93 protein-coding genes, 5 pseudogenes and 1 riboswitch (1 of these 99 running past the window's edge) are annotated in these 113,837 nt (G+C 70.1%); of the genes and pseudogenes, 38 read left to right on the plus strand and 60 right to left on the minus strand.

Annotated features, from left to right (window positions below; genetic code table 11):
* On the plus strand, positions 1 to 354 hold a 354-nt coding region (locus ACZ3H8_RS27050; RefSeq protein ID WP_467406167.1), incomplete at its 5' end, for an alpha/beta fold hydrolase.
* 29 nt (positions 355 to 383) lie between these two features.
* Here ACZ3H8_RS27050 and ACZ3H8_RS27055 read toward each other — a convergent pair.
* Positions 384 to 860: a Dps family protein gene (locus ACZ3H8_RS27055; protein WP_467406726.1), complete on the minus strand. Its 477-nt coding sequence runs from the start codon at positions 858 to 860 to the stop codon at positions 384 to 386.
* A gap of 84 nt (positions 861 to 944) precedes the next feature.
* A pseudogene (locus tag ACZ3H8_RS27060) lies at positions 945 to 1,103 on the minus strand (DUF6766 family protein); the annotation flags it as partial.
* Between the two features lie 168 nt (positions 1,104 to 1,271).
* On the opposite strand from ACZ3H8_RS27060, the gene ACZ3H8_RS27065 reads away from it, so the two are divergent.
* Positions 1,272 to 1,697 carry a CBS domain-containing protein gene (locus tag ACZ3H8_RS27065; RefSeq protein ID WP_467406169.1) on the plus strand — a complete coding sequence of 142 codons (426 nt, stop codon included), beginning with the start codon at positions 1,272 to 1,274 and terminating at the stop codon, positions 1,695 to 1,697.
* A gap of 4 nt (positions 1,698 to 1,701) precedes the next feature.
* Entirely contained in the window at positions 1,702 to 2,244 is a 543-nt protein-coding gene (locus ACZ3H8_RS27070; RefSeq protein ID WP_467406171.1) for a type 1 glutamine amidotransferase domain-containing protein, read from the plus strand.
* A 60-nt stretch (positions 2,245 to 2,304) separates the two neighbouring features.
* On the opposite strand, the gene ACZ3H8_RS27075 is transcribed toward ACZ3H8_RS27070, so the two are convergent.
* Positions 2,305 to 2,550: a DUF6158 family protein gene (locus tag ACZ3H8_RS27075; RefSeq protein ID WP_307666087.1), complete on the minus strand. Its 246-nt coding sequence runs from the start codon at positions 2,548 to 2,550 to the stop codon at positions 2,305 to 2,307.
* Between the two features lie 99 nt (positions 2,551 to 2,649).
* On the opposite strand from ACZ3H8_RS27075, the gene ACZ3H8_RS27080 reads away from it, so the two are divergent.
* Together ACZ3H8_RS27080 and ACZ3H8_RS27085 are read left to right on the plus strand one after the other, a co-directional pair.
* Complete coding sequence (locus ACZ3H8_RS27080; RefSeq protein WP_467406174.1) at positions 2,650 to 3,807, plus strand: baeRF2 domain-containing protein; 1,158 nt, start codon at positions 2,650 to 2,652, stop codon at positions 3,805 to 3,807.
* The gene (locus ACZ3H8_RS27085; RefSeq protein WP_467406176.1) at positions 3,800 to 5,347 is read left to right on the plus strand and encodes an FAD-dependent oxidoreductase; all 1,548 of its coding nucleotides are present in this window, start codon (positions 3,800 to 3,802) and stop codon (positions 5,345 to 5,347) included. Before ACZ3H8_RS27080 ends, ACZ3H8_RS27085 begins: the two co-directional genes overlap by 8 nt.
* Before the next feature lie 167 nt (positions 5,348 to 5,514).
* Here ACZ3H8_RS27085 and ACZ3H8_RS27090 read toward each other — a convergent pair whose 3' ends face one another.
* From ACZ3H8_RS27090 to ACZ3H8_RS27100, 3 genes are all read right to left on the minus strand, one after another.
* Positions 5,515 to 6,681 (minus strand): lactonase family protein, encoded by a 1,167-nt coding sequence (locus ACZ3H8_RS27090; RefSeq protein ID WP_467406179.1) that lies wholly within the window; start codon positions 6,679 to 6,681, stop codon positions 5,515 to 5,517.
* 61 nt (positions 6,682 to 6,742) lie between these two features.
* Positions 6,743 to 10,027, minus strand: a complete 3,285-nt coding sequence (locus ACZ3H8_RS27095) for a GH92 family glycosyl hydrolase (protein WP_467406180.1) — start codon at positions 10,025 to 10,027, stop codon at positions 6,743 to 6,745.
* Positions 10,028 to 10,110: 83 nt separating this feature from the next.
* Positions 10,111 to 12,102: a beta-N-acetylglucosaminidase domain-containing protein gene (locus tag ACZ3H8_RS27100; protein WP_467406728.1), complete on the minus strand. Its 1,992-nt coding sequence runs from the start codon at positions 12,100 to 12,102 to the stop codon at positions 10,111 to 10,113.
* Positions 12,103 to 12,547: 445 nt separating this feature from the next.
* Between ACZ3H8_RS27100 and ACZ3H8_RS27105 the strand changes: the two genes are divergently transcribed.
* The 3 genes from ACZ3H8_RS27105 to ACZ3H8_RS27115 all read left to right on the plus strand — a co-directional run bounded on the left by ACZ3H8_RS27105 (position 12,548) and on the right by ACZ3H8_RS27115 (position 16,095).
* Positions 12,548 to 13,504 carry a hypothetical protein gene (locus ACZ3H8_RS27105; RefSeq protein WP_467406183.1) on the plus strand — a complete coding sequence of 319 codons (957 nt, stop codon included), beginning with the start codon at positions 12,548 to 12,550 and terminating at the stop codon, positions 13,502 to 13,504.
* Between the two features lie 148 nt (positions 13,505 to 13,652).
* On the plus strand, positions 13,653 to 15,104 hold the full coding sequence (locus ACZ3H8_RS27110; protein WP_467406184.1) for an amino acid permease: 1,452 nt from the start codon (positions 13,653 to 13,655) through the stop codon (positions 15,102 to 15,104).
* A gap of 73 nt (positions 15,105 to 15,177) precedes the next feature.
* Positions 15,178 to 16,095, plus strand: a complete 918-nt coding sequence (locus tag ACZ3H8_RS27115) for a GNAT family N-acetyltransferase (RefSeq protein ID WP_467406187.1) — start codon at positions 15,178 to 15,180, stop codon at positions 16,093 to 16,095.
* Positions 16,096 to 16,140: 45 nt separating this feature from the next.
* Here ACZ3H8_RS27115 and ACZ3H8_RS27120 read toward each other — a convergent pair whose 3' ends face one another.
* Positions 16,141 to 17,508, minus strand: coding sequence for a DUF6777 domain-containing protein (locus ACZ3H8_RS27120; protein WP_467406188.1), 1,368 nt, complete (start codon positions 17,506 to 17,508; stop codon positions 16,141 to 16,143).
* Between the two features lie 202 nt (positions 17,509 to 17,710).
* Here ACZ3H8_RS27120 and ACZ3H8_RS27125 point away from each other — a divergent pair, with 202 nt between their 5' ends.
* Entirely contained in the window at positions 17,711 to 18,982 is a 1,272-nt protein-coding gene (locus tag ACZ3H8_RS27125) for a streptophobe family protein (RefSeq protein WP_467406190.1), read from the plus strand.
* A gap of 8 nt (positions 18,983 to 18,990) precedes the next feature.
* On the opposite strand, the gene ACZ3H8_RS27130 is transcribed toward ACZ3H8_RS27125, so the two are convergent.
* The 4 genes from ACZ3H8_RS27130 to ACZ3H8_RS27145 form a co-directional block, all read right to left on the minus strand.
* Positions 18,991 to 19,995: a serine/threonine-protein kinase gene (locus ACZ3H8_RS27130; RefSeq protein WP_467406192.1), complete on the minus strand. Its 1,005-nt coding sequence runs from the start codon at positions 19,993 to 19,995 to the stop codon at positions 18,991 to 18,993.
* On the minus strand, positions 19,995 to 20,651 hold the full coding sequence (locus tag ACZ3H8_RS27135; protein WP_467406194.1) for an SH3 domain-containing protein: 657 nt from the start codon (positions 20,649 to 20,651) through the stop codon (positions 19,995 to 19,997). The genes ACZ3H8_RS27130 and ACZ3H8_RS27135 overlap by 1 nt, the downstream gene beginning before the upstream one ends.
* 14 nt (positions 20,652 to 20,665) lie before the next feature.
* Entirely contained in the window at positions 20,666 to 23,020 is a 2,355-nt protein-coding gene (locus ACZ3H8_RS27140) for an ABC transporter ATP-binding protein/permease (protein ID WP_467406196.1), read from the minus strand.
* 62 nt (positions 23,021 to 23,082) lie between these two features.
* Positions 23,083 to 23,922: a hypothetical protein gene (locus ACZ3H8_RS27145; protein WP_467406198.1), complete on the minus strand. Its 840-nt coding sequence runs from the start codon at positions 23,920 to 23,922 to the stop codon at positions 23,083 to 23,085.
* 227 nt (positions 23,923 to 24,149) lie between these two features.
* Here ACZ3H8_RS27145 and ACZ3H8_RS27150 point away from each other — a divergent pair, with 227 nt between their 5' ends.
* The 7 genes and pseudogenes from ACZ3H8_RS27150 (at position 24,150) to ACZ3H8_RS27180 (ending at position 29,956) form a co-directional block, all read left to right on the plus strand.
* On the plus strand, positions 24,150 to 24,947 hold the full coding sequence (locus ACZ3H8_RS27150) for a lytic polysaccharide monooxygenase auxiliary activity family 9 protein (RefSeq protein ID WP_467406199.1): 798 nt from the start codon (positions 24,150 to 24,152) through the stop codon (positions 24,945 to 24,947).
* A 196-nt stretch (positions 24,948 to 25,143) separates the two neighbouring features.
* Positions 25,144 to 25,308: a 50S ribosomal protein L33 gene (rpmG, locus tag ACZ3H8_RS27155; protein ID WP_467406202.1), complete on the plus strand. Its 165-nt coding sequence runs from the start codon at positions 25,144 to 25,146 to the stop codon at positions 25,306 to 25,308.
* Positions 25,309 to 25,355: 47 nt separating this feature from the next.
* Complete coding sequence (locus tag ACZ3H8_RS27160; RefSeq protein ID WP_467406204.1) at positions 25,356 to 25,616, plus strand: type B 50S ribosomal protein L31; 261 nt, start codon at positions 25,356 to 25,358, stop codon at positions 25,614 to 25,616.
* Positions 25,617 to 25,759: 143 nt separating this feature from the next.
* Positions 25,760 to 25,900: pseudogene (locus ACZ3H8_RS27165) on the plus strand (NAD(P)-binding domain-containing protein); the annotation flags it as partial.
* A gap of 41 nt (positions 25,901 to 25,941) precedes the next feature.
* Entirely contained in the window at positions 25,942 to 26,118 is a 177-nt protein-coding gene (locus ACZ3H8_RS27170; RefSeq protein WP_467406763.1) for a hypothetical protein, read from the plus strand.
* Positions 26,119 to 26,254: 136 nt separating this feature from the next.
* Positions 26,255 to 28,471, plus strand: a complete 2,217-nt coding sequence (locus ACZ3H8_RS27175) for a WD40/YVTN/BNR-like repeat-containing protein (RefSeq protein ID WP_467406206.1) — start codon at positions 26,255 to 26,257, stop codon at positions 28,469 to 28,471.
* A gap of 1,323 nt (positions 28,472 to 29,794) precedes the next feature.
* Entirely contained in the window at positions 29,795 to 29,956 is a 162-nt protein-coding gene (locus ACZ3H8_RS27180; RefSeq protein WP_467406209.1) for a hypothetical protein, read from the plus strand.
* 218 nt (positions 29,957 to 30,174) lie between these two features.
* Here the strand turns inward: ACZ3H8_RS27180 and ACZ3H8_RS27185 are convergent, their stop codons facing one another.
* The 6 genes from ACZ3H8_RS27185 to ACZ3H8_RS27210 form a co-directional block, all read right to left on the minus strand.
* On the minus strand, positions 30,175 to 31,113 hold the full coding sequence (locus ACZ3H8_RS27185; protein WP_467406210.1) for a sigma-70 family RNA polymerase sigma factor: 939 nt from the start codon (positions 31,111 to 31,113) through the stop codon (positions 30,175 to 30,177).
* 10 nt (positions 31,114 to 31,123) lie between these two features.
* Positions 31,124 to 32,314, minus strand: coding sequence for an NAD(P)/FAD-dependent oxidoreductase (locus ACZ3H8_RS27190; protein WP_467406212.1), 1,191 nt, complete (start codon positions 32,312 to 32,314; stop codon positions 31,124 to 31,126).
* Positions 32,315 to 33,295: 981 nt separating this feature from the next.
* The gene (locus tag ACZ3H8_RS27195) at positions 33,296 to 33,691 is read right to left on the minus strand and encodes a GntR family transcriptional regulator (RefSeq protein ID WP_467406215.1); all 396 of its coding nucleotides are present in this window, start codon (positions 33,689 to 33,691) and stop codon (positions 33,296 to 33,298) included.
* 46 nt (positions 33,692 to 33,737) lie between these two features.
* The gene (locus ACZ3H8_RS27200) at positions 33,738 to 36,785 is read right to left on the minus strand and encodes an alpha-mannosidase (RefSeq protein ID WP_467406217.1); all 3,048 of its coding nucleotides are present in this window, start codon (positions 36,783 to 36,785) and stop codon (positions 33,738 to 33,740) included.
* Between the two features lie 10 nt (positions 36,786 to 36,795).
* Positions 36,796 to 38,136 (minus strand): 6-phospho-beta-glucosidase, encoded by a 1,341-nt coding sequence (locus ACZ3H8_RS27205; protein ID WP_467406219.1) that lies wholly within the window; start codon positions 38,134 to 38,136, stop codon positions 36,796 to 36,798.
* Complete coding sequence (locus ACZ3H8_RS27210; RefSeq protein ID WP_467406222.1) at positions 38,133 to 38,882, minus strand: DeoR/GlpR family DNA-binding transcription regulator; 750 nt, start codon at positions 38,880 to 38,882, stop codon at positions 38,133 to 38,135. The genes ACZ3H8_RS27205 and ACZ3H8_RS27210 overlap by 4 nt, the downstream gene beginning before the upstream one ends.
* A gap of 137 nt (positions 38,883 to 39,019) precedes the next feature.
* Between ACZ3H8_RS27210 and ACZ3H8_RS27215 the strand changes: the two genes are divergently transcribed.
* The 5 genes from ACZ3H8_RS27215 to ACZ3H8_RS27235 are packed head-to-tail and all read left to right on the plus strand — an operon-like array spanning position 39,020 to position 46,143.
* Positions 39,020 to 40,036 carry a carbohydrate kinase family protein gene (locus ACZ3H8_RS27215; RefSeq protein WP_467406224.1) on the plus strand — a complete coding sequence of 339 codons (1,017 nt, stop codon included), beginning with the start codon at positions 39,020 to 39,022 and terminating at the stop codon, positions 40,034 to 40,036.
* Positions 40,037 to 40,073: 37 nt separating this feature from the next.
* On the plus strand, positions 40,074 to 41,354 hold the full coding sequence (locus ACZ3H8_RS27220; protein WP_467406226.1) for an extracellular solute-binding protein: 1,281 nt from the start codon (positions 40,074 to 40,076) through the stop codon (positions 41,352 to 41,354).
* 1 nt (position 41,355) lies between these two features.
* Entirely contained in the window at positions 41,356 to 42,324 is a 969-nt protein-coding gene (locus tag ACZ3H8_RS27225) for a carbohydrate ABC transporter permease (protein ID WP_467406228.1), read from the plus strand.
* Positions 42,325 to 42,355: 31 nt separating this feature from the next.
* Positions 42,356 to 43,201: a carbohydrate ABC transporter permease gene (locus tag ACZ3H8_RS27230; RefSeq protein WP_467406231.1), complete on the plus strand. Its 846-nt coding sequence runs from the start codon at positions 42,356 to 42,358 to the stop codon at positions 43,199 to 43,201.
* Positions 43,201 to 46,143, plus strand: coding sequence for a glycoside hydrolase family 2 TIM barrel-domain containing protein (locus tag ACZ3H8_RS27235; RefSeq protein WP_467406233.1), 2,943 nt, complete (start codon positions 43,201 to 43,203; stop codon positions 46,141 to 46,143). Before ACZ3H8_RS27230 ends, ACZ3H8_RS27235 begins: the two co-directional genes overlap by 1 nt.
* Here the strand turns inward: ACZ3H8_RS27235 and ACZ3H8_RS27240 are convergent.
* Complete coding sequence (locus ACZ3H8_RS27240; RefSeq protein ID WP_467406236.1) at positions 46,110 to 46,916, minus strand: helix-turn-helix domain-containing protein; 807 nt, start codon at positions 46,914 to 46,916, stop codon at positions 46,110 to 46,112. The genes ACZ3H8_RS27235 and ACZ3H8_RS27240 overlap by 34 nt on opposite strands.
* Positions 46,917 to 46,986: 70 nt before the next feature.
* On the opposite strand from ACZ3H8_RS27240, the gene ACZ3H8_RS27245 reads away from it, so the two are divergent.
* Positions 46,987 to 47,841 carry a phytanoyl-CoA dioxygenase family protein gene (locus tag ACZ3H8_RS27245; RefSeq protein WP_467406237.1) on the plus strand — a complete coding sequence of 285 codons (855 nt, stop codon included), beginning with the start codon at positions 46,987 to 46,989 and terminating at the stop codon, positions 47,839 to 47,841.
* On the plus strand, positions 47,838 to 48,107 hold the full coding sequence (locus ACZ3H8_RS27250; protein ID WP_467406239.1) for a hypothetical protein: 270 nt from the start codon (positions 47,838 to 47,840) through the stop codon (positions 48,105 to 48,107). The genes ACZ3H8_RS27245 and ACZ3H8_RS27250 overlap by 4 nt, the downstream gene beginning before the upstream one ends.
* 6 nt (positions 48,108 to 48,113) lie before the next feature.
* Here the strand turns inward: ACZ3H8_RS27250 and ACZ3H8_RS27255 are convergent, their stop codons facing one another.
* Together ACZ3H8_RS27255 and ACZ3H8_RS27260 are read right to left on the minus strand one after the other, a co-directional pair.
* Positions 48,114 to 48,701, minus strand: coding sequence for a putative glycolipid-binding domain-containing protein (locus ACZ3H8_RS27255; RefSeq protein ID WP_467406241.1), 588 nt, complete (start codon positions 48,699 to 48,701; stop codon positions 48,114 to 48,116).
* Between the two features lie 25 nt (positions 48,702 to 48,726).
* Positions 48,727 to 49,683, minus strand: a complete 957-nt coding sequence (locus tag ACZ3H8_RS27260) for a LysR family transcriptional regulator (protein WP_467406243.1) — start codon at positions 49,681 to 49,683, stop codon at positions 48,727 to 48,729.
* 80 nt (positions 49,684 to 49,763) lie between these two features.
* Here ACZ3H8_RS27260 and ACZ3H8_RS27265 point away from each other — a divergent pair, with 80 nt between their 5' ends.
* The 3 genes from ACZ3H8_RS27265 (at position 49,764) to metE (ending at position 54,607) form a co-directional block, all read left to right on the plus strand.
* A complete protein-coding gene (locus ACZ3H8_RS27265; RefSeq protein ID WP_467406245.1) occupies positions 49,764 to 50,459 on the plus strand; it encodes a type 1 glutamine amidotransferase domain-containing protein in 696 nt (231 codons plus the stop codon).
* Between the two features lie 110 nt (positions 50,460 to 50,569).
* Positions 50,570 to 51,790, plus strand: a complete 1,221-nt coding sequence (locus ACZ3H8_RS27270) for an LmeA family phospholipid-binding protein (protein WP_467406248.1) — start codon at positions 50,570 to 50,572, stop codon at positions 51,788 to 51,790.
* Between the two features lie 115 nt (positions 51,791 to 51,905).
* Positions 51,906 to 52,136, plus strand: a riboswitch (cobalamin riboswitch).
* A 152-nt stretch (positions 52,137 to 52,288) separates the two neighbouring features.
* A complete protein-coding gene (gene metE / locus ACZ3H8_RS27275) occupies positions 52,289 to 54,607 on the plus strand; it encodes a 5-methyltetrahydropteroyltriglutamate--homocysteine S-methyltransferase (protein WP_467406250.1) in 2,319 nt (772 codons plus the stop codon).
* A gap of 46 nt (positions 54,608 to 54,653) precedes the next feature.
* Here metE and meaB read toward each other — a convergent pair whose 3' ends face one another.
* The 3 genes from meaB to mutA are packed head-to-tail and all read right to left on the minus strand — an operon-like array spanning position 54,654 to position 59,801.
* Positions 54,654 to 55,703 (minus strand): methylmalonyl Co-A mutase-associated GTPase MeaB, encoded by a 1,050-nt coding sequence (gene meaB, locus ACZ3H8_RS27280; RefSeq protein ID WP_467406253.1) that lies wholly within the window; start codon positions 55,701 to 55,703, stop codon positions 54,654 to 54,656.
* A 13-nt stretch (positions 55,704 to 55,716) separates the two neighbouring features.
* Positions 55,717 to 57,921, minus strand: a complete 2,205-nt coding sequence (gene scpA, locus ACZ3H8_RS27285) for a methylmalonyl-CoA mutase (protein WP_467406254.1) — start codon at positions 57,919 to 57,921, stop codon at positions 55,717 to 55,719.
* Positions 57,921 to 59,801 carry a methylmalonyl-CoA mutase small subunit gene (mutA, locus tag ACZ3H8_RS27290; protein WP_467406256.1) on the minus strand — a complete coding sequence of 627 codons (1,881 nt, stop codon included), beginning with the start codon at positions 59,799 to 59,801 and terminating at the stop codon, positions 57,921 to 57,923. Before mutA ends, scpA begins: the two co-directional genes overlap by 1 nt.
* A 194-nt stretch (positions 59,802 to 59,995) precedes the next feature.
* Between mutA and ACZ3H8_RS27295 the strand changes: the two genes are divergently transcribed.
* Positions 59,996 to 60,361, plus strand: coding sequence for a VOC family protein (locus tag ACZ3H8_RS27295; protein WP_467406259.1), 366 nt, complete (start codon positions 59,996 to 59,998; stop codon positions 60,359 to 60,361).
* 128 nt (positions 60,362 to 60,489) lie between these two features.
* Positions 60,490 to 61,130: pseudogene (locus ACZ3H8_RS27300) on the plus strand (DUF6629 family protein).
* Between the two features lie 46 nt (positions 61,131 to 61,176).
* Here ACZ3H8_RS27300 and ACZ3H8_RS27305 read toward each other — a convergent pair.
* A pseudogene (locus tag ACZ3H8_RS27305) lies at positions 61,177 to 61,419 on the minus strand (MFS transporter); the annotation flags it as partial.
* 88 nt (positions 61,420 to 61,507) lie between these two features.
* On the opposite strand from ACZ3H8_RS27305, the gene ACZ3H8_RS27310 reads away from it, so the two are divergent.
* From ACZ3H8_RS27310 to ACZ3H8_RS27320, 3 genes are read left to right on the plus strand one after another with little or no spacing between them, the layout of a single operon-like run.
* Positions 61,508 to 61,672 (plus strand): hypothetical protein, encoded by a 165-nt coding sequence (locus ACZ3H8_RS27310; RefSeq protein ID WP_467406261.1) that lies wholly within the window; start codon positions 61,508 to 61,510, stop codon positions 61,670 to 61,672.
* A gap of 55 nt (positions 61,673 to 61,727) precedes the next feature.
* A complete protein-coding gene (locus ACZ3H8_RS27315) occupies positions 61,728 to 62,039 on the plus strand; it encodes a WhiB family transcriptional regulator (RefSeq protein ID WP_467406730.1) in 312 nt (103 codons plus the stop codon).
* Positions 62,040 to 62,050: 11 nt separating this feature from the next.
* Positions 62,051 to 62,224 (plus strand): CsbD family protein, encoded by a 174-nt coding sequence (locus ACZ3H8_RS27320; RefSeq protein ID WP_467406262.1) that lies wholly within the window; start codon positions 62,051 to 62,053, stop codon positions 62,222 to 62,224.
* Between the two features lie 154 nt (positions 62,225 to 62,378).
* On the opposite strand, the gene ACZ3H8_RS27325 is transcribed toward ACZ3H8_RS27320, so the two are convergent.
* Positions 62,379 to 63,350, minus strand: coding sequence for an NADP-dependent oxidoreductase (locus ACZ3H8_RS27325; protein ID WP_467406265.1), 972 nt, complete (start codon positions 63,348 to 63,350; stop codon positions 62,379 to 62,381).
* A 159-nt stretch (positions 63,351 to 63,509) separates the two neighbouring features.
* Here ACZ3H8_RS27325 and ACZ3H8_RS27330 point away from each other — a divergent pair, with 159 nt between their 5' ends.
* Positions 63,510 to 63,893: a winged helix-turn-helix transcriptional regulator gene (locus ACZ3H8_RS27330; protein ID WP_467406266.1), complete on the plus strand. Its 384-nt coding sequence runs from the start codon at positions 63,510 to 63,512 to the stop codon at positions 63,891 to 63,893.
* A gap of 104 nt (positions 63,894 to 63,997) precedes the next feature.
* Here ACZ3H8_RS27330 and ACZ3H8_RS27335 read toward each other — a convergent pair.
* From ACZ3H8_RS27335 to nagB, 25 genes and pseudogenes are all read right to left on the minus strand, one after another.
* Positions 63,998 to 64,279: pseudogene (locus tag ACZ3H8_RS27335) on the minus strand (alpha-galactosidase D); the annotation flags it as partial.
* Between the two features lie 10 nt (positions 64,280 to 64,289).
* Positions 64,290 to 65,477 (minus strand): ROK family transcriptional regulator, encoded by a 1,188-nt coding sequence (locus tag ACZ3H8_RS27340; RefSeq protein WP_467406267.1) that lies wholly within the window; start codon positions 65,475 to 65,477, stop codon positions 64,290 to 64,292.
* A 150-nt stretch (positions 65,478 to 65,627) separates the two neighbouring features.
* Entirely contained in the window at positions 65,628 to 66,566 is a 939-nt protein-coding gene (locus ACZ3H8_RS27345; RefSeq protein WP_467406270.1) for an ornithine cyclodeaminase family protein, read from the minus strand.
* A 103-nt stretch (positions 66,567 to 66,669) separates the two neighbouring features.
* The gene (locus tag ACZ3H8_RS27350) at positions 66,670 to 67,554 is read right to left on the minus strand and encodes a peptidoglycan-binding protein (protein ID WP_467406271.1); all 885 of its coding nucleotides are present in this window, start codon (positions 67,552 to 67,554) and stop codon (positions 66,670 to 66,672) included.
* A gap of 27 nt (positions 67,555 to 67,581) precedes the next feature.
* Complete coding sequence (locus ACZ3H8_RS27355) at positions 67,582 to 69,156, minus strand: DUF6519 domain-containing protein (protein WP_467406273.1); 1,575 nt, start codon at positions 69,154 to 69,156, stop codon at positions 67,582 to 67,584.
* A gap of 62 nt (positions 69,157 to 69,218) precedes the next feature.
* Positions 69,219 to 71,378 (minus strand): hypothetical protein, encoded by a 2,160-nt coding sequence (locus ACZ3H8_RS27360; protein ID WP_467406275.1) that lies wholly within the window; start codon positions 71,376 to 71,378, stop codon positions 69,219 to 69,221.
* Entirely contained in the window at positions 71,375 to 75,133 is a 3,759-nt protein-coding gene (locus tag ACZ3H8_RS27365; protein WP_467406277.1) for a putative baseplate assembly protein, read from the minus strand. Before ACZ3H8_RS27365 ends, ACZ3H8_RS27360 begins: the two co-directional genes overlap by 4 nt.
* Positions 75,130 to 78,324 carry a putative baseplate assembly protein gene (locus tag ACZ3H8_RS27370; RefSeq protein ID WP_467406280.1) on the minus strand — a complete coding sequence of 1,065 codons (3,195 nt, stop codon included), beginning with the start codon at positions 78,322 to 78,324 and terminating at the stop codon, positions 75,130 to 75,132. Before ACZ3H8_RS27370 ends, ACZ3H8_RS27365 begins: the two co-directional genes overlap by 4 nt.
* On the minus strand, positions 78,321 to 78,695 hold the full coding sequence (locus tag ACZ3H8_RS27375) for a GPW/gp25 family protein (RefSeq protein ID WP_467406281.1): 375 nt from the start codon (positions 78,693 to 78,695) through the stop codon (positions 78,321 to 78,323). Before ACZ3H8_RS27375 ends, ACZ3H8_RS27370 begins: the two co-directional genes overlap by 4 nt.
* Complete coding sequence (locus ACZ3H8_RS27380) at positions 78,692 to 79,030, minus strand: hypothetical protein (protein WP_467406283.1); 339 nt, start codon at positions 79,028 to 79,030, stop codon at positions 78,692 to 78,694. Before ACZ3H8_RS27380 ends, ACZ3H8_RS27375 begins: the two co-directional genes overlap by 4 nt.
* 29 nt (positions 79,031 to 79,059) lie before the next feature.
* Positions 79,060 to 79,587, minus strand: coding sequence for a phage baseplate assembly protein V (locus ACZ3H8_RS27385; protein WP_215090432.1), 528 nt, complete (start codon positions 79,585 to 79,587; stop codon positions 79,060 to 79,062).
* A gap of 26 nt (positions 79,588 to 79,613) precedes the next feature.
* Complete coding sequence (locus ACZ3H8_RS27390; protein ID WP_467406286.1) at positions 79,614 to 80,753, minus strand: hypothetical protein; 1,140 nt, start codon at positions 80,751 to 80,753, stop codon at positions 79,614 to 79,616.
* Positions 80,746 to 81,096: a LysM peptidoglycan-binding domain-containing protein gene (locus ACZ3H8_RS27395; RefSeq protein ID WP_389184229.1), complete on the minus strand. Its 351-nt coding sequence runs from the start codon at positions 81,094 to 81,096 to the stop codon at positions 80,746 to 80,748. The genes ACZ3H8_RS27390 and ACZ3H8_RS27395 overlap by 8 nt, the downstream gene beginning before the upstream one ends.
* Positions 81,097 to 81,099: 3 nt before the next feature.
* Positions 81,100 to 81,765 (minus strand): hypothetical protein, encoded by a 666-nt coding sequence (locus tag ACZ3H8_RS27400; protein WP_307665184.1) that lies wholly within the window; start codon positions 81,763 to 81,765, stop codon positions 81,100 to 81,102.
* Positions 81,762 to 82,367, minus strand: a complete 606-nt coding sequence (locus tag ACZ3H8_RS27405; RefSeq protein WP_467406290.1) for a hypothetical protein — start codon at positions 82,365 to 82,367, stop codon at positions 81,762 to 81,764. The genes ACZ3H8_RS27400 and ACZ3H8_RS27405 overlap by 4 nt, the downstream gene beginning before the upstream one ends.
* Before the next feature lie 11 nt (positions 82,368 to 82,378).
* Complete coding sequence (locus ACZ3H8_RS27410) at positions 82,379 to 89,011, minus strand: eCIS core domain-containing protein (RefSeq protein WP_467406293.1); 6,633 nt, start codon at positions 89,009 to 89,011, stop codon at positions 82,379 to 82,381.
* Positions 89,008 to 89,304, minus strand: coding sequence for a hypothetical protein (locus ACZ3H8_RS27415; RefSeq protein WP_356221847.1), 297 nt, complete (start codon positions 89,302 to 89,304; stop codon positions 89,008 to 89,010). The genes ACZ3H8_RS27410 and ACZ3H8_RS27415 overlap by 4 nt, the downstream gene beginning before the upstream one ends.
* Complete coding sequence (locus ACZ3H8_RS27420; RefSeq protein WP_467406733.1) at positions 89,295 to 91,484, minus strand: ATP-binding protein; 2,190 nt, start codon at positions 91,482 to 91,484, stop codon at positions 89,295 to 89,297. Before ACZ3H8_RS27420 ends, ACZ3H8_RS27415 begins: the two co-directional genes overlap by 10 nt.
* Positions 91,485 to 91,516: 32 nt before the next feature.
* Positions 91,517 to 92,392 carry a Pvc16 family protein gene (locus ACZ3H8_RS27425; RefSeq protein WP_467406296.1) on the minus strand — a complete coding sequence of 292 codons (876 nt, stop codon included), beginning with the start codon at positions 92,390 to 92,392 and terminating at the stop codon, positions 91,517 to 91,519.
* Positions 92,393 to 92,396: 4 nt separating this feature from the next.
* On the minus strand, positions 92,397 to 93,110 hold the full coding sequence (locus tag ACZ3H8_RS27430) for a hypothetical protein (RefSeq protein ID WP_467406298.1): 714 nt from the start codon (positions 93,108 to 93,110) through the stop codon (positions 92,397 to 92,399).
* On the minus strand, positions 93,103 to 93,849 hold the full coding sequence (locus ACZ3H8_RS27435) for a T4 family baseplate hub assembly chaperone (protein WP_467406300.1): 747 nt from the start codon (positions 93,847 to 93,849) through the stop codon (positions 93,103 to 93,105). The genes ACZ3H8_RS27430 and ACZ3H8_RS27435 overlap by 8 nt, the downstream gene beginning before the upstream one ends.
* Positions 93,850 to 93,879: 30 nt before the next feature.
* Positions 93,880 to 94,404, minus strand: a complete 525-nt coding sequence (locus tag ACZ3H8_RS27440; protein ID WP_030352235.1) for a phage tail protein — start codon at positions 94,402 to 94,404, stop codon at positions 93,880 to 93,882.
* A gap of 29 nt (positions 94,405 to 94,433) precedes the next feature.
* Complete coding sequence (locus ACZ3H8_RS27445; RefSeq protein WP_467406307.1) at positions 94,434 to 96,284, minus strand: phage tail sheath C-terminal domain-containing protein; 1,851 nt, start codon at positions 96,282 to 96,284, stop codon at positions 94,434 to 94,436.
* Between the two features lie 724 nt (positions 96,285 to 97,008).
* A complete protein-coding gene (locus tag ACZ3H8_RS27450; RefSeq protein WP_467406309.1) occupies positions 97,009 to 98,346 on the minus strand; it encodes a globin domain-containing protein in 1,338 nt (445 codons plus the stop codon).
* A gap of 158 nt (positions 98,347 to 98,504) precedes the next feature.
* The gene (nagB, locus tag ACZ3H8_RS27455; RefSeq protein ID WP_467406311.1) at positions 98,505 to 99,287 is read right to left on the minus strand and encodes a glucosamine-6-phosphate deaminase; all 783 of its coding nucleotides are present in this window, start codon (positions 99,285 to 99,287) and stop codon (positions 98,505 to 98,507) included.
* A 223-nt stretch (positions 99,288 to 99,510) separates the two neighbouring features.
* Here nagB and ACZ3H8_RS27460 point away from each other — a divergent pair, with 223 nt between their 5' ends.
* Positions 99,511 to 100,512 (plus strand): alpha/beta fold hydrolase, encoded by a 1,002-nt coding sequence (locus ACZ3H8_RS27460; protein WP_307665195.1) that lies wholly within the window; start codon positions 99,511 to 99,513, stop codon positions 100,510 to 100,512.
* A gap of 15 nt (positions 100,513 to 100,527) precedes the next feature.
* On the opposite strand, the gene ACZ3H8_RS27465 is transcribed toward ACZ3H8_RS27460, so the two are convergent.
* From ACZ3H8_RS27465 to dhaK, 7 genes are all read right to left on the minus strand, one after another.
* On the minus strand, positions 100,528 to 100,743 hold the full coding sequence (locus ACZ3H8_RS27465; protein WP_467406314.1) for a hypothetical protein: 216 nt from the start codon (positions 100,741 to 100,743) through the stop codon (positions 100,528 to 100,530).
* Positions 100,744 to 100,846: 103 nt separating this feature from the next.
* Entirely contained in the window at positions 100,847 to 101,479 is a 633-nt protein-coding gene (locus tag ACZ3H8_RS27470; RefSeq protein WP_467406315.1) for a class F sortase, read from the minus strand.
* A gap of 91 nt (positions 101,480 to 101,570) precedes the next feature.
* Positions 101,571 to 102,383, minus strand: coding sequence for a hypothetical protein (locus tag ACZ3H8_RS27475; protein ID WP_467406317.1), 813 nt, complete (start codon positions 102,381 to 102,383; stop codon positions 101,571 to 101,573).
* A 356-nt stretch (positions 102,384 to 102,739) separates the two neighbouring features.
* Positions 102,740 to 102,910 carry a 50S ribosomal protein L32 gene (gene rpmF / locus ACZ3H8_RS27480; protein ID WP_398985344.1) on the minus strand — a complete coding sequence of 57 codons (171 nt, stop codon included), beginning with the start codon at positions 102,908 to 102,910 and terminating at the stop codon, positions 102,740 to 102,742.
* Positions 102,911 to 103,015: 105 nt separating this feature from the next.
* Complete coding sequence (locus tag ACZ3H8_RS27485; RefSeq protein ID WP_467406320.1) at positions 103,016 to 103,426, minus strand: PTS-dependent dihydroxyacetone kinase phosphotransferase subunit DhaM; 411 nt, start codon at positions 103,424 to 103,426, stop codon at positions 103,016 to 103,018.
* On the minus strand, positions 103,423 to 104,028 hold the full coding sequence (gene dhaL / locus ACZ3H8_RS27490) for a dihydroxyacetone kinase subunit DhaL (RefSeq protein WP_467406322.1): 606 nt from the start codon (positions 104,026 to 104,028) through the stop codon (positions 103,423 to 103,425). Before dhaL ends, ACZ3H8_RS27485 begins: the two co-directional genes overlap by 4 nt.
* 65 nt (positions 104,029 to 104,093) lie before the next feature.
* On the minus strand, positions 104,094 to 105,086 hold the full coding sequence (gene dhaK, locus ACZ3H8_RS27495) for a dihydroxyacetone kinase subunit DhaK (RefSeq protein ID WP_467406325.1): 993 nt from the start codon (positions 105,084 to 105,086) through the stop codon (positions 104,094 to 104,096).
* Between the two features lie 289 nt (positions 105,087 to 105,375).
* Between dhaK and ACZ3H8_RS27500 the strand changes: the two genes are divergently transcribed.
* Positions 105,376 to 106,002 carry an RNA polymerase sigma factor gene (locus ACZ3H8_RS27500; RefSeq protein ID WP_467406327.1) on the plus strand — a complete coding sequence of 209 codons (627 nt, stop codon included), beginning with the start codon at positions 105,376 to 105,378 and terminating at the stop codon, positions 106,000 to 106,002.
* Positions 105,999 to 106,715 (plus strand): hypothetical protein, encoded by a 717-nt coding sequence (locus ACZ3H8_RS27505; protein ID WP_467406329.1) that lies wholly within the window; start codon positions 105,999 to 106,001, stop codon positions 106,713 to 106,715. The genes ACZ3H8_RS27500 and ACZ3H8_RS27505 overlap by 4 nt, the downstream gene beginning before the upstream one ends.
* Before the next feature lie 10 nt (positions 106,716 to 106,725).
* On the opposite strand, the gene ACZ3H8_RS27510 is transcribed toward ACZ3H8_RS27505, so the two are convergent.
* The gene (locus ACZ3H8_RS27510; protein WP_467406332.1) at positions 106,726 to 107,637 is read right to left on the minus strand and encodes a hypothetical protein; all 912 of its coding nucleotides are present in this window, start codon (positions 107,635 to 107,637) and stop codon (positions 106,726 to 106,728) included.
* 129 nt (positions 107,638 to 107,766) lie between these two features.
* Positions 107,767 to 110,454: an FG-GAP-like repeat-containing protein gene (locus ACZ3H8_RS27515; RefSeq protein ID WP_467406334.1), complete on the minus strand. Its 2,688-nt coding sequence runs from the start codon at positions 110,452 to 110,454 to the stop codon at positions 107,767 to 107,769.
* Between the two features lie 510 nt (positions 110,455 to 110,964).
* On the opposite strand from ACZ3H8_RS27515, the gene ACZ3H8_RS27520 reads away from it, so the two are divergent.
* Both ACZ3H8_RS27520 and ACZ3H8_RS27525 read left to right on the plus strand, forming a co-directional pair.
* Entirely contained in the window at positions 110,965 to 111,309 is a 345-nt protein-coding gene (locus ACZ3H8_RS27520) for an STAS domain-containing protein (RefSeq protein WP_467406337.1), read from the plus strand.
* 30 nt (positions 111,310 to 111,339) lie between these two features.
* Positions 111,340 to 111,786, plus strand: coding sequence for an ATP-binding protein (locus ACZ3H8_RS27525; protein WP_467406339.1), 447 nt, complete (start codon positions 111,340 to 111,342; stop codon positions 111,784 to 111,786).
* A 28-nt stretch (positions 111,787 to 111,814) separates the two neighbouring features.
* On the opposite strand, the gene ACZ3H8_RS27530 is transcribed toward ACZ3H8_RS27525, so the two are convergent.
* Positions 111,815 to 112,711, minus strand: a complete 897-nt coding sequence (locus tag ACZ3H8_RS27530) for a SigB/SigF/SigG family RNA polymerase sigma factor (protein WP_467406341.1) — start codon at positions 112,709 to 112,711, stop codon at positions 111,815 to 111,817.
* A gap of 173 nt (positions 112,712 to 112,884) precedes the next feature.
* Here ACZ3H8_RS27530 and ACZ3H8_RS27535 point away from each other — a divergent pair, with 173 nt between their 5' ends.
* Positions 112,885 to 113,837 carry the 5' portion of a hybrid sensor histidine kinase/response regulator gene (locus ACZ3H8_RS27535; RefSeq protein ID WP_467406343.1) on the plus strand. It continues 1,990 nt past the right edge of the window, so 953 of the gene's 2,943 nt are visible here — the first part of the coding sequence; the start codon lies at positions 112,885 to 112,887; its stop codon lies beyond the right edge, outside the window.

The raw sequence follows: 113,837 nt of genomic DNA on the forward strand, positions 1-113,837 counted from the left end.
CGGACGCTGAGCGAGGCCTTCTTCGGCGCCAACCGGCCCGGCTCCACCGTCTCGCAAGGCACCCGCGACGCGTTCTGGCTGATGAGCATGCAGGCCGGGTCGAAGGCCGCGTACGACTGCATCAAGCAGTTCTCGGAGACCGACTTCACCGAGGACCTCAAGCGCATCGACGTCCCCACCCTCATCGCGCACGGCGACGACGACCAGATCGTCCCCATCGGCGCCTCCGCCCGCAAGTCCGCACAGTTGGTCAAGGACGCCACCCTCAAGGTCTACCCGGGCGCACCGCACGGCCTGACCGGCGACTACGAGCAGGCCTTCACCAAGGACCTGATCGCCTTCCTCAAGGGCTGAGGACAGAGTGCTGTCGCTGCTGACCTTCGTCAGAGCGGCGAGTTCTCCGCCTGGAACATCCAGCGCTGCTTCTCCAGCGATGCCGTGATCTGGATCAGCAGGTCCTGTGTCACCAGGTCGGACTTCTCCGTCGCGGCGATCCGATCTCGCAGCCGTACGACCGTTTCCTCCAACGTCTCGACCAGCAGGGACACGACTTCGGTGTCCTGCAGCCAGCCCTCCTTGGGATCGGCCACCGAACCGGTCTCGGCGACCGTCTCGACGCGCCCGTCCGGGGAGATGCCCAGTGCCGCCGCGCGCTCCGCGACGGTGTCCGCGTAGGAGCGTGCCGCGGCGACCACTTCGTCGAGCTGGAGGTGGATGCTGCGGAAGCGCGGGCCCACGATGTTCCAGTGCGCCTGCTTGGCCATGAGCGAGAGCCCCAGCAGATCGACGAGCGTGCCCTGAAGCGCGTCCCCAATGACCTGACGTGCAGGTTCGGGAAGAGTGCTCTTCATAACAGTCATGCCGCTCTTCTCCTTGTGTCGTGCTGTGTCGTGGGCGGGTGCCCCGCAGCCGTCGACGGAAACGGACGGCCCGGCGCGCCGCTCGGACTGCCAGTTCTGCAGCATGCGGCTCCAGAGATCGGCGGAGAGCAGATAGCCGCCCCACCCGATCGGGGCCTGAAGCTGACGCATACGCCTCGGGCGCGGACCGCCGTCCGCGCCCGAGGCTCTGTACTTCATCCCATGGCCGCTCGGCCGGTTCATCGAGTCCCCGGACCCGGAGCCTTCAAACCTGGAGCCTTCGGACCCGGAGCCTTCAGACCTTCTGTTGTTTTCGGAGGCATGGGGCGGCGTGCCCGGGGTACTTCAGGCGGGGTCTCACAGTCTCCGACCGAAGAGCGCCGAAAAGTCAGGGAGAGCGGGCGAGCAGCCATGGCACAGTTCGTGAGGGAAGTCATGACGTTCGGAGTGGTGGCGGTACGGCCCGACGCTTCGCTGGTCGAAGCGGCCCGACTGATGCGCGCCCAGGACATCGGAGACGTACTGGTCGCCGACGGTGACCGGCTGGTCGGAGTCATCACCGACCGTGACATCGCGGTGCGGGTGATCGCGGACGGCAACGACCCGCTGACCGTCAGCGCCGGCTCGGTGTGCACGCGCGACCCGGTGTGCGTCAGCCCCAACGACGGGATCGCCGCCGCGGCCAGACTGATGCGCAGCCGTGCGGTACGCAGGCTGCCTGTGGTGGAGGACGGCCGTCCGGTCGGCGTGGTCAGCATCGGAGATCTCGCTGTCTCCGAGAACCCGGACTCGGCGCTCGCCGAGATCAGCCTGGCCAACCCGAACAATGAGGGGTGATCGCATGTTGGTCGCATTTCTGACGGCACCCGAAGGAGTGGAGCAGATTGAACTCACCGAGCCGTGGGAGGCGGTCACCGACACCGGAGACACGCCCCGGCTGATCTCGACCAAGCCGGGCCGGGTGCAGGCCTTCAAGCACCTCGACAAGGCGGACACCTTCCCGGTCGACCTGACGGTCGCCGACGCCGACGCCGACGTGGACGAGTACGGCGGCCTCGTGCTGCCCGGCGGATTGGCCAATCCCGACGCGCTGCGCATGGACGGGCGGGCGGTGGCGTTCGTACGGGCCTTCTTCGAGGCGGGCAAGCCGGTGGCGGCGATCTGCCACGCTCCGTGGACGCTCGTCGAAGCGGATGTGGTGCGGGGCCGGACGTTGACCTCCTGGCCCAGCCTGCGCACCGACATCCGCAACGCGGGAGGCGAGTGGGTCGACGAGCAGGTGAGGGTCTGCGATGCCGGTCCGAACGTTCTGATCACCAGCCGGAAGCCGGCCGACCTCAAGGCGTTCTCCGCGGCGGTCACGGCGGAGTTCGCGAAGAGCTGACGGCTCGGCAACCGGCCGGCTGCGGCAGACGGGATTCGTCCGACGGGCTCCCCGCCCCCTTCACTCCTCCCGGGCGCGGGCACCGGCCCGCGTCCTGCCCGGCGACACCGGACGCTCCGGATGACGGCGCAGATACTCGCCCTCCAACTGGGCCATCCGGATGTTGTGGGCATTGAGCGCGGCGGGCGAGCCGTGCAGCAACGTGTCGTGCCGACTCCGGTGGATGGTTTCGAGCTCGCGCAGCAAATCATGATCGTCGAGACGGGTCGGGTCGATTCCTTGACCCGGGTTTTCAAACTCTGACATGGGGGCTGTCCTCTTTCCGTTCCGGCGGATGCGCTGTGTGACTCATGACCTTCCGGGTACCCGCAGGAACGCAGTACCCGGCCACTCCGGGAGGAATCCATGCAACTCGCATTTCTCGCGCCTCTCTATGAGCGTCCCGGTCCCTGGGCCAGCGTTCACCTCGACACCACCTGGACCGACGAGTCCACTCCTTCCCGCCGTGAGCTCCAGGTGACAGAGGTATGCCGGAAGCTGGCCCTACAAGGTGCCGATGAGGCCACCGGCCGCGCGGTGTACGAGGCGCTCACCACCCGGCCGCACTACCCGGGAGAGTCCGGCCGGGCCGTCTTCGCCACGGGCGGCGAGGTCGTCCTCGACCCACCGCTCGCCCATCGCCCGCCGGCCGCCTCCGACGTCTCCTGGTCGGCGCTGCCGCGCGTCGCCCCGCTGCTGGACCTCGCTGTGCAGGAACCGGTCTGCCTCGTCGCGTACATCGATCGCACGGGAGCGGACCTGGAGCTGCGCAGCCCACTGGGCAGCCGGGCCGTCGGACAGGCCCAGGGCAAGCAGTGGTCCATCCACCGCACCACGAGCTCCCACTGGTCCGCGAGCCACCACCGGCGCAGCGTGGAGAACACCTGGAACACCTGGGACCACAACGCCGACGAGATCGCTGCGGCGATCGCGGCGAACCAGGAGGACTGCCGTGCCGACCTGGTCGTTCTGGCGGGGGGACTGCGCGAGCGGCGTGCCGTCCACAACCGCCTGCCCATCGCACTGCGCCCACGCGTCGTCGAAACGGACCACGGCGGCCGTGCCGACGGCCCGGCCACCCGGCTGCTCGACGAGGATGTGGAGCAGTCCCGCCAGGACCATCTGAACCGGCGCGCCGAGGAGGAGCTGGATCGCTTCCGGGCCGCCCCCGCCGCAACGGCCGAGGGCATACCGGCCCTGGTCGACGCGGCACGCGAGCACCGGATTGCCGAGCTGTTCATACGGCCCGAGGGGTCGGACGCGCACCACGAAGTCTGGGTGGGCAACGAGCCCGAGCAGCTGGCGGAACGCCGTGCGGACCTCCAGTACCTGGGCGAACCGCACCCCTCGTCGGCCCGCGCGGACGACGCGCTGCTCCGCTGTGCGGCGGTGACCGGTGCTGAGGCACTCCGGGTGCCGTCGCAGGGACACGACGACGTCCCGGTCGGCGGCCTGGGGGCTCTGCTGCGCCAACCGTACGACGACAGGGGACGACACTCCCGGATGGCGAGGAGCCATGGCTGAACAGCGCCCGACTGTTGACGAGTCGTACTGGATGACCACAACGCCGAGCACGGGCTATCCGCCCCTCGGCGTGGACGCGACCGCGGACGTGGCGGTCATCGGAGCGGGTATCGCCGGACTGTGCACCGCCTGGGACCTGGTCCGGGCAGGCCTGGACGTCGTCGTCCTGGAGGCCGACCGGATCGCCGCAGGCGTGACCGGCTACACCACGGCCAAGCTCACCGCCCTGCACGGTCTGGGCTATGCGCGGCTGGAGGCGAAGCACGGCGCCGACGCCGCGCTGTACGCGCTCTCGCAGCAGGACGCGGTCGACCGGACAGCCGCCCTCTGCGCCGAACTCGGCATCGACGCCGACCTGGAGCGCGCCCCCGCCCACACGTACGTGGAGGATCCGCGGCGAGCGGACGAGATCAAGGCCGAGGCGGAGGCCGCCCGGCGGGCAGGACTCGACGCGTCGTACGTGACCGAGACGGAACTGTCCTTCCCGGTGGCCGCCGCGGTGCGCGTGGAGGGGCAACTCCAGTTCCACCCGCGGAAGTTCCTGCTGGCTCTGGCCGAGCGGATCACGGACGCGGGAGGCCGCATCCATGAGCGCACCCGCGTCACCGGACTCCACGACGGCAGCCGCTGCCGCTTGACCACCGAGAACGGGGCGTCGGTCGAGGCGCGCGACGCGGTCATCGCGACGCACTATCCAGTCTTCGACCACACGATGCTCTTCACCCGGCTCAAGCCCCGACGCGAACTGGTGGTCGCGGCACCGGTGCCGACCGAAGCCGCCCCCACCGGCATGTACTTCAGCCCGGAGGACACGGTGCGGTCCGTGCGCAGCGCGCCCTACGACGAGGCGCGGCGGCTGCTGATCGTCACCGGGGAGTCGTTCGAGCCGGGAGCCGGCGAAGTGAGGGAACGGTTCGCGCGCCTCGACGCCTGGGCGCGGCAGCGCCTGCCGGGCTTCGCCGACGCGGACATGACGTATCGGTGGGCGGCGCAGGACAACGACTCGAGCGACCATCTGCCGTACGTCGGACACGCCCATCCGGGGACACAGCACGTGTATGTGGCCACGGGCTTCGGCGGCTGGGGTATGAGCAACGGCGTGATGGCAGGCCGGTTGCTCACTGCCCATATCGCGGGCGGCGGCCGGCCGGCGTGGACCGATCTCTACGACCCGCGAAGGCTGCCCCAGGTGCGTGAGACAGCCCAACTCGCCCGGTTCCAGACCGCTGTCGCCAAACACTTCGTCGGTGACCGCCTGCACACCAGCCATGTCGACTCGGTGACCGACATCCCGCCCGGCAGCGGAGCCGTCGTGCGGCTGGAGGGACGGCGGTGCGCCGTCTACCGCGACGAGGCGGGATACACCAGTGCGCTCTCCGCACGTTGTACGCACCTCGGCTGCCTGGTGCAGTTCAACGATGCCGAGCGGGTCTGGGAGTGCCCCTGCCACGGCTCCCGCTTCGGCACGGACGGATCGGTCCTGCACGGCCCGGCCACCCGCCCCCTGGAGCCTCGTGAGGTGCCCGGCCCCGGCGACTAGGGCCCTCGACCAGGGCCGACGCCGAAAGTGGAGCGGCGACCGGCCTGTGGGAGTGCAACGATCGTGCCGCCGATCCGGCGGACGCCGCGCTGCGGATGATGCAGCGCAACGTGCGAGCGGAGATCACTGCGGGCGACTCGATCGAATTCGCAGCCGACCGCGGCTGATCACAGCGACAGCGCGCAGACGGCCACACGCGAGCTGAACGGGCTTCCCGCGGGCCGGAGTTCACCACTGGCGTGATCGACGTGGAAGACCGTCACCGAACTCGACCGCTGGTTCGCCGCGAAGAGCAGATTCTGGCCCGGGGAAAAGGCGAGGTGCCGTGGGAAGTCGCCGCCGACCGGCACGGTCCCCAGCAGCCGCAGCCGGGACCCGCCGTCCTCGATCGCGTACCGGGTCAGGCTGTTGTGGCCGCGATTGGCGAGGAAGGCGTGTCCGCCGCCGCGGGTCACGACCAGCTGCGCCGGATAGCTCGTGCCGGGCCCTGTGCCGGTCGACTGCGGAGTGCCCGGCGTCAGCCTTCCGGTGACGGGATCGTAGGCGCAGACGACGACGGTGTTGTCGACCTCGTTGGCGAGGTAGGCGAATCGGCCCGACGGGTGGAAGGTGAGATGCCGGGGTCCCGCGCCCGGCCGGACCGTCGCGTACGAGATGCGGGCGAGGGTTCCGCTCGACGTGTCGAGCCGGTAGGTGTAGACGGTGTCGTTGCCGAGATCGACGGCTAGTACGTGCCCGCCGTCCGGGCTGGTGACGATCTGGTGGGCGTGAGGGCCTTCCTGGCCGGGGCCGGGCGGCGGCGTGGAGTGGGTGACGAGTGCCGTGCGTGCTCCCAGCGCGCCCGACGCGGCAATGGGGTGCACGGCGACGTTGCCCGAGAGGTAGTTGGCGCTGAGCAGCCAGCGCCCGCTGGGGTGTATCGACAGATGGCAGGGGCCCGCGCCCCCGGTGTCGCGGGTGCCCAGCACACTGTGGTGACCGTCCGGGGACAGTCCGACGGCGGTCACCCCGCCCTGCTGCTGCTCGTTCACGGCGTACAGAGTGCGGGCGGACGGGTGAAGCGCGAGGAAGGACGGGTCGCTGACGCCCGGGACGGTTCCGGTGGCGGTGATCCGGCCCGTCACCTCGTCGTATGTGGCGAGACCGATTCCGCTGCCACCACCGGCGACCGAGGTGTAGGTGCCCAGGAACAGGGGGCGCTGTCCACGGGGGCGAGCCTGTGCGGTCGCGGGTACCGCGGCGCTCGCCACAGCCGCCGCGACCGCGCCGATGAACCGGCGGCGGCCGATGCCGCCGGCCGACGTCGTCCCCGTCCCCGCTGCCCTGCTGCTCATGTAATGCACCTCGAAGTGTCGGTCGGTTGCTTCGGATGTGGCGGGGCGGTGGAGCGGCGCCTCACCTCAGTGTGATCGCGTACACCTCGACCCGCGGGTCGGCCGGCAGCGTCAAAGAGCGCACCGTCTTCGCCCTGTCGAGCTGCGCCGTGTCACCGAACAGCCGTACCGGGGGGCCGTCGATGCCCTGCCCGTCCTTGATGCGGTGCGGCATGTCCAGGACGACACTGCTGCCGGACGGCGTGGAACCTGCCCAGTCGCCGATCGTGAGCGGCACGTCCGCGCTGCTGCCGTCCGTGTAGCGGACGGTCAGCGTGGTGGCCACCGGTCCGTTGTGGGAGGCGGCTACCAGATGCAGGGTGGAGCGGGCGGCCGCGGGGAGAAGCAGCGCCTGGCCGCGGGCCTCGATGAAGTTCGGCGCCGTTCCCGCCGGGTCGGGCGCGTTGTACGTGACGCCGTTCCAGGTGACAGCCCCGGCCTTCGGCAGCAGACCGGCGTCGTAACTCCAGCCCTGACCGTCGAAGTTGCCTTCCCCGGACCGGTCCTTCGTGGCGGTGCCGTCATGGTTCAGGGCACCCGCCAGGTCCACGGCGCACTCGTCCTTCCCGCTGCCCGCGCAGCTCGCGGCGGCCCTCACCTCCACCGTGGCCGTGCGGACGACCGCGGGGATGCCCTCTGCCGCCACCGTCACCCGGACCGGGTACGAGCCGACCGCGGTGCCCGCCGGAACTGTCACCGCGAGCGGGACCGTCGTCTGCACCGGCAGCCGACGGGACTTGAATGTGACGGACGAGGGTGCCTTCACGGCCCACCCGGCGGGAGCCTTCGCCGCGACGGACACCCGCACATCGCCCGGAGACTGGGCCAGGACGTCCACCGCGAGATGAGCGGTCTGTGCGGCGTCGCTCGTCGGCACGGCGTCCGAGGCGGTGCGCAGCGACGCGTCGAGGTGTCGGCGCCGGTCGGCTCCGGCCGCCGCGTTGACGGACGGCGGCTCGGCACTCTTGTCCGTGCCCCACGCGGACGGTGCGGTCCCGAGCCGGTGGGCCAGCCGCCCGCCGTGCGCGATCGCCTCCCAGTCCAGCCAAGTGGCGCTTACGTTCTTGCCGTTGAGGGCCACCGACTGGACATAGCGCCGCTCGTCGCTCGCCCCGGGGGCGGTGATGTTCAGCGTGCCGCCCTGCTTGCGGCCGTACTGCCCGATCCGGATGGTCGCCGACTCGAACTGCGGGCTGGACAGGGCCAGGAAGTCCGCGCCGCTCATCGTCGGATACAGACCGAGCGACGAGAAGACGTACCAGGCCGACATCGTGCCCAGATCGTCGTTGCCGGTCATGCCGTCCGGGCCGTTGGTGAAGAGCGTCATCGCCGCCCGGGTGACGGTCGCGGTCTTCGCGGGTGCGCCTGCCCACAGATACATGTACGGGGCGTGCAGGTCGGGCTCGTTGTTGGGGTTGTAGGTGGGCTTGCCGTAGTAGTCGTACGGCTGGGAGATCCAGTCCTTGCGCGCGGTGCCCGCGGGGTCCGTGAGCAGCTTGTCGTGGACGAAGAAGGAATCGAGCCGCTTCTCGGCGGCCTTCCTGCCACCCATCAGACCGACAAGACCGGCCGGGTCCTGGGGCACCAGCCACTGGTACTGGTGGGCGCCGCCCTCGTGGAACTGGTGGCCCGCCTCGACCGGGTCGTACGGCGTCATCCAGGTGCCCTGCGTCGTACGGGGGCGGAACTGGCCGATCGAGGAGTCCCACAGGTTGCGGTACCACTGACCGCGCGCGGCGAGCATCCTGGCGTCCGCCCGATGACCGAGCCCCTCGGCCATCAGGGCCAGCGAGGCGTCGGCGGCCGCGTACTCCAGGGTGGCCGACGCCGGGTGGTTGCAGTCGTTGTCGCCGCCCTTGTCGGCGCAGTCCTCACCCAGGCCGAGACCCGAGGGGATGTAGCCGCGCTCGCTGTAGAAGTCCACGCCCGAGCGGCCGTTGTACGGGGAGTCCGCGGGTGGGGTGCTGGTGGCGTTCTTCTTCAGCAGCGCGTACGCCTCTTCCTCGTGCCCGGCGAGCAGACCCTTCGACCAGGCCTCGACGAGAAACGGAGTCACCGGGTCACCGGTCATGATGTTGGTCTCGCTGTTGGCGAGCGCCCAGCGGGGCAGCCAGCCGCCGTCCCTGCCGATGGCGACGACGGACAGTGCGACATCGCGGGCGACGCCGGGCTCCAGGAGTTCCAGGAGCTGGTTCTGTGGCCGGTAGGTGTCCCACAGGGAGAGGTTCTGGTACGGCGTGAAGCCCTCGGCCGTATGAGGCTTGCGGTCGAAGCCCACGTAGCGGCCGTCGACGTCACCTGCCACGTTCGGGTGCAGCTGCGCGTGGTAGAGCGCGGTGTAGAAGGCGCTCTGCCGGTCCTGCGAACCCCCGCCGATCCGGATCGAGCCGAGCTGCTCCTGCCACGTGCGGTGCAGGGCCGCACGGGTGGCGTCGAAGTCGTACGAATCCTTCGTCTCCGCCGCCAGGTTCCTCCGAGCCCCTTCCACACCCGTGTAGGACAGGCCGACCTTCACCACGACGTCCTTGTCGGTGCCGGCGTCGAAGGTCACCCAGGCGCCGTTGCCGCCATCGCCCGCGGCGTCGCGGCTGCCGGGCTCGGGGGTCGAACCGCGCCACGTGCCATGGGTTTTGAAGGGCCGGTCGAAGGTGGCCGTGAAGTAGACGGTGTGGTCGTCCTTTCCGGCGCAGAAGTTGCCCGCGTGCACCCGGCCCTCGACGGTGCGGTCGCCGACGACGTGCACCTCGGAGTCGTAGACCTTCTGGTTGGCCTTGCCGGTGTTGAACAGGACGTTGGCGGCGCCGGTGGACGGGAAGGTGTAGCGCTGCCAGCCGGTGCGCTGCGTCGCGGTGAGCTCCGCGTCGATGCCGTACGTCTTCAGGCCCACCCGGTAGTAGCCGGGTTCGGCCTTCTCGTCGTCGTGCGAGTACTCCGAGCGGTAGTCGTCGGGGTTCACCCGGTCGACCGCGCCGGTGGTCGGCATCATCGGCAGCTCACCCGCGACGCCGCAGCCGACGCCGGAGAGGTGGGTCTGGCTGAAGCCGTGGATCTTGTTCTGCTGATAGTCGTAGCCGCCCTGGCCGCCGGTGTCGGGACTGACCTGGACCATGCCGAAGGGGGCACTCGCGCCGGGGAAGGTGTTGCCGAAGTTCTGTGTGCCGACAAAGGGGTTGACCAGGTCGGTCGCGTCGGCCGCGGGCGCGGCGCCGGCCGCCCCGGCGGCCGGGCCGGTCAGACCGCCGGCCAGCAGGGCGACGACCACCAGCCGTGCCGCTCTCGTACGTATCCAACCGGCTGTCCGTCGCATGTGCGCGCACCTCTTGTTGACAACGTTGTCTGACCGGGCTCGGGAAAGATGTCATGGCCGTGCAAAGCCTGTCAACGGCCCGGTCACGAGCCGCTCCCCGTGACCGGATGGACCTCGAACCTGACCGGGGAAAGCTGCGCAAGACCGAGTCGGCGGGCGGTCTCCCCCAGCACCTGCCGGACGAACTCCTCCAGAACGGGGTCGAGTTCGACCGGCACCTTGCGGTTCGGGTCGAGCCCCGTCCAGGTGAACGACTTCGCGCGCTCGACGAGCCCCGGCAGCTGTTGACGTGCCGCCCAGGCGTCGGCGCCGCGGCCCGTGCGCTGGGCGGTCAGCATGTCGAGCGCGACGAGCGCTGCCCGCCCCCAGGCCTCGGTGGCAGCCAGCCACGGCCCGGTCTCGGCGAGGAACACGGGGTCGGAAAGCCGGTCCCGGAGCATTCCCGGCGCGTCGTGCATGTCGCTCAGGGCGCGGTGCAGCGGCCCTGCCCTGCCGGTGCTCCGGAACTCCGCGATCTGCGCGGTGAGTTCGGGCGCGGGCCGTGGGTCGATCCGGGAGGAACGCTGGACGCCGGCGAACGTGTGCAGGGCATCAGCGGTACGCGCATCCCCGCCCGCCAGCTCGTCGAGCCCCGCCGACCAGGACCGTTCGGGGTCGTACGCGGTGTCGTTCCAGGCGTAGTCGGCGACGCCGAACAGCGAGATCTTGGACGCCTGGGCCTGCGGCATCGGACTGGCGGTCAGCCCGAGCGCCGACTTACCGAGCCCGGACTCGCGCCCCGTGAACGGGCCGAGCAGCAGCCGGCCCTGCACACAGTCGTTGACCGGGTAGTTGTCCCGGAGCAGCACGGGATGGCCGAACGCCTCGCGGGCGGCGGCCACATCGGCGCGAGTGATCTTGGGTGCGATGACGTCCGCGCCGGTCCACTGGACGACGACCCCGGGATGGAGCTCCTGGGCGAGGCTGCGGGTGTAGTCGGTCCGGGCGGTTCCCCAGTACTCGGTCGGCACCATCTGCAGCGGCTCGGCTTCGGGATGCGCGTCGATGAACGCCGCCTGCACGGTGTTGATCAGCTGCGCCTGGGCGCGGGCGGCGGCCGCGGGTCCCGTGCCGAACTCCGCCCGGTCCTCGTCGCAGTTCCACCGCTGGTAGTCGATGTCGTCGAAGGCGATGACGAAGCTGCGTACGCCCTGCTTCCACAGCGTCTCGAACTTGGCTGTCAGCGCACCGGCCTCGGACGGCTTCGAGTAGCAGACCGACAGGCCGGGGGAGAGGACATAGCCGAACTGGACATGGTTCGCCCGGGCCCGCCGCACCAGCTCGCCGATCCGGCCGAGTTCGTCCGCCGGGTAGGGCTCCCGCCACTCCGCCCGCAGATACGGGTCGTCCTTCGGTGTGTACACATAGGAGTTCAGCTTGTGCCTGCCGAACCAGTCGAGATCGGCGAGGCGCTGCTGATGCGACCACGGCGGCCCGTAGAAGCCCTCGACCACTCCTCGCCACCGCAGCGACGGCCAGTCGCGGATCACTACGCCGTGCAGCCGGGGGCCGTGCAGCCGGGAGCCGTGCACCAGTTGACGCAGCGTCTGCGCGGCGTAATACGTACCGGCGCCGTCCGCGCCGCTGAGCACGATCCGGTCGCGGCCGTCCCGGTCCTCGCCGACTGCGAGGACGTACCCTTCGGCGGCCATGGTCTCGGCGCCCTGGACGCCCATCGCGCGCAACGCGCTCGCGGTCGCGGAGTTCTCCTTGTGCCCACCGACATGGACGACGAGCCGGTCCTCGCGTACGGGAGTGTGTTCGTCGACCAGCCGGATGGTGCGCACCCCCGCCTCGCGCAGCACGCCCCGGACCAGGGCGAGCGCGTAGGCATCGGTCGACGCGCCTTTCACGAGCGTCACGGCCGAGGGGATGCGCAGCTCTTCAGGGCGGCTCTTCAACGAGCGGGGCTTCGGAAACACCGGCGGGGAGCTGTGGGAGCGCCAACTGGACCGGAGTGCCATGGATGTTGATCCCATCGCCGTCCACCTCCTCGCCAAACCTCGTTGTGACAGGACTGGACCACCGGCTGACATCGTTGTCAAGAGGCTGGACGTGACCTCGTCGGACGCGCAGGTCGCGAGGGGGTGATCGCGATGGCGCCGCGGGTGAATTGCGCGCTGCTGGGGGGGGCAGTCCCGTCGCAACGGCGGCGGTGATGCAGACGGAAAGGCCCCGCCTGGACGGCGGTCAATCTTCCATCATTCAACCAACCCTGGAATCCGCGTGGATGTCCCGCGAGGAAAGGCATATGCCAAACATGCCTTGCCGACATGCGGCAGCGGAAAGCCTCACTGCCGGAAGTCGGTCCGCGCTCCTGAATGAGTGGGAACCAGATATTCCGGACCACTGTTTTCGCTACCACTTGATGGTGAGTAGGGTGTGCTCGCTGCCGGTGGATCTATGGATGGGATCCGGCTGAATTCTGCCTGGCCGGAATGAGTGCATGGGTCGTGTCGACTGCGGGAACGGGAGGGGTTCGTGGCTGCTGGCTCGTTCGAGGGGCAGTATGTGTGGCATCCGGCTGCCGATGACCGCCAGTTGGCCCGAGCCTGTATCGATGTGAAGGCGGGTCGGTACCTCAGTGCACACGAAGCACTCAAGGATGCCCGCCAGGATTTCGAGGTGCGAGCCCATCGGTCGCTGGTGCTGGCCTCCGAGGCGGCGGACTCCGATCTGGCCGAGCGCTGGCTGGCCGAGGAGCCGGGCCCCGAGGCGGCCCTGCTCTGGGCTCGGGTGGCGATGCTCCGGGCATTGCGGATGGCCGACGCCCATGACCGGCGGGCAGGCACTCTCGTAGGCATCGCACATGCGGCGTGCGAGCGGGCGGCGCAGCTGCTGCCCGGTGACCCCACTCCGTGGGTGGCCCAATTGGCGCTGTCCCGGCTCAAGCGGCCCCGGGACCCCGCGCCGCAGGGGCTGTTGACCGCCCCGCCCGGCCCCTGGCAGCTGTTCGCCCACATCCTCCGGCTCGACCCCTGGCACCGTGAGGCGCACCACCGGTTTCTGGCCTTCTTCTTCACCCGCCACGGCGGGACGGCGAGCGCGCGATGGGACGTCGCCTCGTTCCTGAGCCACCGGGCGCCGGTCACCTCACCGCTGCGGCTGCTGCCGCTGGTCGCCCTCGTCGAGGACTACGACGCCTCCGCTCTGCTTGCCGACCGCACCTGGGAGCAGTCCCAGTGGCTGACAACGGCCATTGGCAGCTACAACAACTGGTTTCCCGAGGTGGCCGGTTATCGCTTCACCCCCGTGCTCGACCTGTCGTATCTGGCGCACGCGCTGTACATGGCGAAGCGCGAATTCGAGGCGCGGGAAGTATTCACGGCAATGGGTCCGTATGCCTCCCGAATGCCCTGGAGCGCTTTCGGCGCCCCCGAGGAGCAGTTGACCAAAGCGAGACGGTCGTGCGGACTCCCGATCCCCAGCGCCGCCTGATTCTCCACCGATGTCCCCTTTTCACCCACCGCCCCCACGCCCCATCAGAAAGGTTGCGGTTGTGTCCGAGCGCACATCTCTCACTCGCTCGAAAACCGGTCGCCATGCAGATCCCGTCACCCTCGACGATGACGCGACACTGCATGCCATGGGATACCCGCGGAAACTCACCCGGCGGTTCCGCGCGTTCGACAATTTCGCCATCTCCTTCACTATCATCAACATCATTTCCGGAATCTTCTCGGCGTTCGGCTTCGGAATGGGAGCCGGCGGACCGCTGATCCTCATTTTCGGCTGGATAGGCGTATCGGTCATGGTGCTGTTCGTCGGGGCCGCGATGGGCGAGATCGCCTCCGCCTACCCGACCAGCGGCGCGCTGTACTTCTCCGCGGGCAAGCTCGCCAAGCGGCATCGCGGCGCCTGGTCCTGGTACACGGGCTGGCTGAACTTCGTCGGCCAGGTGGGCGGAACGGCCGCCACCGGCTACGCCGCCGCCACCTTCATCCAGGCTTTCATCGCGATGCAGTGGCCAAGCTACGAGGTGACGGCGCAGCGCACCGTCCTCATCACGGCGGTGATCCTGCTGATCCAGGCGCTGGCCAACACGTACACCGTGCAGTTGGTCGCCCTGGTGAACCGGATCTCCGTGTGGTGGCTGCTGATCGGCATGGTGGTGATCGTCGTCGCCCTGACCGTGGTGCCCGACCATCACCAGTCGGCGTCATTCATGACCCACTTCGTGAACAACACCGGGTTCAGCAACGGTATTTACGCCGCGATGCTGGGCCTGCTCGTCACCAGCTGGACCTTCACCGGCTTCGACGGCAGCTTCCACATGTCCGAGGAAACAGTGAAGGCGACGGTCAACACGCCGAAGGGCATCATGCGGGCCATCGGGTACTCCGCGGGTGCCGGTCTGATCCTCATGCTCGCTCTGGTGTACGCGATCCGGGATTACGCCGCCACCGCGAGCTCGGCGGCGCCGCCGGTGCAGATTCTCATCGATGCGCTTGGCATGGGCACCGCAAAGCTGCTCCTACTGATCGTGATCGGCGCCATGCTGTTCTGCGGCCTCGCCAACATGACGAGCAATACCCGCCAGATCTTCGCCTTCTCCCGCGACGGGGCGATGCCCGGCTCCCGTTGGTGGCATTCGGTGTCCCTGCGCACTCGTACGCCCGTCAAGGCGGTATGGCTCGCGGCGGCATGCCCACTGGTGCTGATCATTCCGGCCTGGTGGTCCCACACCGCCTTCACCGCCATTGTGAGCGTCAATGTCGTAGGGCTCTACCTCGCCTACGGTGTGCCTATTTTCCTGCGCCTGCGGCTGAACGACTTCGAGCCCGGTCCATGGAACCTGGGGCGTTACGGCAAGCTGGTCGCGGGTGTCGCGGTGACCTGGATCGTGATCAGTAGTGTGCTGTTCATGCTGCCCCAGGTCTCTCCAATCACCTCCGCCACGTTCAACTACGCGCCGATCGCACTGGGAGTGGTACTGCTCATCGCCACGGTGTGGTGGTTCGCCACCGCCCGCCGCCGCTTCCAGGGGCCGGTCAGCTACGGCAGCCCCGACGAAGTCGCCGCCATGGACCTGATCTGACCGGCGCGGCAGCCACCATCAGGCCGCTTGGCGCGGCCGCTCCCGCCACCATCTGAAGGGACGGACAGAAGGTATGAACCCCCTCGGCGAAGCCCCCCAGTCACACTCCACCAGCGAGCGCGCGGCCGGGAGTCCTCCCGGCGGCGCGGGCGGACTCACCGTCACCGGCGCCTCGTTGGAGGAATGGCACCAAGTGGCCGAGTGGGCCGCCGAGGAGGGATGGAATCCAGGCCGCGGCGATGTGGCCTGCTTCCACCCCACCGACCCCGCGGGCTTCTTCATCGGCCGCCTGGGCGCCCGGCCGATCTCAGCCGTCTCGATCGTCACGTACTCCGAGCAGTACGCGTTCCTCGGCTATTACCTGGTCCATCCCGACCACCGCGGGCAGGGCTTCGGCCTGGCGACCTGGCGCGCGGCCTTCCCGCATGCCGGAACCCGCACCATCGGCCTGGACGCGGTGCCCGCGCAGCAAGCCACCTACGGACGCGCCGGGTTCAAGTCCGCCAACGACACGATCCGCTACGGCGGGCGCCCGGAGCGGTCCGGCACTCCGGCGGCGGGGGTCGTGCCCGTGGCCCCGGAACACATCGACGCGATCGTGGCGTACGACCGGGAGTGCTTCCCCGCCGAGCGGCCCGCCTTCGTCAGCCGCTGGCTGACCGCTGCCGGCCACATCGCGTACGCCCGCCTGCGGGAGGGACGCGTCACCGGCTACGGCGTGATCCGCCCGGCACTCGACGGCCACCGCATCGGGCCCCTGTTCGCCGACACCCCCGAGGACGCCGAAGCCCTCTTCGACGCCCTCACCGCCCACGTCGGCCCGGAGGGCGAGGTCTCCATCGACATCCCCGAACCTCGGCACGCCGCAGGGGCCCTGGCCACGGCCCGTGGTCTCGAAGCGCGCTCGCACACCGTGCGCATGTACGCCGGCCCGGTCCCCGAGGTCCGGGCCGAGCGCACCTTCGGGGTCACCACACTCGAACTGGGCTGAGACACCCCGCCGCGGGCCCGTCTCCAGTACTCCGGTGGGCGGAGGCTACGAGGACGAGTCCGGAGAGTCGTCGGGGGCCACGGGCAGGCTCGGCGCGCTGGAGGCCATGGACTCGGAGGCGGGTGAATCGGCCGGTGGCGGCACCGGCGCGGAGTCCGACGGCGGCGTTGACTCGGGTGAGGCCGACTTCGAGGACGAGGTCCCGGAAGTCGGCGGCTCGGACGACGGGGATTTCGAGGACGGGTGCTTCGAGGACGGGTGCTTTGACGACGGGGATTTCGAAGTCGGGTGCTTTGACGACGGGTGCTTCGAGGACGGGTGCTTTGACGACGGGTGCTTCGAGGACGGGTGCTTCGAGGACGGGTGCTTCGAGGACGGGTGCTTCGAGGACGGGTGCTTCGACGACGGCGACTTGGACGGAGAGGAGGTGTGCGGGGAGTGGGAGTGTGACGGCCTGGGCCGGGGCGGCGGCGGGACCTTCTTGTCGTAGCGGCCGTGATGGTCACCATGCTCCCGCGCGAACCAGTCCTCGTGGTCCGGGTCGTAGACGACGAAGACGTTGATCACCTTGACGGAGCGATGCACCTGTACAACCTTCGTCGGCTGGAATCCGGACCACGTGGGGCCCTTCAGCCGGACGTTGCCCTCCACCTTGACCGGCGGTTGCAGCGGATTGCCGCATGCGCAGCGCACTCGCGGGACGCCGTGTTCGTCGACGAGGACGGCGGTACCGGCCTGCAGCACCGACTGATACTTGGTGGGGGCGCCGTTCTTGTAGCTGTGGTTGGTGACCCGGGTGTCATAGCTCAGCCGAAGGGGAGTGAGCGACCGCAGATACCCGGGCACCTGGGAGGGGCTTCGGCCCACGACAGAGGCGAACGCGCTGTTCTTGGCCGGGTCCTCGGAGAGATATCTGATCTGTTTCTCGACGTCGCAGCTGGCTGTCTGCCGCGTCCCGCCGTACACGCCGGCATCCGAACCGTTCAGGTTCGTCGCCGGCGGGGCGGGCGGTTCCTTGGAGGGGGCCTCCTCGGCCGTCGAGGGGGGCGTGAACGGAGCCTCGCCCGACGAGTTGACGGGGTCCCTGACGATCTCCGCGGCCGCGGCCGTGCCGCCGCGTCCCCCGGGGCGGGTGAGGACGATGGTCAGAACCACGGCGGCGACGATCGCGACGGTGATCGTCGCGATTCTGGGGACGGACCGCCACCAGGGGTGGTCGGGGCCCTCGCCGGAGCCCTTCGCCGGTCCGCCCCCGCCGGGCCCGCCCGGGCCGCCCGACCCTCCGCCGCTCGGCGGCCCCGGCGGGGTGCCGGGCGGCGGCGTGGCATGTGTAGGACGATCCTGCGACGGGCCCGAGAGCGGGCCTGACGGAGGTCCTGTGGGGCGTTCGGACGGCGGCGGTTGGGCACTCACGGGCTCTTCTTCCCAGCGTAGGAACGATTCAGCGCAGGAAACTCGGGCACAGGAATGTCAGTGAATGCGAATAAAAGCGAAAAAGATCCGCAGTTCACGCATGCTGGACCTATTGTGTGCCCCGTACCCGTACGGCCCGCAAGCCGACGCGGTCGGCCCTCCCAGCGGGCGGAGCGCCGGACCCCTGCTTAGCGTGGCAAGAGTGGGCCAGCAGCAGACCAGCGACCGGGGACGCGCGACGCGCGTCTCCCACGGCTGGGGCGAGGCCCTCGTCGCGGTGCTCGCCGGGCTGGTCGCCTTGGTCGTCACGGCCACCCTCGGCCTATGGGCGGCGGGCGCGGCCGATCTGCCCGGGGGCGCGTTCCCGCGCGTCGTCGCGGCCGTCGCCGTCATCGCGGTCGGCGGCTCCGTGGAACTCTCCGGAGACGCCGGACTGATCGCCGGCACCAACGCGGACCTCAACGTGCTGCCGCTCTCCGTCACCCTCGCCGGAGCCCTGGTCATCGCCACCGGCTTTCTCCGTCCACTACGGCACCGAGCCGTCGCCGGAAGCCGCGAACTCGTCGGCTGGGCCGCCCGGCTGGCCGTGCTGTGGGTGCCGGCTCTCATCGGCCTCTCGGTCCTGGCCCGCCACAGCTTCGACATCCCGCTCGGGCAGGGGACGATCGCGGACATCGGGGATCTGCTGGATGCCTCCCCCGAGATCGGGTTCCGCGCCGACATCCCAATCACCCTCGTCTTCGGCCTGTTGTGGCTGGCGGGCCTGCTGTTCCTCGCGCTGCTCGTATCGCGCAAGGCTCCGCTCCCCGCGCGCCTCGTTCGCTTCCAGGAGTCGGTGCGCCCGGCCGCGTTCGCCATGGTCGTGCTGCTTCTCGCCTACGTCGTCGTGGGAGTGGTCATCGCACTCGTCGTCGCGGCGACCCGCGGCAATGCCGCGGAGACCTTCGCCGTGATCCTGCTCGGGCTGCCGAACCTCGCCTGGCTCGGGCTGACGCTCGGTCTGGGCGCCTCCTGGGAGGGAAGGGTGGACGGTCCGTTCGGGCTGCCCATGCCGCAGGTTCTGGACTCGGTGCTGCGTACTCCCGAGGACTCCACCCTCAATGTCAGCTCGCTGTCCGACTACGACGGCCGGGCCTGGTGGCTGCTCTTCGTCATCGCGGCGGTGCTGCTGCTGGGCGCCGCATTCGTCATGGCGGTCCGCTCACCTGCCCGGATGCGGCCCTGGCAGCACGCCGTACACATGGCGGTGGCGCTCACGCTCACGGTCCTGGCCATCTGCCTCGGCGCCCGCATCTCCGCGCACGTCGGCCTGTCCCTGCTGGGCATCGGCGACCTCGGCGGCGACCTGGCGGGAGAGGTGACGCTTCGTCCGCACCTGTGGTCGGCGCTCGGCCTGGCGGTGGTGTGGGGGCTGGTCACCGGCTTCCTCGGCAGCATGCTCGCGTCCCGCGTGCGTCGCCGGGGCGAAGTCTGAACCGCGGATCACTCATCCGGGCCGAGGCCGGGGAACGCCGGCCGCGCCCAGCGGGGCGGCAGCGGTGCCCCTGCCGACTTGGCTATACGCATGTCCACCTGCGTCGGCGGATGATCGCCCGCCTCGCGCCCGGCGCCCGCGACACGCAGCGCGGCGACGAACTCCAGGCAGCTGTCGTACCGGTCGTCGGGCGACTTGGCGAGTGCCTTCGCCAGTACGTCGTCGACTGAGGCCGGGAGATCGGGGCGCTGCTCGGTCAGGGGCGGCGGCGGATCGTGCTGGTGCGCCCACAACAGGGCCATGTCGTCGTCGCGTTGGAAGGGCGGAGTCCCGGCCATGCTCTCGAACACGACGCAGCCGAGGCTGTAGACATCGCACCGGCCGTCCACCGGGCGGCCCGAAATCTGCTCCGGGGCGACGTAGTCGACGGTGCCGACGAACTGGCCGGCCGTGGTGAACCCGGTCAACGACAGCGACTTCTTCGTCAGGCCGAAGTCCGTGAGGTATACGTGCTCCGGGTGTTCGCTGTCGGTCCCGGCCGCGATGAGGATGTTGCCGGGTTTGACGTCCCGGTGCACCAGATCGTGGTCGTGGGCGGCGTCGAGCGCGGACGCGACCTGCGAGGCGATCCGGCCCGCGACGCGTACCGAGAGGGGGCCCTCGTGGTCGAGCAGGGCGCGGAGGTCCTGACCGGCGACGTAGCGCATCGCGATGTAGAGGATGCCGTCGGTCTCGCCCGCCTCGAACACCGGCACGATGTGGGGGTGGTCGATGGCGGCGGCGACCCGGGACTCGTGGGTGAACCGCTTGCGGAAGGTGTCGCTGCGGGCGAGCTCGGGGGCGAGCAGCTTGAGGGCGACGGTGCGGTCCAGGCGGAGGTCCTTGGTGCGGTAGACGACGGCCATGCCGCCGCGGCCGATCTCGCTCTCGACGAGGTACCCCGCGATCTGCTTCCCGAGCAGTTCGGACGGCCTCCCGGCGGCCAGGCTGGTATCGCGCGGAACGCGGACCATCAGACGTCACTGCCGGGCCGGTCCGCACCGGCCCCCCGGTCCGGGTCGACGACCCTCGTCGCCCCCGCGCCCGCCGTTCCGCCAGGCTCCGGCGGGTCCGTCCCCGGCCCGTCCGTGCCGGGTACTTCTTCCCCGGCGGCCACCGCCTTCGGTTCCGGCGGCCCGGCCCCGGTCGGGCCCGGCGGCGCCGCGTACGTGCTCAGGTGCGTCCCGTCGCAGTACACCCACCGCTCGTGCTCCGCGTCGTACAGCCACACCGACTCGCCGTCCACGACCATCCCCACTCGCAGCCCCTGCGTGCTGCGGCGGAACGCCTCGCCGTCCGTCCGCCCGGCCGCCAGGTCCTCCGCCGCGCGGCGGTACCGGTCCAGCGACTCCTCGGCGCGGGCCAGCAGCGGGCGCGGGTCCGCCGTGCGGGACAATGGCTGTCCGGCCGCCGGGGGCTCCTGCGGTACGGAGACCAGCAGGCGGCTGTCGACCCACGCCGACCAGCCGTTCGCGCAGACGATCCGGCCCCAGTCCCCGCGCCGGTCGACCAGCTGGACCGGAAGCAGCGGGTCGAGCGGTTCGGTCGGCCGGGACACGTCCGGTGCCTCCCAGGCGGGCAGTCCGTCCTGGGGGACGACATGTGTCGGGTGGAAGTCCTCGATCGTCATCGGCGGTCCCGTCCCTACTTCCGCATGATGGCGGGTTCATGGCGGCGCAGGAGCTTCGCGACTGCGTACCCGAAGACGACGGAGAGGACCACAAGCATCCCCATGTTGAGCAGCCACACGCCCGCCGAGTGCTCGAAGAGCGGGTCAGCCGTCAACTTGCCCGGCACGATCCTGGACAGTCCGATCGTCCCAGCCATGGCTCCCAGCGCCCACCGGGACGGGATCAGCCACGCCAGCTGCTCGACGCCGGGAACGCCGTCCAGCTTCAACAGCGCCCCGCAGAAAACGACCTGGATGATGGCGAGGAGCACCAGCAGCGGCATGGTGACCTCCTCCTTGCGCACCAGCGCGGACACCAGCAGGCCGAGCGTCATCCCCGTGAACGACAGCACCGCCACAGCCAGGGTGATCTCCACCAGCGGCGGCATCAGCACGCCTTCACCGCCCGGGGCGTTCAGGTCGACGCCGACGAGTCCGACGAGGGTCAGCACGACCGCCTGCAGCACCGTGATCGTGCCGAGCACCACGACCTTGGACATCAGATACGCGGACCGGGACAGCCCGACAGCCCGCTCCCGCCGGTAGATCACCCGCTCCTTGACCAGCTCGCGCACGGCGTTGGCGGCGCCTGTCAGGACGCCACCCACACACAGGATGAGCAGGGCGTTCATCGCCGTCTCCTGGGTGAGCCGGCTGCCGGCCAGGGCGCGGGCCATCGCGCCCATCACGAACGGCAGTGCGATCATGATGGCCAGGAAGGTCCGGTCGGCGCTCAGCGCGGCCGCATACCTCCGGACCAGCGTCCGCAGCTGCGCCCCCCAGCTCTGCGCCTTCGGCGGCGGCGCGACGAAACCGTCCGCCTCGGCCTGCGGCAGGCGCGGCTGAGCGGTGGAGTTCGCGATGTACTGCCGGTGGAAGGGGGACTCGCGGTACGTCCCCGCCCAGTCCCGGTCCCGGTCGTTCTCGAAGGCCTCGAACGCCTCTGGCCACTGCTCGAAGCCGAAGAAGGCGAGGGCGTCGTCCGGCGGCCCGTAGTACGCGATCCTGCCGCCCGGCGCGAGTACCAGCAGCCGGTCGCACACATCGAGGCTGAGCACGCTGTGCGTGACGACGATGACCGTACGGCCGTCGTCGGCGAGGCCGCGGAGCATATGCATGACCGAGCGGTCCATGCCGGGGTCGAGCCCGGAGGTCGGCTCGTCGAGGAAGAGGAGCGACGGTTTCGTCAGCAGTTCCAGGGCCACGCTGACCCGCTTGCGCTGGCCGCCCGACAGGCTGTGGATGGGCTGGGTGGCCCGCTGCTCGAGGCCGAGTTCACGCACCACTTCGGCCACCCGGTCCTGGCGTTCGGCCTTCGCGGTGTCCTGCGGAAAGCGCAGCTCGGCCGCGTAACCAAGGGCCCGGCGCACAGTCAGCTGCGAGTGCAGGATGTCGTCCTGCGGTACGAGGCCGATGCGCTGCCGGAGCTCCGCGTAGTCGTGGTAGAGGTCGCGGCCGTCGTAGAGGACGGTGCCCTGGTCGGCGGGGTGCAGCCCGGTCAGCGCGTTGAGGAGCGTGGACTTGCCGGCGCCGCTGGGCCCCACCACGGCGAGCAGGCACTTCTCGCCGACGGGGAACGAGACATGGTCGAGCAGGGTCTTACGGCCGCGGTCCACCGCGACAGCCAGGTCCTGGACGTCGAGCGCGACATCGCCGGTGTCGACGTACTCCTGGAGCTGGTCGCCGACGAGACAGAACGCCGAGTGGCCGATACCGACGATGCCGCCGGGGCAGACGAGGGCCTGGGCGACCGGCCGGCCGTTGAGGAAGGTGCCGTTGTGAGAGCCGAGGTCGACGATCTCGTAGGTGCCGTCCGGGAGCGCCCGCAGCTCCGCGTGCCGCCGCGAAATGACGAGATCGTCGATGACCAGGTCGTTGTCGGGTCCGCGCCCGATGCGTACGGTACGGGCCGACAGCGGACGTACGGTGGTCGGCTGCCGGAAGGTGCCGGTCGCCGACGGCATGGAGACGGCGGACGGGCGGGCAGGCGCCTGCGCGGCGGGCGGCGGGTTCCGGTCGACGAGAACGGCACGCGGGCCGTCGTCCGGATTGCCGAACCGGATGACGGTGCCGGGGACGATCCCCCATTCGTGGATCCGCATACCGTCGGCGTAGGTGCCGTTCGTGCTGCCCTCGTCCTCGATCGTCCAGTGGTCGGCCTCGGGCCGCAGTACCGCGTGGTGCCAGGACACCCGGGCGTCGTCGATCACGATGTCGCTCAAAGGGTCGCGCCCGACGTGATAGTCCCGGCTCGGGCTCATCACCATGGAGCCCGCATCGGTTTCGAGGACGAGCTCGGGCGCAGTCGGCGCGACAGGCCGCTCTCCCATGGTCGGATTCTAGCGATTTGACCGTTTCTGTGCCCGACCTGCGCTCGCTGGACCCCGCCCGCTCACGCCGGGCGGGGCCCAGGGCGGGACTGGTGGAGGTGGGTGTGGTAGCGGCCTTCCATCTCAAGCCCGGTGGGGTCGTAACCCGTGCGAAGGGTCTGTTCGACGGCGCTGCGCTGTTCCGCCGGGCCGGTGAACAGCCGCTGCGGATAGGTCCGCGAGTAGTCCGTCCGGGTGACCAGGCCATAGCGGGCAAGGCTGGTGATCACCGATTGGTACGGGACCGTGCGCAGCACGAACGCGGTCACCCAGACCGGAACCCGGGCACACTCCAGAAGGGCTTCGAAAGTACGGTGGGTGATGTAGCCGATGCCTCCGGTGACCGTGATCAGTCCGGCGCCCGCGACGGCACGTCGCAGCTGTGGTCCTGGCGAGTCGCGCTCCAGGTTCTCGGCGTAGGCATCGTCGAGCAGCCCGACTGCCACGGCGTAGCTGACGGCCCGGTCGGCGGCGTCGAGACCGATGACCGGGGTCGCGTCGGCGCGGCGCCGTGAAGCGTAGAACTCCTTGTCGACGCCGATGAGTTCCTCGGTCGTGAGGGCTTCCGCCTCGGGGCTGGTGTAGTGCGCGTACAGCTCGGCGAGCGTGACGTGGTGGTTGAGCAGCGCGGCATTGATCCCGTACGAGCAGCACAGGTCGAGGACGGTGACGGGGCTGTCCGCGCCACCGTGGGCGGCGGCCCGGTCGCCGCGGGTGCGGCGGAAGACGTCCTGCGCGTGGTGCGGGATCTCGTACTCCAGTGGGGCGAGCCGGCGGAAGTAGGCGCGGGGGTCGGGCTCGTTGTAGATGTCGTCGAACCGGCTCTTGCCTGGTGTGGTGGCACGGGTCGGACCTCGGGTCATGGTGCGTACCTCCGTGGGCAGGGGACAGGTCTATGCCTGTCAAGATCTAGCGGAGCGGTGTCGTGGGCCGGTAGGGCGCGGGTGTGGAACCGGCCACGGGTGATCCGTACCCGGGCGACTGGGGGACAGGCCTCCTGCGGGCGACCTGCCGCGCGCGGTGAACGCTCCGCCCGGCGAAGTCGTAATACACGGCAGGCTGCCGAGCCCACCAAGGAGGTCTGCCGCGGATGACTGCCCATCGCATTGCCGCCGCCGCTGCCGTTGCCGTCGCCCTCACGGTCGCGGCCGCCGGGACCGCGCAGGCCCACGGCGCGCCGACCGACCCCGTCAGCCGGGTCTTCGCCTGCGGCCCCGAGGGGGTGCAGCGCGAGTCCGCGGTCTGCCGGGCCGCCATCGCCGCGAACGGGGGAGTGGCGTTCGACGAGTGGGACAACCTGCGGGTGGCCGATGTCCGGGGCAGAGACCGGGAGCTCATCCCGGACGGACAGCTGTGCAGCGCGGGCCTCGATGCGTACAAGGGCCTGGACATCGCCCGCGAGGACTGGCCGGCGACGACCCTGACGGCTGGTGCCCGGTTCACTCTCACCTACCTCTCGACCATCCCGCACAAGGGAACTTTCCACCTGTATCTCACCAAGGCGGGCCACGATCCGACCGTACCGCTGCGGTGGGACGACCTCACCTCGGAACCGGTCGGCACGGCCACCGACCCCCGGCTCGTGGAGGGTGCGTACCGGATCTCGGGGCAGCTCCCGGCGGGACAGACGGGCCGCCATGTGCTCTATACGGTCTGGCGGAACTCGGATACCCCGGACACCTACTACTCCTGCTCCGACCTGGTGCTGACAGGCGATTCGGCAGAGCCGCCGCTGCCGGGCGGCGAGCCCGCCGAGCGGCAGGCCGCGGCATCCGCAGAGCGCGATGAGGACAAGCAGGCAGTCCTGGTCGGCGGGATGGCCGCGCTGCTCGGGCTGCTCGCGGTGGCCGCATCCGCGCTGGTCCGGCGCCGCGCCCGGCGACAGTAGGCCTCCTGTCGCACAGTGCGACCGCCTGGCGTGGCGGCGGGCACGGGCTGGGGCGACGGCGGGAATGCCGCCGGGCACGGGGCGGGACGACGGCGGGAATGCCGCCGGGGTCCGTGCGGTTACATCACCAGGCGCTGACGTGAACGCGACATTCACCCCCACCCCCGGTGGGCTTGTGAGGCGCCGGGAGGAACGCATGGCACGCAGTAATACCCGTCCCGTCATCACCCTGCGGTCGTCCGCCGGGACCGGCGAGACGTACGTGACGCGCAAGAGCCGGCTGAACAATCCCGACCGGCTGATGCTGCGCAAGTTCGACGCCGTTCTCGGCGAGCACGTCCTGTTCCGCGAGGAACGCTGACCTGCCACCGGACACCAGCCGCCCCTGCATCGAGGAAGGAATCCCGCATGAAGCCTCGTAGCCACCCCGTCTCCGGCCCGGTCGTCTTCCGTGACCGTGCCGCTGACGTCGCCTTCCTGATCCACTCGACCGCGCAGTCCGCGCAGCGCGTGGAGTGGGAGGACGGCAACACCTACCCGGTGATCGACGTGGAGATCTCCTCGGCGAGCCACCCCTTCTACACCGGAACCTCCCGGGTGCTGGACACGGCCGGCCGTGTGGAGCGCTTCGAGCGCCGCTACGGCACCGCCGCACCGGCCCGGAACTGACCCGGTCGACCAGCCAGGCGCGGCCGCCCACGACGGGCGGCCGCGCCGTCGTGTTCCCGCATGTCACCGTCCGCGGGAGGCCCAGCGGGCTGATTGGCTGGCCCGGCGACAGCCACCACCCACGACGGCGAGAGGCGATTCGAGTGACCGCATCCACCGCGCCCACCGAACAGAGCGGCAGGACGGACCGTCCCACGGTGGCGGTGCTCGGCACCGGCATCATGGGTGCCGCGATGGCACGCAACTTGCTCCGTAGCGGCCTGGGCGTCCGATCGTCGACGCGGGGGAGCGGTCCGGACTACGGCTGGATGTCGCGCGGGCGGGAGTGGCGCGCTTCGAGCGGCTGGAGCGCCAGGGGCTGGGCGAACGCGACATGGCGGCCACGTATTTGGCGTCCTTCGACGAAGTCCGAGAGCCTTTCCCGGACGGCCCGGACGGCCCGGACGGCCCGGACGGCCCGGACGGCCGGGACAGCCCGGACGGGGAGTCGCTGGACCGGTAGCCCAGCCGAGTGGTTGCCGACGTGCCCCTCCCGTCTCCCGGCTCACAATGTCCAACGCGCGCCCTTCTGTTGCACTGGCCCTCTCTCGTAACGTCAATCAGGTCTTGAAGTGGTCATGACGATGAAGAGGGTGTTCATGCACAGACGTCTGCTTCAGCTGGTCCTCATCTCGCTCGTGGGCGCCGCGACACTCGCGGCGCCCGCGGTGGCGGCGCCGCCCGGTCCGCCGGACGTGTACCGGCCCGTGCGCGGGCCCGCCGCGCCGGCCGAGTACCGGTATCTGCAGAAGACCCTGCCGGGGGAGTCGATTCCGCGCCACGCTCACGACACCGCCGCCGCGCAAGCACGTCAACTGCCCACCGTCGGCGGGCGCTGGAAGCCGGTCGGACCGACCAATATCGGCGGGCGCATCGTCTCGCTCGCCCTCGACCCCAAGCGCGCCGACACCGTGTATGCCGCCGCGGCCAGCGGCGGGATCTGGCGCAGCACCGACGCCGGGCAGACCTTCACGTCCGCCTGGCCGGACGACTGGACGCAGGCGATGGGCGCGGTCGCGACCGGCCCCGACGGCACTCTCTACGCCGGGACGGGCGAGCCCAACCCCGGTGGCGGCAGCATCACTTACGAGGGTACCGGCCTCTATCGCAGCACCGACGGCGGCGCCCACTGGCGACCGATCGGGCTGCGCGACTCCGGCGCGATCAGCGCGATCACGGTGGACCCGGCCAACCCCCGCCGGTTATACGTCGCCGCGGCCGGATCGCTCTACAACGGCGGTGGCGACCGTGGTGTCTACCGCTCGGACGACGGCGGGTCGAGCTGGCAGCGGATCCTCACCGGAGCCAACGAGTTCACCGGCGCCACCGAGGTGGTCGTCCAGGGCAAGAGGCTGTACGCCGTGCTGTGGGACCACCGCCGTCGGCCCGATCTGCGCACATACGGCGGCGTCGGCTCGGGCGTCTTCCGCAGCGACGACGACGGGAAGTCCTGGCAGCGGCTCGGCGGCGGTCTGCCCGCCCAGAGCCCCGACGTCGGGCGGATCGGCCTCGCCGTCGCGGGAGAGAACGTCTACGCCATCGTCAACAAGACCAGCGGCCCCTTCGAGGGCTTCTACGCCTCGAGAGACGGCGGCGACACCTGGAGCCGGACACCGGAGAACAAGGACCTCGCCAACTCGCAGTCCAGCTTCGGCTGGTGGTTCGGCAAGATCTGGGCCGACCCCAAGGACGCCAGGCATCTGCATGTGGCCGGGGTGGCGCTGCTGACCTCGAAGGACGGCGGCGACTCCTGGACGTACGACGACAGCAGCATCCATGTCGACCATCACGCGATGGTCTGGGATCCGCGCCATCCGGGCCGGGTCTATCTGGGCAACGACGGCGGCGTCTACCGCTCCGACGCCGACGGGGACGGCGGCTGGGTCAAGGCCCGTCACGAGCCGTACACCCAGCTCTACAGCGCGGCGATCAGCCCACAGGACACCAGCCGGATCTCCGGGGGCGCGCAGGACAACGGCTCGCTGCGGTCCTGGGGCGGGGACGGCTTCAACGAGTATCTCGGCGGGGACGGCGAGGAGAACCTCATCAACCCGACCGACGTGAACAATGTGTACGCCTGCTACCAGTACGGCAATTGCTTCCGTTCCACCGACGGCGGCGACAACCTGACGTACTTCGCCGACAAGACGGTCTTCAAGCGGCGCAACTGGTTCACCCCGGTCGTCTTCGACCCGCGCGACCCGAAGGTCCTCTACTACGGCTCCGAAGTGCTCAACCGCTCCACCGACGGCGGCGTGACCTGGAAGGCCATCAGCCCCGACCTCAGCGGCGGTCCCGGCCCCGACCCGATCTACACGAACTACGGCACGATCACGACCGTCGCCCCGGCGGGCGACGGGCGCACGGTCTACGCCGGTACCGACGACGGCCGTGTCTGGGTCACCGAGGACCTGGGCGCGACCTGGACGAAACTGGCCGAGGGCCGGCCGTGGGTGACCCGGGTCGTCGTCGACCCGAAGAACCCCGACCGCGTCTACACCACGCACTCGGGCTACCGGGCGGGATCGGCACTAGCTCATGTCTACGGCAGCACCGACGGCGGCAAGCACTGGAAGGACCTGTCGGGCAACCTTCCGGCCGCGCCCGTGAACGACCTGATCATCGGCCGGGGCAACATCCTGTACATCGGCACGGACCAGGGCGTGTTCGCCTTGCTGCCCGGCGGGGGGCGCTGGTACCGCCTCGGCCGCGGCATGCCGCAGGTCCCGGTCGACGACATCGAGTACGACGCCGGGCACCACCGCCTGGTCGCCGCCACCTTCGGCAGGGGGTTCTACGAGCTGACGACCCTCTGACTCTATGGACCGGGCACCGCCCTGCGAGCCCGGCGGCCTCCTGCTCAGTCCGTTGAGATTGGCGATCAACGGCCTCTGTGTGCCGTCGTCGCCGTCATCGCTGCGGTGCCCGGTGCCCGGAACGACGACGGTCTGCTCGTCCAGCGCGGTGAAGACGTCTTCGACCGGCGACCGCGTGAGTCGACAACGCCGCATCCGCATCAGCGGACGTGCTGCGCCACTGTGTATCCGGTCGGCCCGGTGAGTCCGTTCCGAGACTCATCCACTACTTCGACGATCGCGAAACCCGCGGCCGATGCGTAACCTTCCAGTTCACGGGGAAACAGCACGCGCCGCCGGATCTCGTCCTGGGCCTCGTCACCTGAGGCGAGAACCCAATGCCGGTGCATGGTGTTGATCTGTGTCCGCAGGTACCTCACAGCCTCGCGCGGCTGCCTGGTTGCGCACCACGTCGAATGCCTCTTGGTAGAACGCCCCGGCGGGGTCGTGAGGCTCCCCAAGGGCCCGCACTCCGCCCGGTACGAACGGGGGGGCGCTGCATGGCTGGAGTGGCCGTGTCACGGAAGCCGCAGCGGCCCACCATCGCCCGTCGGCGGTCCCGCTGCTGTGGCCTGATGCTTCCGTCCATCAGCAACCCGAAACTATGGACCTCGTTGTAGCCGCCCGCGCTCACCGACAAGGCGACGTTGCCCGAGTCGAATCGATGACGTCGACTGCCGACGGAATGCTGCGCCGCGGGTACGGACGGAGTGGCGGAACTCGCGGATGGCGCGAGGCCGGTCGCCCAGGTCTCGCAGGGTGCAGGCCGTCTCTTGAGCAAGTGACGCTTCGCCGAAGAAGAACGTACGGTTCGGCTCCCGTATCCCCTCACTTGCCGCCGATAGGTCGTCCTCGGCCCACAACAGTGCCTTCGCCGCTGCCTGCTTCCGACTGTTCGCGGCCAGTCCGCGTGCGTGGATCACGCCGAGCAGGGCTCGTTCCCTGGGGGTGGCGGCTGCGTAGCGTTCGCCGTGGGAGCGCTGTACATGATCGCTGCCAGCGTCAGCCTGGTGCTCGGTCTGGCATCCACCCAAGTGAAGTCCCTGCCCTCGCGACGGAGCCCACAGGATGGGTTCGACGGCGTCGCCGTGTGGCTGGGGCGGGGATCAGCACACCCCTTCCGTGAAAGCGAGGAATCATGATCGTGGTACCGAGCCGTGACGGTGGCGGTGGTGGCGGCGGAGGGGGTGACGGACTCCCAGGTCAGCCGTGGCCGGTCCCGCCCACGCCGCCCTCGCCCGATGGCGGCCCGAGCTCGGTCGCTGACCGGTGACCTTGACTGACATGGAGTACGACGGGGAGCGGTCCGCGCTGGGCCGCTCCCTGCTCGCCTCCAAGGCGCTGTCCTCCGACTGGGTGCCGACGTTCGCAGCCGTACCACGCGCGGCGTTTCTGCCGCTCGCAACTTGTTTGTCCGGTCATGGTGGTTGTGACTTCGAGCGATAGGTGGCCAGGGGCGCTCGGATCCGCCCTGGTCAGCCCTCCGTGACGATTCGTAGTTGGCCACTGTGTCGACCGATAGTTGGCCATCGGGGATCCGAACTGCATGGCCGAATCTGATTCGGGAGACCGACGTGCTTCGGCCCCCGTGCTGCTGTGCAGCGCGGGGGCCGAAGGGGGCCGTCCTCGCTCCGACTCAGGTCACTGGATTCCGGTGGCTCTGGTCACCATGCGTTGATGACCGGCGCGTCGGGTTCGTGCTGCCGCCAGGCCTCGTTGAGGCGCGCGAGCCGGTCCGCGGCGGCGATGCCGCGCAGGGACGCGACCTTGCCGTCGCTGACTTCGAACGCCACGGCGCCCACGACCCGGTCGTCGACCACGGCGAGGACGGCCGGGGAGCCGTTGACCAGCGCGATATGGATCGCGGGCGAGCCGCCGGCCAGCCGCCGCTTCGCCGGCGTGGGCTTGAAGCCGGCCCGCACGTAGGAGGCGACCCGCTCGCGCGTCTTGTACCGCAGCAGCCGCTTGCCCAGTCCGGCGCCGTCCGAGACCGCCGTCACGTCGTCGGTGAGCAGCGCCACCAGCCGTTCGGTGCGCCCTGACGTGGCGGCGGCGAGGAACTCCTCGACGACCCGGCGCGCGGACACGGGGTCGGCCTCGCCGCCGCGGCGGCGCTCGGCGGTGACCCGGATCCGGGCCCGGTGGACATGCTGCTGGCTCGCGGACTCGGTGATGTCGAGGATCCCGGCGATCTCGGCGTGGCTGTACGAGAAGGCCTCACGCAGGACGTAGACGGCCCGCTCGACCGGCGAGAGGCGCTCCAAGAGGGTCAGTACGGCCAAGGACACCGATTCGCGCTGCTCGAAGGTGTCGGCCGGGCCGAGCATCGGGTCGCCCTCGAGGAGCGGCTCGGGCAACCAGGCACCGGCCGCTCGCTCGTGGCGCGCCTGCGCCGAGCGGAGCCGGTCGAGGCAGAGATTGGTGACGACCTTGGTCAGCCACGCTTCCGGCACCTCGACCCGTTCGCGGTCTGCGGCCTGCCAGCGCAGGAACGTGTCCTGCACGGCGTCCTCGGCGTCGGCAGCCGAGCCGAGCAGACGGTACGCGAGCGAGGCCAGCCGGCCCCGGCTGGCCTCGAACCGATCGATGGCTGCGCTGTCCATGCGGAGCAGCCTATGCGGCGACCCTCACACCGGCCCGGTCAGGCGCGGTGGCCAGGCGGCGTTTGCGCTTCGGCATGCCGAAGGTCGGGTGGGCGATGCCCCACCCGGCCCCCTTGAGCACGCCCGACTTGAGCCGCGCGGCGGTCCGGCCGCCCAGGTACCAGGACTTCGACCGGACGTCCCCGTCCACCATCTGGAAGATCGCGTCCCGCCGCCCGAGGCTGATGTGGTTGCCGTGGTACTTCAGCCCGGTGGTCGGGACCTCGCTGCCCGTCAGGCGCGCGATGATCGCGGCGGTCGCCTGCATGTTGGTGAAGCCGGCCGAGGCGCAGGACATCGGCAGCGGCCGGCCGTTCTCGCCGATCGCGTAGGCGCAGTCACCGGCGGCGTAGACGTCCGGGTGCGAGACCGAGCGCATGGTGCGGTCGACGACGATCTGGCCGGTCTCGGCGACCTCCAGGCCGCTGGCGGCCGCGATGGGGTGCACGGCGAACCCGGCCGACCACACGGTCACGTCGGCCGGGATGGACGTACCGTCGGCGGCGATCGCCCGTGTCGGCTCGACGGCTTCGATGCCGGTGTGCTCGTGGACGGTGATGCCGAGCCGGTCGAAGGCCTGGCTCAGGTGACGGCGGGCCTTCGGGGAGAGCCAGGCGCCCAGCTCGCCGCGGGCGGCGAGCGCGACCGAGAGATCGGGCCGGGACTCGGCGAACTCGGTGGCGGTCTCGATGCCGGTCAGCCCCTCACCGACGACCAGCACGGTGCCGCCCTCGCCCAGGCCGGTCAGGCGCTCGCGCAGACGCAGCGCCGAGGACCGGCCGGTCACATCGAAGGCGTACTCGGCCACGCCGGGGACGCCATGGTGGGCTACGGAGCTGCCGAGCGCGTAGAGAAGCGTGTCGTACGCGAGCTCGCCGTCGCCGTCCTCGCCGGTCACGGCGACGGTCCTGCGCTCGGGGTGGACGCCGGTGACGCGCGCCAGGCGCAGCCGCACCCCGGTGCCCGCGAATACGTCGGCGAGCTTGCGGAACGCGAGGTCCTGGCCGATCGCGAGCTGGTGGAGCCGCATCCGCTCAACGAAGTCGGGCACGGCGTTGACGACGGTGATCTCGGTGTCGGCGGGGGAGAGCCGACGGGCCAGGTTTCCGGCGGCGAAGGCCCCGGCGTATCCGGCGCCGAGTACGACGATGCGGTGCTTCATGGCGTTGCTCCTGTCTCGTTCGCGTGCCCCTTGAACGAGACGGCGCCCCGATTGCTGACAGGAGCCGGGTGTGACGCGGGTCACCGAACTAAGACGAGCGGCTGAGCCCTCCGACAGACGCTTGGGCCTGTCTTGGGCAGTCGAAACGGGGCGATGGCCAACTACGGATCGAGATGGCCAACTATCGGTCGGCGTCACAGCGGCGTTTGCGATGGATCGCGCCGCCAATCGCCGGGCTTTATCCACAGGTTGGTGATGTCGGAATGTCCGTGGTGAATAATGGCAGCCACTCACCACGGCTGTCGTTATTGCTTCGTGACCCCCGTGGTGAGTTCTGCGGCTACTCACCACGGCGCTTGTTGTCGATTCGTGACCTCACCAGGGGCTTCGTGGTGAGGTCACGAATCGGTGAGTGGTGTCGGGTTTGCTGATTTGTACTGAGCGGGTGTCACAGGCACCCGAGGCGGATGGAGGTGACTTCCATGAAATGCGCTCCCATAAACGGGCGGTTGGGCTGTGGTCGGGCCAAATCACCTTCCCGGACGCGGGGGGCGTCGCCGTTTCGTGACCGTGGTCGGGCCTCCGTGGTCGGAGTTCTGGTCGGGTCGGGCGGTTCTCTGGTCCGGTGACCGCGCCCGTCCGGGCCGGTTGCGGTCGGGCTTACCTAGCAATAGAAGGGCTTGCCCGCTGAGAAATCTGGCTTGCCCCGCGCACGGGCAAGCCGCTGGGCAAGCCGCTGGGCAAGCCTTTGGGCAAGCCTTTGGGCAAGCCCAGTTGGCTTAAGTGGGTGCGGTACGGCGGAACCGAACGACGCAAGATTGAGCGGGGAGACATGGACGAGCACGAAGCGGCAGATGAAAAGGCGGAGTTGGCGGCCACCCACGGGTCCGGCCGCTGTGTACGCTCTCATAAGAGAAATGTCGGCGATGGCCGGGCGCCTGGAAAAGGAGGTGAGGGAGCTGCGCGTGGAACTGGCAGAACTCAGGGAGTCTGACCCTGATCCGTGAGGCGCTGGGCCTTCAGCTCCTCGACGTCCTTCCTGAGTTCCTGTTGCTCCGCACTCAGGGCGCGGAGTTCATCCCTCAGGGCGGTGAGGAGTTCGGTGAGGGTTCCGGCGGCCGTGGCGTCGTCGGACTTCCCCTCCCCCGTCTGATCACTCGCGAGCCCTCTCTTGCCTGCGAGGTACCAGGCGGGCGCGGTGCAATCGTGGGAGAACTCGCCGGCGGCGTCGGTGTCGGCGACGAAGCTGCCTCGTCCGTGGATGGTGTAGACGAGGCCCTCGTCCCGCAGGACGTTGAGCGCGCTGCGGGCGGTCATATTGGCAATGCCGAACCGCTCTTGTAGCTCGCGGTAGGACTGCAGCTGCTCGCCCGTCAACGGTCTTGCTCCCGGCCGCCGTTCGGCTGCCGGGCGCAGAGCCTGACTACGCCCGCGAAAGACGCAGCGTCAGGATCTGGAACGGCCGCAGCGTCAGCGAAACCGCGCCGTCCACGACGGCCACCGGCTCGTCCGGCAGTGGACGCTCCAGCAGGTCCGTGACCTGTGCCCCGGCCGGCGGGAAGCCCGTGCGCAGGGTCGCCTTCGCCCGGCCGCCGAGGGATTCGTAGAGCCGTACGACCACATCGCCCGAGCGGTCGTCCGCGAGCTTCACCGCCTCGACCGTCACGGCGGGGTTGTCGACGCTCACCAGCGGCTCGATGTTCCGGGCCGTCTCCGCCACCCGCAGCGGCAGGTTGAGCGCATACCCCTCCGCGATCGCGTCCTCCACGGTCGCGTCCGGCAGCAGCGCGTAGGTGAAGCGGTGGGTGCCCTGGTCGGCCTCGGGGTCCGGGACGCGAGGTGCGCGGACCAGGCTGAGGCGGACCGTGGTGGTCGTACCGCCGTCGTCGCGGGTGGTGCGGGTGACATCGTGTCCGTACGTCGAGTCGTTGATGACCGCGACGCCGTAGCCGGGCTCCCCGACATGCACCCACCGGTGGCCGTAGACCTCGAAACGGGCCGCTTCCCAGCTGGTGTTGGTGTGCGTGGGCCGGTGGACATGGCCGAACTGGATCTCCGCCGTGGACCGGTCGGCCCGGACGTCGATCGGGAAGGCCGCCTTGAGGATCTTCTCGGCCTCGTGCCAGTCGATCTCGGTCTCTACGTCGATACGGCGGCTGCCCGCCCGGACCGTGACGGTCTGCACGATGCGCGAGCCCTTGCCGAAGGCGCGCTCGACGCGCACCGCGCCGACCAGCGGTCCCGTTTCGACGACCGTGACCGACTCGGTGTCGAGCAGGTCGGTGAAGCGGTTCTTGTAATGCTTGTCGATGTCCCAGGCGTCCCAGTAGTTGGGCAGGTCGCTGTGCAGCCGCAGAAGGTTTCCGGGGGCGGCGAGGACCTCGCGGTCTGCGACCAGGTCGCGTACGGACGCCAGCGTGCCGTCGTCCGCGACGGTGACGCGGACGAGGCCGTTGTCGAGCGTACGGCCGGCCGCGGAGACCGGCCGCGGAGTCGCCCCGGCGCCGAGGGGGGCAATGCCGCTCGCCGGGACCTCGGTGTAGACGGGGACACCGTCCGGGCCTGTGACCACCTCGGCGCGAGCACGCGGGCTCGTGTTGAAGACGTACGCGTCGCCCGACCCGAGTGCCGACAGGGCATCGCCGGTCAGCGCCTCCAGCTCCCGCGCCACCCGCGCGTACTCCGCCTCCGCCTCGCGGTGCACCCAGGCGATCGACGAGCCCGGCAGGATGTCGTGGAACTGGTGCAGCAGGACCGTCTTCCACAGCCGGTCCAGCTTCTCGTACGGGTAGTCGTAGTCCGGCGTGTGCAGCGCGGCGGCCGTCGCCCACAACTCGGCCTCGCGCAGCCGGTGTTCACTGCGGCGGTTGCCCTGCTTGGTGCGGGCCTGCGAGGTGTAGGTGGCGCGGTGCAGCTCCAGGTAGAGCTCGCCGGACCAGACGGGCGCGTCCGCGTACTCCTCGCGCGCCGCCTCGAAGAACGCGTCCGGGTGCTCGACCTTGACCTTCGCCGAGCCTTCGAGGTCGGCAAGGCGCCGCGCGCGCTCCATCATTTCGCGGGTGGGGCCGCCACCGCCGTCGCCGTGCCCGAACGGCGCCAGCGAGCGGGTACCGCGGCCCTTGTCCTGGTAGTTGCGGACCGCGTGCGCCATCTCCTTGCCGGAGAACTCCACGTTGTACGTGTCCACCGGCGGGAAGTGCGTGAAGATCCGAGAGCCGTCGATGCCCTCCCACCAGAAGGTGTGGTGGGGCAGCTTGTTGGTCTGGTTCCACGACAGCTTCTGGGTGAGGAACCACTCGTTGCCGGCCAGCTTCGCCAGCTGCGGATAGGCCGCGTTGTAGCCGAAGGAGTCCGGCAGCCAGACGCCCTTGGTCTCGATGCCGAAGTGCTCGATGAAGAAGCGCTTGCCGTGGACGAGTTGGCGGGCGATGGCCTCGCCGCCGGGCAGATTGCCGTCGGATTCGACCCACATGCCGCCGACCGGCGCCCACTGGCCGTCGGCGACGGCCTTCTTGATGCGCTCCCACACCTGCGGGTAGTTGTCACGGACCCACTCGTACTGCTGGGCCTGTGAGCAGGCGAAGACGAACTCCTCGTACTCCTCGGCCAGCGCGGTTACATTGGAGAAGGTGCGGGACGTCTTGCGCTTGGTCTCGCGGATCGGCCACAGCCAGGCGCTGTCGATGTGCGCATGGCCGACGGCCGACATGGTGTGGGCGCTGGCGTGGGCGGGACGTGTCAGGACCGGCCGCAGCAGCTCCCGTACGTCCGCCGCCGTGCCGGAGATGTCGTCCAGGTCCAGCGCGTCGAGCGCGTGGTCCAGCGCGTGCATGATCTCGTGCCTGCGCGGCTCGTGCTCGCCGAGCTCCAGCATCAGCTCGCGCAGCACCTGCATATCGAGCGAGAGGTGCCAGACGTCCTCGTCGAGTACGGCGATGTCGGCGCGGGTGAAGGTGTAGAGGGGCCCCCGGCCCGCGGTGGCCTTGTCGCCGAGCGGGGTCGGGCCGCGGAAGTCGCCCGCGAGGATGTCGGGGTTGGACGCGGCCTCGACGAGATAGTCGATCCGCTCGCCGCCCGCCGCGGGGGATGCGACCGGCACGTACTGGTTCTGCGGGTTGACCGCCTTGAGGGGGCTGCCGTCCAGGGTGTGGACGAGGGCCTCGGCCTGGTTGCCCGGCCAGTCGCCGACGAAGCCGAGGTCGAAGACGGCCTCGACGCGACGGCCGGCCCACTGGGCGGGGACTTCGCCGCGGACCCTGAACCAGGTCGTGCCCCAGGGCGGACCCCACGGGGTCCCCATCGCGAACGGCTTGTACGTCTGGGACGCGGCCTCGGCGAAGGACACCGGCTCGTCCGGAGCCTCCCACGCCGTGACGTCGAGGGGGAGCGAGACGGCGTGGACGGCGGGCTGGATGCGCTGCTGGAGGATGCGCTCGACGCGCTCCTCGATGCGGCGGCGTTCGTCGTGCATGTGCGGGCTCCTACCTCAGATACGCGAGCGCGGGGTGGACGCCGGTGTAGCCGTCGACGAGACGGCGGGCGACGGTCACGGAATCGACAAGGGGATGCAGGGCGAAGGCCTTCACCGCCGTCGCACGCGAGCCGCTGTCGGCCGCCGCCAGGACCTCGCGCTCGACGGCCTTGACGGCGCAGACCAGTCCGGTGGCGTGCAGCGGCAGCGGGGACACGGAGACGGGGTGCGCGCCGTTCGCGTCGACGAAGCAGGGCACTTCGACGACCGCTTCCTCGTCCAGCACGGAAAGCGTCGTGCGGTTGCGGACGTTGAGGATGAGCGTCGTGCGCTGGTTGTGCGCGATGGCCCGCATCAGGGCGAGGGCGACCTGCTCGTAGCCACCGGACTCCAGGTCGCATGCGTCACGCTCGCCGACCCCCGCGGCCTCGCGGTTGTGCGCCATGTAGGTCGCCTCGCGCTCGGCGCGGGTACGGTCCCAGGTCGCCAGCGCCGGGGCGTCGGGCCGCTCCATCTCCGCGTAGAACCGGGCCTGTTGCTCATGGAGGAAGGCCCCGCGGGTCTGCTTCGCCTCCTGGTAGGCGCGTACCGCCTCGCGGTTGAAGTAGTAGTAGTGCAGATATTCGTTGGGGATCGCGCCGAGGGAGCGGAGCCAGTCGGGGCCGAAGAGCTTGCCCTCCTCGAAGGAGCCGAGCAGCTCGGGGTCGGCGAGCAGCCGGGGCAGTTCGTCGCGGCCCTCGATGCGCAGGCCGCGGAGCCAGCCGAGGTGGTTGAGGCCCACATAGTCGATCCACGCGGTGTCGGGGTCCGCGCCCAGCGCGCGGGCGACCCGGCGGCCGAGACCCACCGGCGAGTCGCAGATACCGATGACGCGGTCGCCGAGGTGTCGGGCCATGGCCTCGGTGACCAGACCGGCCGGGTTGGTGAAGTTGATGACCCAGGCGTCGGGAGCGAGCCGGGCGACCCGGCGCGCGATGTCGACGGCGACCGGGACGGTGCGCAGTCCGTACGCGATGCCGCCGGCACCGACGGTCTCCTGGCCCAGCACGTCCTCGGCGAGGGCGATGCGTTCGTCGGCCGCGCGGCCTTCGAGGCCGCCGACGCGGATCGCGGAGAACACGAAGTCGGCGCCGCGCAGCGCCTCGTCGAGGTCGGTGGTGACGGTGACCGGCGGGGCGTCCGGCACGCCTTCCGCCTGGTCGGCGAGGACGCGCGCGATCGCGGCCAGCCGGCCGGCGTCCAGGTCGTGAAGGGTTACGTGGGTGATACGGCCCTTGGCGTGATCGCTGAGCAGCGCGCCGTACACCAGCGGCAGTCTGAAGCCCCCGCCGCCGAGGATCGTGAGCCTCATACCTCAACCACCTTCACTCCTGCTTCGTCGAACGCCGCGCTGGTCGCCGGGTCCGCGGGCGCGTTGGTCACCACTGTGTCGAGGGACGCTGGGCCGCACACCTTCGCCATGCCGGTGCCGGGGAACTTGCCCGCGTCTGCGAGGAGCACCACTGAGTCCGCGGCCGCGATCATCGCCCGTTTGACCGGGACCTCGATCACCGTGGTGTCCATGACCTGGCCGTCGGGGCGGATGCCGCTCGTGCCCAGGAACAGCCAGTCCGCGTGCAGCTGGCGGAGGTTGTCCTCGGTGAGGAAGCCGACCAGGGAGCGGTACTCCCGCCGGACCATTCCGCCGAGCAGTATCAGTTCGATCCCGGTGTCGTCCGCCAGCTCCTCGTACACCACCAGATTGCTGGTGATCACGGTCAGTCTGCGACCGTGCAGCTGCCGGGCCAGGCGGTAGGCGGTGGTGCCGATGTCGAGGAGGACGGACTGCCCCTCCTCGACCATGGCCGCGGCCCGGACCGCTATCGCGTCCTTCTCCGGGACCCTGATCTCGGCGACCTCCGCGAAGGGTTGATCGCCCTCCTCGACCGCGGCTCCCCCGTGGACCCGCGTGAGCAGGCCCTCCTCCTCCAGCTTGACCAGGTCGCGCCGGATGGTCGCGGGGCTCACGTCGAGCTGTTCGGACAGGTCGGTTACTGCTGCGGGGCCGCCTGATCGCAGAGCCCGCAGGATGAGTTGATGTCGTCGCTCAGCCAGCACGTCACGAACGCTACTCGTCAATCTCAAGCATTTCTATGCAGATTCGCGCTCAACTCTTGCCAATTTTGCGCGCCGGGCGCACGATCCTGTGCACACCTTGAAGGCCATCGACGGATCTCCGGCGAGAGGATGCGCACGTGGACGAGGAGCCCAGGCCCGACGTCCTGCTGACCGGGCTGCTCTTCTACGACCTCGTCCTCACCGGACTCGGCAAGCCGCCGACGCCGGGCGAGGAGATCTGGACGCGGGGGATGGGCTGCGGTCCCGGCGGGATCGCCAACCTCGCCGTGGCGGCGGCCCGCTACGGCTTGAACACCTCTCTGGCCACGGTCTTCGGCGACGACTACTACGGCGCGCACTGCCGGCAGATCCTCGCCGGACAGGAGGGCGTCGACCTGTCCCTGTCCCGTACGGCGAGGGACTGGAACACCCCGGTCACGGTCTCCCTCGCCCACGACCACGACCGCGCCCTCATCACCCACGGTGGGCCGCCCGCCCACTCCCAGGACGATCTGCTCCACGATCCGCCGCCCGCGCGCACCGCGCTCGTGCACATCGGAGCCGAACCGCAGGAGTGGCTCGGCAAGGCCGCGGCCGCCGGCACCCTGATCTTCGCCGACATCGGCTGGGACCCCACCGAACAGTGGTCCGGCGAGGTGCTGAACCAGCTGTCCCTCTGCCACGCCTTCCTGCCCAACGACACCGAGGCCATGGGCTACACACGCACCGACAGCCCGGCCGCCGCACTCGACAAGCTCGCCGAACTGACACCGGTCGCAGTGATCACCTGCGGGCGCTCCGGCGCCCTCGCCGTCGACCAGACGACCGGCGAATACGCCGAGGTCGCGGCCCTTGACATCGATGCCATGGATGCGACCGGTGCCGGAGACGTCTTCGGCGCGAGCTTCGTCGCCGCCACCCTGGGCGGCTGGCCGCTCGCCGAGCGGCTGCGCTTCGCCTCCCTCGCCGCCGGACTGTCTGTACAGCTCCACACCGGGGCGCTCGCCGCGCCCGGCTGGTACGGCATCGATCAGTGGTGGCGTACGACAGGCTCACGGGACCCCGAACTGTCGTGCGCCTACGGCTTCCTGGCCGACCGCATCCCCGCCGACCCCGGGCCGGCCCCGCACCACGCAACCGTCACCCCCCGCTGAACACCCTTCCGAAACACACCGAAAGGCGGTGGGAGCAGTGCACCTCTCCCGAAGAGGGCTGCTGCGCGCAGGTATGGCCACCACGGCCGCCGCGGCGCTCGGCCCCGCTGCGGCAGGCTGCGCGGTTCCTCGCGGCTCCACCGGCCGCAACATGACCCTGTGGTACTGGACCGGCGGACTGAGCGAAAAGGTCGTGGCCACGGCCAGGAACCGCTTTACGGACGTCGAGCTCAAGCCGGTGCAGATCGGCGGCTACTTCAGGTCCAAGCTGCTGACCACCATGGCGGGCCGCGCGGCCGTGCCGGACATCACCGGACTCAAGGGCGAGGACATGGCCTCGTACCTCCCCAACGCCGTTCAGTTCGTGGACCTGCGCACACTTGGCGCCGACCGGTTCAAGAACCAGTATCTGCCGTGGAAGTGGGAGCAGGGCATCGCCCCCGACGGGCGCATGGTCGGGTTTCCGATCGACACCGGGCCCGTCGTGCAGTACTACCGCGCCGATGTCTTCGACCGGGCCGGTCTGCCCGCCGAGCCGGCCGAGGTCGCAGCACAGATGAGCACCTGGGAGAAGTACTTCGCGGCCGGTGAGCAGCTGAAGAAGAAGATCCCCGGCGCGTACCTGCTCATCGACCCCCTCACCGTCCTCTCGAACGCGATCAACCAGGGCACCAAGCGGTTCGTGGACGAGGACCGGCACTTCATCGGCGACCAGAAGCATGTGACCGACGCCTGGGCCCTGGCCATCGAGGCGCGCCGCCGCGGACTGATCTCGAACGTCGTCAGCGGCACCCCGGACAGCAACGCGGCCATGGAGCAGGGCCGGCTCCCCAGCCAGCTCAACGCCTCGTGGGCGGCCGGCGACCTCAAGCTGGCCGTGCCCAGGACCAAGGGCAAGTGGCGGGTGGCCCAGATGCCCGGCGGTGCCGCCAACAACGGCGGCTCCTTCCTGGCCATCACCAAGGCCTGCCGGGAGCCCGAGCAGGCCTTCGCGATCATCACCTGGCTGCTGAACGCGGACAACCAGACCCGCGGCTTCGTCGATGCCTCGCTCTTCCCGTCCACCCCGGCCTCGTACGAGCAAAAGGCCATGCGCGACCCGGACCCGTTCTTCGGCGGGCAGATCACCATCGACGTCTTCGGCCCGGCCGCCGAGAAGATCCCGGTCGCCTACAACAGCCCGTACGACTTCGCCCTGCAGCAGCCGGTCTACGACGAGCTCACCAAGGTGCACACCCTGGGCAAGGACCCGGGCCAAGCCTGGAAGGACGCCATGAGCAAGTGCCGGCGCATCGCGGACCACCTGGGGGTGAGCTGACATGGCCACCGCGCCCCCCGCACCCATCGTCGAGAGCCCCGCGGCCGTCTCGGCTCCGCAGGTCGCGCCCCCCAAGTCCCGTTCCATATTCGGATACTGGCGGCTCTACCTCGCGATCTCGCCTTTCTATCTGCTGTTCCTGTGCTTCGGCCTGATACCGGTGGGCTTCTCGCTCTATCTGTCGTTCCACCGCTGGGACGGCCTGGGGTCGATGGAGTACGCGGGCCTGTCGCAGTACAGCTATCTGCTGAGCGACACCCAGTTCTGGCACGCCATCGGCAACACGCTGATCATCTGGGCCATCTCGACCCTCCCCATGCTCTTCATCGCGCTGGTGACCGCGGTGATGCTCAACTCCGCGGTGCGCTTCAAGAGCTTCTACCGCTTCGCGTACTTCCTCCCGAACGTAACCTCGGTCGTCGCGATCGCGATCATCTTCGGGTCGGTCTTCAGCACCAACTTCGGCCTGGTCAACGCCGTACTCCAGGGTCTCGGCCTGGATCAGATCGCGTGGCTGAATACGCCCTGGGGCATCAAGGTCGCGATCGCCTCGCTGATGACCTGGCAGTGGACCGGCTACAACGCGATCATCTTCCTCGCCGGTCTGCAGACCATCCCGAGCGAGCTGTACGAGGCCGCGCGCGTCGACGGCGCCGGGCCCGTGCAGACCTTCTTCCGGGTCACCGTGCCGCTCATGCGGCCCGTCATCCTCTTCACCCTCGTGGTGTCGACGGTCACCGGTCTGCAGAGCTTCTCCGAGCCGCAGGTGCTGCTCCAGACCACCGCCAACACCTCGACCTTCGCGGGCGGTCCGGACAACGCCGGCCAGACGATGGTCCTCTACTTCTTCCAGCAGACCTTCGACAACAACGACTTCGGCTACGGCGCCGCGATCGCGTGGGGCATCTTCCTGATCGTCGCCGTCTTCTCGATCATCAACTGGCGCCTTGTCCAGCGCCGGGAAAAGTAGAGGGGAGACCGTCATGACCATCATGACCGTCATGAAAGGAACGAAGGCCATGAAGGGCGCACGGCCCCGAGGGCTCGTCCTGCACCTCTCGCTGATCGTCGGCGTCGTCCTCTCGCTTTTCCCGTTCTACTGGACCGTCGTCATGTCGACACACACGACGAGCGAGATCTTCCAGTTTCCGCCGAAGCTGCTGCCCGGCTCGCACTTCGACGAGAACGTCAGCGCTCTCCTCGACAACGTCGACTTCTTCGGGTCGATGCTCAACTCCCTGATCGTCGCGGGCTCCGTGACGTTCCTGGTGCTGTTCTTCGACTCGCTGGCCGCCTTTGTCTTCGCGAAGTTCCATTTCCCCGGCCGCCGTGCGCTGTTCGTGATCATGATGGCCATCTTCATGGTTCCCGCCCAGCTCCAGGCGATCCCGCAGTTCGTGATCATGGCGCGGATCGGCTGGATCGGCTCGCTCACCGCCCTCGTCGTGCCGGCCGCGGCCAACGCCTTCGGCATCTTCTGGATGCGCCAGTACATGAAGGGCGCGATCCACGACGAGCTGATGGACGCATCCCGGCTCGACGGCTGCGGCTTCCTGCGCCAGTACTGGCACGTGGCCCTGCCGGTCGTCCGCCCCGGCCTCGCCTTCCTCGGCATTTTCACCTTCATGGGCCAGTGGAACGACTACGCCTGGCCGCTGATCGCCCTGGTCAACCCCGACCATGTGACGCTCCAGGTCGCGCTGTCGCAGCTCAACGGCGTCCACGGCACGACCGACTATGGCATGGTGATGACCGGCGCCCTGCTCGCACTGATCCCCCTGCTCATCGTCTTCGCGATCGGCGCCCGCCAGATGATCGCCGATCTGGCCAAGGGAGCCATTCGCTGATGCTGCCGGTACGCCCCTGGGAAGCGCCCGAGATCACCTCCTGGCGGCGCTTGCCGATGCACGCCGTGGACCGCCGCCCAGGGAGCCTGAGTCTCGACGGCGAGTGGCGCTTCCAGCTGCTGCCCGCACCGGACGCCCCGCTCACCGGCAGCTGGTCGTGGCTGGAGGTGCCCGGCGCCTGGACCATGCAGGACGTCGGCGCGCCCGACCTGCCGCACTACACCAATGTGACGATGCCGTGGGCGCACCACCCGCCCGCGTCACCGGCGGCCAACCCCACCGGCGTCCATGAGCGCGAGGTGGACATCCCCGCCGAATGGGCGGGCCGCCGCATCGTGCTCCAGGTCGGCGCTGCGGAGAGCGTGCTGATCGTGGAGGTCGACGGACAGGCGGTCGGTATCGGCAAGGACTCCCATCTGGCGAGTGAGTTCGACCTGACCGACGTGGTACGCCCGGGGGAGCGCAGCACCGTACGCCTCACGGTGGTCAAGTGGTCCGACGCCACTCACATCGAGGACCAGGACCAGTGGTGGCACGGCGGCATCACCCGCTCGGTGCTGCTGTACGCCACCGACCCGCTGCATCTCGCCGATGTGACCGTACGGGCCGGGCAGGACGGCACCCTGCGGGTCGACTGTCAGGTGCGCGGACCGGCGACCGAGGGCCCCCTGCCCGAGGGCTGGTCGATCAGCGGGGAGCTGGAGGAGTTCGGCGACCTCGTCCAGGATGCCGCTTACGACGCGGCCAACCGGGCCGTGGGGCGGGTCTCCGACTTCCTTGGGGAGGCCCGGCTGAGCGCCACGCTCAGCGGCGTACGCCCATGGTCGGCCGAGACACCTGTGCTCTACGGCCTCACCGTGCGGCTGCACCACGCGGACGGCACGGTCGCCGACACCTCGTACCACCGCATCGGATTTCGCGACATCGAGGTCCGCGGCCGGGACCTGCTGGTCAACGGCGAGCGCGTGTACATCCGCGGCGTCAACCGGCACGACTTCCATCCGCTCACCGGGCGCACTCTCGGCGCCGACGAGATCCGCGCCGATCTGGAGACGGTCAAGCGCTTCGGCTTCAACGCCATTCGCACCTCGCACTACCCGGGCGACCCGGCACTGCTGGACCTCGCCGACGAACTGGGCCTGTACCTCGTGGACGAGGCGGACATCGAGAGCCACGACCACGCCCACGAGATCGCCGACGACCCGCGCTATCTCCCCGCCTTCGTGGACCGGGTGTCGCGGATGGTGCTGCGTGACAAGAACCACCCCAGCGTCATCATCTGGTCGCTGGGCAACGAGAGCGACTACGGCGCCAACCACGACGCCGCGGCCGGCTGGCTGCGCCGCCACGACCCCACCCGCCCACTCCAGTACGAGGGCGCCGCCAAGACCGACTGGTCCGCGACGGACATCGCGAGCGACATCGTCTGCCCGATGTACGCGTCCCTCGACGAGATCGTCGCGCACGCCCGCTCGGGCACCCAGACCAAACCGCTGATCCTGTGCGAGTACTCGCACGCCATGGGAAACAGCAACGGCACCCTCGCCGACCACTGGCAGGCATTCGAGTCCACCCCGGGTCTGCAGGGCGGGTTCATCTGGGAACTGTGGGACCACGGCATCCTCCAGCGGCTGAGCGACGGGCGGCCGGCGGGACGGGCGGGCGCCGGAGCGTACGCGAACGGAGTGGCCGCCGAGGGCTACCGCTGGGCGTACGGCGGCGACTTCGGCGACACCCCGAACGACGGCGCGTTCTGCGCGGACGGCCTGCTCTTCCCCGACCGCACACCGAAACCCGCGATGTACGAACACCGTGAACTGGCCGCTCCCGTAAGGCTGTCATGGCTCTCGGAGGAAGGCGGGACGCCGCTGGTCCACAACCACCAGCACTTCCGCGATCTGTCATGGCTGACCGCCGAGTGGCATCTGACGGCCGAGGACGCGGGAACCATCACCGCCCCGGCCGCCCTCCCCGACGTACCTCCCGGCGGCTCCGCCGAACTCCCGCCTCTTCAGGGCCTCCTGGCCACGCTGCCGGAGGACAGCGGAGAGGCCTGGCTGACCCTTCGCGTGACCACGGCGCACGACGAGACATGGGCCCCGCGCGGCACGGAGGTGTGCACTCCGCGGATACGACTGCGTGAGCGGGCCCCGTTCGGGGCCGCCCCCTGCGCGGGGAGCGTAGAGGTGGACGGCGACGGACTGCTCGTCCACCCGCTGCTCACTTCACCACCTGTGCTGAGTCTGTGGCGCGCGCCGACCGACAACGACCTGCTGGGTGGCCCCGCGGACCACTGGCGCACGCTGGGTCTCGACACCCTCGTACGCAAGCTGGTGTCGGTGACCCGCGACGGGGAGAAGGTGTCGGTGCGCTCCGCGTACGACACCAGGGCAGGCACGGTCCTGCACGAGCAGTTCTTCACCCCGGTGCGGGACGGCCTTCTCGTCGAGGAGACCGCTGTGCTGCCCGAGGGCGTGTCCGATGTCGCACGGGTCGGATCCGTCTTCGAGACGGTGAGCGGACTCGATCTGATCGAGTGGTACGGGCAGGGGCCCTGGGAGTCGTATCCGGACCGCAGCGCGGGCGCGGCCGTGGGGCACCACCGTGCCTCCGTGGACGCGCTGTTCACCCCGTATCTGCGTCCGCAGGAAAGCGGCGGACGGCACGGCGTACGCAGCTTCTCGCTCAGTTCTTCAGGGGGTGGACCGGGTCTGACGGTCCGGCTCGACAGCCCGCGCCAGGTCTCTGTCGTACGCCACCGCGCCCACGATCTGGACACAGCGGCGCACCATGATGAACTCACCCCGCGCGCCTGCCCGGTGGTCCACATCGACGCCGCACACCGCGGACTCGGCACGGCCTCCTGCGGGCCTGACACGCTGCCGCCCTATCTGGTCGGGGCGGGGACCTACCGCTGGTCCTGGACGCTCTGTCGCCGGTAGACCGGCGAGTCCGAGGTGCGGACAGCGCGGGGGGAGCCGCCCAGTTCGCGGTGGCACGCCTTGTTGAAGGCCTGCAGGTCGGGAATGCCCACCGCCGCCGCCACGGCCGGGATGGCGAGCGTCGAAGCGCGCAGCAGATGGCGTGCCCGTTCCAGCCGTCGGCGGCGGATGTAGGCGACCACCGTGGTACCGGTCTCGGCGCGGAAGAGCCGGGTGAGGTGGTTGTGCGAAACCCCGGCCACCTGGGCGATGTCCGGCACGGTCAGCGGTTCGGCGAGGTGCGCCTCGATATGAGCCATGGCGGCGGCGATGGCGGGAGGACCCCCGCCCGGCCGTTCGGGCGCGCTCAGCTCCACCACCTGCCAGAGTGCCGCCCATGCGGTGGCGGCGGCCTTCGACGGCGTACCGGGCATCGCCGTGATGCCGCGCCGCAGCAGGGCGGAGAGCAATGGCCCGTCGGCGCCGGCGTCCTGCATTACCGGAACGGTGTGCCGCGCGCCCGAATCGGAGAGCTGAAGGTGTGCGTACAAGTGCTCGGACCGGCCGCGGTAGTGAAAGTGCACCTCTTCGCCGGGCGGGATCAGGCTCACCCGGCCGGGTCGGATGCGGTGGACCGTGCCGCCGAGAATGAGCTCGCCCTCGTAGCCGTACAGATGCAGCTGCCACAGACCGGTCAGCCGGAAGATGTCGTGCGGCCCGTTGACCCCGTGCACCCCCACTCCGATGTTCGCCACGCGCGGGGGCTCGTCCAGCCGGATCTCCACACGGTCCATGGTGAGAAATTACCAGTCGTCGGTGATTGCAGCCCACGACAGGCGTGGAGTTCGTTTCTACGGTTGCCGTATGTCTACAAGCACAAGCACCAGCACAAGCACCAGCACAAGCACCAGAACGGAGCTCCTGACCTCGGTCCGGATGGCGCGGTTCGTCGCGCACGGCTCCCTGCGGATGGACGCGGTCGTACCGCCCGAGATGAACGACCGGGCGATCGAGGTTCTGGCCGCCGGAGTCCCCGACGTGCCCTATGGCACACCGCTCGACGAGGCTTTCCCCGAAGGGTCGTTCGCGCGTCGCCTCGTGGAACTCCCGCCGGTGGCAGGGGCGTTGCGCAGCCTGGTCGGCCCCGCGCCGACCGTCGACCACCATGCCGTGCACATCCGCGAACCCCACGAGGGCAACGCCCAGCCGCTGCACGGCGACGCCATCATCGACGTACGCCCCGACGCCTTCGACGTCCAGCTCATGTACTACCCGCACGAGGTGACCGCCCACATGGGCGGCACCCTCAGCGTGCCCGGCAGCCACCTGCGCCGCACCAACGAGAGCGACACCGGCCGCTACCAGAACCTGCGCGGCCAGACCCGGCTGACCTGCCCGGCCGGCACCGTGGTGCTTCTGCACCACGGCCTGTGGCACGGCGGGCGCCGCAACGACAGCGACAGCCCCCGCTATATGTTCAAGATCCGCTTCAACCCGACCGTGCCCCAGGTACGCCTCTGGGACACCCGCGACCTCGATGATCCGGCCGTCGAGGCCGAGCTGCGTACCTCCTTCCCGTGGTACGAGCACGCCACCGGCCGGCTGGAGATCTACAACCGGGTCCGCCTCTGGCGGGCCCTGACCGGCGACGACTCGTTCGACATCGACTACTGGGCGACCCGCGTGTCCAACCGCCCGACTCTTGGGAGCCATGCATGAGACAGCAGGTCCTCGTCCTGTATCTGGCGACCTCGGCGCTCGACTCGGAGGTGGTCGGCTGGTCCCGCTACGACGGCACCGGCTCCACCAAGCCGACCACGGGGGACGGCGACGAGCCTCCGTACGGCTCCGGCGTGGCCGCGCTCGAGGACGGCTGGCGGCTGTTCCAGGCCTCCCAGCTGATCCCGCCCCAGTCCGGCCACGAGTACGACACCTCGTTCCTCAAGCACGAGTTCTTCTTCGAGAAGCTCCACGAGGTGTCCTGACCGGCGCTATGGCCGCGGATGTCCCGCACTCCACGAAAGCCGGCGAGCCAAGCCCGGGTAGTCGATGACGAGCCCGTCCGCGTCGAACTCCACATTGCTGCGGTAATCGCCAGAAGCGAACCGGACGCGACCGCCGTGTTCGGTACGCCGCAGATGGGTGTAGGTCTGCGGTGACGCGTGCACGGTCAGGTCCGGCACCGAGACCCAGGCCATCAGGAAGGTCCGCTCACCGGGTGCCAGATGAAGCCCGTGCCGTCGCACCGGCATGGTGTTGGTGAGTGGGCACAGAGCCAGGTCGCAGTCGAGCGCGCCGTCGACTTCGGGCAGTGGCTCCCCGTCGGCGGTCCACCGGCCGTGACCGTCGTGCCGCAGGTGGAGTTCGTGCGAACCCGTGGCGGTCGCGGCGTGGACCCGCAGCTCACGGGTGAGGTAGTGGTCGCCGGTTTCGAGCTCGTACGAGATCCAGTGCGGATTGGGTACGGTTCCGACCGCGCGCCCACGGGCCAGCAGGGTCGTGCCGCGGAGCTCGACCCAGGAGGTCTCGTAGCCCTGGCTCTCCGTGACTTCCCAGGTGATGACGTGAGAAGTGACCATGCCTCACCCTAACGAGCGGGAGTACTCACCAGGTGGGCGCCTCGCGCAGCAGACGGTCGCGGACCAGTGCCAAGTGGGGGTTGTCCGATGCGCCAGGGCGCTGGACGAGAAAGCTGGTGTTGATGGGCGGGTCGTCGGGCGTGAGCAGCTGCACCAGTGTGCCGGCGGCCAGCTCGTGCTGGCAGAGATAGTGGGGGAGCACCGTGATCCCGGCCCCGGCGACGACTGCCGAGAGCACTCCGCGCAGATCGGGGACGGTCACAGCGGCCTGGCCGGTCAGCCGGGTGCCGAAGATATGGCGCCAGTAGCGGCGGGCTATGGGCAGATCCTCGGCGTACGCCACGAGGGGGACGCTGCGCAGGGCGGCGGGGCCCTCCGCCGCGATCCGGTCCTGGCTGATCCGTTCCGCCCACTGCGGTGAAGCAACCAGGACGAACTCCTCGTCCGTCAGCGGTACGGCGGTCAGGGAGCGGCCACGCGGGCGGATGGTGGCGATGACCAGATCGCTGTGGCCGGCGCGCAGGCCGTCGAGGAGTTCGTCGGTGAGGCCGGTGGTGACCCGAAGGCGTACGCCCTGCTCGATCAGGGGCGCGAGGGCGGGCAGCGCGCGCGTGCAGAGGAGCTCGGCGGGGCCTGCCAGATGGACCGGATCGACGGGGCCGCTCTCGCCGGCCTGACCACGGACGGCGACGGCGACGAGGGCGTCCACCGGGTCGGCGATCTGGGCTGCGAGATCGTCGGCGACCGGGGTGGGGGTGACTCCACGAGGGAGCCGTCCGAAGAGTTCGCGTCCGAGCTGCCGCTCGAGGGAGCGGATCTGCGTGGTGACGGTCGGCTGGGAGAGACCGAGCAGACGGGCGGCCGCGGTGAACGAGCCGGTGCGGTGCACGGCGAGGAAGGTCCGCAGCAGGGTCAGATCGAGCGGGCCGTTCGGGGCCGGTCCCTGTATTCCCGACAATCCATTGGATTCCCTATGCCTCATGGTGTAGAGCCTATTGGATTCCAATGGCACATCGGTCTACGTTCGAGGACATCAGCGACCTTTCGACGGAGAGATGTGAGATGGCGAAGATCCTTTTTGTGGTGACCGGCGCGGACCACTGGACCCTGACCGACGGCACCCGGCACCCCTCCGGCTTCTGGGCGGAAGAGCTCGTGGCTCCCTACCGGGCCTTCACCGAGGCGGGGCACGACATCACCGTTGCCACGCCGGGCGGTGTCGTACCCACCGTGGACAGGGCGAGCCTCGCGCCCGAGGTGAACGGAGGTAAGGAGAACGCCGACGTGATCGCCACCGAGCTGGCCTCGATCGCCGCCCTGCAGCGACCGCTGAAGCTGGAGGAGGCCGACCTGACCGACTACGACGCGGTCTTCTACCCCGGCGGCCACGGCCCGATGGAGGACCTGGCCGTCAACCCGGACTCCGGCAAGCTGCTCACCGCCGCCCTGGACTCCGGCAAGCCGCTCGGCGTGGTCTGCCACGGGCCGGCCGCGCTGCTCGCCGCGGAGCGCGAGGACGGCTCCTGGCCGTTCACCGGCTACCGGCTGACCGGTTTCACCAACGCGGAGGAGACGCAGGCCGGCTTGGCGGACAAGGCGAAGTGGCTGCTCCAGAACCGGCTCGTCGAACTCGGCGCGGACTTCCAGGAGGGCGAGCCCTGGGCCCCGAAGGTGGTCGTGGACCGCAATCTGGTCACCGGCCAGAACCCTGCTTCGTCCGCCCCGCTCGCCGCCGAGATCCTCAAGGTCCTGGGCTAGGCGCTGACGCGGGCCCGGCAGGCGGCGGATCGCCGAAATTTTGGCTCAAACCATTACGTACGCACGGTAGGACTTGCGTTCGAGGGTGGCTCACGTGGTGGGATGAGCCGATGCGACCCCCCACACGCATATCAGCGCATTCACGAAATCCGTACGAAGAACTCGCTCAACTGGCAGACCCGGAACCCGATTACGCCAACTACGTCCCGCGGGACCCGCTGGAGCTCGGGCTCACCTCCGACCTCGACGACGAGGACGACTGGTCACCGCCCAACCACCGCGGGCAGAGCCGTCTCGCGGCTCTGCCCGCGGTGGTGAAGCTGACCGTCGCGGCGCTCCTGTGCACCGTCTGTCTGCTGCTCGCCGACCGGCTCGCGGAGGCGTACGCGCAGAGCAAGGCGGCGGACAAACTCCAGCAGTCGCTCTCACTCGCCACCAGGCCGGACGTGGACATCCACGGCTTCCCCTTCCTCACCCAGCTCATCGACGAGCGGATCGACCGGGTTGACGTCACCGTGCCGGACGTCTCCGCCGACCGCGTCTCGCTCGCCGAAGTGCGGGCCACCGCCAAGGACGTACGCATCGTCGGCGACGCCCCGACCTCGATCAAGGGCGCCGTCATCGGCAACCTCGACGGCGAGGTGCTGCTCTCCTTCGACGACCTCAACCGCGAACTGGGCGCCTCACAGCTCCGGTTCACCGGCAGCGGCGCCGACGGGGTGCGCGTGAACGGCGAACTGGCCATCGCCGGACAGGAACTGCGCGTACGTGCCCGTGCGCACATCCGGCGCGACAACAACCGGGCCCTCACCACCACCCTCGACGGCATGCAGCTCGACATTCCCGGTGTCGCCACCTACCGGCCCGGCAAGGACGCAGACCATTCGGGACTGCGGCTGCACCGCGAGACGGCCGAGCGGATCAGCCGCGAAGCAGCCCGCGCGAAGGCACTGCTGGCGGTGCCCGCCATCGTGGACCGGCTCGGAGTGCCGAAGGAGCAGGTGCGCCGGGCGCTGCGGAGCGAGGAGGAACTCCACCGGCTCACCGGAGCACCGAAGTTCGCCGAGCGTCTGATGAAGGTCAACCTCGTCGATGTGGTGATCGCGCATCCACAGCTGCTGGAGAAAGCGGGCATCGACCCCGCGCTGGTCAAGGGACTGCTCGCGGTCAGGCCGCCGGAGCTCTCGGAGCGGCTCTCCCTCTCCTTCGAGCTGCCCGACTCGCTCAGCGAGCTGCGGCTGCGGGACATCACCGTGGAGCGCGACGGCATCAAGGCACGCGTGGCCGGATCCGGCCTGCGCGTCGGGGACGCCGCCCGACCGGGGAAGTGAACGGGACCGGGGAAGTGAGCAGGACCGGAAGCTGACACCCCCGCCCCCGCCCCCGCCCCCGCCCCCGCCCCCGCCCCCGCCGGGGGCGGGGGTGTTCCCCGCGAGGGGCAGCGCCTAGGCTGGGTCTTGCAGTTGGTTCGCCCTGCCCTCCAGGCAGGCGCGTCGCAAGAGGGAATCCGGTGGAAATCCGGAACTGCCCCGCAGCGGTAAGTGGGAACGACCGCCGTCATACGCACTGGATCCGGCACAGGATCCGGGAAGCGACGGCCAGTAGGTGCCTTCGTACGACACGTACGAGGAAGGCGTGCCCACAAGTCCGAAGACCTGCCACTGCCCGTGCGCGACCGACGTGCGCGGAGATCTCGGTGACCTCGTGGGCGGGTCGGCGGTACGGGCAGCACAGGCACAGGCGTGCCGGCGGCTGCTCCGGTTGCCGTTCCTTCGCGTTCCACGATCCGCTCCGGGGTCGCCTGACGAGTACTCGCGAAGGAGAGTTCCGTGACCAGCACATCCTCAGCCGCCGGAGCCAGGGCCACTGTCTACGGCTATCCACGCCAGGGCCCCGACCGGGAACTGAAGAAGGCCATCGAGGGCTACTGGAAGGGCCGTGTCGAAGCCGACGCCCTCCGGGAGACAGCCGCTCAACTGCGCCGGGCCAACTGGCAGCAGCTGGCCGAGGCCGGCATCCATGAAGTGCCCACCGGAGACTTCTCGTACTACGACCATGTCCTGGACACCAGCGTCATGGTCGGCGCCATTCCCGCGCGCCACCGTGCGGCCGTCGAGGCCGGCACGCTCGACGGCTACTTCGCCATGGCCCGCGGGACCCAGGACGTCGCGCCCCTGGAAATGACCAAGTGGTTCGACACCAACTACCACTACCTCGTGCCCGAACTCGGCCCCGACACCGCCTTCACCGCCGACTCCGCCAAGCAGGTCGCCGAGCTGAAGGAGGCGCTCGCGCTCGGTCTCACCGCCCGCCCGGTGCTCGTCGGACCCGTCACATATCTTCTGCTCGCCAAGCCCGCGCCCGGCGTCCTCGCAGACTTCGAACCGCTCACCCTCCTCGACCGGCTGCTTCCGGTGTACGCCGAAGTGCTCTCCGACCTGCGGGCCGCGGGCGCGCAGTGGGTGCAGCTCGACGAGCCGGCCCTGGTCCAGGACCAGCCACGGGCCGTGCTGAACGCCGCGGCCCGCGCCTACCGGGAGCTGGGCAGACTGACCGACCGGCCCCAACTCCTGGTCGCCTCCTACTTCGACCGGCTCGGCGACGCCCTCCCCGTGCTGGCCAAAGCGCCGATCGACGGACTCGCCCTCGACTTCACCGGGCCTGCCGCCGCCAACCTCGGCGACCTCGCCGCCGTGGGCGGCCTGCCCGGCAAGCGGCTCGTCGCCGGAGTCGTCGACGGCCGCAACGTATGGATCAACGACCTCGAGAAGTCGACCGCCACACTCGCCACCCTGCTGGGGTTCGCCGACCGGGTGGATGTGGCGGCGTCCTGCTCCCTGCTGCACGTGCCCCTCGACGCGGCCGCGGAACGGGACGTGGACACGCAGGTCGCGCGCTGGCTGGCCTTCGCCCGCCAGAAGACGGCCGAGGTGGTCACCCTGGCCCGCGGACTGACCGAGGGCGCCGGCAGCATCGCCGCCCAACTCGCGGCCAACCGGGCCGACCTGCTCTCCCGCGCCACCTCCGCGCTCACCCACGACCCCGCCGTACGGGCCCGCTGCGCGGCCGTCTCCGAGGCCGACACCCGGCGCAGCCTCCCGTACACCGAGCGTGCCGCCGCCCAGCGCTCGCGCCTCGGCCTGCCCCTCCTTCCCACGACCACGATCGGTTCGTTCCCGCAGACCACCGAGTTGCGCACCGCGCGGGCAGACCTGAGGTCGGGACGCCTCGACACCGAGGGATACGAGAAGCGGATCGAGGCCGAGATCCGCGAGGTCATCTCCTTCCAGGAGAAGACCGGCATCGACGTCCTCGTACACGGCGAGCCCGAACGCAACGACATGGTGCAGTACTTCGCCGAGCAGCTCAGCGGCTACCTTGCCACCGGGCACGGCTGGGTCCAGTCGTACGGCACCCGCTATGTCCGGCCGCCGATCCTGGCCGGCGACATCTCCCGGCCCGACCCGATGACCGTCCGCTGGACCCGGTACGCCCAGTCGCTGACCAGTCGCCCCGTCAAGGGCATGCTCACCGGGCCCGTCACCATGCTCGCCTGGTCTTTCGTCCGCGACGACCAGCCGCTCGCCGACACCGCACGACAGGTCGCCCTGGCGCTGCGCGACGAGGTGAACGACCTGGAGGCCGCGGGCTCCTCGGTCATCCAGGTGGACGAACCGGCGCTGCGCGAGACGCTGCCGCTGCGGAGGGCCGGCCACGAGGCCTATCTGGCCTGGGCGACACAGGCGTTCCGCCTCACCACCGGCGGCGTCCGTCCCGATACCCAGATCCATACGCATATGTGCTACGCGGAGTTCGTGGACATCCTCCAGGCCATCGACGACCTCGACGCGGATGTCATCAGCCTGGAGGCCGCCCGCTCCCATATGCAGGTCGCCGACGAACTCGCCACCGCCGGCTATCCGCGCGAGGTGGGCCCCGGCGTCTACGACATCCACTCGCCGCGGGTGCCCAGCACCGAGGAGGCAACCGCACTGCTGCGCAAGGGACTTGACGCGATTCCCGCCGAGCGGCTGTGGGTCAACCCCGACTGCGGCCTGAAGACCCGCGGCTGGCCCGAGGTACGTACGTCACTGGAGCACTTGGTCGCCGCGGCCCGAGAGGTCCGGTCCGGGCTGCCCGGCGAGTAACTGGGGGGTGAGCCCCAGATCCCCCGTACGGCCTTCGGCTGTGTCCTCAATCGCCGGACGGGCTGAAATTCAGCCCCTCCGGCGTTTGAGGAGCGGGGTCTGGGGCGGAGCCCCAGTTCTGGAAGGCGTCGAGGATACGCTCCGCGGCCAGCGTCGCCGTCAACTCCCCGTCCCGCACCTGCTGTTCGAGACCGGGCGCGAGCGCCCGTACCTCGGGATGGCCGTGCAGCCGGTCCCGCAGCTCGTCGTGGACCATCGCCCACGCCCAGTCGATCTGCTGGTCACGGCGCTTCGCGGCAAGCCGGCCCGTCGAGTCGAGGAGCGCCCGGTGCTGCTCAAGACGCTCCCAGAGGGTGTCGAGGCCGGTGCCCTCGCGGGCACTGCAGGACAGGACCGGGGGAGTCCACGCCGCGTCGGCCGGGTGCATCAGCCGCAGCGCACCGGCCAGTTCACGGGCCGCCGAGCGGGCGTCGCGCTCGTGCGGGCCGTCCGCCTTGTTGACGGCGATGACGTCGGCCAGCTCCAGTACACCCTTCTTGATGCCCTGGAGCTGGTCACCGGTACGGGCCAGGCTCAGCAGCAGGAAGGAGTCCACCATGTTGGCCACAGTGGTCTCCGACTGGCCGACGCCGACCGTCTCGACGAGCACGACGTCGTAGCCGGCGGCCTCCATCACGATGATGGTCTCGCGCGTCGCCTTGGCCACCCCACCCAGCGTGCCGGAGGTGGGGGAGGGCCGCACGAACGCCGCGGGGTCCACCGCGAGCCGTTCCATCCGGGTCTTGTCACCCAGGATGGAGCCGCCCGTACGGGTCGACGACGGGTCGACGGCCAGCACCGCCACCCGGTGGCCGAGACCGGTGAGCATCGTGCCGAGCGCGTCGATGAACGTCGACTTGCCGACGCCGGGCACGCCGCTGACGCCCACTCGCCGTGCCGCTCCGGAGTACGGCAGCAGCTCGGTCAGCAGCTGCTGGGCCAGTGCCCGGTGATCGGCGCGGGTTGACTCGACGAGCGTGACGGCGCGGGCGATGTAGGCCCGCGATCCATCACGCACGCCCTTGACATAGCTGTCGATGTCGATCGTGGGATGCATCCGGGGCACAGTCCTACAACTCGTGGCCGAGCGAGGCACCCAGCGTCTTCACCAGGTCCTGGGCGGCGTCCGGGATCACTGTGCCGGGCGGGAAGACCGCGGCGGCCCCGGCCTCGTGCAGCGTCTCGACGTCCTGGGGCGGGATCACCCCGCCCACCACGATCATGATGTCTTCCCGTCCCTCGGCGGCCAGTTGCTCCCGCAGCGCCGGTACGAGCGTCAGATGCCCGGCGGCCAGCGAGGAGACGCCGACGATGTGGACGTCCGCCTCCACCGCCTGGCGGGCCACCTCGGCCGGCGTCTGGAACAGCGGGCCGACATCCACGTCGAAGCCCAGGTCGGCGAAGGCGGTGGCGATCACCTTCTGGCCGCGGTCATGACCGTCCTGGCCCATCTTGGCGACCAGGATGCGCGGACGGCGGCCCTCGGCCTGCTCGAACTCCTCGACCAGCGCGCGGGTCCGCTCCACCGCCGGCGACGTGCCGGCCTCGTTTCGGTACACACCGGAGATCGTACGGATCTGCCCCGAGTGCCGCCCGTACACCTTCTCCAGGGCGTCGGAGATCTCACCGACGGTCGCCATCGCGCGCGCCGCGTTCACCGCGAGCGCCAGCAGATTGCCCTCCAGACCGGCGCCGCCCGGGCCCGCCTCAGCGGCGGCGGTCAGTGCGCGCAGCGCGTCCTGGCAGGCGTTCTCGTCGCGTTCCGCCCGCAGCCGCCGCAGCTTCTCGATCTGCTGGGTGCGCACCGAGGAGTTGTCGACCTTGAGCACGTCGATCTGCTCGTCGGTCTCGACGCGGTACTTGTTCACGCCGATGACCGGCTGACGGCCGGAGTCGATGCGGGCCTGCGTACGGGCCGCGGCCTCCTCGACGCGCAGCTTCGGGATACCGGCGTCGATGGCCTGCGCCATGCCGCCCGCCGCCTCGACCTCCTCGATGTGCTGCCAGGCGCGCCGCGCGAGGTCGTACGTGAGCTTCTCGACGTATGCGCTGCCGCCCCAGGGGTCGATGACCCGGCAGGTCCCTGACTCCTGCTGGAGCAGCAGCTGGGTGTTGCGGGCGATGCGCGCCGAGAAGTCGGTGGGCAGGGCCAGCGCCTCGTCCAGGGCGTTGGTGTGCAGCGACTGCGTGTGCCCCTGGGTGGCGGCCATCGCCTCAACGCAGGTGCGGGTGACGTTGTTGAAGACGTCCTGTGCGGTCAGCGACCAGCCCGAGGTCTGGCAATGGGTGCGCAGCGAGAGCGACTTGGGGTTCTGCGGGTCGAACTTCTTCACCAGCTTCGCCCACAGCAGCCGCGCCGCCCGGAGCTTGGCGATCTCCATGAAGAAGTTCATGCCGATCGCCCAGAAGAACGAAAGGCGCGGTGCGAAGGCATCCACGTCGAGCCCGGCGCCGAGGCCCGCCCGCAGGTACTCCATGCCGTCGGCGAGGGTGTAGGCCAGCTCGAGATCGGCCGTGGCTCCGGCCTCCTGGATGTGATAGCCGGAGATGGAGATGGAGTTGTAACGGGGCATCTTCTGCGAGGTGTACGCGAAGATGTCCGAGATGATCCGCATCGAGGGCCCGGGCGGATAGATGTAGGTGTTGCGGACCATGAACTCCTTGAGGATGTCGTTCTGGATGGTCCCTGCCAGCTTCTCGGGCGGTACGCCCTGCTCCTCGGCGGCCACGATGTACAGCGCGAGAACGGGCAGCACGGCTCCGTTCATCGTCATCGACACGCTCATCCGGTCCAGCGGAATGCCGTCGAAGAGCTGCCGCATGTCGTAGATCGAGTCGATGGCCACACCCGCCATGCCGACGTCGCCCGTCACCCGCGGATGATCGCTGTCGTAGCCGCGGTGGGTCGGCAGATCGAAGGCGACCGACAGACCCTTCTGCCCGGCGGCGAGGTTGCGCCGGTAGAAGGCGTTGGACTCCTCGGCCGTGGAGAACCCGGCGTACTGCCTGATCGTCCAGGGCTGGTTGACGTACATCGTCGGGTACGGGCCGCGCAGATACGGCGCGATGCCCGGATATGTCCCGAGAAAGTCGAGGCCTGCCAGATCCTGCCCGGTGTACAGCGGCTTGACGGGAATGCCCTCGGGCGTGTCCCACACCAGATCGCCGTCGTCCTTGCCGGTGCTCTCCTTGACGGCCGTGCGCCACTGGTCCTCAAAGACCCCGGACGTGTCGCCGGGCCCGAGCTCGATTCCTGAGAAGTCCGGGATCCGCATCACGCCACTCCGATCCGGTCGAGGGCGGAGGTGAGGACGGCGACCGCGTCGCCGCCCGCGACGACGAATTCGTCGACTCCGGCCTGTACATACGTCTCACGCTGCTCGCCGGGACGGCCCGCGAGGAACACCCGCAGTGCGCCGGCCGCCTTGAGCGCCTCGGCTACCGGCGCGGCCTGCTCGGCGTAGAGGGCGTCGCTGGAACAGATGCACGCCACGGTCGCCCCGCTGCCGGTGAATGCCTCGGCGACCGAGCCCGCGTCGACGGTGACCGGGTCGTGGACCGCCTCGATGCCACCTGCCTGGAAGAGGTTGGCGGCGAAGGAGGCGCGTGCGGTGTGCGCGGCCGCGGGGCCGAGGGCCGCGAGAAAGACGCGCGGTCGGGCGCCGGTTGTGACCAGATGCGCGTCCGAGCGGGCCCGCAGAGCTTCGAAGGCCTCGTCGCGGCGCACCTTCGGCAGTCCGCCGGTGGGCGGGGCGGGCGCGGGGTCGCGCTCGACCGGAGCCTGGGCGAGCAGCGGGAACTCGCTGACGCCGGTGACCGGTTCGCGCCGCTTGGCCAGGTTCTTCCTGCGGCCGTCCCAGGTGGCGCCGATCCGCTCGGAGATCAGACCGCCGCGCAGGGCGGCCTCCTGGCCTCCGGCGCGCTCGATCTCCTGGAACCAGGCCCAGGCCGCGTGCGCCAGCTCGTCGGTGAGCTGCTCCACGTACCAGGAGCCGCCCGCCGGGTCGATGACCCGGCCCACATGTGACTCCTCGAGCAGGATCGTCGAGGTGTTACGGGCGATGCGGCGGGCGAAGCCGTCCGACAGACCGAGGGCGTGGTCGAAGGGCAGCACGGTCACGGCATCGGCGCCGCCGACGCCCGCGGCGAGCGAGGCGACTGTGGTGCGCAGCATGTTCACCCAGGGGTCGCGCCGGGTCATCATCACCGGGGAGGTCACCGCGTGCTGGCGCTGTGCTCCGGCAGCGGGATCCGCACCGCAGGCCTCGGCGACGCGGGCCCACACCCGTCGGGCGGCGCGCAGTTTCGCGATCGTCAGGAACTGGTCGGCGGTGGCCGCGTACCGGAACTCCAGCTGGCCGCACGCCTCTTCGATGCTCAGCCCGCCTTCGCCGAGCGCCCGCAGATAGGCGACCCCGGTCGCCAGCGAACAGCCCAGCTCCTGCGCCGCCGACCCGCCGGCCTCGTGGTACGGCAGCGCGTCGACGGTCAGTGCCCGCAGCGCCGGCCACTCGCGTGCGCACAGCGCCGCCATCGCGATTGCGTCGGCGGACCCAAGGGCCTCGCCGGTCCGGGCCTCGTATCCCAGCGGATCGGCGCCGAGGTTTCCGCGTGCCGACTGCCTGGGCACGCCCCTCTCCTCGTAGAGCCGCAGCAACTCCCTTGCGGCGGCGTCGAATTCGGCCCCCGCATCGATGGCGACGGGCGCGAGGTCGAGATAGACGCCCTCCAGTGCCTTGGCGAGTCCGGAGACGGGAACCCCGGCCGCGCCGACGGACAGCCAGAGCGAGGTGACCCCGTTCTCCAGGTCCGCGAGCACGGCTTCGTTCGTGCGCACCGGATCCGGCCGGTCGTGGCGCTGGCGTACATCCCAGCCGGAGACAGCGCCGCCTTCGGGCCTGCCGCCCCTGGTGAAGGGCGCGAAGCCCGGATATCCGGCGCTGTCCGCGCCGTTGTGTGCGGTGTCCGCGGAGTACAGAGGGCGGGTGGTGAGCCCGTCCTCGAGGGACGTGGACAGCAGATCATCGGCCGCCGTGTCCGGGGCGTCCTTGCCTGCCTTGCGCAGCACGCCGGCCACCAGCCGCTGCCACTGCTCGTGGGTCGCATCCGGGAATTCGGCGGCCAGGGAAAACCCGTCATCGGGGAGGACCGTCATGCTCAGATGCTAGGTCAAGCCCACAAAGGTGCAGGAGGGGAGAGGGCTGTGACCTTGCACTCTTCGGGCGGCTCTTGATCCCTACGGAGTGATGGCCTATTCGGCTGCCGCGGTGCCGCGGTGCCGGGGCGGCCGTACGGTGGGATCGTCAGCGCTGGGACGGACACTCTCCATACGGAAGGCGGGAACCCGCGATGGCCGGTGAGATCTCCTTCTTCGAACTGGGCGTGGGCGACTTCGAAGCGGCCCGCACCTTTTACGGCGGCCTTTTCGGCTGGACCTTCGAGCAGGGCCCGACCGAGGGCGGCGGCTATGCGATCCGGACGCCGAACGTCCCCGGCGGAGTGCACGGCGGCGACCCGGGCGCGAACCCGTACCTCTTCTTCAAGGTCGACGACATGACGGCCGCTCTCGACCGGGTCCGTGAACTCGGCGGCACGGTCGACGACTTCGACATGGGCGACGACGACGAGACGATCGCCCGCTTCGGCCGCTTCAAGCTCTGTCACGACGACCAGGGCTCGCCCTTCGGCCTGCACGAGCCTCCGAAGAGCGGCTGACTCCGCGGCGACCGCTACGGCTGCGTTTCCTCCCGGTCCCGGCACGGGACCCATTCCGTTCACGGATCCGTACGCCTTGTTGGGATATGGCTTGTCCGGCCCCCGTTTTCCCGTCCCTGGATGACGCCATGTGCTGGAGTGCGACTGCCGACCTCGTGGCCGGCACCTGTATCTCCGCGACCGGCGTGGCCTGCGTCGCGCAGGCGCACGGGCCCGTGATCTGCCGCTCGCCTCGCTGCCGCTGCTTCTCGGGGCCCACCAGGTCATCGAGTCCGTCGTGTGGCGGTCGGGCGGCGGCTCGGGGACGGCCACCATGGCGTGGGCCGCGATCGCTCTGCCCCTGCTGCCGGTGTGGGTGCCGTTCGGCGTACTGCTTGCCGCGCCGCCCCGCGTCCGGCGCCGACTGGTCGTTCCGGCCGCCGCCGGGCTCGCCACCGCCGCCGTCCTTGCGTACTGCCTCGCCACCCGGGGCGTGACGGCAGACGTCCGCGGTCACACCCTCGGCTATGTCCTGGACCTGCCGCGCTCCCCGCTGATCATCGCGGGCTATCTGCTGGCCACCGTCGGCGCCCTGCTGCTCGGCGGCGATCCGGTGCTGCGGCTGCTGGGAGTCCTCGCCGGGGCAGGGGCGGTGGTCTGCGCGGCGCTGTGGCGGCTGGAGTTCGTGTCCACCTGGTGCGCCCTCGCCGCTGTGGCGTCGGTCGTCACACTCGGCTGGGCACGGCGCCGGCCGGAGGACAGAGCCGGACTCGTCAGCCGGCCGACCTGAGGAGCCCCGTAGCCGCGCCCGCCGCCTTAGCCCGCGGGACGGGCGCGCCGTACAGATCGCCGAGCCGGCCCATGATGGGCGCGGCGACGGCGCCCGCGAGCAGGGTGGCCGTCAGGACCCATGCCGCGTTGGCCGGGCGTGGTGTTCAGGAGTTCCGGCAGGTCCTTGATGACCGGCACGAGAGGGTCTGCATCACGGCGACGGTGATGCCGGCGAAGGCGAGGACGGGGACGATGCCCAAGGTTCTGTGCTCCCGCACGTCCGGAAGTGCCCTGGAGGGCTGTTCCATTCCTGTATTCCTGCGCCGGTTTGACAACTGTCGTAGGGGTACCCGAAGCCCCAGACAATTCCGCATACCGGACCGAGGAGGCATTGCGATGAAACCCGGCGGCAGCGCCGGCGTGCGCCTGGTGGTGGAAGACAAGACGAAGAAGGGCCGGATACGCACGTACATCCCGGCCCGTGCGGAACTACTTGACGGCGGCGGCGAAGGAAACAACGCCCCGGAACTGGAGAGCAATGTCGTCCGTGGCGAGGACTGAGCCCATGGCCTGGACCCCCACGGACCAAGCCCCGGACAACCCCGGCCGCGAACCCATGGAATGGCTACGGGAAGCCGCTTGCGTGGACGAAGACCCGGATCTGTTCTTCCCTGTCAGCACCACCGGCTCGGGGGCCGAGCAGGTCGACCGGGCCAAGAAGGTGTGCCGCCGCTGCCCGGTCGCGGACCGGTGCCTCGACTGGGCGCTGAGGACCGGACAAGGGGCCGGCGTGTGGGGCGGCATGGAGCCGTCGGAACGCCGCGGCGCGCGAGGTCGGAGTTCCTGGGCGAAGGTCACAGAAAGTGCCCGATTGCGAACATTGGGTGACGGGCGCAATGTGGATGAGTCAGTCAAACCTCCACGGTGAAAGGAACCGTCATGAGCAAGAGCAAGGCCAAGGCCAAGCAGATGAAGGGCAAGCTCAAGGAGACCGCGGGCGACGCCATGGACGACAAGCGCATGCAGGCCGAAGGCCGCGGCGAGCAGACGATGGGCAAGGCCCAGGAGGCCGCGGAGAAGGCCGGCGATCGGATCAAGAAGTCCGGACGGTAGTCCGGCTGGCCGGAAGAACCACGCACGGGCCCCGTCCCTGCGCCGCCGTGCCGACGCTGTCGCGTCCGTACGGCTGCCGGGGCGAGGCCCGTGGGCCGTTCCGTAGGCGGCGGAAGCTCTTTCTGCTGCGCTGAGTCCGCCTCGGCTCGTTCGCTCAGTCGGTCACCCGCAGCACGAGCTTGCCGCGGGTGCGGCCTTCCTGGCCCCGGCGGTGCGCCTCCGCGGCCTCGGCCAGCGGCAGTACGGCCTCCACCTCGACGCTCACCGCGCCGCTGTCGACCAGCCCGGCGATCCGGGCGAGCGACGGACCGTCGGGCTCCACCAGGTAGGCGCTCGCCCGCAGCCCCTGGGAGCCGGCCATCTCCAGGAGCTCGGGGGAAATGCCGGACGGCACGGCGATGATCGTGCCGCCGGGGCGCAGCGTCTTGAGCGACCGAGTGCTCGTGCTGTCCTGCCCGTCACCGACCAGATCGATGACGACGTCGACGTCGCGCACCGCGTCCTCGAAACGGACCGCGGTGTAGTCGACCAGCTCGTCGGCGCCGAGCGAGCGTAGCCAGTCGTGCTTCGCCGCCCGCGCCGTGCCGATGACATGCGCGCCGAGGTGCTTGGCGAACTGCACGGCGAAGTGCCCTACACCGCCCGCCGCCGCGTGGATCAGCACCCGCTGTCCGGCCTCGACGTGCGCGGCGTCGACGAGCGACTGCCAGGCGGTGAGCGCGGCAAGCGGCATCGCGGCGGTCCGGTCGTGGTCGATCCCGGTGGGCTTGCGGGCGAACTGGCGAGAGGGCGCGGCCACATACTCCGCGTACGCACCGGCCTGACGCGGGAACCACGGCATGCCGTACACCTCGTCGCCGACCTCGAGCGTGTGGACGCCGAAGCCGACCTCCTCCACGACGCCGGAGACGTCCCAGCCCAGGATGAATGGCGGCTCTCCCAGCACGCCGGCCATGCCGCCGCCCTCACGGGTCTTCCAGTCCACCGGGTTCACACCGGCGCAATGCACCCGCACCAGTACCTCGGTGGGCAACGGCTCGGGCGGCGGCACCTGTGCGAGCCGCAGCACTTCGGGGCCGCCAAGGGCGTCCTGGGTGATCGCGCGCATGGTCGGACGGCTGCTCATGTCGGGTCTCCTGCGGTGTATGCCGGGCGTGCGGACGCACCGCCCGGCCGGTTGATCATCGACACCCGAGAAGCTACCTGCGGGGTAGTGGTAACCCGCAAGGGACACTACTATCCATCGGGAAGTATTGAGGTCACAGCCGCGTAGGAGTCACTCTTCATGTCCGTTCCCTGTACGACGGGCCGGCACGCCGACCATGATGTGTTCGCGGCGCAGTGCCCGTGCCGTGACGTACTCGACGTGCTGGCCAGCAAGTGGTCGGCGCTCGCCATCGGCGCTCTGGAGGAGGGGCCGCAGCGCTTCGGCTCGCTGCAGCGGCGTCTCCAGGGCGTCAGTCCCAAGGTGCTGACCAACACCCTGCGCAGGCTTGAGCTCCATGGTTTCGTCGACCGCACGGTCTATCCGGCCGTCCCGCTGCACGTCGAGTACGAACTGACAAAGCTGGGGCGCGGGGTCGCCGAGCCGCTCGGGCAGCTGCGCGGCTGGGTCGAGGTCCACCTCGACGAGATACGGTCGGCCGCCGACGCACCTGCCTGCGACTGAGCAGTCGGCCGCCGAGACATCAGCGGCTTCAGCGGCTCGCAGGCGTCGCGAACGGTATCTGCGGCGCGGCTCCCGGCCGGGACGCGGCGGCGTGCGGATGCGTTCGCCATGGCGTCGGCCTGCTTCAGCACATTCGCTTCGGTGAGGTAGCTGTAGTCGCCTGTGGGGTTGAGCCCGGGGTACTTGCTGGACTGCATGCTCCAGCTGCTCCAGCCCATGTACGGCTTCTGGGCGAGGCCGTCCTGCTGGGCGGCGGCGTCCGTCGCGGTGGCCCGGGCGGTGGGCGGGGTGGCGGCCTTGGCGTCGGGTGCGGACGCGGCTGCGGTGAGGGAGGCGGCGACGGTGAGGGCGACGGCTCCTGCGGTGAGGGCTGCGGGGGACAGCATGCGGGTGCTCCTAACAGGTGTCGGATCCGATGAACGTCTGGATCGCGGCGGCCGCGGCCCCGCGTGCCCATTCGTCGAAGGGCAGTGGACGGGTCGTCACCTCGCACTGCGCGGCGGTGCCGAAGGCCGCCGCGGTGAACGCGTCACGGATCTGCTCGGCGAACAGGTCGTACGCCGCCAGGCCCTCGCCGGAGATGATCACGCGCTCGGGGCCGAGGAGATTGACCACGGCCCCGATCGCCCGGCCGATCGCCTCACCGGCCCGTGCGTACGCTGCCCGGGCTGCGGGGCTGCCGGAGTGGGCCAGCGCCAGGGCCTGCGCCGAGTCGGCCACGGCCTGTCCGGTGTCCTGCCGGATGCGGCGCAGGATCGCCGAGTCCGACGCGATCGCCTCGACGCAGCCCGTATTGCCGCAATGGCAGGGCGGTCCTTGCGGGTCGATGGAGAGATGGCCGATCTCGCCGGCGACGCCGTGCGAGCCCGACACGACGCGGCCGTTCACGACGAGACCGCAGCCGATTCCCGCGCCGACCGTGACCAGCGCGAAGTTCGCGCATCCCACGCCGCCGCCGAACCACTGCTCGGCGATCGTCAGAGCTCGGACATCGTTGTCGACGGTGACGGGCAACCCCGTTGCGGCCGTTGCCAGTTCGGCGAGTGCGATGTCGTGCCAGCCGAGGAAGGGCGAGTAGCGCACCACGCCCGCGGCGCGGTCGACGTCGCCGGAGACGGCGATGCCAAGGCCCTGCACCCGGACTCCGTATCTCTCGGCCTCGGTCAGCAACTCCATGGTCAGCGTGGCGATGAGGCCGATCACGGCGGAAGGTTCGTGCGCCGTGAGGGGTGCGTGCCGAGCGACTCGGATGCGGCAGCACAGGTGCGTCAGCACGGCGATGACCTCGTCCGCCGTCACCTTGACACCGATGAACAGGGCCCTGCCGCCGTCGACCCGCACGGGGTTGGCGGGACGTCCCAAGCTGGGTCGCCCTCCCTCGCCCGCCGTCGTCTCGGCCGTTTCGACGACGTAGCCCGCCTCCATCAGCGGACGTACCGCCTTGGTCACCGCGGCCGGCGAAAGGCCGGTGCGGCGGGCGAGTTCGACCCGGGTGAGCGGTCCCTGGGACAGGACTGTGGTGAACACGGAAGAGGCAGCCGGGGTGGCCGCCGGGAACGTCTCAACGCGGTACGTCGACGGCATGGCGGGAAACGTAGGTGAGTTAATTTCCTGTGTCAATAAAAGAAACCGAACCGCTTGCGCGGCGACGACACCGTATGGGCACTGCGAGGAGACCCGACTGACGGTGAGTCACATCGCGCGGCGCCACGTAACGAGTGAACTCCCCGAGAGCTAGCGGGCCTCGTACGCGACCCCGGCGACGACCAGGTCCTCCCAGGCCATGCCGACGCTCTTGAACAGCCGGGGCCGCGAGACGTCGGCCTCCGCCGTGCCGCGGGCCAAGTCCGCGAGACCCACGAGGGACTCGGGATCCAGCGCACCCGACTGGACCGCGAGGATGATGTCACCGGCCTCGCGCAGCGCCGCGGCGCGCGCCTCGACCACCACCGTCGAGCGGCGCACCGTCTCGTCGTCGACCTCGCGCGCCTGCGGCTCGTGGGAGCCGACGGCGACGACCGTCGCATGCGCGGGCAGCGCCGATCCGTCGAAGAGGGGAGTACGGGCCGTGGTGCAGCAAGCCACCAGATCGGCCTGCGCCACCGCGTCCGCCGTACCCGCCTCTACCACCGGTGCCGAATCCGGCCCCGAATCCCCGTACTGCTGAAGGAAGGCGGCGAGACGGTCGAGGTCGCGGCCGACGACCGTGATGTGCCGGATCGGGCGAACGGCCCGCAGCGCCTCGACATGGCTGTGCGCCTGAGGGCCGGTGCCGAAGACGACCAGGCGCTCGGCCCCCGGCACGGCGAGCAGGTCGGCCGCGGCCGCCGAGACCGCGGCGGTACGGATGGCGGTCAGCGCGACACCGTCCAGCACGGCCAGCGGGCTGAGCGTCTCGGCGTCCAGCAGCAGGTAAGTGCCCTGAATGCGGGGGAGTCCGAGCGCAGGGTTGCCCGGCGCCACCGTGGCGATCTTGACGCCGGCGTAGCGGCGGGAGTGCGAGGGCATCAGCAGCAGCTGTCCGTGGCTGACCGGGACCACGGAGCGGGCCGGGTCGGTCTCCGGGTCGAGCCCCTCGCACAGTGCGTCCTGGAGTGCGGCGATCGCGGCAGCCATGGGGAGGGCCTCGCGTACCTCGTCGGCCCCGATGACCGTTGTCGCACCCTTGCTCATCTGCCCTCCAGCGCCCTGTGAGTGAAACGCTACAGGGCACGCACCGGCCGGGCGGCCCCTCGTCCACGGACAGGGCCGCCCGGCCGGCGACACACCGAGCACGTCAGACGTTGGGCACCCTGAGTCTGTCCCAGCTCGACTTTCCCGGAATGCCGTCGGCGTCGCTGCCCGTGAAGCCCAGCTTGCGCTGCCATGCGGCGTACGACTTGCGGTCGGCCTCCGACCAGTCCGGGCTCGGCCCCACTTCGTACCGGCCGCAGCCCTCTGCCACCAGCCGCTTTCCCATCGCCGTGATGATCGGGCTGCGCCGGCCCGGCGCGAAGAACGCGGCGCCGGGGAACGGCTCGTACTTCGCCGGGGGCTTGGGCGCGGGCGGCTTGGCCGGGCCGTCCGGCTTGCCGCCGAGCCGGGCCTTGATCCGGGCGCGCATCGAGTCCATCGTGAACCCGCGCGGGTCGATCTTCCCCGGCTGCCACTCCTTGTGGCCGATCACCGAGCGATACGACCAGCCGTGCGCCCGGCAGATCGCCGCCGAGACCTTCTCGATCGCGTCCAGCTGAGCCGCCGGCCACGGGTCCTTGCCGTTGCCGAGGTTGACACACTCGAAGCCGTAGAAATACCGGTTGCCGTCGGTGTTGGCCTCGTTGTCGGCGGGCAGCGCCGTCTCGTTGATCACTGCGCGCAGGACGTCGTCGTCGCCGAGTCCGGCGTGGTTGGCCCGGCCGTTGCCGACCATGTGGACCGTGCCGTCCTTGGCGATCACCCCGTGGCACAGCGGGCCCGGCAGGCTGGAGTGGCCGTTGTAGCAGATGTCCACGGAGTTCTGGGTGCCGGAGGTCACGGTGTGATGGATCATCACCCCGTGCATGGGCCCCCAGGGGCCCTTGTGATTGCGGTTGTGCGTGCGCCAGCTCCGGTGCTCGACGACCTGCAGCCCTTCGTCACGCAGGACCTTGAGCAGTTTGGAGGCGGACAGAGGCGTTGCCATCGTGGTGCTCCCTTCCCAGGTGGTACGTCAGATCTCGGGCTTTCGTTCGACGTCCTGCCCCGTCGGCTGCGAGCCGGAACCGTCCGGCGCCGCGCTCTCGGCCGCCGCGGCCTCAGCCTCGAATGTGGCCTCCGCCTCCAGCGCCTCCGCGTCGGCGGCCGGGATGGCGGTCGCCAGCGGCCCGAACGCCAGCCGCAGATCCGCCACCGAGCCCTCACCCAGCACCCAGGCCAGCGGCGCGTAGTGCACCTGATTCCCGGCCGGGGCCTGCAGCAGCGGCCGGCGCGCCGCGTCCGTCGGCCACTCGACATTGCCCGTCGCCGTACGCGCCACAACCGTCCAGAAGTCGCCAGGACGGTACGTCTTGCCCGGCTCGAAGTACACGAACACGCCGTTCTCCAGCGGCAGCCAGCCACCCTCCTCGATCCGCAGCGCGCCGCCCCGCAGCTTCGCGGGGCCCTGCTTCGTACGGCTCGAACCGCTCCGGGAACCCGACCGGTGGTCCCAGCGCCGCAGGAACGGGTGCAGCTCGGGACGCCGCCCGACCGACGGGTCCGGCTCGCCCGACAGCCGCACCCGGCGGCCCGGCAGATCGACCTCCTCGACCCGCAGCAGCGGCAGCGGCTCGCCGCGGCTGATGTAGGCGGTGTCCACGAACTCGACCCAGTCACCGACGTTCAGATCGAGCTTGTCGTCGCTGCCCAGGGACGCCAACTCCACCCAGGTGCCGTCGAGTTCGTCGACCGGGAAGGTCACCGAGCCGTTCTCCCGCGACCACTTGAAGGTCGCGTCCTTGGCCGCGCCGCCCTCGTGGATCTCCACCCGGTACAACTGGTTCTCCTGGCCCCGGTAGCGGGCATCCGGCTTCACCAGGCACGGGTCCTCGTCCGCATGCTCGGGTCGCTCGCTGCGCGCCGCCATCCGCGCGCTCGGCGCCTGCGCCGCCGCCCACTTCGCGAACGCCGCGCGGACCTGGTCCTTCGTCGCGCCGTCGTCCAGCTCCAGCTGGGAGCCGGGCAGCGGCAGCACCTGCCAGACGACCTTCAGCCGGGCCGCGGTGTCGGGCATCGCGGAGCCCAGCGCCACCTCGCGCAGCAGCGGGTCCTCGGCCGCGGTGACCGAGCGCTCCCAGACCTTCAGATAGGCCAGATACGGGAATTGGGACGGCAGCCGGTCGCCGGGGCGCTCCGGGTCGCGGTGGCCGTCCGGCTGGTCCCAGTACGTCCAGGTGGCCGGCGGCTGCGCCTCGGCGGGCGCGTCCTTCTCGCCCTCCTCGGCCCCATGCTCGTCGTCCACCACCGGGACGCCCGCCTGCGGGCGCGTCGCGTCCAGCAGGATGCCGTCCACGTAGTAACGGCCGCCGCCGATGGAGAGATCGTCCAACTCCCGGCTGCCGCCCAGGAAGTGCAGTTCGAAGCCGGTCGCGCCGCGCGGCCCGCCGTGCTGCCCGATCAGATCGGCGGCGGTGGTACGGGCCTGCACCAGCTGGATCACGGTCTGCTCATTGGCGTCGGCGTCGAGCTGGACACGGCCCTGCTGTGCGATCACCGCCGAGTAGTGCCGGTCCGGCCGGAAGGTGATGCGGGAGATGTCAGCGTGCATGGGAAGGGGTCCCCCTCGGAAGTTCGGCAGTCGGTGAAAAAAGTCGTGTCGGGTGACGGGGATCAGGTGACGGCGATGATCCCGGCGTCGGTACCGGCCGGGGTGTACTCGGCGAGCCGGGCCCGCAGGCTGTCCTCGCGCTGGGGCTGATAGAGGTCGTGGAAGGCGCCCATCTCGGAGCCGTCCTCGGCGCCGCGCCGGATCTCTTCCGCGCAGCCCGCGGCCAGTTGCCCGTACGCGGGCGTGCCGTACCGCTCGCTGGTGAACAGCGGCCGGACCAGCTGCGCGTTCTCCTTGCCCACCAGGTCCGGCTGGCAGCGGTGGCGGCGCGGAGTGCGCGAGCCGGGAGGCACGTACGAGAACCGCACACAGCCGATGCCCCGCCGGGCCACGTGCAGCCGCCCCGTGAAGATGCTGTTCTCGGCGATCTCCACGGCGTGGGTGTGGACCTCGCCGATGACGGTGGTGCGGTGCGCGTGCAGTACGGCGTGGGCGTGGCGGCAGTCCGGGGCGGACAGCGCCGCCCGATCGTGGCCGGTGGCGTCCAGGATGCTGTCCCGGATGTGGATGGACAGCGGGTCGTGGTTCACCTCGTCGCCGATCACCTCGATGGTGCCGAGGATGCTGCGGTCGACAGACACGCACGCGGTGGTCCGGTCCAGGACCAGACTCGGCTCCTCCGGGGAGTGCGGATCGCACTCGGGCTCCAGCGACCAGCCCGGCACGAGCGTGCAGTGCCGCAGCACGACCGCGCCCACAGGGCCGGTGACATTGAGCCCGCGACCGGTGATCAGCAGACCGTCGAGCACGATCCGCGGGGCATCGCCCTCACTCTCCTCCTGGGCACGGATGTTGAGCGCGTCGGGCCGGTTGCTGTACCAGTCGAGCAACCGGACCACCGGCCGGGTGCCCTCGGCCGCGCGCAGTTCAAGGCGGTCGCCCGGGTCCAGATCGAAGTCCAGCTGCTCCTGGTAGGCGCCGCTGTGCGTGATCTCGATGATGCCGTCGGGGCCGCAGCGCCCCGACCGCCTCTCGCCCCGCCAGTCGTTGTACGCGTCCATGATCCGCTGGTACGTCTGGCCGGGGCCGACCCGGTAGACCGTCGCGGCCGCCGGCGTCTCACGCTCGCGGGGGTACTCGCCGCCGCCCGTGTCGTCCGCGAACGCGTAGTGGTAGGTGACCCACACGCCCTGCCGCGGCGCCGACCGCGACCCGAAGGCGATCCGGCCGAGCGCCGGGTCGACGGCCACCTGCCCGCGCCTCGGGCGGTAGCGCCAGTCCGTCAGATCGGCCACCACGATGTCGGACAGCGGCACCGGTTCGTCCTGCCCGTCGCGCCAGATCGTGAAGCTCTTGCCCGGCCCGTAGTAGTCCGCGAGCCGGTCGGCGAGCTGCCTGCGCCTGATGTACGCGGGCACATTGTCGATCGTCGCGACATGCGTGGCGGACGGCTCCGGCACCGGCTTGGTCACCAGGGGCGTGTCATTGCCCAGAATCGAGAAGGTATAGAGGTTACGGGCCCGGTCGATGCAGTACGCGGGCGCCTCGGTCACGTGGTACGGCTTCAGTCGCCAGACGAACAGCCCGACCCCCGCCGGGGAGTAGCCGCCCTGCGTGCGCGCCGAGCCCGCCCGCCGCACATTCACCGACTGCGCGACCGCGCCGAACGGCCCGCCCGCCAGATCGAGCGCCGCGCCCTCCCGTACGTCCACGAGCCTGCCCCGGCCCCGCCGGCGCGCGTTGACTGCCTGGGTGCCCGATCCGTACAGCTTCACCGGCTGCTGGTGGGAGACGAGCCGGGAGAACTCCACGGCCCGCGAAGGCCATCCCGCGACGTCCTCGGCCAGCTCCTCCAACAGAGCGAGGGACCCCTTGCGCCGCCGGTTGGCGACCGTGGCGGCCACATCGCGGCGCGGTGCCAGGGCCTCGGCGAGGCGGCTGCGCGAATCGTCCCCGTCCGCGCCCTCAAGGCCCTTCGCCTGCACCCGTTCGTAGCCCGGCAGCGGGGTGTAGCCGACCAGATCGCCGAGATACGGCAGCACCCAGTCGGCCGCGGACTCGACGAACCAGTCCTCGTAACTCTGCTCGACCCCGTCCCGCACCCGGTCGACCTGCTCGGCGATCACCGCGAGCAGGGCGCGCAGCGGCTCCCCGCCCTCGGCGTCCCGCAGGCGGTGCCACTGCGGGAGCAGCTCCGCGAGCCCGTCCGGTTCCCTCGTCATGCGGTGACCTCCGTCAGAATCAGCGTGTCCGCGACATGCGGGGAGAGCAGGGTGAGCTGCGCGGGCCGGATGCCGCGGAAGACGAACACCGCCCGGCCCTTCTCGAGCCGCCGGGTATCGGTGATGTCCGGGTTCAGCCGCAGCAGTTCGGCGAGCGGAATGCCGTACCTGGCGGCGATGTGGGTGAGCGTCTGACCGTCATCGGCGGTGACACGGTGCACGTCCTCGTCGTACTCCGCGAGCCTGGCCCCGACCGCGGTACGGGGCTCGGCGAGGTGCTGAGCGAGGTGCGACAGCTCGTCGGGTGTGACGGACGCCGGCACCCCGGTGAAGACGTCGACGTCCACGTAGTCGACGCCGGGCACCTTGTGGGCCGTCGCCAGCACCTCGGACAGCCGCGCCGGACGGCCCAACTCGCGCCGCCCGCTGCCGAATTCACGCAGCAGCGCCTGCCGCAGCCGCGGCTCGACCACGGTCCAGGTGTGGTCGCGGGCGACCTTCACCTTCGCCGCGAGCAGCAGCATCACCAGCTCGCGCACGTCGACGCGGACCGGCAGCCGCGAGTCGCCGTACTCGGCCAGCGAGGAACGCAGCGCGCGCAGCACCTCGGAGTCGTCCGCGATGGCGATGTCGTCCACCCCGGCGACCGTCACATGCAGCACTCGTCGCCGGCCGTCGAAGATCTCGCGCGCCGCCGCCCGGCCGATGCCGGCCCGCGAGCGGGCGAAGTCCTCGTAGTCCGTGACGGACACGAGCCGGTCGAGCGCGGAGACCGCGAGCGGGATCGTGCGCCGGGTAAGACCCGGACCGTCGGCGTCCGCGCCGCCCGTCGCGGGCTGCGGATTGGTGACGGCGGTGACGCCCAGCGGCCGGGTGATCGCCTGGGTGATGCGGTCGGCGCGCACGTTGGCGGCCTTGCCCGTGCCGAAGCGGTACCGGGCCCGGACGTTCTCCTGCCCGGTGGGCAGCCTCGCGCCGTGCACCCCGTCGCCGAAGGTGACGGTCGTACGCCCGTCCCCGGCCGTCCCGGACACATAGACCCGCTCGCGCGGACCACGCCCGGCCAGACTGTCCACCTCGTGCCACAGCAGCCCGTCGACGCGCACCTCCAATGTGGGCGTCGCGCCCAGGGGATTGTCGGCGGGCAGCCAGGTCAGCGGCGACTGCCAGAGCGCGAACGTCTGGTTGGTCCGGTCGGCATCCCCGCTGCCGATCGGTTCGTCGCGGCTCTCGCCGTGCGTCGCCGGAACCACATTGCCCTGGATGCGGACCGTGTCACGGCGGTAGCGGTAGGCCAGATCCGCCGTGAGCGACAGCTTCGTATGGACATGGTCACCGGGCAGCCGCGGGTCGAGGTGCTGCTCCACGGCGGCGATCACGGCCAGTTCGGTGCCGCGCACTCCGGCCGTGTTCGGGATGTCGGTGCGCTCACCCGACACCACCAGATGACGGCCCGGCCGCAACCCGTCGTACAGCTCGGCCAGTTCGAGCTCATTGCCGTGCACGTCCTCGCCGAGCGGCTCTTCGGCCAGTCGCAGCGCCTCACCGCCCGCATGCACGGTGGCGTCCCGGATCGTCGAGAGCAGCACGTCGTGCTCGTCCAGCCAGGGGTCGGCGAGGGTGAGCTCGGTGCCGCGGCCCGTGATCCCGAAGTTGGTGTAGGCGGCGGTGCGTACGGCGGTGACACGGGTGGTCACGAGCGCGAGTTTCTTGTCGCCGGGAATTCCGTCCGGACCCTCGGCACCCTTGCGGGGACGCTCGATCGCGACCCAGCTGCCGACGGTGATCCCGTCCTGTACGGAGTCCAGCGACAGGACATGACGGTTCGCCTGTTCCGGCACGGTGGTGATGCCGACCTCGACATTCGCCGGCTCGCTGCCGACCGTGTACCGCACGGTCACCTCGAACCCGCCGTGTGTGACCTGCTTGTGCTCGCCCGGGGCCAGCAGCCAGTTGAGCGGCTCGCCGTTGTGCACGGCCACATGCACCCGACCGTCCTCGGCGGGCCGGGACACGAACAGCATGCGCTCGGGCAGCCCGGACGTGAACTGTGCGGTGACACCGGGCTCCTGAGAGTCCGCAGGACGCCTGGTCAGCCAGCTCAGATCGTGGTCCTGGCCCACGCGGGTCTGCAGCAGGACCCGTCCGGGCCCCAGGCCGAAGCTCGTCTCGGCGGGCAGGTTCTCCGACCGCTGCACCGAGGATCCGGTCTCGATGTGCTGGAACTCGGCGCGCACCGGAACGCGGCCCGCCGTGTCGTACACGACCCGCATGGTCGTCAGCGCGGATCCGGAGAGCGGCCAGTCCGTCTGCCGGACGACCCGCCCGCGGTCGTCCTGTACGGGCTTGAGCGGCGCCGTCGCCCCGAACGGAGCGGCGGTCACCCGCATCGCCTGCAGCTCGCGCAGCAGCGCCGGCACGGCGGGGGCGGCCTGCCGCCACGCCGTGTACATCCCGTCCGCGACCCGCGGATCGAGCGCGGACAGCAGCTGCGCGCCCAGATCGGAGCCTGCCGCGAAGTACCGGCCCGGATCGTGCGACAGCGTGCGCGCGCCCGACGGAGGCCGCACAACGCGGGTGCGCAGCGCCGGAAGTACGGCGCCGAGCGCCCGCATGGCGGGCGAGGCGGCGTCGGCCGCCGGGCCCGGAGATTCGGGACGGGAGGGCTCCAGATCGGCCGCGCGCTCCATCAGTTCGCCGACCACGGCCTCCAACTGCTCGAACCAGGCGGCGACTTCCTCGTAGGGAGCGGCGATCGCCTGCGCCTCGGCGAGCCGCTCATGCGGATCTACCAGCCGCCTGGCGAACTGCGAGGGCGTCTTGACTGCGTCCAGATCGGCGCGCAGCGGCGCAAGCACCTGCGTGTCGAAGGCCTCGATGATCCGGCTGACAGGACGCGGATTGGGGTTGTCGGGGGTGGGCTCGCCCTCCTCGACCTCCCGCTCGTCCTCGGTGATCCACTCGCGCAGCTCCGTCACCAGCTCGGTCAGCGACGGCGGCGCGGACTGCGGCAGTCCGATCGCCGTCACATCGTCGTCCCGGTCGATCCGGACGCGCGCCACGGGCAGCAGCAGCCGCTGTCCGGCCGTGTCCTTGTCCGCGCCGAAGACGAAGAGCAGCTTGTCCCCGGTCTGCAGGGACGCACCGGTCCCGGAGACGAAGATCTCGGACTGCTTGCGCAGATCGTCCGGGGTGAGCAGCGCCGGCCGGCGCCGTCGGACCGCCAGCTCGTTCCAGGCCCAGCGCGCGACGAGGTCCTCGCTGGTCTCGAAGGCCTGCGACTCCTCGTCGGAGGTGGTGGGCACGCTGTTGCTGCGCGCGCCCCGCGGGATCAGCACCGGTACGTCCTCGGCCCGCGGATCCCGGTCCAGCGTGTACGCCAGATGGGTGTCGGCGGCGATTCCGGGCCGCGGCCGGTGCCCCACAAGACGCCCGAGCAGGGCCAGCGAGCGGTGCTCGTCGGCGGTGCGCAGATAGCCCTCGTCGGCGATGCGCTCGGAGTGGAAGGTGAGCAGGTCGCCGACTACCGCCCAGGAGTCGAGCAGCCCGATCGCCGGATCGTCCGGGGTACGGACGGTCAGCCCGCGCAGCGCCGGATAGGCGGGGGATGCGAGCCGGTCGAGCATGGCCGCAAGGAACGAGCCGTACTCTCCCACCCGGTAGTCCAGGGCGGTGCGGCCCGGCGGGTTGTACAGGGCCTCGGGCGCGTGGCGTTCGTCGTGTCCACCGCAGCCGCAACCGCAGGAGCCGCTCATCGGGCACCTCCGCCGAGCTCGATCGACAGCCGGCCGAGCTCCGGCCGGTCGGGGTCGTTGTCGCAACGCGCGATCTCCAGCGGGCCGAGCCGCAGCACGCCTGCCTCCAGTGCGGTGTCGTCTGTGTCGTCTGTGTAGTCCGGGGCTGCGAGGGTGCTTTCGTGGAACAGCCGGCGAAGCCGGGTCACCGTCACGCTCTCCACGCCCTGGACGGCCGCAGCCACGGCCACCAGACGGCTGAGCCGCACCGGTTCGCCGAAGCTCAGCGCGTCGGGGTGGAAGAAGCCGATCCGTCCGCCGGACAGCCGACGGCTGCCCAGCAGCCGGTACAGCTCGGCGAGGATCTGGCCGTGCTGATGGCCTGGCGCGGCACACACCGTGAGTGCGATGTCCAGCGGCACCGATCTGGCTGGTCCGACCACCAGGTCGTGGCCGATCCGGCGGTAGCTCTCCAGCGCGTACGACACCGAGTCGAGCAGCTCCGTGGAGGGATCCCCCGTGCCCTGCGCGTCGACGGCGACATGCGCCTCCTGCACACTGCCGGTCCAGCGGATCTCGGCGGCCGCCCGCTGCACCCCCGGCAGCTTCGACGCCAGCGCCGCGTAGTCGTCGGCGGTGACGGCCCGCAGCCGGGTGCGCTTGAGGTCCAGCGGGGCCAACTGGCGTACCTGCTCGATCGGTTCGGGCTCGGTGCCGCCGACGGCGGGCAGCGGATTGCGCACACCCGCGACGGGCAGCGGGTCACCCGCGTCCGAAGCCTCCGGATCACGGCACAGGACGAGGTGGTTGATGGCCTCCGCGCCGACGTTGCCGGCCGTGCCGCCGCCGAGCCGGTAGTGCAGCTCGAGCCGGGCGCCCGGCTGCGGACGGGCGCCGTGCCGGCCGTCCCCGAACCGCAGCGCGATCCGTCCGTCGTCCTCCAGCTCGCCGACGAAGTGCCGCTCGCGCGTGCCGGAGTCGAGCAGATCCCGCTTCGGCGTCCACGGCTCGTCGCCGTCCGCGATCGTCACCGCGGGCAGCGCTGCCCGCGGATCCTGTACGAGTGCGGCGGCAGGCCCCCGCAGCACCGGCTCGTCCGGGTCGAGCCCGGCCGCGTACTGCGGGCCCCAGGTGTGCGTGATCTCCCAGGCGACGCCGTCATCGAGCACCGCGCCGGCCCGCGCCCGGGCACTGAGCACCTCGATCCGGCGCAGCTTGGCCGCCAGCAGCCGTTCGCTGCGGTGCAGCAACTCCCGCAGCGCACGCACCGGATGGCGGCGCAGCTCAAGACGCTCGAGCACCCGCAGCCCGAACAGCACGGTCAGCTCGGCGATCTCCGCCTCGGTGAGACCGTCGCAGTCGCGGGCACTGCGCCACAGCTCCACCAGCCGCTGCCGGACCCGTCCCGGAATCGCCGCAAGCCGCACGGCCTGCCCGGCCGACACATGGCGCGGCTCCGGAAACGGCACGGACTGGACCACGGGGGAACGCTGCAGCACCGGCCGGAAGCGCGGCGGGATGCCCGGGTAGACGACCTGCGCCAGCAGCGTCTCAAGCGCATCGGCCTGGGCGTACGCGGTGCCCGGCACGACCTTCTCGCGACGCCGGCCCGCGAGTTCCAGACCGAGACCGGCGCGCCCGGTCGCGTCCTCGCCGACGACGGTGAACAGCTCCCGTACCTGATCGGCTGTCAGCAACCGTCCGCAACGGGTCTGCTCCAGGCGGGAGTTGATCAGATCGGCCGTCGGGTTCCCCTCATCACGGTCCCAGCAGCCGAAGCCGGACGGATCGCAGGACCCGAGGACGGCCGGCGCGGGCGGCACGGTGACCGTCTCCGGCGCGGAGCCGCAGAACGTCAGCGACCGGCCGTGGTCGACGAGCGCGACATTGCCGCGCGCCACGCTCACATCCTCCACAGGCCCGCAGTCCGGGCCGCCACGCGTCGACAGGCAGACGGGGAAGGCGAGCGCGTCCTCCGGCGCCCAGGTGACCTCCAGGACCGGCTGGTCGGCCAGCCGGTCCACGGCCGGGGTGACGGAGGTGAGGCGTACGGCCTGACGGTGGGCCGGGTCGGCGTCGCCCGGCGTACCGGACCGCGCCCCGCGGACCTCCTCGAACAGCAGCAGATCGCCGGGGGAGAGATCCAGCGTCCTGGCAGCGCACTCCTCGTCGGTCCACTCGTCCCGCAGCGTCGCCGCGGTGGCCCCCTTGGGCAGCGAGCACACCTCGTCGCCCCAGGTCCAGAAGCGGATCGTGTTGTGCTCGGGGCGCAGCACCAGCGGCTCGTCGCCGACGACCGGCTCGAACACCTCCACCGAACCACGCTCGTCGAGCACGGCCAGATCCCGGTCGTCGATGACGGTGCCGATCTCGGGCCGGTCGCGCGGCCCGAGGGTACGGACGTCGACCGCGGCGAAGCGGAAGGTGCCGGGCGCCAGCGTCAGCGCCCGTACGGTCTCGACCGCGACGAACGCGCGTGCGTTGACGCCGTCGTGCATCGGATAGTCGATGAGCCGTACGTGACGGCGTACCGAGACCCGGCGGCGTGCCGTGTCGAGATACGCCTCCGTCGCGACCGCGTCCTGCTGATAACTGATCCGGTCCGCGGTGTGGGCCAGCAGCTCGACCAGCGTCGTGCCGAGGTCGGCGGCATTGCGTTCGACCCAGTCCGGGGTGGTCAGCGCCAGCCGGTCCAGGATGAGGCGGCGGATCGTGTCGTAGTCGCGCGCGGTGTAATCGATGACCGGCGCGGGAGCGTAGGCGGGCGGGCAGTCCGGCTGCTCGTCCTTGCAGTCGAAGGGGGTGGGGCAGTCGAGCCGGAACTCGAACTCGGCCGAGAAGTACCGCTGGTCGAAGCCGGGGAAGGGCTCGGTGCCCGGCCGCCCGTACGGATCCGTGTCCACGACCGAGAGCCGGTAGCGGGAGGTGTCCCCGGTCCGGTCCAGCGTGACGTACAGCCGGTCGTCGAGCTCCGGGTCCTCCTCGCGTTCGACGGACAGCTCCACGGCCTCGATGTCCGTGATCCGGCGGCCGCCGTCGATGCGTATGTTCTCCGGGCACAGCCCGTGGGGCGCCTTGCCCAGGAAGGTGACGGTGAGGGTCAGCCCGTCGTCACCGACCTCGACCGCGTCCACACCGCCGAGCTGCGCCGCCCGTATCTTCGTGCGCCTGCCGTCCGTACGGCAGACCAACTCCTTGCTCGTACCGCTCATGCCGGGCCGCTCCCCTCGAACACCTCGTCGCGCCGGCTCGCGGTGGAGCGCACCACGTAGCGCAGATACACCCGGACCACGTTCTCCTCGCTCACCACGTCCAGGGCTTCCACCTCGATCAGTTCGCCCAGCCAGCGCTGCAGCGAGGCCTGCACAGAAAGCTCCAGTGCAGAGGCCAGCTCCGGGCTGTTGGGCGTGAAGACCAGATCGAGGAGACCGCAGCCGAAGTCGGGGCGCATCACGCGCTCGCCGGGGCTGGTGAACAGCAACTGCTCGATCAGATCCCGCACATGCTCGTCGTATGCCGCGTGCGCGGTGCGTCCCCGCCGGTCGCTGCGGAAGGGAAAGACGATGTCGCTCCTCGTCCTCATCGGGAGGCCACCCCCCGTGTCGACGCGGCGACGACCGGCGGCCCCTGCGACACCAGCGCGGCGCTGAAGCAGAGCGCGGACGTGCTGTCCAGCAGCACGGGCGAGCCGTCGATGAGCACGCTGTCGCGATGCGGCGTCCAGCGGACGGTGGCGCACTGATGCGGCACGCCGTCGATCGTGTGGTGGCAGCCGCTGACGATGAAGGCGTCGGCGGCGGTGGGCACTTGATGGCCGTCGATCCGGACGCCGGACGACGGGGCGGAGGCGGGCACGACCCGGCCGCCATGCGGGCAGCTGATCGCGGACCCGCCGCTCACGAGATTCCCGGACAACACGATTCTCCCCGTTTCATTGGTCCTTGTGCTCATCGCTTCCTCGGCACGATCAGCCGGCCCTCGTTGATGTTGACCTCGTCGCCGATCAGCACGATGGACGCGCCCTTGCCGTTGCCGATGGTCACGCCCTTCTCGTCGATCTGGATGTACGCCCCGCCCTTGGCTTCGAGCAGAATCCCCGTGCCGCCGGGCACATCCGACATCACCAGCTTGTGATCGCCCGGCGTCTGGATCACCACCGGCTGCGAGCCGGGCAGCTCCGCGGCCGCGCGTGGCGGCAGCTCGGAGGCGTCTCCGTACCAACTCCCGGTCCAGATGGGGAAGCTGGGATCCCCCTGCTCGAACTCCATCCACACGCCCGCGCCGATCTGCGGGACGACGTACTGGCCCGCCTGCCGCCCGGTGAACGGCAGGCAGGGCAGCGCCCAGGTGGAGGCCTCGTCACCCAGCACGTCCGGGACCTGGGCCGTGATCCGGCCGAGCTTGAGCGGGTCCTTGTTGTCGATCACCCGCCCCCGGAACTTGCCGAGAAACCGGTTGTTCGGTCCTGCAGCCATGCGAAGTTCTCCTGGTCCTTACGTCTCTACGGACGCACTGTGTTGCTACGGGCGATGAGGCCCTCGCGGGAGAGCGTGAAGTTCTGCTGGTACGAGCCGGGGCGCAGATTGTGGGTGACGGACTTGACGTAGTAGTCGCCGTCGTATGTCACGCCGGCCCCGCGCACTCCGACCAGCTCGCGCGGCCGCAGCACGTATCCGTGCCGGTTGACGTCGAGCGACCCGGAACCGGAGATCGCGTCGGCGGAGGTCGCGGCGCGGCCCAGCATCTCGGCCTGGGCCTGTTCCAGAGCCTTCTTCGCGGTCCCGGAGAGCGTCTTCCGCTTGAGAGCGGGCGAGGCGCGGCGGCCCAGCGGCGGGCGCAGCGGGCTGATGTCGGGCTGGGGGAGGAGCTGCGCGTCCCGCGTCCGGGGGTCCTGCCAGCGAGCCTGCGGCTCTTCGCGCGCTGTCCCGTCGTACGCGAAGGTCAACTGGTCGACGGTGGAGTTGACGTCCATGTTGACGTTGAGCGCGTGCTGACGCTCGCCGAGGCGCTGCTCGGGTCCCCAGAAAGCCGTGGACCGGCCGGGGCGCGGTCCGGGGTCGAGGTAGAAGGTGTAACCGTTCGCTCTGGCCAGCTCGTTCACGTACTGCAGATCGGTGCCGGTCTGGTAGTCGACGCGCAGCAGCTCGTGGGGTGGCTGGTGCACTTGCTCACGGAAGATCCGGGGGTCGATCCCGTAGTCGGCGTACTTCTGGAGAATCCGCTCGACGCGCTTCGAAGGAGCCAGATTCGGATACCGATCGGTGCGCTCCTCCAGGTCCATGAGCAGGGTCAGGTCTTCGCCGGTGACGGTGAGGGTGGTCTGCCCCGGGATATTGCTCGCCCCCACCTCCTGCCGCACGATCAGCCCGTCCAGGACGACCGTGGGGGTCCCCTTGATCGAGGTGATGACGATGACCCGGGTCTTCGGGTCGAAGAACCCCTCGGGCAGCAGCCGCTGTGTGATCAGCCCCCTCTTGGTCAGGTCGAAGGCGAGCTGGAACCCGCTCCGCTCCCCGGCGGTCATGGTGATCTGCGCGGACAGCAGCGCCTCGGTCACCTCGGCCGGCACGGGTCGGGTGAGCTTGGGCCCCATGCGCAGGCTGAGATGTACGGGCCCGCTCCCGATGGGCTCATCAGCCATGGAACCCACCCGGCAAAGGAATATCGATCTCCCGCCCCGGCTCGGCGGTCAGCTCGCCCGGGTCGAGGACGGGGTTGGCGTCCGCGATCTGCCACCACTGGCCGGGGTCGCCGAAATAGCGCTGCCCGAGGTGGTCGAGCCGCTCACCGCTGTTCACGGTGTGCGGCGCGGTCTCGTCGGCGGCCTCACTGAGCGGGGGCAGCAACCGCCGCTTGGTGTAGCGCACTTCGGTGCCGTCGGACAGGCGATGCACGCCGATCTCCGCGTCGTGATACCGGCTGGTGCGCGGGTAGGGGTGGGCCCCGGGTATCGCGTCCAGCGCACTCTCATAAGGATCAATCACGTCCTACAGCCCCCGTCCCAGCCCAAGTTCCGCCAGCCGCCCGCCTCTTGCGGCTCTGGCCAGTCGCTCCTTCTGCGCTAGATGCGCGAGATACAAGTCGGCCCCCCGATGCCCGGCCGGCAGGTCGCTCACGCTGAGGACCTTCATGCCGATGCCGAGGCTGGCCCGTATGGGATTGAGGTTGACGTCGAACGCCGACTCGTTGATCGACAGTTCTGTGAGCCGCACGGGCATGACGCGCTTGCTCCCCCAGGTGAACAGCGTCAGCGGCATCTCGATCGGGCTGATCTCGATGGTGCCCTTCTTGGTCAGGCGGGAGGCTTCGCGGAGCTGAGCGGAGGTGGGATGCACCAGCATCTCGAGCGTGGCGAGTTGGGGATGGATCCCGTCGGGCGCGGCGACCTCGAACTGATCGGTGGCGTCGATCTCGGCGGTGAACTTCCAGCTCTCCTCGGCGGGGCCCTTGAGGCGTAGGGCCTCGTTACGGTCTCCTCCGCTGCCCCCTCCGCCGCTGTCACCGCCTCCGCCGGCGGCTTGGGGGGCGAGGGAACGTTCGAGGGTGTCGGGGTTGAACTGGAGGACGATGATGCGTTGGGGGGTTCCGCGCTCGGGGTCGACGACGACGATGCCGGAGCGGATGGGCTTGGGTATGTCTGCGTAGCGGGTCATGGGGCTTCTCCCTTTTCTTCGCTGTAGTGATTGAGGATGATCTGCGCCTCGCGCCGCAGGGAGGCTTCTGGATCTTGCTGGGAGATCTCGCTGAGCATTTCTCGGAACTCGTCCCACCGCGAATAGGAAGTTGCCCACATGCCTGCCGAGCGGATTTCAGAATCGCGGCTCAGCAGAGCCTTCTTGATGCGCTTGAAAAATTTCTTGTCGAACTCCCTGGGTGCGCCCATGCCTGCCCTCAAGACTGCCTGGGAGATCTCCCGGGAACCTTTGGCCTTGTCTACCTCAGTGATGAGTTCCTTGAGTGTCCACGGCAGCAAGTTCTTTTCGATAGATTCCTGGAAGCGTTGCACTGTGTCTACAGGTGAACCGGAGAGCGCGAAAACTGAGCACTGTGAGCGGCTGTCAACGGCGTATTGCAAAACTACCCCAGGGGTTACGCGCCAGACGACGTTACGGGTAATCCCCAACGGGATGTCATGGGTCTCGTCCCGTAGGAGTTCGAGGTTCCCCTTGGATGCGAACTCCATCACTTCCTCTTCCGTGCCCCACTCCTTCAGAACCAGGCGGCGGGTTGTGTAAGCGGCAGGCTTCTCCGTCATGGTTTCGCTCCTTACTTGTCGGACCTGTCGAGACCGTAGACATTGAAGAGCCACTCCTGGTCGCCGAAGAGTTGGTCGATTCCTTCCACGAGCTCCTCGATTCGTTTCTCCTTGTGTTGCTCGGTCGTCAGGACCCCTTCGGCCAAGAGTAGATCGATGATGGTGTCGCGCATCTTCTGCAACTCGCCCTTCGAGGTGCCAATTTTCTCGCGCTGTGCGTCAATTTCCTCCTCGCTGATGTCGCTCTTCTGGACGTTGTAGCGCTTGCGCTCCTTTCCGTTCACCATCTCCGTGCCGATGGCTTGAGGTCGTCTGCTCCGCCATGCTTCGTTGAGATGTGTGGCGTCGTTGCTCTTTTCGAAGGTCTTGTTGGCCGTCTGGAATTCCCTTAGGACCTCTTCTGGTGAGACTTGCCTGCCATCCTTGGTCCTGGCGTTCCCCTTGAGCGCGTCCGTCAACTTCTTCAGGCGTGTGCGGGATTTGTTCAGGAATCCCCGAATGGGGCTTGTCAGGCTGTTGGCACCAGTGGCGGTCAGTGCTCCCTTCCGGAGCACTTCGTCCGGCGAGCGCTTCCCGTGCTCGATGAGGCGTAGCTCCGCAGGCCCAACGGCCAGCATGAGCGGTACGCGCAGCCCCTCGGCCAGCGACCTGACGAGCGCGACCTGGGCTGGCAGTTGACGCCGATTCCCCGGGAATTTGCTGATGTCATCCTCATTTTTGAGGATCTGCAACCCCTGAGTGCCGAGACTGTTGCCGAGCTGCTGATTGTTGGCTTCCCGGGCCATTCCGGCGTAAGGGCCGATACCTGTGGGTGGGTTGGATTCGGCAGGGTGTGGGGCAACATTGAGCTCGCCGGAGCGGTCGGATTGTGGCCCCTTGGTGCGTGAAAATTTGAGCGACTTGTTCTGGCCAGCTATGTACTCGCTCTCTTCTCCCTTCGCGGCCGACTTGAAGCCCTTGTCATCTCGCATCTTCTGGTAGGTATCGAGCAGATTGTTGCCACCTTTCCCCTTGGCAAGGGCCTGCTTGATGTAGGCTATGACGCGCTGCTCGAGATCCTCTTCTCGCAGTTCCCGTCCATTATCCGCGGCAGGTAGCCGGGGGTTGAGCGCGGCTTCGACGCCGAAGGTCTTGCCGGTGCCACGGGAGAGTCCGCTGAGCCGGTACCACAGCCGCATCGCGGTGAGGACACCCCTGAATGCGCCATCCCGTACACCCTTGTTGAGCATCGAGGTCAGCCTTGGCTTGATCTTGGCGACGATCTTGCGGAGGCGAGCCTCCTTCGACTCCCTGGACTTCTCCTTCTTCTTGCGGTCGTCCTGCTGCCTCTTCTTCTGGTCCATGCGCTGCTTCTTGTCGTCGCGCATGTTGTTGCGCTTCTTCTTGAAGAAGTCGCGCATCTTCTTACCGCTGTTCTTGAGTGCCTTGCCGACCTTGCTCTTGCTGAGCTTCTTGCCGAGGGTCTTGCCAGCGTTGCGGACCTTCTTCAGCGCAGACTTGACCTTGCCCTTGACCTTCTGCAGGGCCTTGCCCAGCCGAGACTTCGGCTTGCGCGGCTTCTGGCGCTTTGGAGCCTCCGTCTCCTTCTTCTTGGGGGGAGTGTCGGGAGACTTGTCTTTCTTGGCGTCCGGCTTCTGGTCCGGGGTCTTGTCCGGCCTAGCCTCCGGCCTCTGCTGGTCGCGCTTGGCCGCGTCCTCCTCGCGACGGCGGTCCCTCTCCTTGTCCGGCGTCCGGCTCGCCGGCCTGTCCGAAGTCGCGTCCTTCGGCCCCCGGTTCGCTCCCGCCCCCCGGTCCGTCGACGTCGAGCGGTTCTTCGGGACCCTCGGCCCCTTCGGCTTCGCGGGGCCCGTCGGCTTCCTCAGTGCCTCCTGCGCGCTACGCACCGCGCCCCGCGCCTTGTTCACCGCGTCGCCCGCCGCCTGCTTCGCGCCCTTGCCCGTCTTCTTCAAGCCCTTCATGATCTTCTCGGCCATCGCCTTGAGGCGCTTGCCCACGCCCTTCGTCGCGCCCGCCAGACGGATCATCAAGAAGTTGGCGATGAAGTCCAGCAGCGCCACGATCCCCGCCGCGACCGCCTCCGCGAACAGGCAGGCCGCCGGGCCCGCCTTCACCGCCTTCAAGTACGCCCAGAACTTGCTGAAGGCGTTCAGGATCGAGCTCAGGCTCTGCCACGCCGCCATCAGGCCCTGCACGATCGTCAGGATCGCGCCCGCCGCCGGCACCAGCATCGAGACGACCTTCTCGATTACGATCGACGCGATCATCATCGGCAGCGACGCGATGATCGCGTCCCACGCCATCTTCCCGATCTGCTTGATCGAGACACAGCCCTTCACCAGGACGTTGATCACGGTCTTGCCGAGCCCGAGGATGCCCTCGACCTTGGTGTCGAACCACCGCTTGACGCCCGTCTTGATCGCGCCCCAAAGGTGGTCCTGAATACCGGACTTCGCCGAGCTGCCCGCCTTGCTCAGCCAGCCGCCCGGGTCCGGGGCGATGTCCGCGACCAGTGCCGCGAACTTGCCGAGCGCCTCGATCGCCGCCTGGGCGAACTTGATCGCGCCCAGGATGACGGCCTGGTAGATCTTGATGACGGCCTTGATGCCCGCCTCGAGCACGTCGAGGAGTTTGTTCAGGCCCGCGGCAAGGGCATCGAGCAGGGCGTTCACGGCCTTCTTCAGGCCGTCCGCCAGCTCGTTGACCTTCGCGATCGCCTTGTCGCGCAAGCCCTCGATCGCCTTGCGGAACTTGTCACGTAGTTCCGGGAAGGCCGCGAGCAGCACGTCCCCGATGGCGATCAGCGCGTCCGCCAGTACGTTGATCGCCTTGATCGCGAGGTCACGTACGAAGTCGATGGCCTTGTTGGCCCACTCCTTGAACGTGTCGATGATGCCGTTGACCGCCTTGCGCGCGGCATCGAAGACCTTCGTGACCGCTTCCAGGAGCGCGGTGAAGAATCCCTTCACCTTGTCGGCGATCCAGCCGAAGAAGCCGCCCGAGGGCTTCTCCTCTTCCTTCTTCTTCTCGGCCTCCTTCTCCGCGTTCTCGCGCTCCGTGTCTATCTGCTTGTTGTCCTTGTCCTTCCGCTCACCTACTTCCTTGTCCTTGTCGTCGCGGGCTTGGACGATCTCCTTGTTCTTGCTGGTGTGTTCCTTCTCGGACTTGGTGTCCGCGTCCTCGATCTTCTTGTCCTGCTCGGCGCGCCAGTTCTCGCGCTCCCGCTGAGCTTCATCCGCGGCCCGGCCCCGCTCGGCCGTCTGCTTCTCCGTGTTCTGAGTGACCTCGCGGTCGATCTCGGTCTGCTTCTCCTGCTTGGCCTGCTGCTCGCCCTGCTTCTGTTCCTTCTCCTTGGCGCCCAGATCGCCCTGGGCCTGGCCCGCGGCCCCCTGGATCTCCGAGCCGCGTTCCTGCTTGGCGACCGCGCCGACACCGGGCTTGGGCGCGGACCCGGCCTCGAGACCGCCCCCGCCGCCCCGCTTTCCGCCGCCCGTGGCCTTGCCGACCAGCTGCTCCTGGGGCGCGTTGGGGAAGATCTGGTCCTCGCCCATCGGCTTGGCCGCGTCCTCACGACCCGTGCTCTGGATGTCGGACTGCTTCTCCTTGAGCGCCTTGGCCTGGTCGTCCGTGCGCTTCGGGTCGCTCTCGCCCTCCAGCCTGATCTTGGGGGCAGGGCCGACCGTCTTGTTCTGCAGTTCCGGGTCGACGGTCGGGACCGCGTCGGCCGCGGCTTCGACGTTCTTCGCCTCTTCAGCGGTCAGCTCGGCAGCCACCGGCGCAGGCGGCGGGGGAGTGTTGTCGGTGGGCTTCGCGCCCTGCGCCTTCTCGCTGCCCTTGGCCTTCTGCTTCTCGCCCTGCTCCTCGGGGCCCAGTTTCTCGACCTTGCCCGTCACCTGGGCGGCGGGCGCAGCCGCCTCTGGCGGAGCCGACTGGGTCTGGGGCGCGCCCGAAGGGCGTTCCCGCGTAGGCGGGTTGGCGGCAAGGCGCTGCTGCTCCTCGCCGACCTTCTTGTCCGCCGCGGCGTCCACACCGGGCATTGCGGCCGCCGCCTGGTCCGGCGCCAGCTTGCTGACCGTACCGATGGCGGCCTTCGGGTCCTGGCCCGAGACGTCCGGCGGCTCCTGCTGCTTCTCCTCGGGAGCCGCCCCACCGCCTCCGCCACCGCAGCTGCCGCCGCCCTCGTCTTTCTCCGCCGCGGGCTCCGGCGGTGCGCAGCCGCCCCCGTCCTTCTCCAGCGACGCCTCCGGCTGGGCCTTTGCCCCCTCCGGCGCGGGAGCGCCGAACTTCCCGGGGCTTTCCGCCTGTTCAGCCGCGGGGCTCACGGCGGCCTGCGCGACCGACGGTGCGCCGCCAGGTCCGGCCGCGGCGCTCGGCCCCGCCGTACTGCTGCCGCCGACCACACCGCTCGGCGCCGCTCCCGGACCGCTCTCCTTGGGCACCGAGCTCTTGGGCGCCGACGCCTCGTGGTCGCCCTTTGCGGAGTCCGCGACCCGGCGCGCGGCGGGGGAGGGCCTGCGGTCCTCCACCGAGGTCCGTTCCGTGTGTGCGCCCGCCGGCGGGGTTGCGGACGCCGCCGTACTGGTGGCAGCGCCCACGTCCGGTGCACCCGCAGAGGAACCGGCAACCCCCGGCCGGGGCTTGGCGTCCTGTTCCGCCTGCTCCTTGCGTTCCTCCTGCTGGTCCTCGGCGCTCTTGGCGTCCGGCTGCTCCTCGCCGTCGCCGGAGTCCGAGTCCTTCTCGGCCGCGTCCTGCTGCTGTTCCGGATCCTGCTTCTCCGCCTCGGGCTCCGGCTCCTGCCTGCCGTCCGTCTCCGGGTCGGGGCCGACCTCCTGGTCCACCGGCTTCTCAGGCTGGAGGTCCTTCTCGCTGCGGTCCCCTGCCTCGGCCGCCGGGCCGCCCTCGGGCTGCGGCGCCTCACCCTCGACCGGGCCCATCTCCGCACCCGGCGGCTTGGCCTCCGCCCCCGGGGCGTCCTCGTCCTCTTCTTCCTCGGCGTCGTTCTCCCGCTGCTCCTGGACCTGTTCGGCCTTCGTCGGCGGAGGAGTGGGGAAGGTGGGCACCGCGGCTGTGGGGTTGTCCGCAGTCGGAACCGACGAGACATCGAGGTCGGTCTCCGGCAGATAGTCCTCGGGCTTCAGCTCGGCCTCGCCCGCGCCACCGCCCTTGGCCCGGTCGCCCTCCTCGCCGCCGATCTCCTTGTCCGCGCCCGCCTCGAGCCCGAGCGGCTTCTCCTCCTCGCGCGGGTCGCCCTCGTCCTCGTCCTTCTCGTGCAGGCCGTGCTCGGACAGCGCGCTGTCCCGCTGCTCCGCCCGCTCGTCCACCTTCTCCGGGCGCACAGGCCCGGGCTGCCCCTTGGCCTTCGGGTCGACGTTCTCCTGCTTCGACCCGTCCGCGGGCTTGTTCGCGTCGTCCTTGCGCTTGCGCTTGTCGGCACCGGGGGCGTTGGCCTGCTCGGGGTCCTGCTCCTCCCGGTCCCGCTGCTCCTTGCGCTCCTCCTTCGCCTGCTCGGCGCCCTCCTGCTGCCCCTGCGCCCGCTCGTCGGCGGCCTCGTCGACCCGCTGACGGTCCTGGCCCTGCTTCTCCTCTTCCTGCTGCTGCTCCTGCGCGGCCTGCTGCCGGGCCTGGGCGCGCTCGTCCTCCTGCTCCGTGCGCCGGGCGGCTTCCGCCCCCTCGGCCGCGGCGTCCGACTGCGCCCTGCTCCGGTCGCCGCCGCGCTTTTCGTCGCGCGCCTTGGCGTCCGTCTGCTCCTCGCGGGCGTCCTCGTCCCTCTTTCCCTTGGCCTCGCGCCCGCCCTCTTCCTTGCGCTTCCACTGCGTGCGCTCGACACCCAGCAGTTCGAAGAGGTCCGTCTCCGGCTCGGGCACCTCGGCCGGCTGGAGGTCCACCGGCTTGGCCTCGGACTCCTCGGCGAGGTCCAGCAGTCGGTCGTACTCGTTGGAGAGCAGCCGCACTTCCAGCCGGTCGAGCACTGAGTCCTGCAACTGTGGCGACATCCGGGCGAGTTGGAGACGTACGCGGCCCGACAGGTCCGCCGGGTCGCCGCGCAGTGAGCGCAGGACACCGTTCGCCAGCCGGTCCACCAGCGTCGCCGGGTCCAGCTGCTCCATACGGTTGCGGTCGGCGTCGACCGTTGCGTAGCGGAGCCAGCCGGGGGTGGCCTGGTCCGGCTCCACTTCGGGGGCCTGCTCCTCGTCCCGTACGAGGGCCTGGGCCGCCGACTCCGCCTCGCGCTCCATCGCCTGCTGCGGCAGGCTCACCGCACCCAGATCGCGGCCCGCACGCAACGCGCCCAGGCCGTCCGGGTTCTGCACCGTATGCAGGAGCTCATGGGCGAGCAGCCGCTGCCCGTCCGCCGTGCCCGGCCGGTAGGTTCCCTCGCGGAAGAAGATGTCCTGGCCGACCGCCACCGCGTCCGCGCCCAGCATCTCCGTGAGCGCGCCCGCGTCCCGGTCCGTGTGCAGCCGCACCCGGCTGAAGTCGTGGCCGAGCTGCTCCTCCAGCTCCCGCCGTACGCTCAGATCCAGCGGCTGTCCGGCGCCGCTGACGATGTTCTTCGGCTCCGGGGTACGGGACTTGGCCCGCTCCTTGCGCTTGCGCCGCCGTTCGGCCTGGGCCGCCTGGGTGTCCTGGGCATGGGACGTACTCATCGCGGCTCACCCCGACCCGAAAGACCCGCGTGCACCGCACGCGCCAGGGCCTCGCCGAGCCGCCCCGGCGAGGTGGTGGCGGGCAGCGGAGGCAGCCCGGACAGCGCGTCAAGGGCCCGTCCGCCGTCCGCGGCCAGCGGCACGCCCCGCTCCCGTACCAGCCGGGCCAGCTCAGCCTCGAAGGCGGCCGAGACCCGGTCGGGGTCGAGCCGCTCGAAACCGTCGAGCACCAGCTCGCCGATGTCCACACGAACCGTCCGGGGAGCCTCGTTCAGATCGTTTTTCAGACCCATCCGTGGACCTCCGAGGGCGTCAAGGAGCGGTCCAGCTTGAGGTATTCGGTACGCGCCGCCTCCAGCATGTGACGCATCTGGAGCCGGTCGCCCTCCTCCGCCGCGAGGAAGGCGCCCGACAGCGCGATATTGCGGATGGAGCCGCCCGCCACCGTCAGCCGGGCCAGCAGTTCCGGATCGACGCCCTTCATCGGGGCCCGCGCGGGCAGCACCCGTCGCCAGATCTCGGCGCGTTCGCTCTCGCCGGGGAAGGGGAAGTCGACGACGAAGCGGATACGGCGCATGAACGCGGTGTCCAGCGCCTGCTTCATATTGGTCGTGAGGATCGCGAGACCCCGGTACGCCTCCATGCGCATCAGCAGATAGCTGACCTCGAGGTTGGCGTACCGGTCATGGCTGTCCTTGACCTCGCTGCGCTTGCCGAAGAGGGCGTCCGCCTCGTCGAACAGGAGCAGCGCGCCGCCGCGTTCGGCCGCGTCGAAGACCTTGCGGAGGTTCTTCTCGGTCTCGCCGATGTATTTGCTGACCACCTGCGAGAGATCGATGATGAACAGATCCAGGCCGAGCTCCTTCGCCATCACCTCGGCTGCGAGTGTCTTTCCGGTGCCGGAGCCACCCGCGAAGAGCGCGGTGACGCCGAGGCCGCGGCGCAGCGTCGCGGCGAAGCCCCACTCCTGGTAGACGGTCGAGCGCTGGCGCACATGCGCGACGATCTCGCGCAGAATCCGCAACTGCCGCTCCGCCAGCACCAGATCGCCCCACGCCGCCTGCGGCTCGATGCGCCGGCCCAGCTCGTCCATGCCCATCCGGGCCTCGGTGAGTCCGGCCCGCCAGGCGAGCCCGGTGGCGTCCAGCTCGTCCTCATCGGGCAGATCCCGTACGACGGCCGCGCCGGCGGACCGGATCAGATGCGGCGGCAGCGAGAACTGCTCGACGAGATCCTTCAGGTCCTCCTGTGACACCTCCGGTACGGCCTCGAACGCGTCCGCCCACACGCCCAGCTGCTCCTCGGTGTCCAGCGCGGGCACGGTCACGCGCTCGCCGCGCGGGCGGGCGGTCTGCCGCGGATCGGGGCTGGAGACGACGAGCGGGACGGCCGCGCTCTCGATGAACGCGTCGGTGGCCGCCGCCTGTTCGCGGTCGAGTTCGCCGACCTCCACGAGCAGGGCCGCGGGCAGCAGGATCGCCTCCCGCTGCCACAGACGCGCGAGCCGGTCGCGCTCGACGGGGTCGGTGGGCATGTCGTCGGCGGCCATCGCGTACAGGCCGAGCCCGGAGCGGCGGGCGGCCGCGGCGGCGATGTCGGCACGGGTCCGCAGATCGCCGCCGACCAACTCGACGCGCAGCGGGGCGTGCCGGCCCGCTCCCGCCCAGCTCGCTGCGACCCGGCTCGCCGCGAGGTCGTACGAGGCGGGCAGGGACTCCGGTACGGGCGCCCGGCGCAACAGCCCGTGCAACCGGGAGTCCAGATAGGGCGAACCGACCAGGAAGTGCAGGATGCGCTCGTCGAGCCGCAGACGGGAGGTGGTCAGCCGGGTCTCGTCGTCCAGCTCGACGAGCCGCCAGCGGCGCAGCGGGGCGACGGGCGTGAGAGCGCTCCAGTGCGGTCCGCCGAGCGCGGCGAGGGCGAGCGAGAAGGTCGGGTACGCACGCTCCGGATCCCCGCAGGCGGCTGCGCACCGGCCCCCGGTGGTGGGGTCGAGCTCAGCGGCCGCGGCGAGCAGGATCACGTCGCGCTCGAAGGGGCTGAGTCCGAAGCAGGCGACGAGCGCGTCGAGGGCGGCCGGCCCGCGGACGGCGGTGAGCTCGGGGGCCCCGGGGGCGGCTGCGAGGCGGTCCTGGGATGACGCTTCGCCCCCGTCTGTCGCGGTGGGGGTGCTGCCTGAGGCAGCGAGGTCGCTCCGCCGCAGGGGCGCCGCGGTGTTCGCATCGCCGTCCTGCCGTACGGGCCCGGCCGCACCCGGCGCGGTAGTGCGCTCACCGGCTCCGGGAACGGCACCGCCGGCGTGTGCGGCCGGCGTGTGCGGCTGATCCTTGTCTCCCCGCCCGGGTACGGGCCGTCCCTGCGCACGAGCCGCATGGGCGTCCACGCGGGCGAGCACGGATCGCACGGCCGCGAACAGCGCCCGCCCGTCCCCACCGGCGTTCGCCGACGCACCAGTCGACTCGTACGTCCCCATACCCTCACCCGCCCCCGTGTTGCGCACGTGTCTCAGCTCTCCTTGCCGTCCGTATCCGCGTCCGCGCCTGTTCCCTTGCGGGGCCGAGCGGGCGTGGCACGTTTCGCGGCGGTCTTTGCGGTCTTCGCGGCGGCGCGCTTCCTCGCGGGAACGGCCGCCTTGGACGCCGCCTCAGGCTCCGCCTCCGCCCCAGTCGCAGGCTCCGCCTCAGGCGCAGGCTCCGGCTCACGCTGCGGTTCCGGCGACGGCTCCGAGCCGTCCACCTCAACCGCCGCCCCCGGCGGCACCGGCGCGCCCGGCGCCCCGAACGGCAGCACCCGCACCGTCCTTCGCTCCACCGGCTTCGCCGGGACCGGCCGCTCGCGGCCCTCGATCAGAACCAGCGACGCCTGGTACGCCACCGACAAGGTGTACGGGGTCTGGTGCAGCATCCCCCACAGCTTTGACGTCTCGTCGATGTCCATCACCGTCGGCGTGAACCGCACCCTCTGCGGCGACTCCGCCAGATCGCTGCCCGTCAGATACGGACGCTCGGCCGCCAGCTCGATCAATTCCTTCGGCAGGACCGGGATTTCGTGCAGTGTCCGCACCACGTACCCGATCAGCCGCTGCCCGACCAGCTCCGCCTCCTCCCCGTACGCGCTGATCAGATAGTGCAGATCCAGCGCCGCGGCAGGGCGTTTGAGCAGCGTGCCGTCCGAGGCGCGCGTCGGCAGGTCGGTGTGGCGCATCGAGGCGTTCGGCGTGACCTGGTACAGGAAAACATTGATGGTCGGCTCGGTCGGCGGCTCGGCCGGTGGCTTGCGGGTCTCCACCTTGACCGCGATGTCCATCTCGGGCCCCAGATTGTTCTCGATCAGCAGGGCCAGCGCCTGGGTGACGGTCGCGATGGCGAGTGCGTTGCTCATGACGTCAGTCCCTCTTCTCGCCGCGCGACAGATAGTCGTCCAGGGTCAGCGCGGGTGCGCGCCGTCCGGCGTGGTCGGGCCGGCCGCCCGCGGGGCGGCTCGCGCCGGGCGGTGGTGCCGCGCTCACTTCGAGTCGGCCGATCTGTACGTGTACGACGCGCTCCGCCGGCCGCGGCGCGCGCCGTCCCACCCCGCTCAGGGCCGCGCCACGAGCGGCGGCGGTGTCGGCGCCGCGCGGCCGGGCCTGAGCGGTGGCGGCCACCGCAGGAGCGGGCTCACGGGGCGCGGGAGCCGGTGGAGTTCGCGGCGCATCGGCCACCGCGGGCACCCCGGCCCGCCGCGCCGAGCGCGTAACGTCTGCGGCCGGGCGTGCCGTCGGAGAGGCTGCCGCGGCGGGCCGCAGCAGCGGACCGGGACTCGGCGCCGTCTGCGCCGCGGGCGGCTCGGGCTCGCCGGCCCGCCCCGCCTCGGTCCGTACGACGGTGTGGTGGTCGGTCCGCACTTCCCGCTCGTGCCGGACCAGTTCGGCGGGACCGAGGGCGGGCCCGGGCGCGGTCGGAATCAGCGCCGCCGGCGCGTCCGGCTCGGGCGGCCCGCTCCGCAGCGCCTCGACCCGCTCGAACGGGCCGGGCAGCCGCGGCCGGACCCGCGCCGCAGCGCCACCGGCCGCCGGCACCGGCGTGTACCGGGCGAGCAGCCGGTCGAAGTAGTCAGGCATCTGCGCACAGCTCCAGGTAGTAACGACGCCGCAGCGGGCTGAGCGCCAGAATCTCCGGCTCGCTCCACCCGTAGGCGGTGGCGAGCAGATGGACGTCGAGCATCAAGTCCCGTGCCCAGGTGTCCAGTTCGGTCCACAGATAGGAGGTGATGTCCAGCTCGGCCGGGGTGGCCTCACCGCACTCGGGACAGGCGACGTTCAGCGTTACATCGGCCGTCGGGTCCGCCTCGGCCGCGGTCTCGGCGAGCCGTCGCTGTACGTGCTCCGGCAGCAGCGAGGCCAGCCGCTCCGGCGGAACTGCCTCCCCGCCCCGTACGGCCGAAACCGTGCAGCGCGCCACGAGCACTCGGCGCGCCTGAGCCGGATCCCGCACCGCGCCGGCCGCCGCGAGGTCGGCGACGGTGGGCAGCCGGAACTCGACCGCCCATTCGCCCTCCTCCACTCGCAGCGGCCCGTCCGGCGTCCGCGTCCGGGTGCCGAGCCGGGTTGCGTCGAGGTCGAACTCCATCGCCTCGCCGCACGACGCACACTCGACACGGACCTGCATGCGTTCGCCGAACAACGCCCGGCGCAGCGCGAACAGATCCGCCTCCCGCTCGCCGACCGGCACCGACAGCAACTCGTCGGCGCCGGCCCCCGGGCGGGCGGCCCGGTGCAGCAGCAGAGAGCGACCCGAGTCGTGCTGCGCAAGACCGGCTTCCCAGGTGGCGAGCAGCTCGGCCGGCCCCGTCGGCGTCATCCCTCATTCCTCCGGTGCGACAGGCCGTGCTCAGGCCGGATGGGTGAACGAGGGCTCGACCGGCTCCTCCACCTCGTAGTCCCGCTCCCAGCCCTCGCATTCGAGCTTGACGCTCTGGATGGCGACGGCGTTGGCGTTGGCGTCCAGCTCGCCGAGCACCTGGTACTCGCTCACCCAGGCCCGGTACAGCTTGTGTGAGACGGCCACCTGCCCGGCCTCGTTGAGGACCTGGATGATGATGTCCTTGCGGAAGTCCCGCAACGAGACCTCCGAGCCGAGCCCGGCGCCGACCTGCCAGACCTTGTTGGCCCAGCGGTCGAACTCCGGGTCGTGGGTGACGCCGCGTTCGAGCGTGACGCCCTCGAACTCGGAGCGGCCCGGCGACTTGCGAGGTGAGCTCGGGTCACCGCCGTGGCGGTGCTTGACCACTTCGGTGGTGCGCTTCAGAGGACTGATCTTGCTGATGCCCGCGACCGTTCGACCGTCCCAGAGGACCAGGAACTTGAAATTCTTGTACGGGTCGAAGCGATGGGCGTTTATCTGGAACTCAGCCATCGGTTTCCTTCGTGTTCCTTTTCCTTGGGTTACGAGAGGTCGAACTGTCCGGCCATCTGCTGGATCTTGACGATCACGAACTCCGCCGGCTTGACCGGCGCGATGCCGATCACGACATTGACCACTCCGGCGTCGATGTCGGCGTCGGTGGTGGTGTCCTTGTCGCACTTGACGAAGTACGCCTCGCGCGGCGTGCCGCCCTTGAACGCGCCCTGCCGGAACAGGTCGTTGAGGTACGCCGACGCCTTCAGCCGGATCTGCTGCCACAACTGCTCGTTGTTCGGCTCGAAGACGACCCACTGCAGACCGCGGTGCAGGCTCTCCTCGACATGCAGCGCGAGCCGGCGCACCGGCACGTACTTCCACTCGCTGTCGAGCGCGTCCGCGCCCTCGAGCGTGCGCGCGCCCCACACCAGCGGACCCACCACCGGGAAGGTGCGCAGGCAGTTGATGCCCAGCGGGTTGAGCAGCCCGTTCTCCCGGTCGGTGAGCTTGACCGTCAGCGACCGCACACCGGCCAGCCGCGCCTCGGTCCCGGCCGGCGCCTTCCATACGCCGCGCTCGCCGTCGGTCCTGGCGATGACGCCCGCGATCGCGCCCGAGGGCGGGAAGGAACGAAGCCGCCCCGTCAGCGGGTCGGTGAGCTGCAGATGCGGGAAGTACAGCCCCGCGTGATTGCTGCGTACAGGCTCGAACGCGCCGATCCCGGCCCGCGCAGCGTCCACGCTGCCCCAGGTCGACGGCGAGTCGACGAGCAGGAAGATCCGCCGCTCCCGGCACAGCTGCTCGGCGGCGGACAGCACGGTGACCATGTCCTCGGTGGACTCGTACGCCGAAAGCTCCGGCAGAGCCAGCAGGTTGACGTCGTCCACGTCGCGCAGCGCCTGCAGACCGGTCTTGCGCGCCTCGCTGCCGATGAGGTCACGCGGCCCGGGCGGGTCGCCGTCCTTGCCGCCCTGGAGCGGGAAGACGGGCGGGTTGACCGAGGCCTCCAGGCCCAGGTCGTTGGCGCACTCGCCGATGAAGCGGACCACGTCGTCGGGGTCGACGGACCCGGCCACGACCTGGAGGCGGCGGCCGAAGGCGGTGACCTCGGCTCCGGCGAAGGCGTGCTTGCCGGGGGCGTCGGGCAGCGCGCGCAGCTTGCGCTCAAGAAGCAGGGCGAGCTCGGTGACAGTGCGCGGCGGCTCGCCGTCGTGGTCGGGCTCGTAGAGCGTGAACTCCCGCTCCACGTCGCCGATCTTGACCTTCAATTCGACATTGAGGTCCGGCAGCTCTGCAGAGAACGGCTTGGAGACGGTACCGGAGGGGTCGGGCCGGTCCTCGTCGAGCGCCTTGACCCGGACGAGAGAAGAGCCGGAATTGACGACCGTCTCCACGAAGCGGCCGTGGCCGGAGTGCATCGCGAGTCCGGTGAAGGACTCACGGGCGCCGCCACGGGCGTCGAGGATGTGCAGGTTGAACGTCTTGTCCGGGGTGGGGGTGTCGTGGTCGACGGCAACCCGCAGGCCCGAGCCCCAGACGCCGGGCTCCTTGGCGTGCACCTCCAGCACCGGGCACTCGCTGTGCCCCTCGGTGGAGTGGAGCGTGACGCACGCTTCCTCGCCGGTGCCGGCCTTGGCGACGCGGACGATCACCGCGACCGTACCGCCGTTGCCGAAGAACTGGTGCACCGCGTAGCTGACCGCGCTCTGCGAGGTGAGTCCGCCGAAGCGCCGCTCGAAGTCCGCGAAGCTGGTGACCCGCACTGGTTGGTTGAGCGGACCCCGGCGGGTGTGCCCCACGAACGCGGTCACCGACGTGGTGACCGAGGCGATGGTCCGGATGCTGCTGGGAAGTTCTTCGATGTATACGCCGGGATAGCCCATGTGCGTCGGCATTCCCCCTCCATTCCCTTCGCGCACCAAGAGATGAGGAGGGAGGTGAAGAAACCACGCGTATGCGTCCAGCAGGCATACGCGCCCATCACTGCATTCCCCCGTCACACACCCCGTGCGATATCGGTCTCGCAGGGCCATCGGCATGTGCCTGTGCTTGTGGCTCCTGATGCATGAGTGCCTCTGGGGAGTCTGGTTCGCCGCTGAAGGGTCGGTCAAGAGACCGATTCAGTCATCCGGTGATCATTGGCCGTGGCGGGTTCGGCGGCGATTTGGCGTGGTCAGAGGGGTATCGCCGGTCGAATATGGAGAGGTATTCACCATCGCTTCACAGGAAAATGCGATCAGGGGTGGGAAACAAGCCGAATGCAACTGCCCCCGGCGCGCCGCCTTGTGTCCAGTTCGCGATAAATGGCCGACTCCAACTTTCCTTCGGCGGGGCGGCGTTGGCGGGAAAGCTCCCTGGTTGAGGCGGCAATCCGGCCGTCTGGCCGGTCCCTGCGCCACGACCCGGCTGTGGCTGGGCCGATGCCTTCGAGGGCGATAAAGATCAGGACGAAGGTGGTCTTCCTCCGGTCTCTCGTCCAACTCTGCGCCGACGGTTGCGACGTGACCCGTTGACACTCGTGCTAGACAGGCGCCGCGGCGCAGACCGCCTGTCTCGACCGTACGAAGCTCTGGGTGAGCGAGTTCGTCAAGCGGCGGGAGTGAAGCGGCGGGAGTGAGGTCAGACCCGTCCTGCCGCGCGGTGCGGCTCGAACCAGCTGCCGCTGTCCGGTGGCGCGGGCTCAGACTGTGCGTCCGGCTGAGGCTCGGGCTGAGGCGCGGAGTGGGACTCGGGTGCCTGGAGGTCGATCGGGCGCGTACGGGCGTCGGGATCGATCCAGTTCACCGGGCGCGGGTCGAGGAACTGTTCCGCGTGGGAGACGTGTCCGCGCTGTTGCAGCGACGAGGGCAAAGGATCCCGGATAAGCGATTCTGCAGGCAGCCCGCACTCGTACAGCAACTCGGCCGTCTCCTGCACGAACATCACGGGACCACACAGATAGACGGTCTCGCCGGTCCACTGCCGGCGCGCGCGCAGATTGCTCTGCAGCCGTTCCGCGGCCCGCATCCGACCCTCGGCCCGCTCCTCGTACCACCAGTAGGCGCTCAGATAAGGGTGGGCCCGCAGGAGGCCGACGAGGGAGCCCCCGTCGTAGAAGTCGGCCTCGCCACGGGCCACGACATCGATACGGATTCGTGGTGTGGGCTTGCGGGCGAGTAACTCGTCCAGGACCGCTTTGACCGGGGCCCAGCCCGAGCCGGCGGCTATCAGAGTGACGGCCGGAGTGCCGGGCGGCGGGGCGAGCGCGGATCCCGAGGCGGCGCCCAGACGCAGGATGTGGCCGGGCTCTGTGTGGTCGCACAACACATTGCTGAGCAGTCCATGAGCGACCCGGCCGATATGGAATTCGAGCACACCGTCACGGTCGGGGCGGCCGGCCAGCGAGTATGGCCGCCACACACCCGGCAGATTCGGATGCTCGATCGTGGCGTACTGGCCGGGGCGCCATGGATAGCGGGCGGACGGAACGGCGCGGATGACGGCCGTGTGCCCACCGTGCAGCCGGTGCGAGACGACAGTGGCCTCCCACGACGCGGGCTCTTCCGCAGCGACAGAGCTGTGCGCGCCGCCGGTCATGGCCTCGGCTGTGGTTGCGTACACCCGCAGCCAGGCCGCTTCGGTCCGCGCGTCCCACGACTGGGCGCTGTGGTAGCGGACCGCGGCGACGAGACTCTCGCCCACCGCCGCGTAGTCGTCGTCGCATATCCCGAACTTGCGGTGATCCCGGCCGAGTTGAGCCAGGTGGGCGGGGAGCCCGGGGTGGCCGAGATGGTCCACGACCTGGACCAGGGCGGCGAACAGCCGCTCGTACTGATCGTCCATCGCGGTCGGGAACAGCTTCCGCAGCTGCGGATGGTGGGTGAACAGGTGGGCGTAGAAGTAACGCACCACATGACTTGCACGCCGTCTGACGCGCTCCAGGCTCGCTCTGACCAGATCTATGTCGTCGTCGTTCATGGATTCCCCCGGGGCTGCACGGCTGCGCGATAGTTGAACGCGCGTCACAGTGCTGAGCGAGCTGAACCGTATCAACTCGTGGGCGAATCCGAGTCGTTGTGACATCAATTACTTCTCGACTGGAACATTCCCCTTCCGGCCGGGACAACGGACCGCTGCTACAGGCCCTGCCAGACGGGCTTGGCGGCGTAGGTGGCGCGGAAGTAGTCGGCGAGCTTGAGGCTGGAGGCCGCCGCCTCGTCGACCACGACCGTGGCGTGCGGGTGGAGCTGTAGGGCCGATGCGGGCACCAGCGCGGAGAGCGGGCCTTCGACGGCGAGCGCCACGGCGTCGGCCTTCGCCTCGCCGGTGGCCAGCAGGACCAGGTGACGGGCTTCCAGGATGGTGCCGATGCCCTGGGTGATCACGTGGTGGGGGACGTCGTCGATGCCGTCGAAGAACCGGGCGTTGTCCTGCCGGGTCTGCTCGGTCAGCGTCTTGATCCGGGTGCGGGAGGCGAGCGACGAACAGGGCTCGTTGAAGCCGATGTGCCCGTCGGTGCCGATACCGAGCAGCTGGAGGTCGACGCCGCCGGACTCGGCCAGCGCGCGGTCGTAGGCGAGACAGGCGGCCGCGACGTCGTCAGCGGTCCCGTCGGGGCCCATGAAGGACGCGTCGGTGAGCCCGAGGGGTTCGACGACCTCGCGCAGGACCACGGAGCGGTACGACTCGGGGTGGCCGGACGGCAGTCCGACGTACTCGTCGAGCTGGCAGATCCGGGCACGGGAAGCGTCCACTTCCGTGGCGCGCACTTTTGCCGAGAGGGCGTCGTAGATGGGCAGCGGGGTCGAACCAGTGGCGACGCCGAGGAGGGCGTCGGGCTTGCGTCGCAGCAGGTCGGCCATGGCTTCGGCGATGAGCTCGCCGCCCGTGGCGGAGTCCGGAACGATGACAACTTCCACGAAGATCCCTGTCTCTTGAGGCATGGGTGGTGTAGACCAATCTACCTGGTGGGCAGGGGTGCTGTCGCGTGCGGGATGTCCGGCCCCGCTGGGCGTTCCAGCCGCCCCACAGCAGGCCGTACCCGGGGTGAAACCTGGTGGAAATCCCCCGTGCGGTGGCGGCTCTACGCTCGGAGGAGCAGATTCGAAAGAGCGGATGAGGAACCGCGTAGGAGGTGAGCGGATGGTCACCGGCCTCGGACCGCAGACATCGGACCGGAGCAGGCTGCGCTCCGTCAGCGAAGACGATGTGCAGCTGCGCCACTACGTGGTGCACGGCTACCGGCGCGCATACCGGATCGCCGGCGAAGGTCCGGCCGTCCTCCTCGTCCACGGCATAGGCGACTCCTCCGCCACCTGGGTGGACCTGATCCCCGGGCTGGCCCGTCGCTACACCGTCATCGCACCCGACCTCCTCGGCCACGGCGCCTCGGACAAACCGCGTGCGGACTACTCGGTTGCGGCCTACGCGAACGGCATGCGGGACCTGCTCGGAGTGCTCGGCATCGACCGGGCCACCCTCGTCGGCCATTCGCTCGGCGGCGGAGTGGCCATGCAGTTCGCGTACCAGTTCCCCGAGCGCACCGAACGACTGGTCCTGGTCAGCGCGGGCGGCGTCGGCCGCGAGGTCAATCCCGTTCTCAGGGCGGTCTCCCTGCCGGGCGCCGACCTGCTGCTCTCGGCGCTGAACCTGCCGGGGATGCGGCAGGGGACCGGCCTGTTCGCCGAGCTGATCAGGATGCTGGACACCGACCTCGGGCAGGACGCGCCCGAGCTGCTCAACCTCGTGGACGCGCTGCCGGACGCGACCTCGCGCAGCGCCTTCATCCGCACACTGCGGGCCGTCGTCGACTGGCGTGGCCAGGTGGTGACCATGCTCGACCGCTGCTATCTGGCGCAGGGGATGCCGACGATGCTGCTGTGGGGATCGCGCGACAGCGTGGTGCCGGTTGAGCACGCGCACGGCGCGCATGCGGCAATGCCCGGAAGCCGACTGGAGATCTTCGAGGGCGCGGGCCACTTTCCCTTCCACGCCGATCCGGCGCGTTTTCTGGCGCTGGTCGAGGACTTCATCGAAACGACCCGCCCCGCCGACTGGAGTACGGAGCGCTGGCGGGAGCTGCTGCGGGCCGGGCGCGTTGTCGAGGACGAGCTGCAACTGGCGAGCGAGCGCAGCGCGACCTGAGGACGCGCCTGCTTGTCAGAACAGAGGGAGTTGCCCGGGGAAGTCCGGCACGAAAGCGCCGTCGAGATCGGGCTGCAGGGCCGGATCGAACTGCGCCTGCCGCCGGGACCCCGGGCAGGAGACCAACTCGGCCGCGGTACGCGAGCCAACCGGGTCATGGCGGGCGAACCGCCCGGCGACGACGGCGATTTCGCGACGGCAGACCGGACAACGGCGGCGGGGAGCGGACATGCTCCCAGTCTGCCAGCCGGCTGGACGGGCCTCGTTGCCGCGCCGGCGCCGCCCCAGGCGGCTGATCGGAGCCGGTGAGCAGACCGACAGCATCTCCACCTCGTCACCGCACCTCGACAAGGCGGGCGAACGCCACGACGTTCCCGTCGTAGCCGGTCTTCTTCGTATAGCCGCCGCCGCAGGTGATCAGGCGCAACTCCGGTGCCGGGGTGTCCCGGTAGACGCGGGCGGCCGGAAAGTTCTTCTTGGCGAAGATCTCGATGCCGTACACGGCGAACACTGCCGTGCGGCCGTCCCCGCGCAGGATCTCGATACGACTGCCCCGCTCCAGTGCGCCGAGTGAGTAGAAGACGGCCGGGCCCGCCTTGTTGTCGACATGGCCGACGATGACGGACGTGCCCCGTTCGCCGGGGCCGGCCGCGCCTTTGTACCAGCCGGCGAGATTGCTCTTCTCCAGCGGCGGCGCATCGATCCGGCCGTCGGCGCCGAGGCCGACCTCGGTGAGCGGGGCGTCGAGCCGGACGGACGGAATGGTGATCCGCCGTGGCGGGGAGTGGGGGAGCGCATCGGGCGCGGGCGGCAGCGGGTCGGCCGCGCTGTGGCGGGCCGCGACGGCGGAGCCTGGCTGGGGCGGGCCGCCGGCCGGCTCGGTGGATCCGTTGCGCAGGAGGAACAGCCCGAGCAGCAGGACAGAGGCGACCGTGAACCACGAGCTGCGGTGCTTGAACGTGTGCATGGGCGCTCTTCCTCGGTCCCGCTTGTGTCTCGGGTGGCGCTCCGCCGCCCAGGACCTCGGGGCCCGGGGCGGCGGAGCCGCTGTGTCGGCGTCAGACGCCTTCTCCTGACCTGCGGCGCAGCAGCAGGACGCCGCCGCCGAGCACACCTCCCGCGACGAGGGCGGAGCCGGCGGCGATCTGCGCGGGGCTCAGATCGGCGAAGCTGCCACCGGCGCCGGCATCGACGCCCGCGCCGGGCTTCCTCATGTCGGAACCGGTCTGCGACGTTCCCGTGCCTGTGTGCGAGTCGCCGGTCTCGGCTTCGGTCCTGGTGGGCGCCTGGCCGGTCTCGGCTTCGTTCTTGGTGGGCGCCTGGCCGGTTTCGCCCTTGGTCTCGGTCTCGGTGTGTGAGTCGCCGCTTTCGGCCTTGGTCTCGGTCTCAGTGAGTACGTCGCCGGGTTCGGTCTCCGTGAGCGCGTCCCCGGTCCCGGCCGCGGTCCCGGTGAGCGCGTCCTCGGTTTCGGCCTCGGTCCCGGTGGGCGAGTCCCCCGTCTCCGTCCCGGTCGCGGTGAGCGAGCCGGAGCCGCTGCTGATGGCGAGGGCCGTGGTGACCTTCTCGCCGTTGCAGTCGAAGGTGACCTCGTCCTCGGCGCCCGGCTTGGCCTTCGCGTCGATCTTCGCCGTGCCGGGATGGCCTTCATCGAGCGTGACGGTTTCGAAGACCCCGGATGACACGGTCACGGTCGGGACTTCACACTCGGCGGCGTTCAGAGTCACGGTGCCGCCGGGCGCGACGGTCGAGGGGGTGACCGTGAAACCGGAAGGGGTGATGTCGCCCTCGTCGGCGGCCAGGGCGGCTGGGGCGCCGACGGTCAGCGCGGCGGTGCCGATCAGGGCGATGGAGGCGACACGTATCGCACGCATGGTCAGTTCTCCGTGTTCCCGAGGGTCGTTGCGGACGACTTCCGTGCAGGAGAAGAAGTGCCCCTCGTTGGGAAGGACGCTAGGAGGCCGACCGGGGCGCCGCATGCGGCGAGGGCGGCGCGGCCTCGGCGTGTCACCACCCGTCTGTCGCAGTGACCGCGACGGTCGTGCCAGGTCACGCGGTACGGCCGGGAGCCCGGCGGATCCGCGGCGTACGCGAGTCCGATCGAGTGACGGCGTCACCCGGTGGCTCTGCGGGAGCGAGCCACCGGGTCCGGCCGACAACCCCAGGCCCTAACGGAGCGTCACGGACGGCGTGAGGTGATCCTCGGTGCAGTGAACGTCCCACATGTCCGTCAGCCCTCCGGGCGCAGCAGACCGCGCTCGTACGCCTTCACGAGCCGCTGCGGCACCTGGTGCGGGACGCCGTCGACGGTGATGGTCACCAGCTGGGGCGTGGTGGCCTTCCACTGGGCGCGGCGGTGGCGGGTGTTGCTGCGGGACATCTTGCGCTTGGGTACGGCCATGGGACCGGGGACCTCCTGGGTGGGGATGTGCCCGGGACGCTACCTGAAAATGGTTCCCGTTAGCAATTGGGCTGGGCCGGTATCCGTCGGCCCCCGGCCGGAGGCTCACACCTTCCGGTAGTCGTACGCCTCCGAGGCTGCCGCCTCCACCGCGTCCAGGTCGCCGCCCGCCGAAGCGGTCACCACGGCTGCCACCGCCCCCTCCACGAAAGGCGCGTCCACCAGCCGTGTCCCGTCCGGGAGTTCGTCGCCCTCGGCCAGTAGTGCCTTCACCGTCAGCACGGCGCTGCCCAGATCGACGAGGACGGCCACCCCCGCGCCCCCGTCGACAGTGGCCGCGGCCGCCGTGATCAGCTCCGAGCTGGTCCCGAGGCCACCGTCCGCAGTGCCGCCCGCCGGGGCGACGGGCGCGGTCGCGCCGCCGCCCGCGAGCCCCTTGGCCAGCTCGGCGACCGTCGCGGCCACCTCTGCGCTGTGCGAGACCAGCACGATCCCGACCGGCTTGTCGGTGCTCATCCCGCCACCTCCGCCAGCGCCGCGATCAGCAGGGCGGAGGAGGTCGCCCCCGGGTCCTGGTGCCCGATGCTGCGCTCGCCCAGATAGCTCGCCCTGCCCTTGCGCGCCTGCATCGGCACGGTCGCAAGTGCGCCCTGCTCGGCCGCCTCGCGTGCGGCCGCGAACGACCCGGTGGAGTCGCCGAGCGCCTCGACCGCCGGATTGAGTGCGTCCAGCATCGTCTTGTCCCCGGCCTTGGCCCCGCCCAGCTGTGCCACCGCGGCCACGCCCGCACGCAGCGCATCGGCCAGCTGCCCGGGCGTCACCTCGGCGTCGTCACCGAGCGCCTTTCCCGTACGCCGCAGAAGCGTCCCGTACAGCGGACCGGAGGCGCCGCCCACCGTTGAGATCAACTGCCGTCCCGCCAGGGTCAGTACGGCCCCGGGTGTATGGGGCGCCTCCTTCTCCAGGACCGCCGTCACCGCCGTGAAACCGCGCTGGAGATTGTTGCCGTGGTCGGCGTCGCCGATCGCCGAGTCCAGCTCGGTGAGGCGGTCCGCCTCACGGTCCACGGCAGTCGCGGCGGTCGTCAGCCAGCGGCGGAAGAAGTCGGCGTCGAGCACATGAACTCCCTGTCGTGAGTGGGCGGGTTGGCGAGTGGGCGGGGCCGTGCGCAGGTCCTGGACGGTCAGCGGCCCCAGCGGAGCGCGGGAGTCTGCACCGGCGCGTCCCACAGCCGCAGCAGCTCCTCGTCGACCTGGCAGAGCGTCACCGAACAGCCTGCCATGTCGAGCGAGGTCACATAGTTCCCGACGAGCGTACGGGCGACGGGCACTTGGCGCTCTGCGAGCACCCGCTGCACCTCGGCGTTGAAGCCGTACAGCTCCAGCAGCGGCGTCGCACCCATGCCGTTGACGAGCGCGAGCACCGGGCCCGATGGCTCCAGATCCTCCAGTACGGCGTTCACGGAGAAGTCCGCGATCTCCCGCGACGTCATCATCGCGCGCCGCTCACGACCGGGCTCACCGTGGATGCCGATGCCCAACTCCAGCTCACCCGACGGGAGATCGAAGGTCGGACTGCCCTTCGCGGGCGTCGTGCTGGCGCTCAGCGCGACACCGAAGCTCCGGGAGCTCTCGTTCACCTGCCGGCCAATCGCCTCGACCCGCTCCAGCGGTGCACCCTCCTCGGCGGCCGCACCGGCGATCTTCTCGACGAACAGGGTCGCGCCGGTGCCGCGCCGGCCCGCCGTATAGAGGCTGTCGGTCACCGCGACGTCATCATTGACGAGCACCTTGGCGAGACGGACACCCTCGTCCTCGGCGAGCTCGGCGGCCATGTCGAAGTTGAGGACGTCGCCCGTGTAGTTCTTGACGATGAACAGCACCCCCTCGCCACTGTCGACAGCGGCGGCCGCCCGCGCCATCTGGTCCGGCACCGGGCTCGTGAAGACCTCTCCCGGACACGCCGCAGAGAGCATCCCGGGCCCGACGAAGCCGCCGTGCAGCGGCTCGTGCCCGGACCCGCCCCCGGAGACGAGCCCCACCTTGCCGGCGACGGGTGCGTCACGCCGTACGATCACCCGGTTCTCCACATCGACCGACAAGTCGGGGTGCGCGGCCGCCATACCGCGCAGGGCGTCGGCGACGACGGTCTCCGGCACATTGATGAGCATCCTCATGAGTACCTCCTGGTGAGCGCGGCCGCGTTTGTGAAGATCGCAGACCGTCGTATCGACGCCTTCATGTCCGCCTTCTCTCGGTAGAGGGCGGTGGTGGTCGACAGGCGGGCCTTTCCGCCCGCCTTCTATTAAGAGGGTAGATCGCTCAGACCTCGTTGGGGGTGCAGCGGCACCCCGTCCTTCCGCGGCATCGCTTCGAACAGCTGTGACATTTCCGTGATTCCTGGCGCAGTGATCTATGGGGGACGTCGGCACAGGCGTGCCGTGTCAGCACGATGAAGAGGAACGAGTGGGCAAGCTTGGGGGCGGCCGCCGTGCACAGACGTACGACGGAGAGCTGGGTGAGGCGGTCGAGCGGGCGCAGGAGGGGGACGAGGGCGCCTTTGCCGCCGCCTACCGGCTGGTGCATCCCCCTCTCCTCGGCTTTTTGCGTGGTCTGGTCGGGGACGACGCCGAGGACGTGGCGTCCGAGGCATGGCTCGAGATCGCCCGTGATCTGGGGCGGTTCCGTGGAGATGGAGCGGGGTTCCGGGGGTGGACCGCGAGCATCGCGCGCAACCGTGCCATCGACCATCTGCGTCGGCTGAAGAGCCGCCCTCGGGCCACGCTCTTCGAGAGCGAACTGGCCGAGCTGCCGGCCAAGCAGGACACGGCCGGCGAGGCATTCGAATCCATCTCCACCGAGCAGGCCCTCGCATTGATCGCGAAGCTGCCCCGGCAGCAGGCGGAAGCGGTGCTCCTGCAGACGGTTATCGGCCTCGACGGGGCGTCGGCCGCACGGGTGCTGGGCAAGCGGCCGGGAGCGGTACGCTCCGCCACGCACCGCGGGCTGAGGCGGCTGGAGAAACACCTCGCTGCGCTTCAGCCCATGCGTGTGACAGATTCCGACTCTCGTGCGCTGGGAGAGGGGAGATGACCGAGAACCGACCCCGAGGTGCCATGAACCCCGAGCAGCAGACGCCGACGCTCGAGGACTTGCTGGCTGCCGCCGCGCGTCCCATGCCCTCCCCGGCGGAAGGCGAGGTGCGGGCTGTGGCCGCATTCCGGGCTGCGCATGACGAGGGCGCGCCGGCCGCACTCACGCGACCCGAGGACGACTGGCGCCCGAAGAGTCCGGGCGTAGGAACTCGGCGGATCAAGGTGGGCATCGGCGCTCTCGTCGCGGGAGCCATGCTGGGCGGGGTGGCGATGGCAGCGGGCGCGATCCCGACGCCGTTCGGCGAGCCGCCGCTCAAGCCGGGGCCGACGCCGAGTGCCTCGTCACGCAACGCGGAGAATCCGGGGGAGCCGGAGCCCCCGTCGACGAGCGGACCCGGCGCTCGCACCCCCGGTGAGCGACCGCCGACGGCGAAGGACGATCTGGCGCACTGCCGCGCCTACGAGTCGAAGGAGGGGCGGGGCGCAGCGCTGGACGGCACCGCCTGGCAGCGGCTCGAGGATGCGGCGGGCGGCCCGGACGCGGTGGCGGCGTACTGTGCGCGGCTGTTGAGCGAGCAGCCTGTCAAGGCGTCGCCGCAGGCCCGCCCGTCCAAGGGCGAGGGCGGCAGGAACGACGCGCCGCCCGCGGAGCAGCAGGGCGGTTCGGGCAATGGAGCCGCTCCGACGAAGAAGCCGCCGGGCAAGCAGTAGGCGGTGTCCCTCACTGCCCGTAGCTCATGAACCAGTGTGCGTCGAAGTGCCGGGCGGTCGAGCACGGGTGCCGCCGGTCGGTGAGCATGCGGAAGATGAACTCCGCGGTCGAGCCGTCGAACCGGATCCAGTCGCTGTAGTCGTCCTTCGTCACCAGGATGGGCCAGCGATCGGGGTCCGCCCCTTCCGTCAGCCAGTAGAACGAGTCCTCCCGCTCGCTTCCCGCCCACTGCAGGAGCCCGCCCGGGGCAGGGAACAACCGGTGCGGCGCCCACATGCTGTCGCCGTCCTCGCTGTCCCATGAGGCCATCGACAGAGCATGCTCGACGATGTCGAGGCACCCGGACGGACCATTGGGGAGGAACATGTCGAGACAGCCGTCGAAGGAGCCGCACCCGAAGATCTGAACCAGCTGCTTGTAGTCGCCGGGCAGACCGATACCCAGCCACGCCTCGGCCGTCTCCCAGCCGACCGTGTGCGTCAGTTCCCGGTCCTGGCCCGTGACGAAGACGACGCGGTCGACCCAGGTGGCGTCCTCCGGAAGCTCCTCGAGTGCCGGGGCGGCCCGATGCGCGACGAGAACCACGGGCCGTATGCCGTTGTCGGCGGCAACGATGCCGCAACCGATCCACCGGCTGCCGTACGCCCATGCGTACATCTCTCTCACGTGCTCCCCGAAGGGGGCAAGGAGCGGCAGTCCGGTTCTCTCGGTGAGCGTCGGCGCACTGTGCCCGCGCCTGACGAGCGGGCGCGGCCGGCCGTACCGCTCGCTCACCGCGTCGAGAAGGCCGGGCAGACGTGGTGAGCCGGAAGCGTTCAGACACATATGGCCCGCCGCATGCCCGGGCTCACCGCATTCCAGCTTCCCCGGGTCCCGATGGGTCAAGTGGTCTACTGCCGCCAGCAGTTCACGTTCATTCATCGCGGGTCGCCTCATCCAGTCCTTGAGCGCGCAGTCCCTGAACGCGCAGCCCTTGAGCGCGAAGAGCCGGCCGGCCGCGCGGACCGGGCCCCGGGGGCCTGGGCCACGCAGCCGGCCGACGTCGGTCGGTTACGGCGTCAGCACCTGGCCGATGCGGACGCCCGCGGGCGCGCCCAGCGCCGCGGTGCCGTAGTACACACCCGACGAAGGGATCACGCCGGACGTGCTGCTGTTGTCGATCTGAAGGATCGTGCCGTTGTTCGCATCCTCGCCGTCCGCGCCGATGGCCAGGTCCGCCCGTGTGTAGCCGGACAGGTCGGTCAGCGAGACGGATGAGCCGAGGCGGTCGCCGGCCTCGGCGTCACCGGGGATCCCGGTGGTGTCCTGCGTATAGGCGAACGAGCCGGTGCCGGTCGGGCCTGTGGCCGAGCCGCGCAGCAGGATCACCATGCCCGCGTCCGCGCGAGTGACCGCATTGCGCGTGATGTCCTCGCCCGGCACGCCGGTCAGAATGTCCGCGTACCCGTCGAGGTTGAGATCACCTACGGAGACGGCGGCACCCATGTCGTCACCGGTCTCGCCCGCCTCCGGGACACTGGCGGAGTCCTGGTGAAGGGTGATCCGGCCGGTGGAGGTCAAGCCGGTGGCCGAGCCGAGAACCACCGTCACCGCGCCGCCCTTGGCCGTCGTGCCGGACTCGGTGGCCGAGGGCTGTCCGACGGCGAGGTCGGTGTATCCGTCGCCGTTGATGTCGCCGGCCGCGAGGGCACGGCCGCCCCGCGCGTCGAGGATCCCGACCCGCTGCAGGCCGGACGCGGAGCCTTTCAGCCACAGCAGTCGCGAAATCCCGGCCGGGTCACGGAAGTTGACCGCGACGTCGGCGTAGCCGTCCTTGTTGAAGTCACCGGTGGCGGCCGAGGCGTAGGCGACGGCCCCGGTGTACGCGGCGGTGTTCAGCAGGCCGGACTGGGACGCGCCGGTCGCGGAGTCGTACGCCCACCAGCGGCCCGGCACACCCGGAGCGACGGAGAAGACGTCCGCCTTGCCGTCGGCGTTGAAGTCGCCTGCGGCGACCGTGGTGCCCAGCTTCTCGCCGTTGGTACGGACGGCGGCATCGGTCCAGTACGCCTTGCCGCTGTTGAGCGCCGGGCCGTACAGGACGCTGACGGAGCCGGTGTCGACCTGTGACGCCAGTTCGTTCTCGCCCGGGACGCCGATGACCAGGTCGGCGTAGCCGTCGCCGTTGACGTCTGCGTACGCAGAGGAGGCGCCGAAGGCGTCACCGCTCTCGGAACGGCCGGGAACGCCCGCGCTCTCCTGGTTGAGAGTTCGCTTCCCGGCGTCGGTCGGGCCGTTGACAGTGCCGGGCAGGACCGTGACCGAGCCGTCGCCGCTCGCGACCCGCGGCAGGCCGGCGACCAGATCGGTGATGCCGTCCCGGTTGAAGTCGGTGGTCGGGATCGCGGAGTTGCGGCCGGGACCGGCCGCGAAGTCACGGATCGAGGAGAGCTTGGCGTACAGGTTCTTGCCGGGGCACGCGGTGGCGAAGCCGTCGCGGTGACCGGAGACGGTGTTCAGCGTGGCCTGCTGGCCCTCGGTGTACTTCCCGGTGTTGCCCTGGGCGGTCAGCGTCACCGTGCCCTTGGGGTTGCCGCCGTACTGGCCGAGCTTCCAGGCGGCGACGCGGGCTGCCGACTGCAGCGCGGCGGGGGTCGGCTTCCCGGCCGGCTTGCTCGTCGCGGCGTCGCCCTCGAAGTCACCAAGCAGGGCGATGCCGGTGGAGTAGCTGTTGAAGCCGTAGGTGTGCGCGCCCTTGACCGGCAGGTCGACCCCGCCGCCGCGGCCCTCGAAGATCTGGCCGCACTTGTCGACCAGGAAGTTGTAGCCGAGGTCGTTCCAGCCCTCGGTCTTGACGTGGTACGTCATGATGCCGCGGACCAGTGCGGCCGACTCGGCGCAGCTGTAGTTGTTCGAGCCGACGGTGTGGTGGATGAAGACCGCCTGCACCTTGTCGATGTACTCGGCGGGGTCGTCGACCATCGACTCGTCGGCGCCCCACTGGGCGCGGTTGACGATCGGCGGCTGCTTCACGGTCGAGGGCGGCGCGGTCGGCTTGGTGGGCGTCGGGGCCGGCGTCTCGGTGGGTGTCGCTGTGGGGCTTGCCGTCTCAGTCGGAATGCTCGTCGGCGAGACCGTCTCGGTCGGGGCCGCGGAGTCCGTCGGAGTCACAGGGTCGGTCGGCGACGCCGGGTCCGTCGGGGTGACCGGATCGGTAGGGGAGGCGGACGGGGTCTCCTCCGCGAACGCGGCGTTGTCCATGAGCGGCGCGGCCGGGTTCTTGGCCTCGGCCTTGCTGACGCCCGGGTCGACCATGTGCAGCTTCAGGTCCTTGGGCAGCGCCTTGCCCGAGTCGACGCGTACCTGCACGGCGGTGGACGGTCCGACCCACAGCGGCTCGGACGCTCCGCGGTCGGCGCCCTCGGCGCCCTCGGGCCGGTGTGCCTCCAGGTCCAGCGCCTGCCAGCCGGACCACTTGCCCGTCTCGGCGCTGCGCGTACGCACCCGGGCCGTGCCCTCGACCTCGGCGGCCGAGCTGTCCCAGCCGATGCCGACGAGGGAGAACGGCTCGGTGTCGGTGTTCGGCAGCTCCCTCTTCGTGGCTCCGCCCTTGGCGAGCTCGAGCGTGCGCAGCTTGGCCGCCCGCTCCTCCTGGTGCGGCTTCTTGGGCGCATCGGACGGGTTGGCGGTGGCTATGGTGACCACCCCCGCCCCGCCGAGGACCACAGCGCCCACGGTCAGCCAGACTCGGCGCTTCATGCTCAGTGGTCTGTACGCATGCGACGTACGCGGGCTCAAGTGCCCCACCTCTCCGAAAAGTTCACTTGCGGCACGCCCGTCACGTGGGCGGCCTGCAGTACCCAGCGCGCCCCGCCGCCAAAACATCACGGGTCACAGCAAGAAGTGATGTGGATCACTTTCGGGCCCTGACTGTTGGCGCAGGACCGCGCCGCCTGCGAACTGCGCCGCGGGAGCGGCTCGGCTCTTCAGGTGGCGTCGTGGAAGACCAGGTCCAGGGTGTGCCGGTGCCTCGTCGAGGCCGATGGCGACCTGCAACGGGAAGACCCCGTCGCCGAACAGGTCGCATTGCGGCGCTGTCCAGCGCCTCCTCGACAGACTGCCGCCCATGGAGGCCACGGAATAGAACGGCGTATTCCGGGCACCCGTCCCAAAAGAGGGCCATCGCACAGCCCCGCCGCCAGGGGAACATGCGCGGAAAGAAGGTGGTGCGTCGTGGCTGGACGTGCCGACGCAGCCAAGAGGCGCCTCATGGTCGCCGTCCGGCAGATGCCGGCTCAGGATGCTTTTGTGCTGACACTCGCGGGTGAGCTCGACCATGATTCGGTCGAGGCGCTGCGCGAAGCCCTTGCCGACGGCTTGGCGTCCGGGGCGGGCCGGATTCTGGCCGACTGCTCGGACCTGCGGTTCTGCGACTCGACCGGGCTGAATGCTCTGCTGCACAGTCGACTCGCCGGACGTGAGGCGGGCGTTCGACTGGAACTTGTCGCCCTGCAACCGCCGGTTGCCCGCATGTTTGAGATCACTGGCGCGGGCGCCGTCTTCCGTATGCACGCGAGTCTCGACGAGGCTTTGGCGGAGAGTTCACAGAGGTAGGACCGTTCACAGAGAGTGGAGGAGGAGGTCGTGAGTGTCGTCCTCCCGTCGCGGGGGCAGACCCGCCGACTCGTCCTGTACGGCACCGAGGGTGTCGTAGGGCGCTGCCGAGACTTCAGCCGGGACGCCTTGATCGACTGGGAATGGATTCCCGCCGCGGACGAGGACGGCCAGGCGGTCGTCGAGGATGTGCTTCTGCTGGTGTCCGAAGTCGTCACCAACGCCTGCCTGCACGCCCACGGACCTCAGGAACTCATGCTGCACTGCTCACCTGACCGGCTGAGGATCGAGGTCACCGACGACAGCCCGGTTCACCCGCGGCCGCGCCCGTTCGCCGCGGCTGTGCCAGGCGGTCATGGTCTGGTGGTCCTGGACAGGCTCGCCCGGAGCTGGGGCTCCGTACCTCGTGGGACCGGGAAGGCGGTGTGGGTGGAGGTGGCAGCGCCGGCCCGTTTGCAGGGGACTCGGCAGCAGTAGCGAGCGGTAGAGCTACCCGCTGACCGTCTCAACCGTCACCGTCGTCCAGCAGCAGGGCCTCGCGCATCAGCGTCAGGACGTGGGCCAGCAGCCGCGAGACATGCATCTGCGAGATGCCCAGCCGCTCACCGATCTCACGCTGCGTCAGGTCCTCGACGAACCGCAGGGACAGAATCAGCCGGTCCCGCTCGGAAAGAGTGGCGACCACCGGCTTCAGTGCCGCGATGCATTCCACCGTGTCGAAGGCATGCTCGTCCTGGCCGAGGCACCGTTGCGCCGGGCCCGGGGCCTGGTCGTCCTCGAGCGGCGCGTCCAGCGAATGGGCGCTGTAGCCGTTCGCCGCCTGCCGGCCCTCCCGCACCTCCGCCTCGTCGACGCCCAGGTGGACGGCGAGCTCGGCATCCGTCGGCGGGTGACCCAGCCGCTGCTCGAGTGTGTCCGACGCCCGGGCGATGCCGATGCGCAGCTCCTGCAACCGTCGCGGCACCCGCACAGCCCAGCTGGCATCCCGGAAGAAGCGCTTGATCTCACCCTCGATGGTCGGGAGCGCGAAGGAGACGAACTCGACCTCACGCTCGACGTCGAAGCGGTTGATGGCCTTGATCAGGCCGATCGTGCCGACCTGGAGGATGTCCTCCATCGACTCGCTGCGGTGCGAGAACCGGGTCGCGGCGAACTTGACGAGGCTGAGGTTGAGCTCGACCAGGGTGTTGCGCACATACGCGTACTCCGGTGTGCCCTCCTCCAGTGATGCGAGCCGCTGGAACAGCGATACGGAGAGTGCCCGCGCGTCCATGGTGCCGATCGTCCGTGGGTCCGGGATCTCCGGAAGGTCGAGAAGCGCCGGCGGGCGTGGGGCGGGCGCGGCGGAGACGGCGGAGACGGCGGAGACGGCGGAATCGCGGGTGCGCGAGAGGCTGGACATGAGGCTCCTTCGACGCTGCTGGGTGATCGTCGTGTGAGCACCTCTTGAATATTTACCCGAATGGCGCGTTTTGATGCTTTATGCCCCTATGGGAGCGGCTGGCTCCGGGGTGTCCCTCACACCCCCACGTGCGAGAGTGGACGTGTCGTCGGTCGCAGCAGGCGAGGTCAGCGATGGATTCTGCGCACACCTCCGGTGAACGGCTCGGTCGCCCATCGGCGGAACTGAGCGAAGAAGGGCTCCGGAAACTGCTCGCGGGGCTCACAGCAGTACGTGACGGCGACTTCTCCCACCGGCTGCCGGACGACGAGGCGGAGCTCCTCGGCGAGATCGCGGCTGTCTACAACGGGATGGTCGACCAATTGTCCCTGGTCACGTCCCAGGTCACCCGGGTCGCCAGCGAAGTCGGCGGCGAAGGGCGGCTCGGCGGCCACGCGCGCGTCCCCCAGGTCAGCGGCGTATGGCTGGAGCTCACCACCGGCGTCAACACGATGGCCGACAACCTCACCTCACAGGTCCGCTCGATATCCCAGGTCGCCTCCGCGGTCGCGCGGGGTGATCTCGACCAGAAGATCAGAGTCGACGCCCGCGGGGAGATCCTGGAGCTGAAGGAGACCATCAACACGATGGTGGAGCGGCTGTCCACCATGGCGGAGGAGGTCACCCGCGTCGCCCGCGAGGTCGGCACGGAAGGAAACCTCGGCGGTCAGGCGACGGTACGGGGCGTCTCGGGTACCTGGAAGGACCTCACCGACAACGTCAACTCCATGGCGAACAACCTGACCAATCAGGTACGTAACATCGCCCAGGTCACCACGGCCGTCGCGGAGGGTGATCTGACCCGCAAGATCGATGTCGACGCGCGCGGTGAGATTCTCACGCTGAAGACCACCATCAACACCATGGTCGACCAGCTGTCGTCGTTCGCCGCCGAGGTCACCAGGGTGGCCCGCGAGGTCGGCAGCGAGGGCCGGCTGGGCGGCCAGGCCGAGGTGGAAGGTGTCTCCGGCACCTGGAAGCGGCTCACCGAGAATGTGAACGAACTGGCCGGAAACCTCACCCGGCAGGTGCGCGCCATCGCCGAGGTGACCAGCGCCGTCGCCGAGGGTGACCTGACCCGTTCCAT

It is taken from the genome of Streptomyces sp. NPDC002868 (assembly GCF_055563295.1).

Bases quoted from the DNA above. Each gene is read 5' to 3' on its own strand.
- ACZ3H8_RS27055 (WP_467406726.1), bottom strand. From the start codon at position 860: ATGACTGTTATGAAGAGCACTCTTCCCGAACCTGCACGTCAGGTCATT.
- ACZ3H8_RS27065 (WP_467406169.1), top strand. From the start codon at position 1,272: ATGGCACAGTTCGTGAGGGAAGTCATGACGTTCGGAGTGGTGGCGGTA.
- ACZ3H8_RS27070 (WP_467406171.1), top strand. From the start codon at position 1,702: ATGTTGGTCGCATTTCTGACGGCACCCGAAGGAGTGGAGCAGATTGAA.
- ACZ3H8_RS27075 (WP_307666087.1), bottom strand. From the start codon at position 2,550: ATGTCAGAGTTTGAAAACCCGGGTCAAGGAATCGACCCGACCCGTCTC.
- ACZ3H8_RS27080 (WP_467406174.1), top strand. From the start codon at position 2,650: ATGCAACTCGCATTTCTCGCGCCTCTCTATGAGCGTCCCGGTCCCTGG.
- ACZ3H8_RS27085 (WP_467406176.1), top strand. From the start codon at position 3,800: ATGGCTGAACAGCGCCCGACTGTTGACGAGTCGTACTGGATGACCACA.
- ACZ3H8_RS27090 (WP_467406179.1), bottom strand. From the start codon at position 6,681: ATGAGCAGCAGGGCAGCGGGGACGGGGACGACGTCGGCCGGCGGCATC.
- ACZ3H8_RS27095 (WP_467406180.1), bottom strand. From the start codon at position 10,027: ATGCGACGGACAGCCGGTTGGATACGTACGAGAGCGGCACGGCTGGTG.
- ACZ3H8_RS27100 (WP_467406728.1), bottom strand. From the start codon at position 12,102: ATGTCAGCCGGTGGTCCAGTCCTGTCACAACGAGGTTTGGCGAGGAGG.
- ACZ3H8_RS27110 (WP_467406184.1), top strand. From the start codon at position 13,653: ATGGGATACCCGCGGAAACTCACCCGGCGGTTCCGCGCGTTCGACAAT.
- ACZ3H8_RS27115 (WP_467406187.1), top strand. From the start codon at position 15,178: ATGAACCCCCTCGGCGAAGCCCCCCAGTCACACTCCACCAGCGAGCGC.
- ACZ3H8_RS27130 (WP_467406192.1), bottom strand. From the start codon at position 19,995: ATGGTCCGCGTTCCGCGCGATACCAGCCTGGCCGCCGGGAGGCCGTCC.
- ACZ3H8_RS27135 (WP_467406194.1), bottom strand. From the start codon at position 20,651: ATGACGATCGAGGACTTCCACCCGACACATGTCGTCCCCCAGGACGGA.
- ACZ3H8_RS27140 (WP_467406196.1), bottom strand. From the start codon at position 23,020: ATGGGAGAGCGGCCTGTCGCGCCGACTGCGCCCGAGCTCGTCCTCGAA.
- ACZ3H8_RS27145 (WP_467406198.1), bottom strand. From the start codon at position 23,922: ATGACCCGAGGTCCGACCCGTGCCACCACACCAGGCAAGAGCCGGTTC.
- ACZ3H8_RS27150 (WP_467406199.1), top strand. From the start codon at position 24,150: ATGACTGCCCATCGCATTGCCGCCGCCGCTGCCGTTGCCGTCGCCCTC.
- rpmG (WP_467406202.1), top strand. From the start codon at position 25,144: ATGGCACGCAGTAATACCCGTCCCGTCATCACCCTGCGGTCGTCCGCC.
- ACZ3H8_RS27160 (WP_467406204.1), top strand. From the start codon at position 25,356: ATGAAGCCTCGTAGCCACCCCGTCTCCGGCCCGGTCGTCTTCCGTGAC.
- ACZ3H8_RS27175 (WP_467406206.1), top strand. From the start codon at position 26,255: ATGCACAGACGTCTGCTTCAGCTGGTCCTCATCTCGCTCGTGGGCGCC.
- ACZ3H8_RS27180 (WP_467406209.1), top strand. From the start codon at position 29,795: ATGGAGTACGACGGGGAGCGGTCCGCGCTGGGCCGCTCCCTGCTCGCC.
- ACZ3H8_RS27185 (WP_467406210.1), bottom strand. From the start codon at position 31,113: ATGGACAGCGCAGCCATCGATCGGTTCGAGGCCAGCCGGGGCCGGCTG.
- ACZ3H8_RS27190 (WP_467406212.1), bottom strand. From the start codon at position 32,314: ATGAAGCACCGCATCGTCGTACTCGGCGCCGGATACGCCGGGGCCTTC.
- ACZ3H8_RS27200 (WP_467406217.1), bottom strand. From the start codon at position 36,785: ATGCACGACGAACGCCGCCGCATCGAGGAGCGCGTCGAGCGCATCCTC.
- ACZ3H8_RS27205 (WP_467406219.1), bottom strand. From the start codon at position 38,136: ATGAGGCTCACGATCCTCGGCGGCGGGGGCTTCAGACTGCCGCTGGTG.
- ACZ3H8_RS27225 (WP_467406228.1), top strand. From the start codon at position 41,356: ATGGCCACCGCGCCCCCCGCACCCATCGTCGAGAGCCCCGCGGCCGTC.
- ACZ3H8_RS27230 (WP_467406231.1), top strand. From the start codon at position 42,356: ATGAAAGGAACGAAGGCCATGAAGGGCGCACGGCCCCGAGGGCTCGTC.
- ACZ3H8_RS27235 (WP_467406233.1), top strand. From the start codon at position 43,201: ATGCTGCCGGTACGCCCCTGGGAAGCGCCCGAGATCACCTCCTGGCGG.
- ACZ3H8_RS27240 (WP_467406236.1), bottom strand. From the start codon at position 46,916: ATGGACCGTGTGGAGATCCGGCTGGACGAGCCCCCGCGCGTGGCGAAC.
- ACZ3H8_RS27245 (WP_467406237.1), top strand. From the start codon at position 46,987: ATGTCTACAAGCACAAGCACCAGCACAAGCACCAGCACAAGCACCAGA.
- ACZ3H8_RS27250 (WP_467406239.1), top strand. From the start codon at position 47,838: ATGAGACAGCAGGTCCTCGTCCTGTATCTGGCGACCTCGGCGCTCGAC.
- ACZ3H8_RS27255 (WP_467406241.1), bottom strand. From the start codon at position 48,701: ATGGTCACTTCTCACGTCATCACCTGGGAAGTCACGGAGAGCCAGGGC.
- ACZ3H8_RS27260 (WP_467406243.1), bottom strand. From the start codon at position 49,683: ATGAGGCATAGGGAATCCAATGGATTGTCGGGAATACAGGGACCGGCC.
- ACZ3H8_RS27265 (WP_467406245.1), top strand. From the start codon at position 49,764: ATGGCGAAGATCCTTTTTGTGGTGACCGGCGCGGACCACTGGACCCTG.
- ACZ3H8_RS27270 (WP_467406248.1), top strand. From the start codon at position 50,570: ATGCGACCCCCCACACGCATATCAGCGCATTCACGAAATCCGTACGAA.
- meaB (WP_467406253.1), bottom strand. From the start codon at position 55,703: ATGCATCCCACGATCGACATCGACAGCTATGTCAAGGGCGTGCGTGAT.
- scpA (WP_467406254.1), bottom strand. From the start codon at position 57,921: ATGCGGATCCCGGACTTCTCAGGAATCGAGCTCGGGCCCGGCGACACG.
- mutA (WP_467406256.1), bottom strand. From the start codon at position 59,801: ATGACGGTCCTCCCCGATGACGGGTTTTCCCTGGCCGCCGAATTCCCG.
- ACZ3H8_RS27295 (WP_467406259.1), top strand. From the start codon at position 59,996: ATGGCCGGTGAGATCTCCTTCTTCGAACTGGGCGTGGGCGACTTCGAA.
- ACZ3H8_RS27310 (WP_467406261.1), top strand. From the start codon at position 61,508: ATGAAACCCGGCGGCAGCGCCGGCGTGCGCCTGGTGGTGGAAGACAAG.
- ACZ3H8_RS27315 (WP_467406730.1), top strand. From the start codon at position 61,728: ATGGAATGGCTACGGGAAGCCGCTTGCGTGGACGAAGACCCGGATCTG.
- ACZ3H8_RS27320 (WP_467406262.1), top strand. From the start codon at position 62,051: ATGAGCAAGAGCAAGGCCAAGGCCAAGCAGATGAAGGGCAAGCTCAAG.
- ACZ3H8_RS27325 (WP_467406265.1), bottom strand. From the start codon at position 63,350: ATGAGCAGCCGTCCGACCATGCGCGCGATCACCCAGGACGCCCTTGGC.
- ACZ3H8_RS27330 (WP_467406266.1), top strand. From the start codon at position 63,510: ATGTCCGTTCCCTGTACGACGGGCCGGCACGCCGACCATGATGTGTTC.
- ACZ3H8_RS27340 (WP_467406267.1), bottom strand. From the start codon at position 65,477: ATGCCGTCGACGTACCGCGTTGAGACGTTCCCGGCGGCCACCCCGGCT.
- ACZ3H8_RS27345 (WP_467406270.1), bottom strand. From the start codon at position 66,566: ATGAGCAAGGGTGCGACAACGGTCATCGGGGCCGACGAGGTACGCGAG.
- ACZ3H8_RS27350 (WP_467406271.1), bottom strand. From the start codon at position 67,554: ATGGCAACGCCTCTGTCCGCCTCCAAACTGCTCAAGGTCCTGCGTGAC.
- ACZ3H8_RS27355 (WP_467406273.1), bottom strand. From the start codon at position 69,156: ATGCACGCTGACATCTCCCGCATCACCTTCCGGCCGGACCGGCACTAC.
- ACZ3H8_RS27360 (WP_467406275.1), bottom strand. From the start codon at position 71,378: ATGACGAGGGAACCGGACGGGCTCGCGGAGCTGCTCCCGCAGTGGCAC.
- ACZ3H8_RS27365 (WP_467406277.1), bottom strand. From the start codon at position 75,133: ATGAGCGGCTCCTGCGGTTGCGGCTGCGGTGGACACGACGAACGCCAC.
- ACZ3H8_RS27370 (WP_467406280.1), bottom strand. From the start codon at position 78,324: ATGAGCGGTACGAGCAAGGAGTTGGTCTGCCGTACGGACGGCAGGCGC.
- ACZ3H8_RS27375 (WP_467406281.1), bottom strand. From the start codon at position 78,695: ATGAGGACGAGGAGCGACATCGTCTTTCCCTTCCGCAGCGACCGGCGG.
- ACZ3H8_RS27385 (WP_215090432.1), bottom strand. From the start codon at position 79,587: ATGGCTGCAGGACCGAACAACCGGTTTCTCGGCAAGTTCCGGGGGCGG.
- ACZ3H8_RS27390 (WP_467406286.1), bottom strand. From the start codon at position 80,753: ATGGCTGATGAGCCCATCGGGAGCGGGCCCGTACATCTCAGCCTGCGC.
- ACZ3H8_RS27400 (WP_307665184.1), bottom strand. From the start codon at position 81,765: ATGACCCGCTACGCAGACATACCCAAGCCCATCCGCTCCGGCATCGTC.
- ACZ3H8_RS27405 (WP_467406290.1), bottom strand. From the start codon at position 82,367: ATGACGGAGAAGCCTGCCGCTTACACAACCCGCCGCCTGGTTCTGAAG.
- ACZ3H8_RS27410 (WP_467406293.1), bottom strand. From the start codon at position 89,011: ATGAGTACGTCCCATGCCCAGGACACCCAGGCGGCCCAGGCCGAACGG.
- ACZ3H8_RS27415 (WP_356221847.1), bottom strand. From the start codon at position 89,304: ATGGGTCTGAAAAACGATCTGAACGAGGCTCCCCGGACGGTTCGTGTG.
- ACZ3H8_RS27420 (WP_467406733.1), bottom strand. From the start codon at position 91,484: ATGGGGACGTACGAGTCGACTGGTGCGTCGGCGAACGCCGGTGGGGAC.
- ACZ3H8_RS27425 (WP_467406296.1), bottom strand. From the start codon at position 92,392: ATGAGCAACGCACTCGCCATCGCGACCGTCACCCAGGCGCTGGCCCTG.
- ACZ3H8_RS27430 (WP_467406298.1), bottom strand. From the start codon at position 93,110: ATGCCTGACTACTTCGACCGGCTGCTCGCCCGGTACACGCCGGTGCCG.
- ACZ3H8_RS27435 (WP_467406300.1), bottom strand. From the start codon at position 93,849: ATGACGCCGACGGGGCCGGCCGAGCTGCTCGCCACCTGGGAAGCCGGT.
- ACZ3H8_RS27440 (WP_030352235.1), bottom strand. From the start codon at position 94,404: ATGGCTGAGTTCCAGATAAACGCCCATCGCTTCGACCCGTACAAGAAT.
- ACZ3H8_RS27445 (WP_467406307.1), bottom strand. From the start codon at position 96,284: ATGCCGACGCACATGGGCTATCCCGGCGTATACATCGAAGAACTTCCC.
- ACZ3H8_RS27450 (WP_467406309.1), bottom strand. From the start codon at position 98,346: ATGAACGACGACGACATAGATCTGGTCAGAGCGAGCCTGGAGCGCGTC.
- ACZ3H8_RS27460 (WP_307665195.1), top strand. From the start codon at position 99,511: ATGGTCACCGGCCTCGGACCGCAGACATCGGACCGGAGCAGGCTGCGC.
- ACZ3H8_RS27465 (WP_467406314.1), bottom strand. From the start codon at position 100,743: ATGTCCGCTCCCCGCCGCCGTTGTCCGGTCTGCCGTCGCGAAATCGCC.
- ACZ3H8_RS27470 (WP_467406315.1), bottom strand. From the start codon at position 101,479: ATGCACACGTTCAAGCACCGCAGCTCGTGGTTCACGGTCGCCTCTGTC.
- ACZ3H8_RS27475 (WP_467406317.1), bottom strand. From the start codon at position 102,383: ATGCGTGCGATACGTGTCGCCTCCATCGCCCTGATCGGCACCGCCGCG.
- rpmF (WP_398985344.1), bottom strand. From the start codon at position 102,910: ATGGCCGTACCCAAGCGCAAGATGTCCCGCAGCAACACCCGCCACCGC.
- ACZ3H8_RS27485 (WP_467406320.1), bottom strand. From the start codon at position 103,426: ATGAGCACCGACAAGCCGGTCGGGATCGTGCTGGTCTCGCACAGCGCA.
- dhaK (WP_467406325.1), bottom strand. From the start codon at position 105,086: ATGAGGATGCTCATCAATGTGCCGGAGACCGTCGTCGCCGACGCCCTG.
- ACZ3H8_RS27505 (WP_467406329.1), top strand. From the start codon at position 105,999: ATGACCGAGAACCGACCCCGAGGTGCCATGAACCCCGAGCAGCAGACG.
- ACZ3H8_RS27510 (WP_467406332.1), bottom strand. From the start codon at position 107,637: ATGAATGAACGTGAACTGCTGGCGGCAGTAGACCACTTGACCCATCGG.
- ACZ3H8_RS27515 (WP_467406334.1), bottom strand. From the start codon at position 110,454: ATGAAGCGCCGAGTCTGGCTGACCGTGGGCGCTGTGGTCCTCGGCGGG.
- ACZ3H8_RS27520 (WP_467406337.1), top strand. From the start codon at position 110,965: ATGGTCGCCGTCCGGCAGATGCCGGCTCAGGATGCTTTTGTGCTGACA.
- ACZ3H8_RS27530 (WP_467406341.1), bottom strand. From the start codon at position 112,711: ATGTCCAGCCTCTCGCGCACCCGCGATTCCGCCGTCTCCGCCGTCTCC.